This is a genomic window from Geobacter sp. (genome assembly GCA_009684525.1).
In the GTDB taxonomy this organism is placed as follows: domain Bacteria; phylum Desulfobacterota; class Desulfuromonadia; order Geobacterales; family DSM-12255; genus Geoanaerobacter.
In genome coordinates this window covers 1-115,343 of the sequence record WKKR01000004.1, presented here as the reverse complement: position 1 = coordinate 115,343, position 115,343 = coordinate 1, and the positions used below count along the sequence as shown (strand labels likewise).

The following is a 115,343-nucleotide window of genomic DNA, read 5'->3' as shown; positions in this document are numbered from 1 at the left end:
CCACGAACCGCCAGCACTGCATGTTGGCCCAGGAGGGGGCCAGTTGCACCGCCTCCAGCAGGGCCTGGAGTTTTTCCGGCTCCACCGGCTGCGGGGAGAATTTCCGTACGCTCCGCCTGGTCTTGATCGCTTCCAGGGTATCCATAACAAGGCCTCCTTTGTGGTTCATTTCCCTCCAGTGTAGCAGAAAACAGGCGAAGCTACCGCCTGCCGGCGCATTTTCTTTGTGGGCCTCTGCCGGGGGGGATGGCACCGGTGCGGGAGGTTTTGCGCGGTGGTCTGTCCCGGAGAGCGGTGCTGTTTCATGCCGGAGAGACGGTTCGCGGGAGAGTGTGGATCAGCCCACCGGCGCGGTGGAACCGGCGACCGTGTCGCGATACTGCTGCACGGCGGCGTGCAGGGCCGATGCGGCCATGTTCGAACAGTGCATCTTCTCGTCGGGCAGGCCGCCGAGGGAATCGGCGATCTCCTGGTCGGTCAGTGCGAGGACGTCGTCGAGCCTTTTCCCCATCACCAGTTCCGTAGCTATGGAGGAGGTGGCTATTGCCGCTCCACACCCTTTGATGAGGAACTTGATGTTGCAGACGGTCTCGTCCTCAATCTTCAGGAAGTAGAGGAGGGCGTCGCCGCAATTCGGGTCGCCTGCCTGCACGACCACGTTGGCATCTTCCAGATAGCCGGTGTTGCGGGGATTGCGGACATGATCGAGTACTTTGGGCGAATAGTAATCCATAGACGGCCCTTTCCTTGCTGATGCCTCACGGGACTTCCGGTGAGGGCGGCGTATCGGCATGTTCGGTATCGTGGGGGCTTTTTGCAACGACCAGCGCCTTCTGGCAAACGAGCGCTTCGACGACCTTCTTCCTGCCCCGGGTCAACAGCCGCTGTACCGTGCCCCGGGAGACGGCCATCTTTTCCCCTGCCTGTGTCTGGTCGAGGCCCTGGCTGTCGCAGAGGTAGAGCGCTTCCAGTTCGTCATGTTCGAGTGCGATGGCCTCCAGTTCCTTGAGTGGCGTACCCGCAGGCTTGAACACCAGGCCGAGCTTCTCGCGCAACGGGCAGATGCAGTTTCGATGTTTTTTCTTCCGTGGTGACATGTCGTTCCCTTGCTCCGCTCGGAGTCACATGTGCCGGGTCCGGGCCATTTCCGCGCAGGGAGCGTGACTGATTGAACGCCGCGACAGGCGGCTGGTCAGCCTTATATAATGTGTATATGCACGCAAATAGCATTAATAAATTTAAATGTCAACCCCTTTCCCCGGTTGGCAGGGTTGCGGGAGCGGCGGTTTGCATGTGGGTGGATGGTGCGGGCCGGTTGCCGATTTTCTGCTACACTTGCAGCTGAAAACAAATGCAGGGGGGGAGAACCATGGCGAAACAGCGCGAAACGGCAACGCTGGCTGCCGGCTGCTTCTGGTGTGTGGAGGCTGTCTTTGCCGGTCTGCGCGGGGTGGAGAGCGTGGTGTCGGGATATGCGGGGGGCGAGGTGGAGAACCCGTCCTACGAGCAGGTCTGCAGCGGAGAGACCGGTCATGCCGAGGCGGTGCAGATTACCTTCGATCCGGAGAGAATCAGCTTCAGCGATCTGCTGGAGGTCTTCTGGCGGACCCACGACCCGACTACCAAAGATCGCCAGGGAGCTGACTTCGGTTCCCAGTACCGCTCGGCCATCTTTTACCACGACGACCGGCAACGGGAGATCGCCGAACAGTCCCGGCGTGCGACCGACGCGGCCGGGATCTGGCCCCGGCCCATTGTCACCGAGATCGTGGCGTTCAGCACCTTTTTTGCTGCCGAAGGGTACCATCAGGACTACTACCGGAACAACCGACTGCAGGGGTACTGCCGGATGATCATCGAGCCCAAGTTGACAAAGCTGCGCAAAGAATTCAGCGAGAAACTGCGGGAGCCGGGCGGAGGGTAAGGCTCTCCTTATTCGATCAGCAGAAACGCATAGCGGTTCATCTCTTCCTCGTAGCCTGCCAGCACCTCCAGCGGATAGCCGAACTTGGCCACGGTGGCAAAGACATCCACACCCATCCCTTCCGGGGTGGGGCGCGAGTGCTGGCGGTTGCGACAGGAGGTGCGGGTGTGGGCGCACTCCCTGCACAGTTTGCAATTGTCCATGAAGAGGAGAAAGGCCTTCTGGTATCCGGCGATGAAGGCCTCCCGTTCCACCTGCAAAAGCTCTCGGTTCACCTCTCGCGTCCAGGCATGACGCTGCTCCGGATCATCCAGTTTCTTTCTGAAACGGAAGATTGCTCCCAGACGATACTCATTGAAAAAGTTCCGGCATTCGGCCACGGATGGCGTATTGGGGGGGCAGGAGGCGTTTCTGCCGTAGTCGCCGCAGCCGAACATGCACTTCATTCGCACCCACTGCCCAACCACGATTTCCGCCGGATCCATCCAGTGAAAATCGTGGATACCTTTTTCCTGAAACAGTTTCTGCAATAAAACCTGATCAGCCATTGTTGTCAGCTCCTTCCGGTGACTGGTGATCGTTACGGGCATTCCGCATCCCTCGGCGTGTCGAGGGTGACCTGCCACACATATGGCACCATGCCGTAGTTCCAGGCCAAACAGAGCCGGCGGTAGCCGGAAAACAGCAGCGCCTCGCCTGCAGAGAAAAGGACGATCGCTGCCGGCAGGGTTAGGTTGCCCGCTCGTTGCAGCATCTCTTCCATTCTGGTGTAGTTCTTCCGGTAGCCACGCTTTGCCCTGGCAAGATAGATGGTGTAGTCGTCATAGGTGGCGTAGGAAAGACTGACCGGCACTCCCTGCAGATCGCCGGAGCGGGGGTAGGGAATCATGCCGCCCTGCTCAAAGGCCGCCAGGAGGCGTTCCCAGTCGATGCCGTGGCGCTGGTAAAAATCCTGCTTGGCCGGGTGACGGGAAAACTCCCATTCCTCGCCGTGCAGGTCGGGTTTTTCCCAGCTGATGGTGAGTGCCGATCTGGAAAGCATATTTCTCTCGGTAGGCATTTGCGTGGAGCCGAGCACGTTCCGGGCTGCGGCAATGGTAAAGGCATCTATTCTGCTGTTCCGGCAAGCCAATGATTCCGTCTCGTTACGGGACCGCCGCATTGGCACAGGTTTTCAGGAGATTGATTGTAGACCAGCTCCATGACTCAGTCAACGTGCGGATTATAATGGACAATGACTGGGATTGTAAAAAAAGTAGATATTTTAACGAGATCTCTTGTTTTATAGGCATAGTGCTATATACTTGTAAATGTTTGATTCTGTCAAAGAAATAGGTGAGGAAGCGGATTATATGTCGCATTTTTCGTGGGGAATGATCTGCTTTCGGAGGGTTTGACCGTACAGAACAGCCTGGTAGAGCCTGGGTAAAAGTCCAGCTGCAAGAGGAGATGACAATGACATTCAAGCCGGGGAACATTGTGAGCCATTCCGAAGCACAAGAGTGGGGGGCTGGCAAGGTCCTTGAGGTAACCATCAACAGGGTGACGATCCAGTTCAGCGACGGCATCAGTCGAAAAATTGCCGCTTCTCACTATACCTGCCTGGTGCCTGCCAGCGAGTCAGCATATTTACCGCCACCCGACGCCGTTCCGGCAGCGGTTGTTCGCGCCCCACGCAAGACAGCGGCAAAACGGAAGCAATAGGACATGAGTCTACGGGGCGGGCCGCAGATCCGCTTGCTCCGTATGCATCCTCGCAGATCCGGGTTGTATTACCGCTATGATCGAAGGGGTTTCAGGAGCTGAAGATTCGAGGAGCGTGATCCAGTTTGCTGCGCTGAATCGTTACGGCTTTTCCGGAGATCTTTACCCTCATTCCTGCCAGTTCTACCCGCACAATCCCTCCGCGTCCCGATGCCTGATAACCGATCATGGCAGATTTCCACAGTATTTTCCCCCAGTAAGGGGCAAGGCAGCAATGTGCCGAGCCGGTGGCCGGATTTTCCGGGATGCCGATCTGCGGTGCGAAATAGCGTGAGACATAGTCGTATCGCTCGGACTCCGCGCGGCTGGTGACGATGAGTCCGCGACAGTCGAGGTGTCCCAGGGCGACCAGGTCGGGTTTCAGGTCACGGACCGTTCTTTCGTCGGTCACCTCGACCAGATAGTCGTGCCGGTTCTTCCCGGCATTGATGATGGGAACGCCCACAGCCCTTTCCAGGTCGGGGGTGGGCGTCAGAGTCCGGGGCGGTTCGACGGGGAAGTCGAGTTGAATGAGGTCGCCATGCTGCACGGCGGTGAGGAGCCCGCTCCTGGTGAAGAAGCGCGCCTCCCGGTCGCAGGGTATGAGCCTGCGTTCCCAGAGGAGGTGGGCACTGGCAAGGGTGGCATGCCCGCTCAGTTCCATCTCCTGGATCGGGGTAAACCAGCGCAGATAGTAGCCGTTCTGCTCGGAGAGGAGAAAGGCGGTTTCGGGGAGGTTGATCTGTCGGGCTACTTCTTGAAGCCAGTAGGGGGGACGGGGCCGGTCCAGCAGGCAGACCGCTGCCGGGCTCCCTTTGAAAAGCTGTTCTGTGAATGCGTCGACCACGACAATCGGGATGGTCATTGGCCTCTCCTTTCGGGGCTACGGGCCATAGGGCATCTCGGGTGTCCAGGATGCGATCTGCTCGGTAAAGAGGGCGTGGGGGACCGCCACCATATCGAGGCTGCTGTATGAGCTGCCTGACATGGGGAGCAATTCCACTCTGTCACAGTAGTGGAGCATGACAAGGAAAGACCGATACTCTCTGGCGAGACACTGGCGGTACCGGGGAGGCGACCATGGGGACATTCCTTTCCTGTTCATAGGACCACCTTTACAGCCAGCCGGCTGAGTGAAGCATGCGAATGGGGCACCGGTCAGGTGCCCTTCACTAAATCAGGATGTGTGCCAAGTGTGCATTGTGCAACCTGTTGAAATATAAATGTAAATATGGTGTGCGTTCGGAGGGGTGAGAAGCCGGAAGTGTAAAAAATTTTTACACTTGGTGGTGAATGCTTTGAAAATGTAATAGAAATGGGATGTTACGATGTGTGTAAATTAATTTTACACGGGAAAGAAACTTTCCTGGGGGAGGGGAGAGCGATAAAACTGCCGGTCGGAGCAGAGAGGTGCCGTTTTGCCTTGGCGGTTATGGCAGGGAGAAATAAAAGGTGGCCCCTTCTCCGGGGGTTCCTTCTGCCCAGACCACGCCACCGTGACGCTGGATGATGCGCTGGACCGTGGCGAGCCCGATGCCGGTGCCGGAAAATTCGTTCTGCTGGTGGAGTCGCTGGAAGGGGGCGAAAAGGCGGCTGGCATGGGTAACGTCGAAACCGGCACCGTTGTCCCTAACAAAGTAACAGGGGAGGGTATCGTGCTGGACAATGCCGAATTCGATGGTGGCGGTTGCGGTTCTGGCGGTGAATTTCCAGGCGTTCCCCAGCAGGTTGTCCAGGGCGACCCGCATGAACGCCGGATCGGCATTTACGATCACCGGCTCGGTGATGGTGAAATTGACCTGCCGCTGCCGGTCGGATGCGGCCAGTTCCTCTGCAATCTCGCGGGCCATTGCACCGATGTCGATCCGCTGCCGGGAGATGTCGATGCGGGAGAGCCGGGACAGGGTGAGAAACGCCGTGATCAGCGACTCCATCCGCACCACGTTGTTGTTGATCCGCTCCAGGTACTCCTTGCCCAGGGGGGGCATGGATTCGAGGCACTCTTCGATCAGCAGGGCCGAGAAACCGGCAATGGAGCGCAAGGGGGCGCGGAGGTCGTGGGAAACCGAATAACTGAACGCTTCAAGCTCGTTGTTGACAGCCTCTAGTGCATGTTTCTGCCGCAGCAGGTCTTCGTTCAGCGCCGATATTTCCTTTTGCGCACTGATGCGTTGTTCGATCTCCAGGTGCAATGCCTCATTGGTTTCGGCTAACTGCCTGGTCTGTTCCATGATCTGGCAGGTTGCCTCGGAGAGGATGGCTATGCGGGCGTTGATCCCGCCGATGGAGAGGTAGTCCGCCAGACCCCGGTATCCCCGGCCTCCCGTTGCATGCCCTGATGCCTTCAGATGATCGGCAACGGTGGCGTATTCCTGCTGGAGTTTGCCGGTGGCGATCTCCAGTTTGAACAGGAAAGTGAGGAGATAGAGAAAGCCCGCCGTGAAGATGAAGGCCGCCGGATCGACCCAGATACCGAAGCGGACAAAGAGGAGGTAGACGATCACGGGGACGGTGATGCTGGCAGTGAGCCAGACCAGCGTCGCAACGGTTTCGGTCAGTTTCATGTAGAGTACGAACAAGATAACGGCGATGAGCAGGCAGGCCGCGAAGCGTACAGAGGTGTCGCTGATCCTGATGTTGTCGTGCTGCAGCAGGTTACTCAGGATGTTTGCCTGCACCTCCACCGCGGGCATCCTGTTCCGCTGCTGGGAAAAGGGGGTGAACACCTGTTCTTCCAATCCTGCCGCCGTCGGTCCGACGAGTACGATCTTTCCCTTGAAGAATCCGGCCGGGACCCTGCCGTTGACGATGTCGGCCATGGGGATCGTCGGAAACGTCCCTCTCGGACCATGGTAGTTGATATGCATTGGGGCGAGCTGGATGATGCCGGTGGATATCTCATTGTCCGATTGAGAAGGCTTGCCGTCTGTGGCGGGCAGAGGGGGAGCGGCCGCAGCTTCCTGGACTGCGGCCGCAAATGAGGGGACTACCCAGCCGCCGACCTTGAGGGTATGAAAGACTCGGCGGGTCACCCCGTCGATGCCCTGCTCGATGTGAAGGTGCCCGGCAGGGAAGCGGGAAAGCTGCGGGGCGGGTGCGGTTACCTGGAGATGTTCGTCGATGTAGAGCGGAAAAACCGTCCTGCCGTAATGGGTGGCAGCTGCGGCAAGCACCGGGTCATCTGCGGTCGGTTCCGCCATGATCACGGTGAATCCTACGGCCCGTGCCTCGTGCAGGGTGTCGAGCAACTGTCCGTAGATGCTTCGGTGCAGGGGCCATTGCCCCAGCTCCTGGAGGGTTTTTTCGTCGATGGCGGCGATGACGATGTCATTGCCCGGTCTGATGGTGCCTCTGAGGCGGAAAGCCAGATCGTAGCAATACCGGTTGATGCCTTCGAAAAAGCCGAGATCTTCGGCACCGAAGATGACAAACAGGCCTGCCAGGGCGATCAGGATGTTTCGCACGCCTTTCCGGTTGAAACCGGATTTCAGGGAATTCCGCCGTTCAGTGCAGAGCATCAGAGGGCCAGGCCGAGGATCAGCCCCAGCACCCCCCCCACGATCCCCATCAGGCCATAGGGGAATCTCCGCTTGATCTCAAAGCTTTGCGGCGGAGAGAAAGAGCCCTGGTAGCCTTTCCCGTCGATACAGGCGCTACGGACGTAGTAAATGCCAGGTTCTTCAGGTCGTTCAATGGTGATTTCAGGACGTTCGCTGGTGCCGTCGAATAGCGGCTTTGCAAAGCCGCTGTCTCTGGCTGTCTGGAACCGGTAGGAAAGGCCCGTTCCGGCGTCCCGAACCCGAAGGCGCATTTTCCCCTCTTCTTCCTCGGGGGGTGCGACAGTCGGCGTCGGTGGAGGGGGGATGACTGTGAAGCTGAGCTTGTCGGACCATTCTCCCTGGTACCTGTCCGCTGCCACGGAGGCTACCCGAAAGAAGTAATTACCCGGTGAAAGGTCCTCAACCTCGTATTCAGTGCCCTCCAGAGTCGGCAGGTCCTGGACGAAGCGGGAGAAAACATCGTCCGTGGCGACCTGCAGGTGATACGCAGTTGCATCGCGCACCTTGAGCCAGCGGAAGACCACATCTTTGTCCCTTGTTTCGCTGCCATGGGCCGGGGTGTTAATGATCGGGGGGAGCGGGTTTGCCCTGAAGGTGAGGGGTACGGCCGGTGATGGTTGCCCTTCGATCCCCATGTCGTCGATGCTCCGCACCTGCAGGAAATAGTGGCTGTCTTCGAGGGTGTCGACCACAAACGGCTCCTTGAGCGGCAGTACCTGTTCCCGTACCAGATCCTTCATTTCCTTGTCCCTGGCGAGCATGACGTGGTATGAGACCGCTCCCGTAACCTGCGGGATACTGATGCGAAGGGGGGCGAATCTGAACATTGCGGGGAATGCCAGAGGTGACGGTGGAGGAAGCAGCTTGCGGGGAGAGAGGGGCGGTTCACCCATCTGGACTATGGTCCCTTCTCCTCCATGGAGCAGGACCTCCCGTCGGCCGCCGGTCACGGAGACGGTACCTTCCAGCGTCTCAGTGCGGGTTGCGTCATCCTGATCCAGCGACACGTTGAAAATGGTTCCCCGTGCCGCGGAAACCGCCGAGGGGGTCTTGATGTTGAAGCGTTGTTCCCGCCCGGTTGCCCGGCGGATCTTGGTCAGGATCCGTCCGGAGGAGAGCAGCATGTCACGCAGGAAATAGCTGTCCCCCTTTCGTTTGGAGCGGATCAGGTCGAGCGACGAATTGTTCCGGAGCAGCAGCTGGGTGCCGTCGTCGTAGCTGATCTCCAAGATCCCGTCTTTCCCCGTGACGACCCGCTCTCCCTCTCTCAGGGTCTCATTCAGCATGATTGCATGCTGCTCAGTTCCCTGCTGACGGGTTACCTCTCCCTTGACAAAGGTGACGACGCCGTCGTCGGGGACTCCTTTCAGCAGCCCTGCCGGCACGAGCAGTTTCTGGCCGGGCAGGATCAGGTCCGGGTTCTTCAGGTTATTGAATCGATAGATTTCCCGGCATCGCGACGGATTCTCCAGCAGTTGGCGACAGAGGGTGCGCAGGGTGTCTCCGCGCACTACGGTCAGGTCGATATGCGGTTCAGCGGTTGCCGCAACGGTTGTGAGGACAAGAAGGCCCATGGTGAGGAGGCCGGTTGTGTACAGCGGTCTTCTTCTGCTTCCCATTGATGCATCCTGCTCTGGCGGTCGGCCCGACCGTCAGGTGTGTTATGTCGCGTTGTCGTGATCTCCTTTAACCAGAGTTAATCATAACAGCATTTTGTTGTTGGGCAACCGGCTATTCTCTGCAATTCCCGCAAGGGGGGGATCTGCCCCCCCACTGCAGGCACTGCGTCTCTCCGGATCAGATCCCCTCGAACAGGGGGGTGGACAGATACCGCTCCGCTCCGTCGGGGAGGATCACCACGATGGTCTTGCCGTTGAACTCCGAGGCGAAGGCGAGCCGGACCGCGGCTGCCACTGCCGCCCCACAGGAGATCCCCACCAGCAGCCCTTCCTCCCTGGCCAGCCGCCTGGCAAACTCGATGGCCTCGTCGCCGGTCACCTGCTCCACCCGGTCAATCACCGAGAGGTCCAGGGTGTCGGGGATGAAGCCGGCGCCGATCCCCTGGATCTTGTGCGGCCCCGGTTTCAAAGGCTCACCGGCCAGTGTCTGGCTGATCACCGGGCTTTCCCTCGGTTCTACCGCAACAGAAAGGATCTCTTTGCCGCGCGTCCGTTTGATGTAACGCGAGATGCCGCTGATGGTGCCGCCGGTCCCCACCCCCGCGACCAGCACGTCAATGCCGCCGTCGGTGTCGTTCCAGATCTCGGGGCCGGTGGTCTTCTCGTGAATTGCCGGGTTTGCCGGGTTCTTGAACTGCTGGGGAATGAACCAACGCGCCGGGTCGGACGCGGCGATCTCCTCGGCTTTGCCGATGGCCCCCTTCATCCCCTCGCTGCCGGGAGTGAGGATCAGGTTTGCCCCCAGGGCCGCCAGCACCCGCCTGCGCTCGATGCTCATGGTTTCGGGCATGGTGAGAGTCAACCGGTAGCCGCGGGCCGCAGCCACGTAAGCAAGGGCAATGCCGGTATTGCCGCTGGTCGGTTCGATGATCTCCACCCCCGGCTTGAGGATGCCGCGTTCCTCCGCATCCCAGATCATGCTGGCGCCGATGCGGCACTTGACCGAGTAGGCGGGGTTTCGCCCCTCCACCTTGGCCAGGACCGTTGCCCCGGCCCCTTTGGTGAGATTGTTCAGTCTGACCAGCGGGGTGTTGCCGATGGAACGGGAATTGTCTTCGTAGATGCGGGACATGGTTATGCTCCTTTCCTATGGGTGTTCGGTTGTTGTCGTCAGTGTGGGGCCGTGCCGCGTGATTCAGGCTTATCAGTATTTAAAGTCTATCAAGCAAATAGACAAAATCAACAAAAAATTTAGAGCTTGTTCGTAAATACTGCCGCTAAGACGGGATGCGGTACCGCAAAGCTTATTTACGATAAATCTCTTAGATCACGAAGTTGAACAACTCTTTTTCGTTTTCTTCTGCCAGGTCGATCCGGTCGAGCACATCCGCCAGGGTGGTCTTCTCCATGACAGCGGACATGGCGTCCCAGGCATCCTTCATTGCCAGCCTGATCCCGCAGGTGGCCAGTTTGACGCACTCTTCGCAGACCGCTGCTGGGGTGTTGTCCAGGCAGGCAACCGGTGCAACCGACCCTTCCAGCACCTTGACGGCGGCGGCGATGGTGATCTGGCGCGGCTCCCTGGCCAGGTAATAGCCTCCACCCTTTCCCTTCCTGCTGGCAAGGATCTCGCCGTTGCGCAGGGTGAGGAGGATGTATTCGAGGAACTTCTTGGGTATCTTCTCCGCCTCTGCCAGGTCGGCGATGAGCACCGGTCCCCGGTTGTACATCCGGGCCAGGGCGAAAAGGGCCTTGAGGCCGTATTTGGTCTTTTTGGAAAGCATTGTCGATAAACCCTATAGACTTTTATAGCTAGTGCAGGGAGAAAATGCAAGGGGAATTATCGACCAGCATTCTGGGGAGAGGTACAGCACTCACTTCACCTCCACATTCCTGATGCCGTCCGGCCGCCAGGCCGGAGAGATGACCAGGCTCCCTTTCTCTTGCCCCGGCTTCCCGTCCAGAAGGCTGCCGAAACTGATCTTGAAGTCGCCAAAGCGGTTGTTCACCTCGTCCATGGCGCTGACGAGCCGGCTCTTCTTCCGCTCCTCCTCGAACAGCGGCAGTTGGTCGCCTTCGTAGCGCAGGTTGCTGATCTTTACCCCCAAGAGCCGCACCGGCTGGGCGAGGACCAGGGTGTCGAGGATGGCCACGGCTGCCCGGTAGATGTCGTCGCTCCGGTTGATAGGGGCGGCGAGGGTTTCCTGTCTCCCCACCCAGGTGTCGAAGTCGGCGTAGCGGATGGAAAGGGTGACGGTCTTTCCCCGGACGCCGTAGCGGCGCGCCCGTCTTCCCACCATCTCCGACAGTTGCAGGAGGAATTTGAGGATCTCGTCCCGCTCCTCGATGTCCTGCTCCAGGGTCATGGAATGCCCCACCGATTTCACCTCCTCGGCCTGTTCCGAGGGGATCACCGGTGCGTCGTCGATCCCTCTTCCCATCAGGCTCAGATGGTCGCCGACGATGCCGAATCTCTTCCGCAGGATCTCCACCGGATAGCGGCCCAGTTCGCCGCAGGTCTGGATCCCCAGCAGGTGCAACTGCCGTTCGGTCTTTCTGCCGATACCGCACAGCTCCCCGATCGGGAGCCGCTCCAGCACCTGCTGAGCTTGGCCGGGCTCGATGACGGTCAGGCCGTCCGGCTTTTTCATCTCCGAGGCGAGCTTGGCCAGGAGCTTGTTGGGGGCGATACCGATGGAGCAGGTGAGGCCGAAGCGCTGCCTGATCCGCGCCTTCAAAAGATAGGCGATCCGCTCTGCGCTGCCGAACAGGCCGAGGGAGCCGGTGAGATCGAGAAAGGCCTCGTCGATGGAGAAGACCTCCACCAGCGGGGTGTATTCCAGCATTATTTTGACGATCTGGCTTGAGGTGTGGGTGTACTTGCGGTTGTTGCCGACGACGAAGATGATCTGCGGGCACTGCTGCCTCGCCTGCCAGGTGTTCATCCCGGTCTTGACGCCGAAGGCGCGGGCCTCGTAGGAGGCGGTGGTGACCACCGTCCGTCCCGAACCGATCACCGCGATCGGCTTGCCGCGCAGTTCAGGGTTCGACTGCTGCTCCACCGAAGCGAAGAAGGCGTTCATGTCGAGGTGCATGATGGTGCGCTGCGTCATGGTTCACCTCTCGATGGCGGCCAGGGTCCAGCGCTGCCCGGCGGTATGGTAGGTCAGTTCGAAGAGCTCCCCGCCGGAGGTGATGGTGAAGTGGAGCCGGGTCTCCGCCCCCTGGCGGTCCTGCCAGGTGTAGGTGGTCTGTTCTACTGCGTATTTCCTCGCTCCGCGGGCGAACCAGACCGGACGGACCCCCGCGGGCTCGAAGATGGCGGCGACTTTTACCGGTTCGTGCTTCATGCAAGCTGTCGGTAGATGCCGACGACCTTGCCAAGGATGAGCAGCTCCTCCCCCTCGCGGACGATGATCGGCTCCAGGTTCGGGTTTTCCGGCTGGAGGCGGACCTGCCCCCGCTCCCGGTAGAAGCGCTTGAGGGTCGCTTCGCCGTCGACCAGGGCCACGACGATATCGCGGTTTTCGGCCGTTGCCTGGGGGCGGATCAGCGCCAGGTCGCCATCCGTGATGCAGGCGTTGATCATGGAATCTCCCCTGACGCGGAGAAAGAAGGCGCCGCCCGATTTCTGCTGGGAGCGGTCGATGGCAAAGTATTCTTCGATATCCTCGCTGGCCGGCTGCGGCTGGCCGGCCCTGACCGTCCCGACTACCGGCAGGCTGACGGCCTGGCTGGTCTGGCCGGCCAGGACGATCCCCCGGGAGCTTCCCCCCTGGCGGCGCAGGTATCCCTTTTTTTCCAGGACGGTCAGGTGCTTCATGATGCCGAGGGTGCCGTTGACCCCGAGCTGCTCGGCGATCTGCCGCAGGCTCGGCGGGTAGCCGTAATCGGCGATGAAGCGGCCGACGATCTCCAGGACCTGGTGCTGGCGCGGTGTGAGCTGTTCCATGGTCTCTCCGGGGGTTATCATATGACAAGTTCTCATTTGATAACTACCATGGCTGCTTAGTGCTGTCAAGGGAGGCGATATTTTTTTGCCAGGGCTGATTGACAATCTGTACCAACTGGTATAAAGTTGCAACCCATGGATCGGGAGAGATGTCGTGCAAATCCCAAGCTGAAAGACCTTGAGCTCTTGTGCCGGGAACAGGGGCTTCCGCTCACCGTGCAGCGGCGGGTTATCCTGGAGGAGCTCGCCGGGCGGGCGGACCACCCGACGGCCGAGCAGCTCTACGCTGCGGTGAAGCCCCGGCTCTCCGGCGTTTCCCGGACTACGGTCTATCGGGTCCTGGATGCCTTTGTCCGCCTCGGCGTTGCCCGGCGGATCGACACCCCGGACTGTTCGGTCCGCTTCGATGCGGAGATGGGGGAGCATTGCCATGTCCACTGCCTCTGCTGCGGCAGGGTCGCCGATCTGGACGATCCCCTGCACGGCCAGGTGCCGGTGCCGGAGATCAACAGCCAGGGGTTTGCCATAACAGGCTATTCCATACACTTTCGGGGGCTCTGTGCCGAATGCCGGGCGCACGGGGGCCAACCCGCCACATCACCAGCAAGGAGGAAGAATCAATGAAAAAATGGCGTTGCATCATCTGCGATTACATCCACGAAGGTCCCGAACCCCCCGAGGTCTGCCCCGAGTGCGGTGCCGGTCCGGAGAGCTTCGAAGAGGTTACCTGAGAAGATACGACAGCGGTGGGGAAGGCATCACCGCACCACATTCAGACCATGACATTGTATGGGAAGTTCAGGAGGTGGGATATGGGGTTCATTACCCTTGAGGACGTGATCAAGTTTGCCGTGCAGCGGGAGGATACCGCCTACCGGCTCTACAAGCGCGCAGCGGAGCAGACGACCAGTATCTCCGCCCGCAAGATGTTCGAGGAATTTGCCGCCGAGGAGGCGGGCCACAAGGATGTCTTCAGCCGGATGGACCTGGCGAAGGCCGAACAGTACCGGGCCAGCAAGATCTCCGATATGGGGATCAGCAAATACCTGGTGGATATAGAGCTGAAGCCCGACATGACCTATGTGGAGATCCTGCAGTATGCCATCAAGGCGGAAGAAAACGCCTATCAGCTCTACAAGGCGGCAGCGGAGATGACCGAAGAGCCGCAGCTGAAGAAGACCCTGGAGGTCTTTGCCGATGTGGAACTCGGCCACAAGAAGCGGATCGAAGGGATCTACGACGAGCGGGTGCTGACCGAGAACTAAAGCAGCAGCAGACTGGAGATGACAGGCCAAGGCCGTCCCGTGGCGAACGGGGCGGCCTTTTTCGTGGTGGAGCTGACGCCGTGGCAGGAAATGATATAGTTGGAAGAATGGTAATGGAGGCAGAACAGCGGGGAGGTGCGGCATGGGACGATTCTGGCTGGTCGTGTGCGTGGCAGGGGGCATCGTGGGAAGTGCGGCATGGGGAGGCGCAGAGCAGCTCGGGGGGTATGTCGACAGCTGCAATCGCTGTCATGGCGATGCAGCCCGGATGCAGGCATTGGGATATCCGCACTTTGTCGTAAACCGTGCCGAGGTGGCGCGTCAGACCGGCATGCCGGCCGGCTGCCCCGACTGCCACCTGGGGAATCCCGATGCTGCGGCAAAGGATGAGGCGCACAAGGGGTTGAAGCGGCTGCTGGTGGTTCGGAAGAAGGGGCTCGTGGCCGAACCGGCGGATCGCAAGGCGCCGCTCATGGTGACTGCCGGCCCGGTACAGCGGCTCAAGTTCCAGGTGATGAAGGATGGCAAGCCGGTGGTCGACCCGACGGTCAACACCGTACTCTACCACGACAAGCTGCCGGAGACGCTCACCCAGGACTTCGCGACCATGGAAAAGACCTGCGGCCGTTGCCATAGCGGGCAGGTGGCCCAGTTCCGCACCACTCCCATGGGACGCAATGCCAAGCAGAGCCAGTATGTCAGCTGGAGCGAACCAGCCCGGGGCCCCCACAACTGCGGGGTCTGGTCGGTCGCCAACTACAAGGGGATCGCCGCCGCCACGGCAGTGCCGTTCAGCCAGGCCCAGTCGGATCTCAACCAGCGGACCTGCAACAACTGCCACGTGGGGTGCCTGGACTGCCACTACTACCCGACCCTTCCCGACCGGAAGGAGCCGCGCAGCGGCATGCATGCCTTCCGCAAGACACCGCCGCCGGAGAGCTGCTACGGTGGTGGCAGGGGGCAGTTCTGCCATGCCGGCCCCGAGGACCGGCGCCGCGGCGCCGGCTATTTTGCCGGGCCCTTCTCCTTCCCCGAGGGGTTGGCGCCCGACATCCACCGGACCAAGGGGGTCGGTTGTCTCGACTGCCATTCCTCGAACCGCGACGACGCGAGCCTCCCTCATGGCATGGTCAGGCGCCAGGCGACCTGTACCTCCTGCCACGCCGAGATCGTGAAGAGCCACGCTGCCTCGCAACACCGGACGCTTTCCTGCGAGGCGTGCCACATAGGGGCGGCAGGGGGATACCAGGCGACCTTCTGGGGGCCGGGCATGCTGGCCGGCAGCACCACCCCCTATTACAAATACAAGGATTACTACGGGATCATGAGCGAGCCGATCCTGATCCGCGATCAGCGCGGACGCTGGATACCGGTAAAACCGTTCCCCATGGCAGTGATGAACCAGAAGGGGGGCGGGTTTACGCCGGGGCTCAAGTGGCGCTACCCGCTTACGCTTGCCGATGCGGAGCGGACCGACGATGCCTGGGGCTTCGTGGGGCTCGTTGACGGGCTGCCGGAGAACAACAAGGCGCTCCTCTGGGTCCAGATGGACAAGCTCTCTCACCGCTACGGCGCCAGCCGTTCCTGCGCCTCGTGCCACGGCAGTGCCGGGGGCGAGCAGCGGCGCCAGGTTTCCTGGGATTTCGGCGACAACGGTGCGCTCCCCTTTTCCGGCAGTCATCTGGTGATTGCCAACCGGGAGGGGTTGGCAATCCGGGAGATGAAGGCAAAGGATGCCATCGAGGCGGACAAGGGGATAGCCGTTTCCAGCCTGGCTCCCTGGTATTTCCTCAAGGACCGCTGGTTTGTCCCCGGCGATTTTTCCCTGCCTGCGGTTCCCTACGGCCAGGGCGCTGCCTCGGCGGCGGAGGAGCTCTCCGCGGCCCGCGCCAAGGGGCTCGTACACCGCTAGGGCGAAAAGCCCGGCATCGTTGACTGCCACTGGGCCGGGGATATACTGGCACTGTACGCGGGAAGGATCGAGGATCTGTCTATGCTTGTGGAGATGCACTGTCATACCGCCGAGCACTCGGCATGCAGCGGGGTCCCGGCCGTCGATCTGGTCCGTCAGGTCTTTGCCAAGGGGCTGCAGGGGATCGTTCTTACGGATCACCACTACCTCTGGCCCCGTGAGGAGATGCAAGCGCTCCGTCGTGCTGCCGGGGTGCCGGACCATTTCTGCATCATGAGCGGTCAGGAGCTGGGCAGCGCCGATTTCGGCGATCTCCTGGTCTACGGCGCTTCCGGGATCATCCCCCGTGGGACTGCTCTGGCCGAGGTGCGACAGCGCTATCCCGATGCGGCCCTGGTCTGGGCGCATCCTTACCGGGGAGGGAAAACACCCGAGGCGGAGCGGCTTTGTGTGCCGCTTCTGGACGGCGTCGAGATCTTCAACTCCAACCACACCGTGCGGGGGAACAGTCGCGCGCTCCAGGACTGGCACCGCCTCCGCTTCACGGCGATCGCCGGCACCGATACCCATGGCGCCAGTTATGCCGGCCTCTATCCCACCATCTTCGATCATCCGCTGACCTCCATCGAGGAACTGGCCAGGGAGATCCGCGCGGGCCGCTGCCGGCCGTTTCTCAAGGAGATCCCCCGCGCAGGCACCCACAGCCAGGTGACCGAGGTGACCATCGGCACCAAGGGGAGTGACGAGCAGCGGGAACGGATCATCATCCGAGCTCTCGACGATCGTCACAGCTGGCAGTCGGCCCAACGGGCGTTTCACATCATGGAGGTCCTGTCCGAAGCCGGCTTTAGCGACGGCGCCTTCCGGGTGCCCCGCCCCATCGACCAGGATGCGGCGTCCATGACGCTCATCGAGCAGGGGGTCCGCGGCAGGTCGCTCTATGACCGGCTCCTCGTTGCATCGGAGGAGGACGGCCGCTCCTTCATCGAGCTGGCAGCCCGCTGGCTGGCCCGGCTCCATGGCCTGAAACTGCAGGTCACCCCTGCCGGCGAATTCGCCCAGCGCGAGAAGCAGCGGCTGGTCCGCTATCTGGAGCGGTTCTCCGCCATCGAGCACCGTCACCTGCGCAAGGTCCGGGAGATCGCCGAAGCGGTGGGGGAGCACGAAGAGCGGCTGATTGCGGTGCAGGGCGGGTCGTTCGTCCAGGGGCACGGCGACTATCATCCCAAGAACATCTTTATCGGCCAGGACCGCCAGGATGACCGGGAGACCCTGTTCCTGGCGGCCATCGATTTCGAGAGCTCGCTGGTCGTACCGCCCGCCTTCGATGTAGGTTCCTTTCTCGCCCAGCACCGCAACCAGTTCTTTCCCCATGTCGAGGTCCTACGCCGTTTTCCGGAGGAGCTGTTTCTCAATGCCTATCTGGTCGCATCCGGCGGGGTTGCGGACGATTTCCTCCGCCAGGTGGAGCTATTCCGGGCACGGAGCAACCTGGGGATCGCCGCCTATCTCGTCAAGCTCGGCCTGGGGGAGAGCGAGAACCTCTGGCGGCTGCTGGTCGAGGCGGAACAGGCGCTGCTCCACTGCTGAACTTGCCGCCGTCCTGATCGGCGCTATACTCATGAGAAAAGAAAGACAACTTCCGGGAGGTTTTCCATGCTCAGCAAGAAGATGTACACTGCACTCAACAAGCACCTGAATACCGAGCTCTACTCGGCCTATCTCTACCTCTCCATGTCGTCCGCGGCAGAGGTGATGGGGTTCAAGGGGGCGGCCAACTGGTTCATGGTCCAGTACCAGGAGGAGATGGTCCATTTCATGAAATTCTACACCTATCTCAACAGCCAGGGGGAACAGGTGCGGATCGGCCAGATGGCCGCCCCGGACAGCGCCTTTACGTCGCTTCTGCAGATGTTCGAGATGACCCTGAAACACGAGCAGTTCATCACCGGCTGCATCAACGAACTGACCGACCTGGCGGTGAAGGAGAAGGATCATGCCTCCCAGATCTTCCTGCAGTGGTTCATCACAGAGCAGATCGAGGAGGAGGAGAACGACCGGGACCTGATCGGCAAGCTGAGGCTGATCGGCGACAACGGCTACGGCCTGCTCATGCTGGACGCAGAGCTCGCTACCCGCGTCTTCACCCCTCCTGCCGCTCCCCCTGCCTAGGGGGCGTGCATGAAGATCCGTTTCTGCGGCAATAACAAAGGGGTCAAGAAGATCGGCGCGCGGCTCAAGGAAGAATTCCCCGAGCTGGACATCAAGCGGAAGGACTGCATGAAGAAGTGCGGTGTCTGCAAGAGGGAGCCGTTCGCCCTGGTGGATGGGCTGCTCGTCACTGCCGAAGAGGGGGAGGACCTCTACCAGAGGATCGTGGCGCACTTGCGCTGAGATAAGAGATTGTTCGTAAAAAAAGCCCGGCATTGACCGGGCTTTTTTTATTGCTGTATGCGGATTGCGTTATTTGAGGAGCTTTTCCACCTTGTTTTTGCTCCGCAGCTCGTTGATGTAGTCGGTAACCAGAGCCTGGACCTTCTGATTCTTGAGGAATTCGGCAATTTTGGGCTTGGCTTCTTCGAGAGAGACGTTTTCGGCCGGTTTCTTGTCCGTCAGTTTGACGATGTGGTAGCCGAACTGGGTCTCGACCACGCCGCTCACCTCGCCCGGCTTGAGGGCAAAGGCTGCCTGCTCGAAGGGAGCGACCATCTGCCCTTTGCCGAAGAAGCCGAGATCGCCGCCCTGCGCGCTGCTGGGGCAGGTCGAATTGGCCTTGGCGAGTTCGGCAAAGTCCTTCTTCCCTTCCTTGACCTCTTTGAGCAGCGCCTCGGCCTTTTCCTTCGCCTTTTTCTTGGTTTCGGCATCGGCCTTCTGGTCGACGCCGATCAGGATGTGGCTGGCGCGGACCTGTTCGGGCTTGCTGAAGTAACGTTCACGATTGTCGTCGTAGAATTTCTTGATCTCTTCGTCGCTGACCTGTGCCTTGGGCGCAATCTCCTTGTCGATCAGGTTGTTGACGATGATCTCCTTGCGGGTATAGTCGGTCAGCTGTTTCTCGTCGATATCCTGTGCCTTGAGCGCATTTTCGTACTCTTCCTTCGTGGCAAAGCGGCTTCTGCCCTGGGCGACCTTCTCTGCTACCTGTTTGTCCAGATCCTTCGGCTCCACCTTCAGCCCGGCCTGATAGAGCAGTTCGGCGGCAATGAGCTGTTCCACCACGTAATCCTCGACCTGCTTGGTCTGCTCGGCGGTAAGCGGCTGTTTCGGCTGATTCTGCTTGAGGAGGATCGTCTCGGCCCGCGCCATTTCGCCGCGGGTGATGACCGCATTTCCCACCTTGGCGACGGGATCGTCGGGACTGGTTTTGGGGGTCTCGGCCTGCTTCTGCGCTCCTGTGTCCGCTGCCTGCTGTGAAGGCGCAGACTTCTGGTCGGTCGGTTGTGTCTCGGCACTCACTGCCGGTGTAGTCTGCTGAACCGCCAGGATAAGTGCGGCGCAGAGAGCCGTGACCACGACCTTCTGTACTCGGTTCATCGTTCTTCTCCTTTGGGGTGATACGAATTTTGACGAATATTAGCATGAATATCCCGGCAGTCAAAGTGAAACATAGATAGACCAATATGTTTTATTAAGCATAACAGGAGTATAATCTTGACAATAAAGTCATATTCTGGTTTAGTGCGTCATATCGGTAAATGCATGGTAACTATATAAAATTGCTAAATTATGTTTAGTGTTATTAAAGTTTTACTAGCGCTTTAATTTGTTTTATTTTGGATAAAACTATACTCAGGTGGAGGCAACAGCATGGGAGCACGTAAATTCCGCAAGATAATGGCAGCAAACCGCGGCGAGATTGCAATCCGGATCTTCCGCGCCTGTACGGAGCTGGGGATCAGCACGGTGGCGATCTATTCGGACGAGGACAAGCTCTCCCTGCATCGTTACAAAGCTGACGAGGCCTACCTGGTCGGGCAGGGGAAGAGCCCCATCGATGCCTATCTCGGATATGAAGAGATCATCAGCATTGCCAAGAAGGCTGATGTGGACGCCATCCACCCCGGTTACGGCTTCCTCTCGGAGAATGCCGACTTTGCCGAGGCCTGCGAGCGGGCCGGGATCGCCTTCATCGGGCCGAAGGCCGAGATGCAGCGCGCCCTCGGGGACAAGGTGAGCGCCCGCAAGGTTGCCGTGGCAGCCGGCGTGCCCGTGGTGCCCGGCACCGAAGACCCGATCGAGACCGAAGAGGCGGCGCTCAAGTTTGCCAAGGAGAATGGCTACCCGATCATCATCAAGGCGGCTGCCGGCGGCGGCGGGCGCGGCATGCGGGTTGCCCGCAACAAGAAGGAGCTCCTCGAAGGGCTCGTGGCTGCCCGGAGCGAGGCCAAGGCTGCTTTCGGCAATGCGGCGGTCTTCCTGGAGCGGTACATCGAGAACCCCAAGCATATCGAGGTGCAGGTCATGGGCGACCAGCACGGCAACCTGGTCCATTTCTACGACCGCGACTGTTCCATCCAGCGTCGGCACCAGAAGGTGGTGGAATTCGCCCCCTCCCTCTGCCTGACCCGCAACCAGCGCGAAGAGCTCTGCACCGCGGCCCTGAAGATCGCCGGCCAGGTGCGGTACGAAAACGCCGGGACCGTGGAGTTCCTCCTCGACGGCGACGGCAACTGGTTTTTCATCGAGATGAACCCGCGGATCCAGGTGGAGCACACCGTCACCGAGATGATCACCGGCCGTAACCTGGTGCAGGCCCAGATCCTGGTCGCCGAAGGGAAGAAGCTCTCCGATCCGGAGATCAACATCTCGAACCAGGCTGCCATCGACATGCGGGGGTATGCGATCCAGTGCCGGATCACCACCGAGGACCCGATGAACAACTTCGCGCCCGATTTCGGCACCCTGACGACCTACCGTTCGGCTGCCGGCTTCGGGGTGCGGCTCGATGCCGGGAATGCCTTCACCGGCTCCAAGATCACCCCCCACTACGATTCGCTGCTGGTCAAGGTGACCGCCTGGGGCCTGACCTTTGAAAATGCTGCCCATGTCATGAACCGCTCCCTCCAGGAGTTCCGGGTTCGCGGCGTCAAGACCAACATCCCGTTCCTGGAGAACGTGGTGACCCATCCGGTCTTCCTCAAGGGGAAATGCGACACCTCCTTCATCGAGAAGCATCCCGAGCTGCTTGCGATCCACGAGAAAAAGGACCGCGCCACCAAGATCCTGAGCTTTTTGGGCGACGTCATCGTCAATGGCTCTCCCGGTGTCATCAAGCCGCTCAAGTCGGCCGAACTGGTCGAGGCCATCATCCCCGAGATCGATTATACCAAGCCGCGTCCCGCCGGTTCCCGTGACCTGTTCATGAAGCTCGGCGCCGACGGGCTCTCCAAGTGGATACTGGAGCAGAAGAAGCTCCTCATCACCGACACTACCATGCGCGATGCCCACCAGTCGCTCCTGGCCACCAGGGTGCGGAGTTATGACATCCTGAAGATCGCCGAGCCGACCTCGTATCTGGGGTCGGGGATCTTCTCCCTGGAGTGCTGGGGGGGAGCGACCTTCGACGTCTCCATGCGTTTCCTCAAGGAATGCCCCTGGCAGCGGTTGCACAAGCTCTCCGAGGCCATTCCCAATGTCCTGTTCCAGATGCTGCTCCGCGGTTCCAACGCCGTCGGCTATACCAACTATCCCGACAACGTGGTCATCCGCTTTGTCGAGGAGGCGGCGGCCAGCGGGGTCGATATCTTCCGGGTCTTCGATTCGCTCAACTGGACCAAGGGGATGGCCGTGGCCATGGAGGCGGTCCGCAAGACCGGCAAGATCTGCGAGGCGGCCATCTGCTACACCGGCGACATCACCGACCCGAAGCGGGACAAGTATCCGCTCGAATACTACGTGGCCATGGCCAAGGAGCTGGAGCAGATGGGCGCCCACATCCTGGCCATCAAGGACATGGCCGGGCTCCTCAAGCCGATGGCAGCCTACAAGCTGGTCACGGCGCTCAAGCAGAATATCGGCATCCCGGTCCACCTCCATACCCACGACACTTCCAGCAACGGCAACTCGACCCTGCTGATGGCCTGCCAGGCCGGGGTGGACATCGTCGACGCATCGCTCTCCTCCATCTCGGGCCTCACTGCCCAGCCCAACCTGAACGCACTGCTCGCGGCCCTGAAGGGGACCGAGTGGGACCCGGACCTGGATTATGCCGGTCTGCAGAAGCTGGCCAACTACTGGGAGACGGTCCGCGAATACTACTCTCCCTTTGAATCCGGTCTGAAGAGCGGCACCGCCGAGGTCTACCATCACGAGATCCCCGGCGGCCAGTACTCCAACTACAAGCCCCAGGTCGCCGGCCTCGGCCTGCTCGACCGCTGGGAAGAGTGCAAGGAGATGTACTACAAGGTCAACAAGCTGTTCGGCGACATCGTCAAGGTCACCCCGTCGTCCAAGGTGGTTGGCGACATGGCCATGTTCCTGGTCAAGAACAATCTGGACGTGGATGACGTCTTCACCAAGTCTGACGAACTGACCTTTCCCGAGTCGGTGGTCGGGATGTTCAAGGGGATGCTGGGCCAGCCCTACCAGGGGTGGCCCGTTGAGCTGCAGAAGATCATCCTCCGGGGCGAAGAGCCGATCACCTGCCGGCCGGGCGAGCTGTTGGAGCCGGTGGACTTCGAGGCCGAGCGGGACAAGGCAGCGGCCAAGGTCGGCCATCGCCTCAGCGACCACGACCTGATGTCGTACCTCCTCTATCCCCACGTCTACCCGGAGTTCGACAAACACCGTCAGGAGTATTCCGACACCTCGGTCATCCCGACCCCCACCTTCTTCTACGGCCTGGAGCCGGGGCAGGAGACCTCCATCGATATCGAGCCGGGCAAGACCCTGATCATCAAGCTCAACGCCATCGGCAAGGTACATCCCGACGGCACCCGGCATATCTTCTTCGAGCTGAACGGCCAGCAGCGCCAGGTCGTGGTCCGCGACCAGTCGGCCCAGTCGGACGAGGTTGAGCGGGAAAAAGCCGACAAGGGAAATCCCAAGCATCTCGGCGCCCCCATGCCGGGCAAGGTCCTCAAGCTGAACGTGAAGGCGGGTGACACGGTGAAGGCGGGCGACGTCCTGATGGTCACCGAGGCGATGAAGATGGAGACCAACATCAAGGCCAAGGAAGAAGGGGTCGTTGCCGCGGTTCACTTCAAGGAGGGGGAGAAGGTGGAGAAAGAAGATTTGGTGATTGTCATGCAGTAGCGGCTTCGCCAAAGGTCCGGCTGCGGCGTTGCTCCTCGGACGGGACGCTCAACGTACCTCCAGGTACGCCTCGCGCCCCTTCCTCCGGTGCGCCTTGCATCCGGAGCCTTTTGCAGTGCCGCTGGTGACCGTCAGCAAGTCGGGAGTACCGATTCCCCGCTTTCCTCTGGCGCTGCCGCTGAGTCTGCTCAGGTAGTCTTACTTTAAGAAACGCCCCGTTTCCATTTTGGAAGCGGGGCGTTTTGTGTTTAGCGGGGGGCAGGTTGTTGAACAACCTGCTACAGCAGGCGGCGATAGTCGCAGTGGAGCGCCTGGGCGAGCTTGCGTGCCCGCTCTTTGCCAATGGTCCGCTTGCCGTTTTCCATGTCGCTGAGGTGGTTCTGCGGAATGCCGGTCAACTCGGCGAGCTGCTTCTGGGTGAGCCCTTCGCGGTGGCGGTAGGCACGCAGGGCGACCTCCTGCTCCTTGCCGATATATTCGGGAAAGACCTCGGCAACGGTGTAGGAATGCTGTTCATCGTTTTCCAGCGTTTCGGCATAACGCTGCAACAGCGGGACGTTGGTGCGACGGACGCGGAAGGTCACGGTCACCAGTTCATCAGTAGGGTGCTTTTTCGTGTGTGCCTGCATAAATGATCTCCACGGATACGGTGGCGATCTTCAATCCAGACCGCCACATAGCACGGGTGCCCTTTCTTCAGGTGGCAGTGGTGCCGGCTGCCGCTCAGTTTTGCATAGTTGGGCCAGTCTCCCCTTACCGGGCCTGACGACTCGATATCTCTGGCAAGCTGGAAAAGCAGTTCCCGGATCATGACAGGGAGCTTTATCGTCTGCTTCCGCGCCTTGCTGCTGAAGGTTACCGTCCACGACATGGATGAATAGTATACCCATGGAGGGTATATTTCAAGCTGCAATATTTATGGTGTTTATTCACTGGTGCGAAAGGCCGCTGGCTCTGCTATACTGCCGCCGCGAAAAAATGGTGCACGAGGGGCGGATGGACGAGACGAGACTTTCTGAGATCGAGGCGTGGTTTGGCGCCTACTGCCGGTCGTTTGCCGGTGACGACGAAGAGGCACGCAGGAACTATGACCTGAAGGAGCAGCATACCGGCAAGGTGCGGGAAAACATCCGGCTGCTCGCCGAATCGGTGGGGATGGCCGGCAGCGAACTGGCCATGGCCGAGGTGGTCGGCCTTCTCCACGACGTGGGGCGATTCGAGCAGTACCGCCGCTATCGCACCTTTCTCGACCGGGAGTCGGTGAACCATGCCGCCCTGGGGGTGGAGGTGATCCGCCGGCACGATCTCCTGGCCGGGCTGCCGGATCAGGAGGCCGAGACCGTGATCCAGGCGGTCCGTTTCCATAACGTCTTCATGGTCCCCCCGTCCATCCAGGGTGAAGAGCGTCGCTATCTCGACCTGATCCGCGATGCGGACAAGCTGGATATCTGGCGGGTCTTCATGGAATATTTCGACCTCCCCGAAGAGGAACGGGCCTCGGCAGCCGGGCTCGGTTTTGCCGACGACCCGTCGTGTACCCCTGCGGTGCTTGCCTGTCTGGAGCGGCAGGAGATGGTGAACCTGGCCCTGCTCAAGACCCTCAACGACTTCAAGCTGCTGCAGCTCTCCTGGGTCTTTGACCTCAACTGTCCCGAGTCGTTTCGGCTTGCCGGTCAGCAGGGGCACCTTGCCCGCCTCGCAGCCTCCCTGCCCGCCGGCGCGGAGGTGGAACGGGCTCTGCAGACCGTCTGGGACTTCCTGGCTGAGCGTCTCCGCTGACGACATCGATTTTTGCTGCACTCTCGCGAAATAATGCTACAATGCTGCGATGCCACAAGGCAATGGAGGTAAGGATCGGATGAAACGATACGCAGGACAAATATGTGCAGTGGTTTTTGGACTTCTGGTGGTGTCGGCCACGTTCCTGGAACAGGAGGCTTCGGCTCGCATCGGCGGCAGCCGTTCCATCGGGAGTCGCGGTACGCGCACCTATTCGCGGCCGGCCAGCCCCTATACCCAGACGACCCCTTCCCGGACTCCGACCTCTCCGGCGGCGCCGTCGCCGTTTCAGCAACCGGCATTTTCCGGCGGCGGATTTTTCCGCGGCATGATGGGGGGGATCGCCGGCGGCATTCTCGGCGGCATGCTCTTCAGGAGCCTCGGTTTCGGCGGCGGCATGGCCGGTGGCTACGGTGGACCGGGGCTGTTCGATATCATCCTGCTGGGCGGGATCGGCTACCTGATCTACCGGATGGTCAGGGGGCGGCGCCAGGCGCAGACTCCCTACTCACCCTATGGTGCTGCGCAGCCGGATTACCAACAGCCGCAGCAGGCGTATGCCCCCGGAGCAGCGGCCTTCGGCCAGCCAGCTGCCGATGCAGCCGCCGGACTGGGGTATATCCGCCAGATGGACGGTTCGTTCGACGAAAACCGCTTCAAGGATACGGTGATGGACCTGTTCTTCAAGGTCCAGGGCGCCTGGATGAACCGGGAGCTCTCCCCGGTGGCGACCATCCTCACCGACGAGATGCGGGGGATCATCCAGGAAGATGTGGAACGGCTGATCCGCGACCGGCAGATCAACCGGCTGGAAAACATCGCGGTGCGCAGCGTGGAGATATCCGAGGCATGGCAGGAGAGCGGCCAGGACTACATTACGGCCCTGATCTATGCCAACCTGCTGGACTACACCACCGACGAGGCAGGCCAGGTCCTTTCCGGCAGCAAGACCGATCCGGTGAAGTTCGAGGAATACTGGACCTTTACCCGGCCGGTGGGGAACAACCCCTGGCGGCTCTCGGCGATCCAGCAGGCATAGCGTTTTATGGCACAGTAGCAGTCTGAAGCGGCCGGGGTTTTCCCGGCCGTTTTGCTGTAACAGAGGGCTGATCAAGAGCAGGCAGTCTGACGGTTTCGGGTTTTATCCGCCGGCCTCGATCATCAGGTGTAGAGGGGAGAATATGGAATTCTTTGCAACCACGGGCCGCGGCATGGAAGAGGTCCTGGCCGGCGAACTGCAGCGGCTGGGAGTGGCCGAAATTGCCCAGGAACGGGGCGGGGTCCGCTTCAGCGGGGATATGGAGGCATGCTGGCGGGCCAACCTCTGGCTCAGGACGGCCAACCGGGTGCTGCTGCCGCTTGCCACCTTTTCCTGCACCACTCCGGAGGAGCTCTATGCCGGTGTACGCACCATCCCGTGGCAGGATTACCTGACCCCGGCCATGACCATGGCCGTTGACTGCTCGCTACGCGACTCTGCGCTTACCCACTCCGGTTACGTGGCGCTCAAGACCAAGGACGCCGTGGTAGACAGCCTGCGTGACCGCTTCGGCACCCGCCCCAGCGTCGACACCCGCGATCCCGACCTGCGGGTCAATGTCCACCTGCTGAAGAACCGCTGCACCGTAAGCCTCGACACCTCCGGCGCGCCTCTGGACCGGCGCGGCTACCGGCTGGAAAAGAACGAGGCGCCCCTGCGCGAGACCCTGGCTGCGGCCATCATCCTCTCCACCGGCTGGGACGGTTCTGTGCCGCTCTCCGATCCGCTCTGCGGCTCAGGGACGCTACTCATCGAGGCGGCGCTCCTGGCGAGCTGCCGTCCGCCCGGCGGGGAGCGGCGCTTCGGTTTCGAGCGCTGGCCCGGCTTCGACCAGGCGGCCTGGCAGGCCCTGCGCGCAGAGGCAAGCGGCCAGGTGCTGGACCGACTCCCCGCGCCGATCCAGGGGAGCGACAGTGACGGCCGGACCATCGCCACGGCCAGGCGCAATGCCGAGCGGGCCGGCGTGCGCGGGCTGATCGGGCTTACGCGGTACGACATGCAGGATTTCACTCCGCCGCCGGGCAACGGGATGATTGTCTGCAACCCGCCGTATGGTGAGCGGATGGGGGAGGTGGAGGTGCTGAAGCCGTTCTACCGGCAGCTGGGGGACCTGTTCAAGCAGCGCTGCAAGGGGAACACCGCCTGGGTTTTCACCGGCAGCATGGAGCTGGCCAAGCACGTGGGGTTGAAGGCGACCCGCCGGATACCGCTCTGGAACGGCCCGCTGGAGTGCCGGCTGCTGAAGTACGAGCTCTATTGACTGATGGCATTCTTTTCGCGGTTCAACGTGGGAGAGCGCAGCTGCGGGGCCTGGTGCTGTGCTGGGCTATGACTTTGCTGGTTCAGGAGTCAGATACCGTCAGGAATCTTCGCCGCCATCATTGCCCTGCGATTGACCGTGCGCCCGTCCACGACGAACGTTCCATCGCCAATGGCGTGAACGGTTCGCTTCTCTGTGCGTGACGTGTCGTAGTACGCGGCGATGCCTTCAAGGACAACAATATTGTGCTGTTCGACGATATCGATGACACGACATTCGATATTTGCCAGGCATTCCTTGATCAAGGCGGCCTTGACATGGCCTGCCTGCACCGGCGTCAGCCCGAATTTTTCAAATTTGTCCGTGTCGGCACCGGAACAGGTTCCCACCCCCACGACTGTATCGAGCAGGTCAACGGTGGGGATGGCGATGACACATTCCTTGGATTTCTGCAGCGCGGCATAGGAATGGTTCCACGGCCCGGTGGTCATGGCGAACCGCGGCGTGAAGTCCGTTACCATGGTCCACGAGATCGTCATGATGTTGTGCTTCGAGCCGTCATGTGTCGTCACAAGGACGACCGGGCCCGGTTCCAGAAGCGTGAACGCTCTCTCAAGTTGCATAGTTTCCATAGACGCTCCTCTTGAACGATGCCGACTACCGCTGTCTGACCGTAACGACTTCGGCAGTGGTGGCGGTGCGGAACCAGGTGGAGATGGCCTCCAGTTCCTTCTGCACCTGCTGCATCCGCTCCGAATCGGCCGGCAGTGCTTTCATCTGCTTCTTGAGTTCGAGAGAGGTCTTGCTTTTGTCAGCAGCCAGCTTTGTCAGTCTTGCCTCGACCGCATGCTTGCCATCCTTGTCCGCAAGTTCGAGGCGGTTGTCCTTTTTGTCGATGACCTCCAGGGACCTGTTGCCGATGGTCGTCCCTGCGGCAACCTGAATCCCGTCCACGGCGCAGTTCAACGCATAGTATTTCGCCTTCAGCTTTCCCGTCACACCGCTCTTCTGTAACGCCTCCTTGGCCGCCAGCGCCAGGCGTATCCCGATCAGTTGGCCGGTGCACGCATCGCCATGAAACTGCTCCGTCCGCAGATAGACGTCGGTCTCCGGGCAGGGGGTCTCAGCTCCCCATGCGGGATGGTGGGAGAGGAACAGCGTCATACTCAGCAGCAGGAAAAGGTATCTGGTCATGGGGGCATCGTTCTCCTTGTTTCAGTGTGCTCCAATAATGCGCAGTTTCCCGTCGGTGATCCTCCCTTCAAGACCTGAGAGGTCGATGTTGTCGAAATTGTGCAGCTCACAGAATTCGATATCCGCTTCGTTCAGGTTGGTTCCCCAGAGCCTCGTATTCCGCACGAGGGTCGGCCGTCCCTGATCCATGAAGCTGCCGCACATCTTTGCCCCCTTGAGATTGGCATACTCAAGGCTGCACTGATCGAACACCGTGCCGCCCAGGTCCGCTTCCTCGAACGAGGAATGCGAGAGGATCACATTGATAAACCTGCATCCCCAGAGCGAGAAGTGTCTGAAGTTCATCCTGGTCAGGTCCAGTGTCCCGTCGATGCCTTCAATCCGAATCTGATGGATATCGAAGTTGTAGGGGAACCCGTTCTGGTCGACACGCGGCATGGCGACCAGGGAGCGGAGACCCGATTCCAGGATGTCGGTGTGTCCCGGAATCGGCTGCCGGTCCTGGGGAAAGGTATCTCGCAGGAAGGTGGTTATGTCGTTGATGACTTCCTGGACACGGTAGGGGTACGAGAGGGCCAGCTCGAACAGCAGTGACAGCCCCTTCTTCATCCGACCCGGATTGCCGCTGGCGAGCAGACGTGCCGCGGTCTGTTTCTGGTCGTAATACTTGATGACGCGGATTTTCTCGCTGAAGAACGGCTTGATCAGGAACTCTACGAACAAGTCCATAAGCTTGAACATATCGATTTCCCCTCAATGATGGTCCTGACGGCTGCCCCTTCAGGTATTCATTGTACCAGGAGAAGAAGAGGGGGAGGCAATTTATCCCTCATTTTATGACGACTAACGGCTCGGGCCTTGACCCGTCCGGGGCGCTTCTCTGCCCCGGTCGGTGTCCAAGGCACTTGTTGGCATCTCTTTTGTTCTCCGCCGTGTTTCTCCGGTGGCAAACTTTCTGCTTTCAGGTGCTTCTTTCCAGTTTGTTACTCTCTGTACAAAGCCAACCGGTCTTCAAGAGTTCCAGAATGCAATTCAAATAAGTGGTTGTCGAAATCAAAGAAATATAGCGACTCTCCCTCACCATGAATCCTATTTCGTGGCGGTTTCATTTCAATCCCTAGTTTTTTCAAGCGATTTTCATATTCTGGTATATCCGAAGCGGAAACCCTGAAAGCAACGTGTTGATAGGATTTTTCGGTTGGAGGTTCTCCCTCCATGGCAGCTATCCATAAATCTCCGACAAGAAAAAACTTTTCGCGCGACAAAGAATAATTCTTTTTATTGCTGTCATACACTTCCTTTGCGCCTAATCCTTCGCATAAAAAGACCGACATTCGCTGCAAGTCCCGCACTATAAAGGTTATATGACTTAGGCCGTGTACCATATTTTCTCCATCATTGCTTTATTCGGCCAACGTCGTGGGGGCGCACCAGCGCGTCAGCGTCTGTGTGCCGCCGCCTTGTTAGATTAGTGTAGTTCTAAATTGAAAGCCTTTAGTATTTTCTCAAACTCTGCGCAGAATGACGGTTGCAAGAGTTTATTTGACTGTATTTGACTATAGTCGATTGGATTCAAGGTATTGCTCTTAGGATATTTGTCTGATGAATATTCTTGAGATTTCAAGGTGGAGGTGAGAATTACCTGTTTCTTGAGGTTTTGGTATTCTCTAATCATTTTCAGCTCTTTATCAGTTGAAACCTCTCCATCACGGAAGCAATCAACAATAATGGGAAACGGAAGCTGAATATGCTTTGAAATCGAGACAAGCTTGCTAAAGTAGAAAATCTGCTCCTCGCTTCCAGAGAAATTTTCATTGTGTTTTGTGAAGAGACCCTCGATGCTTGAGTTTTCGACTTCGTCGATCTCGGCGTAGTAACGCTTCATGTCCCCTACTATTTCAGCGAGCGTCTCGTTGACACGCTGTGTCGACTGCTTTTCAAAAAGCTCTTGCTGAGCTAGCCTTTGCTCGATCAATTGGAGTTCGTTGTTGAGTTCGGCGATCTTAAGGTCATTGTCTCTTTCATTCAGAACCGCTTCGCGACTAATAATGATGTCCGTGACCTCAGCTGGTATTGAAGCCAGTCTTGCCTGCAACTCAATTTGAAGTCGTGAGATCTCGTTGTTGTACTCTGCTATGGCGGCAATCTTGTTAGAGATTTGCGATCGGATTGAAGCTATTACTTCGCGCCTCACAATGTCATTGCTAACCTCAAACGTAAACTCACCATTTGAATAGACGATCTTTTCGCTTCCACAGTCGGCACACTTGATTTTTCCAATTTCTATATTTCTATTTAGCGAGTTTAGTTCAGAGATAAGTGTTTGGAGCTTGTATAGCCGGTTTGTTTCTCGGTTCCTTTTAGTTGAGTATGCAGATATTTCCGAGTTAATCTTTTGTAGAGAATCGCTTTGTTCCTGAAAGTTGACGTTATTTACGCTTTGAAGAACTTGCCGAGCGACAACTGGATTTTCTTTGGCAAAAGACAGCCGACGACTAAGTAGACCGATTTGTTGCAGAAGTTCTTTGCGCCGATTTTTTAGAACATCAACTTCCCCAATATCAAGGTTTGAGAAGTTTGGATCTATGAGTGCCTTCAACATGAGTACAAAATCGGACTTGTTGAACTGCCCGCCATTGATTACGGTGGAGGTGTTCCGTTTGTCTTGAGGTAGAAAGAACGTTTGGAAAAATAGGCTTGTGTCTGCCATAATCGGGCGCCCATCTTTGACAAACCGCGGCAATTGAAAAATCTCTTCATTGAAATATATTTTGAAATCAGTAATCGTATCGAATACAGAAACTACGCCCTGTTCCCTAACAAGTATACTGTTTCCGCTTCTCAGAAACTCTATGTCTCTGTCATTGTGTGAGAACTTTGAATAGAAGAAGTACCTTCTAATGTCGAGGCTTGCAGGAAAGATTGGCGAGTTTCCAATTGAATACATCGCGCTTTGAATGAGAATCGTCTTCCCTTTGTTGTTGTCGTTGCTGTAGATGATGTTGAGGTCATTCGTAAATCGGTCTTCGATGAAAGCCTCTTCTAGGTTTCCAATTCCGGCTGCGAGAAGAATCATTGTAAACCATCCTTAATTCTGGCTATTAAGAACCTTGTGCTTGTGCTATCAAGCGTAGGGACACCCCTCAGAGTCTGCTCTGGAATCTGTCCAACGATCTCTTCAACACCTAGCGTTGAATCCTTCATCAGGAACTTAATGGTTGCCTCAAGAAATCGCCAAACGTTTACCTTATTATTCTTATCAAAAAACGTTCGACAAATGGCTGCCACACAGTTTTGAATTAGATCTCGAACATCTTCTCTGTCCATTCCTTCTACATAGGGGATGAAATCTATCGGAATGCCGTGGTTACTGAAGAGCTCAATACCAACTAGCCTGTTTACGAGTAATGTAACAATTTGGTTTCTAGTAATGTACTTCCTGAAGAACAGAATGTCAGAGGGAGCATTTAAGACCGAATATTCGACGTTTGTGCTCTTTAGGTTGGACTGCATTCCTCTGATTTCATTAAAAATCTCGATAAAGAAGTCATCACCACGGACGTCCTTATTCTTGAACTCAATCAGGTTCTTGATGTTTTTGATTTTGTCTTTTGTGCAGAGCACGAAGTCTACACTTTCAAGGAAGGAATTGACTTTGTCTGTCGGTATTTCTGAGGGAAGAATGGAGTTTCTTCGAGCAAACTCACGTAGTAGACCTTCTTTGATCTTTTCTTGGCTCTCACCGGTGAAATTGCTGATACCAAATATCACAAGACTCGCGTCCCGAACATGGATGCTGGCAACTGTTTCCAGAAACAATATCAGGTGTTCAAATGGAAAGTCTGTAAGGAAGTTTTCGTATAGGGTAATTAGGTGCTCACCTATTTGTAGAGGTGTATTGCTCTTGTGGCCTTTTGACTGGACATCCCAGAGACGGCTTACAACATCATCCGAGCCAGTAACGTCATTAAAACAATCCACAAGGACCAAATCGATTTGATCCCTGTCGCTTCGGATTCCGAGCAAGTAAAGCATGGAAAATGTCTCGAAGTCAGAGGCTTTTTCGTTGTTTCGCTCAGTGTTCTTGATCTTGTACATGGTCTACCCTGACTTCTTTATTACCAATCGGCCCAGCACCCCATTGTTAGTTGCTTACCAGTTTATGTAGCTTGCAGAAAGTTTCTTGAAGCGACTATCAAATACACATTTGCCAGTGCTTTCAATGTGAGCAATCAAAAAATCCAAGCACTCAATTAACCTGCTATTCACCACACTTTGCTTGATAATTTCCAAGACCTCTTTTGCTTTTGTCCGACACGAAGAAGCTTCTAGTTTCCTCTGAATTTCGTAATGAGTGAGTGCGGCCATAGCATGTGGTGTGTATTTATCACCAAGTATCGATAAAATGTGGTCATAATAGGTTCTTCCTCTCGGTGATACTCCATTGCAATATGAAACGTCACGACCTATTCGACACATCATTACAACTTTTACTATCTTATCTGCATTGTTTGGCAATATATCGATTTGCTCTTGAATGTATGAAGCTAGTTGGTCTGCAACAGGAGCCTCGTGATGAAAATTATCCCAACCGCCATGTTTATCCAAAAGCAGGTCGAGTATAGTATCTACAATAATTGCCCGCTCATTCGGCGTTCTGTATGGATTCCCTCCAACAACTTGTAAAAATTGCTCCCCCAATTCATACTTACTTTTATGCAAATTTGTATTATATCCTTCAAGGGTTATCCCAATCTTGTATTTTGGATCGTCAGAGCAGTTTTCCCATATAACAGGTGCAATAACTGATATATTTTTTCTAACTTGCGGATCAGTGTCATCAGACACATATATTCCAAAGGCAGTCCGAATTATACTGGCTAAATGATGACTAGCCAGTTCGGTTATTTTTGATTCGATTGTTAGTTTTGTTGCCGCATCAATTGGCGACTTATATGTTCTAAGGTTTTGAATAAAAGCTTGAACTTGAAGGGCTGCATCTGTAGGCCTATCTCTCAAAACATCTTGAATACATGTTTGAAGCCACCCGAGTAGTTCGAATGCATTAATCGCATAATTAGTTGGATGTGAAATGCCAATATCATTTCGCATCTCTAATATATGTTTTAGTTTTTTATATGTTATGTCTGAAATTAGCTCCAGTTTCCTGCAAGTATCAAGTAATACTGAGTCTTTTAAAGATGCAAGATCATCTTCTGTCTTGTAAAACTCTCTGGCCTTGCCTCCCACCGCTGAGTCAAAGAAAATATCAATGCCATATGATACAGCTTTATTCCGGAGGTCTAAGACAACCTCGTTCCAAATAGCGTTAAGAGAATAATCGAATAATCCGAAACCAGCGCCGACAACAAATTTTGATAAATATCTTGCGTCACGCTTAATCTCTGGTGGCAGTGAATCAATATATGCAGGTAAGTTCTGACCTATAATAGAACGTTCTGACTGTTCAGCAATGATATTGTCAGATGGCAAGCCGAATTGCTTTAAGAAAGCAACAACAAGCTGTGCCTGTGGGTCAATCAACTCGGAATGATTCACCTTTGTAAGTTCACCCATAATTATTCTCCTTTTATTCATCTAACGGGCATGGCTTTGACCCGCCGGACTTTAGGGCGGGTCGTAAGCCTTGGGCAAATTCTGGGGACAGTGTATTTATCTCCGTTGAATTACATAAACTGTCCCCGGAATACCGCCATCTTTCATCTTTTCAGCATGCCCCGGTTTCCCTCTCATTCATACATCACCATGCCCTTGATAGTATTTATCACTGGCTTTCTATCTGTGATGGAACCGTTGATTTCAGAAAACGCTAGCCGTAATCCAGCTTGCGGGAGATCGATTGTCATTTTCTCGCTCGGGAGCAACTTACGATTTTTGTAATCCGGATATTCTTTTATGAGTGATTCGACAAACGGCGCAAGGTCAATCACAACCGTATGATCATCAGCTCCCGCGATACTCAGCTTCTGCAAACCCTCCGCGGGCTTTATTCTCAGGACGGTCCTGGCACCAATAGTGCGGGTTATCTCCTGAATGTTGTAACGGTACATTCCGATTTGCCAGAGGTACCTGTACCCGGAAACATCGGTGCCTTCCTCTGGCTTTGTGGAAAAGTCAAAATTTGTTCCGGAGTAATAATCTTGTAGAGCGAAGTTGATTCCAATTTTGCTGGCAATCGTTTCCGGTTTGTCATCAATGGCGATTTTGCCTCCGGACCAGTCGGTTAGGGGAGAAATGCTGCCAATTTTATGGAGATATATGATGGTCTTGTTGATCTCTACCAGTACTTTTGGGCTTCCAGTGTTCAAGGGCGGTCGCAGAGTTCCGTTGATAAGGACACCGGCCTCCTGAAGCAGTCTCTGCAGGCGACCTGTCTGGCTTCGTGCTGATGTTGACAATGCACCCCACGGGCCGAACGATACGAGGATGATGATCAGGCATAGCGAGGCAGGTACAATCCGCAGGTCTTTTCTGCGCGAAACAATGAAATAGAGTGAAACCGCAGCCAGCCAGAACGCCGACAGAATCCCGAAATATCTCGTTTCGGTAACCCCGTACTCGGTGACCCGCCTCCACACTGATAGAAAAAGCATTGGTGTTAGTGGAAGAACGAGCGGAAAAAACAACTTTCGGAACAAGGACTGAAGCCGGTTTTCTGTGGCAGTCACCCCGTAGCTGAGGAGATATGTTACGATCCCGACACTGGAAAAGCCGAGGATGAAACCTGCCACCCCACCCTTTGGCCAGCTTCCCTGGATGACTATTCTTCCTGTGTAGATATACAAAATTACCAGATAGAGAGCCACAAGCGGTACGAGAATGAAACGGATGAATCGTTCGAATATCTTACTCTGGGCCACTCGTTGTGAAATCTGCCAAATGTCGGTCGGGATCGCTGATAGAAATATTAGAACAGCAACAAATCCTGCCATTACTATCCAAAGCCGTAGGTACGCTTCCCCAGGGACTTTCACCCCCAAGAGATAGTTAACCCCTGCAAGTGCCGCCGATATGCCTGAGAAAAGCGCAAAAGCGGATATTACGGCAATGGCGAATGCATACACCAAGGTAGCATTGAAATGCCAGAATTCCTCTTCTTCAGCACGCTTGTAGAAAGGGAAGAGCAAAATGACCAGAAATGCAGCGATGGTCCAAAGCGAATGACGATACCAAACGCCGTAGCCTTGAACCTGACTCAAGAAGATAAAATACACGCACCCGAGTGCGGTAACTGCAATCGTCAAATTGTTAGGTCGAAAATCCTTCTGCCCGTCTTTTTCAGACAGAAGCCTCGCCGCGACCAGGAGCGGCAGTGCAAGCAGCGCCGTACCTAGCATTGATTTCCAGCTTGCAGAATTGTCGGTTTTACCGGCCAGCACGACACCGGCAGTTGTTCCGAATACGGAAGCTACAACGGCGAATGGAAATCTTCGGATGGTAGTAGAAAGCCTGAATACCATCGACAGACGGTCACTGTCTCCACGCCCTTGCAAGTTGGAGCGGGATAAAAGGGTGAAAATGAGGAGCAGCACTATGCTTAGAAGAGTTATGCTGATAAGCATGAGATTATTCTCCTCGATTCTGTATGGGGATTGTTCATATGGATCAGACTCCAGGCGTTTTGTTCAACGGGCCGGGAGATCACCGGCCATCAGGCCGGTGTATCTTCCTGGGCACCCGATGGGGTCAGGACCCCCCCCGGCTTCCCCCGGTCATGGTCTGAGCGCGTGTTAGATCAGATTTCATGCTTTCTTTCTTTTGTCTTTGATATATATCGCCTTAGACTGTGCATCCCTCGTGACCCTCTCTTCCAAGTCAAAAAGCTGAGTGGCCTTAACCAATTCCCCTAATTTTTTGTAGCCATAGTTTCTCGCATCAAACTCTGGTAGTTGCTTAACAACATTGCCACCAACTGTTGCTAGGTGTGCCCAACCGCTGTCATCTGAAGAAGCCTCAACTGCTGCCCGAAGTATGTTGACTAGTTTTGTGTCCTGTTTTAACTCAGAGGTAGATTTTTGCTTCAAAACTTCTGGCTCACCTTCTTTAGCTCTCAACACCTCTGAAAATATGAATTTGTCGCAAGCGGCTACAAATGCTTTTGGCGTCTTTTCTTCTCCAACACCGTAAACCATAAGACCTGCTTCCCGTATCCTTGTAGCAAGCCTTGTAAAGTCACTATCACTTGAGACTATGCAGAATCCATCAAATTCGCGAGTGTAAAGCAGATCCATAGCGTCAATTATTAATGCGCTATCAGTACTGTTTTTTCCTGAGGTATATCCGAATTGCTGCATTGGCTGTATTGCATATTGTACCAGTACTTCTTTCCACCCCTTTAAATTCGGCCCTGTCCAATCGCCATAAATTCTTTTCACGTTTGCAGTGCCATATTTCGCAACCTCAGTAATTAACCCCTCTATAATCGAGGGTTGTGCATTATCAGCATCAATGAGAATTGCCAACTTATTCGATGTCCCGTTCGCCACAAAACTTTCCTCCTTTTTCTCAATTCATCTAACGGGGCTGAGGCTGACCCGCCATCGGCGGGTCTTGCCGATGGTTGGAAGCTTGTCGTAGATTTTTCTAATAGCAGTTGAGATTCAGATTTCTATTGATTCAGTATCTTACTTTTTTCTTTATCATACTCTTCTTTAGTAATTGCATTACTGTCAGAGAGTGCTTTTAACTCTAGTAATTTTTCATAACTGTCGTCGTTGATTTTAACCTTATTCGCTTGTTTTGATTTATTAATACAGATAAATGTTATTTCTATGAAAGGATAATTCCCAGCCATATACGCTGGAACTGATGTTTGTTCAATTAATGGTTTAGGCTCTAGATTTTTATCCTTACAAAACTGGATCATTCTTTCAGTAGCGCCATCTCTCGCTCTTCCAAGCCCACCTATAGCAAAAATGTTCCAATTTAGTTCATAAACACGGTATTGCTCAGAAAGTGGATAGCTCTCTAATTCTGCAGCATCAACTAGCTTTTCAATGTTGCCTGTGTAAACTGCATCTTTAAGGGCAGACTCGCTTTGATCTACTCTCTTAATCGGGTGTGAGATTGAGCACCCATTTAGCGCTAAAGCGATTAAACAAACTATTACAAAACGAAATCCAGTCATACATATCTCCTTATTTGATTTTACCTTCTTCCAACTCCATATTCACCAGATCAGGCCATCTTCCCACCTAATCCGGCTACGCTAAAAACTATCTTGTAAAAAGCGGGGACGACGGGGACAGCATATAAAACTATCTCGCCCTTCACATCCTGCCCATGGGGCCTTTCTCATAACTCATTGATTCAATGACGATTACTACACCAGCTTCTCGCAACAGGCAAGGTGAATTTAGCACTGAAATGAGGTATCAACTGTCACAGTAACGTGTTTATCAGACCACTTCTGTTATTTCACCCGGTTATGACTGAAAAATACCGGCATGCAGCGAATGCCCATGCTTACACTGCGACATGATAGAATTTCATTAACGGATTGACGTTACGTGGAGTGGGGGTGTAGCGGGCTATCCGAAACACCGTGCTCCTGTGGTGTCGCGAATCGGGAGAGGGGAGACGGGAAGGAAAGGCGTTACTCTAGCCTTCCCACCTGCCGCAGCGCCTCGTACAGCACGATGCCGGTGGCGGTGGAGAGGTTGAGACTGCGAACATTGCCGAAGATCGGGATGCGGATGCAGGTGTCGGGGTGGGCGTCGATCAGTGCGTCGGGCAGCCCCTCGGTCTCCTTGCCGAAGACCAGGAAATCCCCTTCGCGAAACGAAAACGCGGTGTGGCAGGACGCTGCCTTTTTGCTGGCATAGACGAAGCGGGCAAAGGGAAAGGCTGCCTGCAGCGTTGCCAGGTCGGGCCAGGTACTGATCTCGACGGAATGCCAGTAGTCGAGCCCGGCCCGCTTCAGGTAGCGGTCGTCCAGGGAGAAGCCGAGCTTTCCCACCAGGTGCAGGGGGGTGCCGGTGGCGGCGCAGAGCCGGGCGATGTTACCGGTGTTGGGCGGTATCTCCGGCTCGACGAGAACGATATGGAACGGGCTGCGCTGTTTCATGGGCGGTCGGGGAACTGTATACCACGAATGCCGCCCCCCGGTCTTGCATTTTTTCCCCGGCGGGTCTATGATGCGTATTTCACGGCCGGCCGGTACGCGGCGGGACCGTGCGACCAGGCTGCAGGCGGCATCTGCGCGCTGTGGCAACAATGGCAACAAGGAGATCGATGCAATGAAAGTGATTGTTACCGATGAGGTAGCCGGCGAAGGGCTGGCGCTGCTGAGGCAGGACCCGCGGGTCGAGCTCGAGGTGCGTCTCGGCCTCAAGAAGGATGAACTCCTGAAGATTATCGGCGACTACGAGGTGATCATCACCCGTAGCGGCACCACCGTGGACAGGGACGTGCTCGATGCCGGCAGGAAGCTGAAGATGGTTGCGCGGGCCGGGGTCGGCATCGACAACGTGGATGTGGAATATGCCAGCTCCCGCGGCGTCATCGTGGTCAATGCACCCTTCGGCAACACCAACAGCGCTGCTGAGCATACCCTGGCGCTCCTTCTGGCCGCCTGCCGCAACGTGACCAAGGCAAACTCCTCGCTCAAGGGGGGGGAATGGAAGCGGGCGCCGTTCACCGGTTATGAGCTGAAAGGGCGGACCGCCGGCGTGATCGGCCTCGGCAAGGTGGGGGGGCGTGTCGCCACCAGGCTCAAGGCCTTCGAGTGCGAGGTGCTGGCCTGCGACCCCTATATTGCGGTGAAACGGGCCCATGACCTGGGGGTCAAGCTGGTTTCCCACGACGAGATCTACAAGAATTGCGACATCATCACCGTCCATACGCCGCTTACCGAGGAAACCCGTGACATGATCGGCGAGCGCGAGCTTGCCATGATGAAGGACGGCGTCATTGTCCTCAACGTGGCCCGGGGCGGGATCTACAACGAGGCAGCGCTCTTGAACGCCCTCAATTCGGGGAAGATCGCCGTTGCCGGGATTGACGTCTACACCAAGGAGCCTCCCGATTCTGATACCCTCCGCCAGCTCATCACCCATGAACGGATGGTGGTTACCCCGCACCTGGGGGCCAATACCTTCGAGGCCCAGGTGAACGTGGCAGTGGACGTTTCCAAGGAGATCCTCAACTACCTTGACGAGCAGCCGCTGGAGAATGCCGTGAACATCCCCCGTTTCGACCTGGCGCTGATGGACCAGATGCGGCCGTTCCTCAACCTGATGAGCGTCATGTGCGATTTCGGCATCCAACTGGTCGATTCCAACCCGGCCAAGGTCTCCTTCGGTTTTGCCGGGAATATCGCCCATTACGACTGCACGCCGCTGGCGGTCTGCGGTATCGCCGCGCTGCTCAACCGGCGCGTGGAGCAGGACGTGAACATGGTCAATGCCTCGCTGATCGCCGAGCAGATGGGGATCACCATCGAGGAGACCAAGTCGACCCAGACCGATGCCTTCTCCAACCTGATTACCCTGATCATCGAAGGGGAGGGGGGGAAGCGGCGGCTGGTCTCCGGCACCCTCTTCGAAGGGGCGCCGCGCATCGTCCGGCTGCGCGACTACAACATGGACTTCACCCCGGAGGAGCACATGCTGCTGCTCCACTACGAGGACCGACCCGGCATGATCGGCAAGATCGGCACCATCATGGGGCAGCACGACATCAACATCGCCTCCATGAACCTGGGCCGCAGCGAGAAGAGAGGCGAGGCGATGGTCATCCTCTCCCTCGACACTGCCGTGCCCCCAGTCGTGGTGGATGAGATCCGGAAGGCGACCGAGGCGACCTTCATCCGGGCGCTGCATATGCCGACTGCCAAGTGCAGTCGCGGCTGCGGCTGCGGGATCTGACACGTGGTCCAGTTCGACCCGAAACGAGGGGGACTGCCGGAAAACGGCCGCCCCCTCTTTTTTATCTTTGCCGGGGTGGCCCTCCTGGTCACCGCTGCCTTTTTCGGCCCGTTTCTGGGCAATTTCTTCGCCTTCGACGATTTCGCCATCCTGGAGCATATCAACCAGGGGCCGATGGCGGTCCTGCTCGGTTACAACTACATCCTCCGCTTCGTGGCCAATGCCGCTGCCTGGCCGCTCTACGCCGTCTCGGGCTATGACCCCTTCGGCTATAACCTCTTCGGCGCCTTCCTCTGGTGTCTCAACGCCGTCCTCTTCTACCGTTTCCTGAACCGGCTCCTGGCCGACCGCTGGTACGCCTTTGTCGCCGCAACGATCTTTGTCGCCAGCGCCGTCGGCATCGATGCGGCGCTCTGGAAGGCGGCCAACAGCACCCTGCTGAACCTGGCCTTCTATCTCCTCGCCCTCCATGCCTACGTGGTGTTCCGCCAGACCGGCAACCGCCGGCAATGGTGGCTGTCGCTCTGCTGGTTTGCCCTGGCGGTCTTCAGTAAGGAGGAGGCAGCATCACTGCCGTTCGTGGTGCTGCTGCTGGAGCTTTTCTGGTTCGACGGCCTGCGGGAGAAGAAGGCCGTTGTGCTCAGGCTGGCTGCATACTGCGCGGTGGTGGTCTTCTACGTGCTGTTGAACTATGTCGTTACCTACCAGATCTTCGGCGCCCAGGCAGAGGTTGCGCGTTATTCCAGCTTCCGCCCCCTGCGCAGCCTCTTTACCGGCTTTACCGCGTTTTCTCTCACCCCGGACAGCCGGTGGGGAGCCAACGATCCGCGCCTCTACCTCACCTGTCTCCTGGTGCCGCTCAGCTTTCTGCTGGTAAAGGACCGCCGCCTCCTCATCCTGGGCTATGCCTGGGTCTTCTTCACCTTCCTCCCCCAGAGCCTCAGCACGCTGACCCAGCTGGAGCCGCGCTATATCTGCAATTCGCTCAGCCGCCACCTCTACCTCCCCTCTGCAGGGGCGGCCATCGTCTTTGCGACGCTGCTGATGCGGTTGCGCGACCGCGTCCAGCCGCGGCTCGCCGTCGGCATCATTGGGGTCTGCCTGGCCGGTTTTGTCGGCTTCAATCTCTGGCAGGCCCAGGTGCGGGGGAGGGCTTGGCAGCAGGAGGGGGAGGGGATGGAGCGGTTTCTCGTGGCCCTGATGAAAGAGGTCCCCCAGTTCCCCCCCAATACCTTTCTCTACGTGAATAACGCCCCGGCCGGCAGGGCCTTTGTCCAGCAGGCGCTGCGGGCCTTCTACCGCAACCCCTCCATCACTTGGATCAACGACCCGAACAGCTATCGCCGGAAACCGGGCGAGACTGCCCTGCTCATCGACACCCTCTGGCAGGAGGATAGCTCGGTCCGCTTCGCCTTCTACCGGTTCGGCAGCCCCTGAGGCGCCGGATGGAAACTAAATAAAAAAAGCGCTTCCCTTTTTGCGGGGTAGCGCTTTTTTTTATGGTGCCGCAGCAGTGGCTGCGCGAAGGGGGTGCCGGATCAGTCGATACGGCGTCCGCCGCATTTTTTCAGCCGGGCATGGGCATGGCGCAGGATGGTCTCCGTGGTCTCCCAGCCGAGGCACTTGTCGGTGATGGAGACGCCGTATTTCAACTGGGCCGGGCTCTTCGGCATCGGCTGGTTACCGTCCTGCAGGTAGCTCTCGATCATCACGCCGGAGATGGAGCGGTTGCCCGCCTCGATCTGGTCGATAACCGACTCCAGCACTGCCGGCTGCTTTTCGTGGTTCTTTTCCGAGTTGCCGTGGCTGCAGTCGACCATGATGGTGGGGAAGAGGCCGGCCTTCTGCAGCATCTCCTCGGACTTCTTGATGTCTTCTGGGGAATAGTTCGGCTTTTTCCCGCCGCGCAGGACGATATGGACATCCGGGTTGCCGGTGGTCTGCACGATGGATGCAAGCCCTTCCCGGTTGATGCCGAGGAAGTGGTGGGGGTGGAGGGCTGCGATCATGGCGTCGATGGCGATCTGCAGGTTGCCGTCCGTGCCGTTCTTGAAGCCGATCGGGAAGGAGAGGCCGCTGGCCAGCTCGCGATGGGTCTGGGATTCGGTGGTGCGGGCGCCGATGGCCCCCCAGGAGAGGTGGTCGGCCAGGTACTCGGGGGTGATTGGGTCGAGCATCTCGGTGGCAATCGGCAGGTTGTGGGCCGTGACCTTGCACAACAGGCTCCGGGCCACGCCGAGCCCCTTGGAGATCAGGTGGGTGCCGTTCATGTCCGGATCGTTGATCAGCCCTTTCCACCCCACCGTGGTGCGTGGTTTCTCGAAATAGACCCGCATGAGCAGAAAGAGCTGGTCGGATACTTCGGCAGCGAGCTTGGCCAGGCGATGGGCGTATTCATGGGCGCCGATCGGGTCGTGGATGGAGCAGGGGCCGACCACCACCATCAGGCGCGGGTCTTTGCCCTGGAGAATGTTCTTGATCGCGGTGCGGCTGGCAGTGACGAATTCGCTTGCCTCCTCGGAGAGCGGGAAGACCTGGCGCAGGTCCGCAGGGGCAATGATGGGGGTGATGCTCTTGATCTTGAGGTTGTTGGTCTTGATGATCATGTCGTCTTCTCCGGCGCATTCGCTTCAGGGCCGCTGACGGACCTCTCCGGCAGGGCTTTCGCGGTGTCTGCCCGGCGCAGCCCCTGGCGGCGTCCGGCGAACCGGCCGAAGCGAACCCGCACCTTGGTGGATTCGCTGCTCCTCGTGCAAGTGAGTAAATCTATAGGATTTGAGCTGTTGTGTCAAAGGGTTATTATCAGAGATCGGCGATGGTGGCGAGTTTGGCGCCTGCTGCCTGCATCTCGTCCAGGGCGCGTGCCGAGTCGCCGGGGCTGAGGTCGACACCGCGGCAGGCATCTACCAGGACCGTGACCTCGAATCCCTGGCAAATCGCCTCCAGCACGCTTTCCTTGACGCAGTAGTCGGTGGCGAGGCCGCCGATCCAGAGGTGGGTGACGCCAAGCTCGCGGAGTACAGCGGGGAGCGGCCTGTTGCGGTCATCCCGTGCGTGGAGCGCCGAATAGTCGTCGCTGGCGGGGTCCATTCCCTTGGAGACGACGATTGCCGCCTCGGGGAGTCGGAGTTCCGGGTGGAACGCCGCGCCGGCGGTCCCCTGGACGCAGTGCATCGGCCAGATGCCGCCATACTGGCTGAAGTGGCTGGTCTGCGCCGGATGCCAGTCGCGGGAGGCGACGACCGGCAGGCCCCGTGCGGCAAAGATCACTGCGGCCCGGTTCAGGAGCGGGATCACCCTGTCCCCCTCTTTGACCCCCAGGGCGCCGCCGGGGCAGAAGTCGTTCTGAACGTCGACTATGACAAGTGCGGAGCAATCGGACATCGGTCCCTTCCTCGCCGGTTACGGCTTTCCATACCCCTGCGCAGCCTCCTGGACCAGGCGGCTGCGCAGCTCATTGAGCTTCGTGCTCACGGATACCTTGTAGATATGCGGATTGATGTGGCGCAGGCATCCCTGAGGAAGCCGTGTGAGCTGGTTCGCGCAGCGGTTTGCCATCTCCTCCAGCGATTCGGGAGGGATGAGCCGCCTGCCCTGGCACATCACCTCGCAGCGCAACTCATCCAGTCGCGCATTGACCGGCACCGGCTTCTGTTCCAGGGGGTTGGCGGGGTTGATGACCGTATCCCCGGCCTGCAGCTCCTCGCCGGCCAGGGTCATGATGTCCATGAGGAAGCTGTCGTCTGGCGCCACGGCGCGCAGCAGCCGCTTCTTGTCGGGGAGGGTCGCTTTGGCGAGATCGCTGGTCACCTTGAGCTTGGGGGTATCGCCGATCCTGACCAGCTTGTAGACTCCACCCAGGGCACCGCCGCCGTCCCCCATGCCGGTGGCGAGCCGGGTGCCGACGCCGTAGATGTCCACCTTTCCCCCTTCGGAGAGGATCGACTCTATGACGTACTCGTCGATCTCGTTGGAGGCGACGATCTTCACTGCCGGGAAGCCCGCCTCGTCGAACATCCTGCGCGACTCGCGGGAGAGCCAGGCCAGGTCGCCGGAGTCGATCCGCACGCCGCGCAGTTCATGCCCCTTCGCCCGGAGCTCCCTGGCCACAGTGATGGCGTTGGGGATGCCGCTTGCCAGGGTGTCGTAGGTATCCACCAGGAGGATGCAGCCGTCGGGGAAGACGTCGGCATAGGCGCGAAACGCGGTCAACTCGTCAGGAAAGGCCATGATCCAGCTGTGGGCGTGGGTTCCCTTCACTGGGATGCCGAACCGGTGCCCGGCCTCCACGTTGCTGGTGCTGCGCACACCGCCGATATAGGCGGCCCTGGCCACCGACAGCCCGCCATCGGGGCCGTGGGCGCGACGCAGGCCGAACTCGATGACCGAGGCGTCTCCGGCCATGTGGCAGATGCGGGCCGCCTTGGTGGCGATCAGGGTCTGGAAGTTGATGATGTTGAGGAGCGCGGTTTCTACGAACTGGGCCTCGGCCAGGGTCCCCTCCACGGTCAGGAGCGGTTCCCGCCCGAAGACCACCGTCCCTTCCCGCAGGGCAGTGACGGTGCCGCGGAAACGGAACGAACGGAGAAACTCCAGGAAGCGGGGTTTGAAGATGCCGAGCCCCCCCAGGTAGGCCAGCTCATCCTCGGTAAAGGCAAGGTTCTCCAGGTAGTCGAGCGCCGTTTCCAGACCGGCAAAGACCGCGTAGCCGCCTTTGAAGGGGTTGTGGCGGAAGAAAAGGTCGAAGACCGCGGGGGTCTCGTGCATCCCTTCTTCCAGGTATCCTGCCAGCATGGTCAGTTCGTACAGATCGGTAAGGAGGGGAGAATAGCGCATGATCCACCTGTCTCCGTTCAGCGGGATTGATACGGGACAGTATAGCACAAGAGAAAAGGGGGTTGCATGCGCAAACCCCCTTCGTGCTTCTAAGTTGAAAAAACTCAGGTTGTTCAAAAACGGTCAGATCGTCGCACCCGCAGAAAGCCCTGCGGAGGCGTAGCAGCGCTACGCCGCACAAAGTGGCTTTCGAGGACGGCGGCGAGATGGCCGTTTTTAGCTGCGCTGAAACTTCGTTTTCAACAACCTGGACTACGACAGTTCTTCCTCCTGACGCTCCTGCAACGGCTGCATCCGCGACAGGGTGATGACGGCGATCCGTTGTGCCAGCACCGACTCTGCGAAGGCAAAGATGAACGAAACCAGGCTGTAGATCGCGGTTACGCTCACCAGGTTCTCCGGGGCTCCCAGGGAGGGGAAATATTTGGCGGCCGCCACCAGGGAGAAGGCGAGGATTGCACAGACCAGGTGGCGGATTACCCAGCCGTTTTCCTGCCCCTGCAATGCCTGGAGCCGCTCCAGGTCGCCATCCTCGGCGGATTCGTTTACCTGCAGCCAGGTCCCGCATATCCTGAGGACCATTATCGTGGTCATTGCCACGGTCAGTGTCAACATCAGCGAGAATAACATCGTCATATGCCTGTCTCCTCTGTGGGCCGTGCTGCAGTAATGCTGTTTTTCATATATTCAGGAATTGCAAAATAGTGCCCAAGAACCGGCGCGGCAATATTATAATTCATTAAAATGAGCGGAATGTAACTGGCTGAAATTGCGTTGCATGGCAGGATTGTGAGGAAATTTTCAGAACCGGATGGAGAGGGGCTACGCAAAATGCAGGGGAAGGGCACGGTGAATTCGCCGGTCACTGTTTTTGGTTGCGAAGTGAAACTGTAAAATATCTAAAAATCAACTACTTGAAACATTTGAGCTGCTTCATGGGCAGGACGTAATCGTTATTTGGCTGAGATGGGGTGCGGCAACCACCGGGAGTGACCAGGGGATGCTGTCGAGTTGTGCGGGAATGAGAACGGGGATGTCCGTCCGGACATCCCCGCGATCTGTTGCAGATTCACCAAGGGCAGTCATGGCGCACTGCCCGCGAAGCGGTGTTATTTCTTGATGTTGTAGAAGACGTCCTTGCCGCGGAAGAGGGCGGTCGAATCCAGTTCGTCTTCGATCCGGAGCAGCTGGTTGTATTTGGCGACCCGGTCGGTACGGCAAAGGGAACCGGTCTTGATCTGGCCGGCATTGACCGCCACGGCCAGGTCGGCCAGGGTGGTGTCCTCGGTCTCACCGCTTCGGTGGGAGATGACGCAGGTGTAACCGGCCCGCTTGGCCATCTCGATGGCGTCGAGGGTTTCGGTCAGGGTGCCGATCTGGTTCAGCTTGATCAGGATGGAGTTGGCGATCCCCTTCTGGATCCCTTCCTTCAGGATCTTCGGGTTGGTGACGAACAGGTCATCGCCGACGATCTGAATCCTTTTGCCGAGCCGGTCGGTCAGCAGTTTCCAGCCGTCCCAGTCGTTTTCCGCCATGCCGTCTTCGATGGAGATGATCGGGTACTTGTTGACCAGGTTCTCGTAGAAATCGACCATCTGTGCCGGGCTCTTCTTCGGTTCGGCCTCGTTCTCCAGGGTGTAGACCCCATCCTTGAACAGTTCCGAGGAGGCGACGTCGAGGGCAAGGAGGACCTCTTCGCCCGGCTTGTAGCCTGCCTTGACGATGGCTTCCATGATCACTTCGAGCGCTTCTTCGTTGGACTTCAGGTTTGGCGCGAAGCCCCCTTCGTCCCCTACGGCGGTGTTGTACCCCTTGGCCTTCAAGACCCCTTTCAGGGCGTGGAAGATCTCGGCACCCATCCGCAAGGCCTCGGAAAAACTCCGTGCACCGGCGGGCATGATCATGAACTCCTGGATATCCACGTTGTTGTCGGCATGGGCGCCGCCATTGAGGATATTCATCATGGGGAGGGGAAGCTCTTTGGCGTTGCAGCCGCCGATGTACTGATAGAGCGGCAGTCCGACCACCTCGGCCGCAGCCTTTGCCACGGCCAGGGAGACGCCGAGGATGGCATTGGCCCCCAGGTTGCTCTTGTATTCGGTCCCGTCCAGTTCCAGCATCTTCCGGTCGATTCCGACCTGGTCAGTGGCCTCCATGCCGACGATCTGGTCGGCGATCTGCTCGTTGACGTTGTCGACTGCCTTTTGCACGCCTTTGCCCAGGTAGCGGGATTTATCGCCGTCACGCAGTTCCAGCGCCTCGCGCTCGCCGGTACTGGCACCGGATGGTACGGCTGCTCTTCCCATGACGCCCGATTCAAGGAACACCTCGACCTCAAGAGTCGGATTGCCCCGCGAATCAAGAATTTCTCTGGCATAGACATCGGTGATCTGGCTCATGAAACTCCCCCTTCAGGAAAATGAAAGAGCGGGCAGGTAGCCCGCTGATAGTTGTCTATATATCACAGATCAGGGAAAAGGAAAGATTAATTAGATGTGCGGCTGGTCTATCCTGCTGGAAATGCGCCCTGTTTCAGGTGCCGTGGCAGGGCATTGAGCAAGTTGACACGGGTCTTGCGAAAGGCTATAGTGCTTTCTTATATCTCAGCAGTCTGCATTGCGTCATATTCTAGGAATCAGGACCTCCATGCCCCTGGACGGCAGTGAACATTCGAACGTCACCAGGAACTCCTTCGCACTGATCGGGGAGCGATTGCTGAATTCCATGCTGGAGCGTTTTTCCAGCCCGCGCCATGAGAGGCGCAATCGTTTCATCCTTCTCGTCTCTACTGCGCTGCTCCTCACCCTCATCCTGATCCCCGGCCAGCGTTTCGGCGGCCAGCGCTACACTGCCGGGGACATCGCCACATCCGACATCCGCGCCACCCAGGACTACCTGCTCGAAGACAAGCAGCTCACCGAGAAGAAACGGGCCGAGGCCGAGGGCGCGGTCCCCTATGTGTACGAGTTCAACGCTACCGCGGCCCAGGAGGTCACGCGCCGTTTCGAGAAGGCCCTGGCGCTCGTTTCCGCAGCCCGTGGCGGAGACCGTCAGGAGGAAAAGGCCGGCCTGCGCCGCTCCCTGGACGAGCTCCTCGGACTGAAGCTGACGGATCAGGAATATGCCGCATTCCTGAGGGTGCGGTCGGACCGGGCGCTGCTCGCCGAGATCAACCGGGTGATCGGCATCATCTTCAGCAACAAGATCGTGGCGGATCACCGGATGTTTTCCACCGATCTCGCCCATGGCGTGGTCATGCAGGATTGCCGGACCTGCGAGGCGCTCGGTACGCTCGACCGCTCCTACAAGGCCATGGACCTGGCAGAGGCCCGCAAGCTCGTCGTGAGGATGCGGTTGTCGGCCGGTGCCGACAGCCATGACCTGGAGATCTTCAAGGGGACCCTGGCCAAGGCGCTCCAGCCCAACCTGACCTTCAACCGCGAGGTGACCGACGACCGGCGCCATGCTGCCCGCATGGAGGTGAGTCCGGTCCTGTATCAGCTCAAGCGGGGGGAAATGATCGTCCGCTCGGGCGAGCGGCTCACCGAGGAGCATGTCCGCCGCCTGGAACAGATCTATGCCGCCCATGGGGGCATCGTCAGGCTTGCCAGCGGCCTGGGCGTTTTCTGCCTGGTTCTGATCCTCTTCTATTTCCCGTACCGATTTGCCCGCAAGAATATCCGCAAGTTCTCTCCCGGCCACAAGGACCTGGTCCTTCTGGTGCTGGTAACCATCTTCCACTTCATCCTGCTCAGGATCGGCCTGATGGTTTCCACCGCCATGGGAGGGCTCTTGCCCTCCATCAATGCGGCGAGCTTCTATTATCTCTTCCCCTTTGCCGTTGCACCCATGCTGGTCCGGATCATCCTCAACTCCGAGGTGGCCCTGGTCTATTGCTCGGTATGCGCCCCGCTGGCCGGCATCATGTTTGACGGCAGCCTGCAAGTGGTGATCTACGCCCTGATGGGGGGGGTGGTCGGCGCGCATGGCGTCCGCCAGTGCAAGGATCGCGGCGTCATCTACAATGCGGGACTCAAGGTGAGCGTGGTGAACGTGGTCCTGGCATTGTCGTTTCAATTGTTCGGCGACGGGCTCTTTACCATGCAGACCCTCTACTGCCTTTCCTTTGCCATGATCGGCGGCCTGGTGAACGCCACCCTGGTGACCGGTCTCATCCCACCGGTGGAAAATATCTTCCAGTACACCACCGACATGAAGCTCCTGGAGCATTCCAACCTGAATGCGCCGCTTCTGCACGAGCTGATGGTCCGGGCGCCGGGAACCTACCATCACAGCGTCCTGGTCGGCAACCTGGTGGAGTCGGCTGCCGAGGCGATTCATGCCAACCCCCTGCTGGCGCGGGTGGCTGCCTACTACCATGATGTGGGCAAGCTCTCCAAGCCGCTCTATTTCATCGAAAACGTCGGGGGGGGAGAAAACAAGCATGACAAGCTCTCCCCCAACATGAGCGCCCTGATCCTGATCGCCCATGTGAAGGAGGGGGTGGAACTGGCCCGGGAACACCGGCTGGGTCAGCCGATCATCGACATCATCCGCCAGTCCCACGGTACCGGCCTGATATCCTTCTTCTACCAGAAGGCCAAGACGCAGGCCGCCGATCCCCAGGGGGTCAATGAGCAGGATTTCCGCTACCCCGGACCAAAGCCGCAGACCAGGGAGGCGGGACTGGTCCTGCTCGCCGATGCCGTGGAGGCTGCCAGCAGGACCCTTGCCGATCCGACCTCGGCCAGGATCCAGGGGCTGGTACAGAAGATCATCAACAACATCTTTATTGACGGCCAGTTGGACGAATGCGAACTGACCCTGAAAAACCTGCACGAGATAGCCAAGAGCTTCAACCGGGTCCTGAACGGTATCTACCACCACCGGATCGACTATCCGGAACCGGCCTTCAAGGAAAAGATCAACAGCGGGAGGAAACCCCTTGAGCATAGCGATGACGAACCGCCAGCGGCGGCACCGGCTGGCGACACGCAGCCTAAGAAAAGCGGCGGAGAGGATATTAAGCGCCTTGGGATTGGCAGATAGCGATCTGTCGCTCCTGTTCGTCGGGGACCTGGCCATCAGGCGGATCAACCGGGAGTACCTGCAGAAGGACCGGCCGACCAACGTCATTTCCTTTTCGCTGCTGGAGGGGGAGTTCGGCGATATCAATCCTGCTGCGCTCGGCGATGTGGTGATCTCCGTCGACACGGCGGCCCGGGAAGCAGAAGATGAAGGGGTTTCACTGGATGCCAGGCTCGCATTTCTTCTCCTGCACGGCATCCTGCATCTGGCCGGTTACGACCACGAACGGAGCGGCGAAGAGGAGGCAGCAAGGATGGAGGCAAAGGAACAGGAGCTCTTTGCCATGCTGCAATCTGAGGGGCTGGTGTAGGGAAACTTTGAAACCAACGCGATTCATCGACTCGGTTAACTGCGCCATCGAGGGGATCCTCCATACCGCGCGGACGCAGAAGCACATGCGTCGACATTTTCTGGCAGCGCTGTTCCTGTTGCCGCTGGCCCTGGTCCTCGGGATCACCGAGGTCGAATTCATCCTGCTCTCCATTTCCGTCTCGTTCGTGCTGTTTGCCGAACTGATGAACACGGCAGTGGAGGTTGTGGTGGACATGATCACCCCCGACTACCACCCCATGGCCAAGATCGCCAAGGATGTGGCCGCGGGTGCCGTGCTGGTGGCAGCCATCGGCGCGGCGGTCATGGGCTACCTGGTCCTTTCGAAATACATTTTTCCCATTTACAAGGAGGCTCTCGGCGTGGTAGGTAACCCTTCCGAGATGGGGACGCTGGTCTCCCTGCTGGCAGTGGTGATCGTCGTGGTGATCCTGAAATCGATTGGCGGCAAGGGTTCCCCGCTGGAGGGGGGGCTTCCCAGCGGCCATGCCGCAGTCGGCTTTTCCATCGCGACGGTCGTGACCCTCTCCACACAGGACCCGCTCATATCGCTTCTGACCATTGCCCTGGCGGTGATGGTATCCCATTCCCGCCTGCTGCTGCACATCCACTCCACGCGGGAAGTCGTGCTCGGTGCGTTGACCGGAGTGGGCGTGACGCTGTTCATCCTGCTGCTGTTCCGCTATTATCATTAGTCATTGGCGAAAAAGCCCGGCAGTGGCCGGAGAGTAGTACCTGATCGGAGGTTGTCGTTCATTGGACGAGGGTGGTAGTAAACGGAAATCCGGCATGTGGGATCAACTGAACCGGTTTCTCTCCGGTCGGCGCAAGGTGACCGAGGAAGAGATCCATGAATTGATGGATGCCGGCGAAGAAGAAGGGATCATCAACGAAGAAGAGAATGCGATGATCCGCTCCATCTTTGCCTTGGGCGACACCGTGGTGCGTGAGATCATGGTCCCCCGCACCGACATGGGGTGTATAGGCCTCGATTCGCCGGTTCGCGAGGCCCTCGATACCATCATTGCCTGCGGTCACTCGCGGATACCGGTCTTTGAAGGGACCATGGACAACATCGTCGGCATCCTTTACGCCAAGGACCTGCTGAAGTACTGGGGGATGGACGAGGAGTCCATATCGCTCAAGACCATCATGCGGCCGCCCTTCTTCATCCCCGAAACCAAGAACCTGGAGGAGCTGCTGCAGGAATTCCGCAAGAAGAAGGTGCACCTGGCCATCGTCATCGATGAATATGGCGGCACCTCGGGGCTGGTAACCATCGAGGATCTCCTGGAGCAGATCGTTGGCGATATCCAGGACGAGTACGATGCCGAGGAGGAGCGACTCGTTGAAGAGCCCGGCGGTTCGGTCATCGTCGACGGACGTCTCCCCATCGAAGACCTGGAAGAGCACTTCGGCATAACGGTCGAGCGGGAGAAATTCGATACGGTGGGGGGCTATGTGGCTCACCTGACCGGCAGTATCCCGGTCATCGGAGAGGTGGTAACAGCGGATCGTCTGCTGATCACCGTCCTGGCCGCCGACGAGCGTCGCGTCATCAGGCTCCGGGTCGATCGACTCAGGGAAAACGGTAGCGAGGCCTAGCGGACCGTGGACTCTCTGCAGCAGAAGATTGCGCCGGTCGCCGAGCGGTCACGCCACGCTTATTCCCTGGCAGCCCTTTCCGGAATTCTCCTTGCGCTCTCTTTCCCCACGCCGGGCCTGGCTCTCCTTGCCTGGGGCGCCTTCATCCCGCTCTTCTGGGCGGTCAGCGGGGCAAGCAGGCGACAGGCGTTCCGCTGCGGCATGATTACCGGCATGGTTGCCTATACCGGTATCCTTTATTGGCTCAATATCGTCATGACCACCTATGGCAAGCTGCCATGGGTGGTGAGCCTGCTGTTGACCCTGGTCATGGCTGCCTATCTCTCCCTCTACCCGGCCATCGTCATTGCCCTGGTCAGGGGGGGGGAGTCGGCAGGACTGAGCCCGCTCTTCACCTTTCCCGTGGCCTGGGTGGGGTTCGAATATCTGCGTGCCTTTGCCCTGACTGGGTTCCCGTGGGCGAGCCTTGCCTACACCCAGTATCGGACCCTGCCGCTCATCCAGATTGCTGATATGACCGGGATTTACGGCGTGAGCTTCCTGGTTGCGCTGGCCAATGTGGCGCTCTACCGGCTTGTCAGAAGCCTGGTGAAGAACGAGCCGCTGGCGCCGGCCATCCGGGGCGCGGCGCTGGTGCTGGGCGTGGTCGTCGCGGTTCTCGGCTACGGGGCGTATCGCCTCAACATCCCGGAGCAGGGCGCCGTGGTCAAGGTGGCGCTGGTGCAGGGGAACATCCCCCAGGATGTGAAATGGAACCCTGCCTTCCAGGAACAGACGGTGCAGACCTACGAGCGGCTGTCACGGTCGGCTGCTGCCGCATCGCCACAGCTCATGGTCTGGCCGGAGAGTGCCCTGCCGTTCTTTTTCCAGACCGAGCCTCAGTATGCCGCACGGGTCACGGGCCTTGCCCGTGAGCTCGGGAGTTCGCTGGTGGTGGGGAGCCCGGCCTTTGATCGGGATGGGGGCAAGATCCACTACCTGAACAGCGCCTTTCTCATCGGTCCTGCAGGCGAGGTCCTGGGGCGCGGCGACAAGCTGCATCTGGTCCCTTTCGGGGAATACGTTCCCCTGGCCAGCCTGCTCCCCTTTGTCCACAAGCTGGTGGAGGGGGTGGGGGATTTTTCACCCGGCCGGGAAGCGGTTCCCCTTGTGGCGCCATTCGGCAAGATCGGCGTGCTGGTCTGCTTCGAAGGGATCTTCCCCGAGATTTCACGGGAATACGTGCGGCTCGGCAGCCAGTTGCTGGTCAACATCACCAACGATGCCTGGTATGGCCGCTCATCGGCTCCGTACCAGCATCTTTCCATGGCGGTCTTCAGGTCGGTGGAGAATCGGGTTCCGCTGGTGCGGGCCGCCAATACCGGGATATCCGCCATCATCGACAGCAAGGGGCATTTCCGGGGGATGACCGGGCTCTTTCAGGAGGCGGTGCTCACCGGGGAGGTTCGCCTCGGCTCGGGTCGGACCCTGTACAACCGTATGGGGGACCTTTTTGCAGGAGCCTGTCTGCTGGCAACGGCCCTGGCGGGGATAGTCATTTACAGAAGATCGCTCCGGCGATCCCGGCTCACGGTCGATGACGACCTCGGCGATGAGCCATAGACAAGGAGACAACACGCATGTTCAGAGATGAGATAGCACGACTGGAGAACCTGGCGGAACGGATCAACAAGCTTCGGGGGTCTCTTTGACGTAGAAACCAAGCGCGAGACGATCCAGGAAATGGAGTCGCGGATTGCCGCTCCCGGTTTCTGGGACAACCAGGAGGTTGCCCAGCAGCTGCTGAAGGAGCGGACCATGCTGGAGAAGGTCGTGGACGCATGGGACCGGTGCCGTCGCCAGGAAGAAGACATCCGGGTCCTGATCGAGCTGGGGCAGGAGGCTGAGGACGAGGCGACCCTGGTCGAGGTGGGGGAGTTGAACAGCCGCCTGGAAAAGGAGGTCGAGCAGGCCGAATTCCAGCGCATGCTCTCCGGGCCCCACGACAAGAGCAACTGCTTCTTTTCCATCAACGCCGGCGCCGGAGGGACCGAGTCCCAGGACTGGGCCGAGATGCTGCTCCGGATGTATCTCCGTTACTGCGAGCGGAAGGGGTGGCGGACCGATATCACCGATTACCAGGCAGGTGACGAGGCCGGGGTGAAAGGGGTGACCTTTGCCGTATCCGGCGAATTTGCCTACGGCTACCTGAAAGCCGAGGCGGGCATCCACCGTCTGGTCCGGATCTCCCCCTTTGACAGCAATGCCCGGCGCCATACCTCCTTTGCCTCGGTCTTCGCCTTTCCCGAGATTGCCGACGACATCGACGTGAAGGTGGTCGAGTCAGACCTGCGGGTGGATACCTACCGCTCCAGCGGTGCCGGTGGCCAGCATGTCAATACCACCGATTCGGCGGTGCGGATCACCCATATCCCCACCGGGATCGTGGTTGCCTGCCAGACCGAGCGGAGCCAGCACCTAAACAAGGCCACGGCGCTCAGGGTCCTGCGTGCCAAGCTGTATGAAAAGGAGGTGCAGGAGCGGGAGGCCCAGGCTGCCGAGATATCGGGCGAAAAGAAGGAGATCGGCTGGGGGAGCCAGATCCGCTCCTATGTCCTCCATCCCTACAAGATGGTCAAGGATCTCCGTACCGGGGTGGAGACCGGCAACCCCGATGCGGTGCTGGACGGCGACCTGGAAGAGTTCATCGTCGCTTTCCTCATGGGGGTCCGCCGCAACGTGTCGGCCGACGACTGAAGGCTAAAACCTTCCGGATCGGCAGCATGCGGATGGCAATCCGTTGCTTAGTATGTGTATAAAGGTTGTTCATGATATGAAGCGTATCGTACCCATCATCTGGCTGCTCTGCTGTCTGCTCGTCTGCGCGGCACCCGGCTGCGCCACCCAGCATCGGCTGGCTGACGGCACCTCGCGGGGGATTACCCGGGTCGGCCATTCCATCCAGGTGGGGGCGTTCCGCGAGGTGAAGAATGCCGAGCGGCTCACGGCCCGTCTGCAGGAGAAAGGGATCGAGGCGTTCTATTTCCGCAAGGACGACGGTCTCTATGCGGTCCGCTTCGGTGATTTCCCCAGCCGCGAGGCTGCCCGGCAGGAGGCGCGGAAACTGGTGAAAGAGAGGCTACTGACCTTTTTCTTCATCGCCTCCCCGCGCGAACAGGTGCTGAAGCAGGGGCAAAGAACAGAGATCCACAAACCGAGCGCACCTGTGAGCGTGAAGAAACCGTCCGGTGATATGGGCGGGGTTGCGGCCCGGACTGCCGAGCGGTTCGTCGGCATCCCCTACCGCTGGGGGGGGGATACCGTGGTGGAGGGGATGGACTGCAGCGGTTTTGTCCGGGCGGTCTACAATCTCTGCGGGGTCAATATCCCTCGTACCTCGCGGGAGCAGTTCAGGGTCGGCGAGGGGGTTGGCAGGGCCGATCTGCAGGACGGGGACCTGGTCTTTTTCGGCTCGTCCGAAGAGAGCATCAACCATGTCGGTATCTATGTCGGTGCCGGCAAATTCGTCCATGCACCGAGACGCGGGGAAGAGATCAGGGTTTCCGCACTAGATGAGACGTATTTTGCCAAGCGCTTCATGGGCGGGCGGCGCTATTTTTAGCCAGGTTGTTGAAAAACAGCCATCTCGCCGCCGTCCTCGAAAGCCGCCTTGTGCGGCGTGGCGCTGCCACGCCTCCGCGGGGCTTTCTGCGGGTGCGACGATCTGACTGTTTTTGAACACCCTGAATTTTTCAACGACTCTTTTGGAAGGCGCCGCCCGGATCGCCACATTTCGGGTATACTTTTTCTGCAACACGCATCGATCTCAACCGAGTCGCCAGGCGCCGGGATGCCGAATCCGGCCCCGCAGCAGTCATGCGCGAGGTTCAGATGAAACGAGGACTACATGGCAATCATCAAACCCTTTAAAGCGGTCAGGCCGAAACGGGAACTGGCACACCGGGTCGCCGCACCCCCCTACGATGTCATGGACGCAGCCGAAGCCAGGCAGATGGCAGCAGGCGATCCGTACTCGTTCCTGCATATTTCCCGACCCGAGATCGATCTGCCGAACGATACGAACCTCTACAGCGAGCCGGTCTATCAGCAGGGGCGGGAAAATCTGGCAGCCTTTCTCCGCCAGGGCATCCTGGAGCAGGATTCTCAAGACTGTTACTATGTCTACCGCCAGCAGATGGGGAGCCTGACCCAGACCGGCCTGGTCGCCTGCTCCGCGGTGGACGACTACCAGGGGGGGATCATCAGGAAGCACGAACTGACCCGCGCCGACAAGGAAGAGGACCGGGTTCGCCACATCGACTTCCTTGATGCCAATGACGAGCCAGTCTTTTTCACCTACCGTTTCGATCCGGCCATCGCCCGGATCATCGCCCATGTCACCACCATGGTCCCCGAGTACGATTTCACTGCCGACGACAACGTCCGCCACACTTTCTGGATTCTGCAGAATCCCGATGAGATCAAACGGCTGACCGAACTGTTTGCCGCTATTCCCGTCCTGTACGTGGCAGACGGCCACCACCGCAGTGCCGCTGCCAGCAGGGTGCGGGATATCAGGTCTTCTGCCAATCCGGCGCATACGGGAAGCGAGGAGTACAATTACTTTCTGACGGTCATCTTCCCGGACAGCGAGATGCATATCATGCCGTACAACCGTGCGGTGCGCGATCTGAACCGCCTCAGCATCGCCGAGTTCATGGCCAGGGTGGCGGAGCACTTCGAGATCACGCCGGTCTCCCGGCCGGTGGAGCCGCCCGAGCGCCATCAGTTCGGTATGTACCTTGCCGGCAAGTGGTATGAGCTGGCAGCGCGCGAAGACTCATTCGATGCTGAAGAACCGGTGGCGCGGCTCGATGTCTCCATACTGCAGGACAACCTGCTCAATTCGGTTCTCGGCATCCGCAACCCCCGCACCGATCAGCGCCTCCATTTCGTGGGGGGGATTCGCGGCGTTGAAGAGCTGGAGCGGCTGGTGGAGAGCGGCGAATATGCCGTGGCGTTTTCGCTCCACCCCACCTCCATCGACGAACTGATGGAGCTGGCCGATGCTGACCGGATCATGCCCCCCAAGTCGACCTGGTTCGAGCCAAAGCTGCGGTCGGGGCTCTTCCTCCATCTGCTCGGCAATTGATCTATCTTTGAGAATGGGAAAGGAGTTGTAAGGTGCGTGGTCTGGAGAAACTGATAGTCGCGCTGCTTGTGGCGGTGGCAATCGCCATCCCTGCATGCGTTCAGAAAGAGGCGAAGGTTGAGACGCAGCAGGCGGCAGAGGCGGAGCCGGGCATGACCCGGACCCCCAGCGGGCTGGCCTACAAGGAGCTGCGGCCGGGCAACGGCCCGCTTCCCGTGCGCGGCAAGATGGTGAAAGTCCATTATACCGGCTGGCTGGAGAACGGCACCAAGTTCGACAGCTCTGTGGACCGGGGTGAGCCGTTCTCATTCGCGGTCGGCGCCGGCGAAGTCATACCCGGATGGGATGAAGGCGTTCTCGCCATGAAAGTCGGCTCCAAGCGCCGACTGGTCATCCCGCCCGAACTCGGCTACGGTGCTGCCGGAGCCGGTGGAGTGATCCCCCCCAATGCAACACTTGTTTTCGATGTCGAACTGCTTGATGCCGCACAGTAGACCGCTGCATGGTGGTGCATCGCCGGTTTCCGGCGTGGCCGCCTCCTGCAGGGTTCTGTTCCTGGCGCTGGCCCTGGTGGCCGTTGCTCTGCCGGCAATGGCCGGCAGCAGGTCGGTCACCTGGTATCTCGATGGCTCAAGGGTGGAACAGGATCTCCAGGTTACCGGAGGTTACATCGAGATATCCCTGCCCGCGGCCGTGCAGGCAGGTTCCCTGCGGGTAAGGCCACGGGGGGGCGCGCGGATCTCAAGGGTGCAGGTGGTGCCGGTCAAGCCCGACCCTGCAGTGGAGAAGGAGCTCATAAGGCTTGCCGAGCAACAGGAATCGCTGCAGGACCGTCTGCAGGCACTGTCGGTGAAGGAGGAGATCTTCAAATCGGCAGCCAAGACCCAGGGTGGAAAGGCGCCGCGCCGGACCCGCACCAACCCCGAGCCGCTGACGGCCATTCGCGAAGGGACCGATTTTGCCATCAATCGCCTGGAGGAGGTCTACCGGGCCAAGCGGCGGACCGAGCGTGAATTGAAGGGGCTGGAGAAACGGCAGGCAGCGCTGCGACAGAAGGGTAACGGTTCCGGCTCGATGGCCAGGATCTGGCTCGCCGGCAGGCAGGGACAGGTGCAGATCTCCTATCTCACGTCCGGCGAGGGCTGGCAGCCGCGCTACGATCTTCGTATCGGCGGGGCAGAGGCGGAGATCGCCAGTTGGGCGGATCTCCCGCGTCAGGAGAAGGGGGCTCGTGTCTTTGTAGTCCCTGTCCGCCTGGCCGAAGCCTCCACAGCCATGGCACCGCTGGCCGTGGGGAGGGCGCCTCTGTCGATCAGCAGGTTGCCGGTTCTGTCCCACCAGCAGGAGCCTGGCCTGCAGACCGTTCTGACCGTTGTCGTCAGGAACGAAACCGGGACGTTTCTTCCCGCTGGCACGGCGAGCGGTTTCTGGAACGGGGAATTCCTCGGCGTCGCACCGTTTTCCGGCGCGAAACCGGGCGACAACCTGAAAGTGACCTTTGGCCGTTGATAGCGGGCTTGACAAATGGTTGAGCGGTATGGTCAAATCCGGTGATTCTTCAGACAACCGAACAACGAGGTATTCCATGCAGCGTACAACATTTTTCTCCAGACTGAGCCGACTGGCCCTGCCGGTCGTTGCAGCCTCTCTCCTTGCCGCGTGCGGCGGCGACACCTCAACCTCTTCCACCACCTCGATCCTGCCGACCACCTTCTACGCCCACAATGCCGTGTTCGTCAACAACACGACCCTCTACACCTGGGGGAACAATGGCGCGGGTGAACTGGGGAGGACCACGGGGAGCGCCCTGGTGCCCGGTTTCGTCCTGAAGTTTGCTAATTACAGCGCCGGCAACGGTGTTTCGCTGGGGGCAAATCATACCCTGGCCTTCCAGAAGTACAGCACAATCCGGGCTTTTGGCTACAACGGCTACGGTCAGCTGGGCAACGGCACTACCACCAACAGCACGACGCCGGTTGCGGTCCGCAAGAGCAGAACGACTGCCTCGCTTTCCGGGGTCACGGCCGTTGCTGCCGGCGGCTATCATAGCCTTGCCCTGGATCGGAACGGCAACGTCTGGGGATGGGGGAACAACACCCTGGGGCAGCTGGGACGCGGGGTGTTCACCAATTTGAGCACCATGACCGCTGAACGGGTGATCGAAGAGGGCGGGTTGGAGATCGCCGGTGTGACCAAGGTCGCTGCCGGGGGGAATTACAGTCTGGCGCTGCTCAATAACGGCTCCGTCTGGTCCTGGGGGTACAATGCCCTGGGGCAGCTGGGGGTTGGCGACACGGTGAGCAGATTCTACGCAGTGCCGATCACGTCCCTGAGCGGCGTGGCGCAGATCGCTGCCGGCGGCGGCCATGCCATGGCGCTGCTCAATGACGGCACGGTCTGGGCGTGGGGGTACAACTACTACGGCCAGGTGGGGGACGGCACCACCCTCAACCGTCTGACGCCGGTGCAGGTAGTTGACATAAATAATAACCCGCTCACGGGGATCACCTTGATCGCTGCCGGTCTGGACCATTCCCTGGCCTACAACGGAGCGACGGGCACGCTCTACCTCTGGGGCTACAACAGTTTCGGCCAGCTGGGGCTTGGCGATACGACAACACGCTACAAGGCCACGCCGATGACGGTGACGCCTTTCCTCGGGACGACCGACTTACCCTATACCCGACAGCTGTTTGCCCTCGGCCATTACAGCCGGGTGCGCAAGAGTGACGGCACCTGGTGGGCCTGGGGGGAAAACTCCAGTGGCCAGTTGGGGAACAACACGATCACCAACAGCTCAACCCCGATACGGATAAACGGCCTGTAACCGGCCGTACCGATCTGAACGGTGCAACAAACAAGAGGCGGCCCATGCATGATGGGTCGCCTCTCTTCGTTTCGACGGCTGGATGCAACCGACCGTCCGGTCTATGTCTCTCCCAGGGTAAAGAAGAAGGTCGCCCCCCTGCCCGGGGTTCCTTCGGCCCAGATCCTGCCCCCGTGACGGGCGATGATCCGCTGGACGGTGGCAAGGCCGATTCCGGTGCCGCTGAACTCCTCGTCCGTGTGCAGTCGGGAAAACGGTTTGAACAGCTCGCCTGCCAGGCTCATATCGAATCCGGCCCCGTTGTCCTGCACGTAGTAGACGGTTTCCCCCCCTTCGTTGCGGGACGCAACGGTGATCCGGGCCTCTTCGCGGTGCGTCGTGAATTTCCAGGCATTGCCCAGCAGGTTTTCCAGCGCCAGCCTCAGCAGCTGTTCGTCGCCTTGCACGGCCATCCCGTCCTCTATTTCCATAGTAATTTGTCTGCCAAAGGATCGTGCGTTGAGGTCGGCGGCGATATGGGTGGCTAGCAGCGTCAGATCGACACTGCCATGGCCGATCTCCTTTTCCGTTATTCTCCCCAGCTTCAGCAGTGCATCGATAATGGAGGACATCTCGGCGGCGCTCTCCACAATATGCTGCAGTGATGTTTTGACCGCAGGAGGAAGAGAATCACCCTGTTCGAGCAGTATCAACTGGCTGTAGCCACCGATGGCGGATAGGGGGGTTCGCAGGTCGTGGCTGACCGAAGAGCTGAACAGCCGCAGATCTGCGTTGACTGTGGCGAGCTGGGCGGTCCGCTCCTGCACACGCTGCTCGAGCTCCGCATTGAGTTCCTCCAACTCTGTCCGCGACCGCTGCAGGGTGTCGGTCATGGTATTGAAGGACGCTGCAAGACGGCCCAGTTCGGTGGAGGGGGGGAGATTGATGCGGTGCCCCAGGTCTCCTGCGGTAATGGCGGAGGTCCCTTCTTCGAGAGTGGCGAAGGTCCTGAAAATACCTCGCAGGGAGGCAATGAGGGTGCCGATGACCAGCAGGGCGCCGGCAAAGACGAGACCGATCCCCTGCCAACCGGCGAGAGAACTCAAGCGCTGGATATCACGGGTACCGATCTCCAGCGACGTGTGGATGTTGGGGATGAGCCCCTCTTTCATGAGTTTGTCGATGACCACATCGGCCTGGGCAGCAGCCTTGTCGATATTTCCCACCTGTCTGCTCAGCATGGCCTGCTGGCAGAGCACCGTAAACTGTCGGTACTGCCGCTCCAGCGTCAGCGCTTCGGAAAGGAGGCGGGTGCCACTGGCGTCGCCAAGATCCACGAGTGTCCGCGCAGCACGTCTGAATTCGATGAGCGATGCCTGGGTCTCGTTACCTGACCAGCCAAAGGGGCGCAGGGTGGAGACCGGCGAGCTGATATCGTCCATCAGTTCTCTGGCCTGCTTGTTGATGCCGGCATTGATCCGGCTGACCGCAATCACCGAATTGACCGTGGCCTGGGTCCGTTCCAGAATGCGCAGCGCTTGGTTGCCAAACCAGGGGAGCCTTCCCAGTGTCATGACCAGGTAGTGAAATTCCGTCTGTACCTCGGAAACACCGTCTTCCAGTGCGTCATCGATGCCGCTGAGGAGCGCTCCTTCGTTGACCTTCAGCGAACTTTCCGATAGAAGCAGGCGGGCCTCTTTGTGCTTTCCCTGCAGATTGAGGTCGATGACTTCCTGAGCGAGATCCTGCCATTGCGCATGAAGTTCCCGCAGTTCGGTCAGTTCCTTGAGGTCGTCTTCTTCACCCGGGACATTCAGTTCGCGCTGGAGGGTAACGGCTGCTTCCCAGCGGCTGAACCCCTGCTCGACAATGGCGGCGGTTTTTTTGAAATCGGACTGGGAGCTCTCTGCATGGGGGCCTGCGCTGTCGATGACCTCTTTCATCTGGCGTGTCATCCCGGCACGGGTTGCGGCAATCCCTTCAAGGTACATGATGGATGGTGACAACCTGCGTAACTGGTGGTTGACGCGCAGGGAACTCCAGCCGAGATAGCCGACGGTGATCAGCATGACGGCGATGACGAGGAAAAGTGCTATGAGGAGGTTTGTTTTGATACGCATGGGGCCAGACGTTATCAACTATGGAGTGATCTGTGTCTACGAGTCTGTGGCGAGGATCGGGTCATATTTTCGCAAGCACCGGCTCAGCAGTTATTTTCAGACGACGACACTGCAAGATCCGTCTGGAAAGCCGTATCGGCATACCTTCTGCTGCAGAGGGTCATCAGCACGTATCAGACAGTTTCCAGCCGTTTACAGGGGGAAACATCAGAAATTCATATATGGAAGATAGCCTCGTGCTCAAAAAAAGGCTAGCATTTTTTCTTAAAATAGTTCATTAAAGTGGCATTCAGGTTGAATCTGTGGGCGCTGATGTTTTTTAATGAGTTTGGTCGACCCTGTTCCGGTCCGGGCCGATCATGATATGTTTTTCCGGCTTAACCGCGGGGGGGAGCGATGAACATCAAGCCGATCCTTCTGGTAGAAGACCAGCCCGATGATCAGTTTTTGACGCTGAGAACACTGAGGAAGCTGAAAATTACCAATGTAATGGTCGCCAATGAAGGTGAAGAGGCGCTCCGCTTTCTACAGGGCGATAAAAAGCAGAGAGAGGAGCCGCCGGTATTGCTGCCGTCGTTGATCCTCCTCGATCTGCGGATGCCGAAGGTCGATGGATTCGAATTCCTGGAGGCTCTCAGGTCTGATGAGCGGATCAAAGAGATTCCGGTCATTGTCCTTACCTCCTCTCCCCAGGAAAAAGACCAGACCCGCTGCATGCAGCTTGGGGTCAAGGCGTACCTGAACAAACCTCTCGATGTCTATGCCTTTGACCGGGCCATGCAACAGATCGGGACGGCATAACGCCCAGCCGCATTTCATGACCCGGCGTTCGCATGTACGGCGTTCGTAGTCGATACATGGTTGATTACTGGTTGCAAAGACCGGCTGTCGCGTTACGCGGTAGCCGGTCTTTTTTTGGGTTGCAGCCGCAGTCAATTTTCATGAAAAAAGAAAATATGGAAACCTTACTTGACTCCCGGGCAAAACCGCGGCGTAATTGAGGCAGGCACGTGGCAAACGCCCGCCCGCTTTGATTCTACCGTTCCAAGGAGGAGCCCATGCCCTACACACTGATCCCCGCTATCGAACAGAGGATTTCCACGCTTTTGGAGGTTGCCAGGCGCGTGGAGAGAGAGATTGCCACGGACAAGGCCAAGGCGAAACCGAAGGTGACGGTGACCATCTCCCGCGAGTTCGGTTGTGAGGCCTATCCCATGGCCGAACAGTTGAAAAAGCTGCTGGATGCCAAGACCGGCGAAACCTGGGCGCTCATGGACAAGGCTCTCCTGGAGGAGGTGGCGAAGAACCAGAATGTCGCGGAGAGTATCCTGCAGAACCTGGGAGAAAAAGGTTTTGTGGACGACATGATTGCGACGCTCTCCCCCAGGTGGAAGAGCGAGAAGGATCACTACCGTCGACTCTGCCAGTATATCATCTCCCTTGCCAATGTGGGCAATGTCATCATTGTGGGGCGCGGCGGCGCCATCGTGACCCAGTCCATGGAAAACTGCTACCATTTCAGGATGGTTGCACCCCATGACTTCAAGATCCGTTCGATCTCCAAGAGGCTCTCCATTCCGCACAAAGAGGCGGAGGAACTCATCCAGAAAAGGCAACAGCAACGCGATACATTCACCAACAACTTTTTGAACTGCGACGCAAGCGACCCCACCCATTACCATCTGGTATTCAACAACGCAAAGAGCACCACGGACAAGATCGCGGAAACCATTCTCTGTTACCTGTTCTGAGCGAATGGGGGAGATGCTGCGGGATAGGGGGCAGGGTGGGCGTCGGACGGACGGAACTGGAGCCGTCTACCCTGTCCGCTGCAGGGTGCTGAAGTGTATCCTGGAGTCGCTCTGCTGCCGTGCCGTCTGCAGGGATTCCGTGGCTGCCGAGATCACCTCGTCTATGTGCGGAGATCCCTGAAAGGTGACGACCCCGATGGAGAGGGAGATGGTTTCTGCAACGTTCTCCAGCAACACTTGCCTTTCCTCGAGAGCCTTCTGGAGTCGTGAAATGATCGTCGGCATATTTTGGCTGGCGGTTTCCGGAAAAAGGATGAGGAATTCGTCTTCGGTGAAGCGTCCGATGGAGTCGTAGGAGCGGATTGCGTTCCTGATGCACTGCAGGTATTCGCAGAGTGCGTGTTCAGCCAGGACATCACCTGCGTTGCTGCACAACGACGCAAAATTTTCCACCTTGAGTACGGCAATGCTTGCGGAGCCGTTCTTGCGTCGCGTACGGTTCAGCTCTGCCCGGATATGGGCAAGGATCGTGTCGCGGTTCCAAGTTCGCGTGGGAATGTCGTGGGAGATCTGCGCTGTGAGAGCCTGTTGCGCATCCAGGAGCCGCTGCTGCAGTTCCACGATCCTTTTTCCTGCCTCGACCCTTACCTGCAGGTCCTGGGGGATGAACGGCTTGATGATGTAGTCGTCTGCTCCTGCCCTGAGTCCGGCAACGATATCGGTCAGTGACGATTTCTGGGTCAGGATGATGATGTAGGTATAATCCTCTGCCGTGAGCTGATTCTGGCGAAGGCGCCTGCAGATCTCGATCCCGTCGGGATCGGGCATGATCCAATCGAGTACTGCCAGCCGCGGTGCGTCTTCCCCCTGCATGACCTCCCAGGCAGAGTTGCCGTCAACGGCGCATACCACTTCATAGTTCCAGTTTGCGAGCGATCGTTCCAGCAAGTGCAACGAAACAGGATCATCGTCTGCGATTAAGATCTTCATAGCCCCCTCTATGCGGCACAACCCTGGTCGGCCCCTGCGAAATTATTTCCAGTATACCCGTTTGCATCTGGAAATCCAGCATTCGTACTCTCAACGTGGCGATCAGTGGCCTTGCCCCCATCCGGGGGGCCTCTCCCTGCGCGACCGATCACGATCGCCCAGCTATCCGGCACAATGCCTAAAATGTAAGCACCTTGCTGAAGATTACGCCTGGAATCGTCTCTTGTGCTTTTCGGTCTATAACCCATTTTATTGATAACCATCTGATAATTTTGTCGTAATTTTTTTGTGGCATGGAGTGGCACGCTCTATGCTTTTGAGCGATAAATCGTTGATCGTACAATGAAGTGCGATTCGATTCCGGTTACAAGGCAAAGGCGCCTCCACACTATCCGTGGGAGCGCCTTTTTTTATTCAATGCAAAGGAGGAGAGAGAATCGGGGCACCTGAAGGTCAAGTTACAAAGTCGGTAACATTGGTGCAAGTGCACCTAATACATTACAAAGGAGTATAGAGCATGAAAAAATGTATCGTTTTGATGGCTGCTTTATTGACGGCAACGGTTGCTTCAATTGCATCTGCTGAAGACAAGGTTTCTGGTGATGCCTATCTGGGGACCTACAGCAAATACCTCTTCAGAGGCCTGGACTCCAGTGCCAATCAGTATGTAGTCCAGGGTGGGATGGATCTCAGTTACAAGAATATCACTCTGAGCTACTGGACAAATGTTCAGACACGCGGTGCCGGCGTATATAAGAGAAGCGACAATACCGAAACCGACATCACCCTCAATTATGCATTTGCGCCCTTCGAACTTGTTTCGATGAACGTGGGTAACACCTTTTACACCTTTGATGTCCCGGGTGTGAACGATACGAACGAATTGTATCTCAAGGCAACGCTCAATACCCTCCTTGCCCCGACTCTTGCAGTATACTGGGATTGGGACGAGTCAACAAAAAATGGCCTGTTCTACACCCTCTCTGTCGGTCACACCATCCAGGCGATGAAGAATCTCGGTGTCAACCTTGGAGCCCTGGTGAGCTACAACATGGAAAACCCCTCGGCAAGCGCTGCATACAACAATCTGCACAACTACGAGTTGAGCGTCAGTGCAGATTACTCCCTTACTGACCAGATCAAGATATCTCCTTCATACCTCTACTCCAATGCGTTCAACTCCGTTGCCAGAAATGCCGGTGTGAACGATGAGAGCGTCATCGGGATAAAGGCCGCATTCGTATTCTAGCAATGCATTCAGTAGCAAGACGTAACGTCTCCTTCATGTTATGGGGGGTGCAACCCCCCACATTTTTCCGGGAGACAACAACAGACCGTGCCATGTTGCACACAGATGGGAGGCAGGTATGAAACTGATAGAGGCGATAATCAAGCCGTTCAAACTCGATGAAGTCAAGGATGCACTGAATGAAATCGGTATCGAAGGGATCACGGTCTGTGAAGTCAAGGGATTCGGTCGGCAGAAGGGGCACACCGAATTGTACCGTGGTGCAGAATACGTTGTCGATTTCATCCCGAAGGTCAAGCTGGAGATTGCGGTGGCTGACGAACTGGTGAGCAAGGTGGTTGAGACCATCCAGAATACCGCCAAGACGGGCCGCATTGGCGATGGCAAGATATTCATCCTGGCGCTGGAAGAGGCTGTGCGGATCAGGACCGGAGAAAAAGGTACTGACGCGATTTAACCACGAGAAACTTTTACCACGTTTGGAGGTTCACAATGAAAGCGAAACTAACGATTCTCTGGCTTGTCCTGGCCATGGTCCTGATGCTGGCACCTGCTGCGCTCTTTGCCGAAGAAGCAACTCCGGCTGTCCCGACCCAGGCAGCGGTCTCTTCGGCCCAGAAGGCTGATGCTCCGGCTTCGGCAGAAGCCCCGGCGGCACCTGCCGAGGCTCCCAAGCCCGCAACCGTCGATCCGGTGCTCAACACCGGCGACACCGCCTGGATGCTCATCTCATCCGCTCTGGTGCTGGTCATGCTTCCTGGCCTTGCCCTCTTCTACGGGGGGATGGTCCGCTCCAAGAACGTCCTTTCCACCATGATGCACTCCTTGGTGGCGATGGGCATCGTTGGCGTGCAGTGGGCGGTGATCGGCTACAGTCTTGCCTTTGGCCCCGACGCCGTCGGCGGGCTCGTCGGTAATTTCAGCAAGGTCATGCTGAACGGTCTGATCACCTTCAAGGATGGGGCTCCGGTCTATACATTGTTTCAGAATGTGGCGACCGAGCCCGGTGCAGTTCCCGAATACGTATTTGCCATGTTCCAGGGGATGTTTGCCATCATCACCGTGGCACTGATATCCGGTGCCCTTGCCGAGCGGATCAAGTTTTCTGCCTATTGCGTGTTCGTGCTGCTCTGGACAACCTTAGTCTACGATCCGCTTGCACACTGGGTCTGGATGGTTGACGGCTGGCTTTTCAAGAAGGGTGCCCTCGATTTTGCCGGCGGGACGGTTGTCCACCTCTCTTCCGGTATATCGGCCCTGGCAGCAATCATCTTCCTCGGCAAGCGTCACGGCTTCCCCACCGAGCGGATGGCCCCCCATAACCTTCCTTTCACCCTCCTCGGTGCAGGCCTGCTCTGGTTCGGCTGGTACGGGTTCAATGCCGGTAGCGCCATCGCCGGTGTCAATACCTCTGATGCGGCGGGCGGACTTGCCGCCCTGGCATTCACCACCACCACCATTGCACCTGCAGCCGGTGGACTGGCCTGGATGATCGCTGAATGGATTCATGCAGGCAAGCCTTCAGCCCTCGGCTTTGCATCGGGTGTGGTAGCCGGTCTGGTTGGGATTACTCCAGCAGCCGGTTTCGTGCAGCCAGGTTCGGCCCTGATCATCGGCATCGGCGCAGGCGTCATCTGCTATCTCGGTGTGCTGATGAAGGCGAAGCTCAAATACGACGACTCTCTCGATGCATTCGGCGTCCATGGCGTCGGCGGGACCTTCGGTGCAATCATCACCGGTGTTCTGGCGACTGTCGGTGCCACGGGCCTCACCTCCGGTAACGTCGGGCAATTCGTCACCCAGTTGATCGGCGTGGTGGCTGCCGGCGCCTATGCATTCATCGTTACCCTGGTGATAGTCTTCATCCTCGACAAGACCATCGGTCTGCGCGTGGAAAAGGAAGACGAGATCATGGGTCTCGACAATACCCAGCATTCGGAAAGTGCTTACAACTGATTGCATATCAGTGATGCTGTCCAGGGGGCCGCTGCAAAGCGGCCCCTTTTTTATGCAACTCGTCAGGGGCGCTGCCTAAATAATATGCATGAATGCCGGCGGGCGGGAGGCACGCCTCCGTAAATCAGTGTGATTCCTGACTTGTGCATGCTGGCACACCTTGTGCCTCTATACGAGTGACTCTCCCTATCTGGAGATGGGGTAATGAGAGGCGAGGACCAGGCAACATGGATAGGTTAGAGCGTGGACAGGACATGGTAGGCAATCTGGCGCTGAGTGACCGCTTCCTGGAGCAGCTTGCCTATAATGAGAAAATGGCCGAGCTGGGGCGACTGGCTGCAGGGGTCATTCATGAACTCAATACGCCACTTTCGGTCATTGCCGCAGCTGCCCAGTTGATACTGCGCGAGGACGGGCTGTCGGAGAGCGTTGTCGAGCTTGTGGAGCGGATTGGCGGTGAGGCCCAGCGGCTCTCCCAGATGAGCCGTGGTATCCTCTCCTTTTCCCGGCAGGATGGCGGAGGGGGAGACGAGGCAGATCTCAATCTCGTCCTGAGCGATGTGGTGCAGATGCTTGCCTACGAGATCCAGAAGCGTTCGGTGACGGTCCACGAGCATTTCGACCATGATTTTCCGTTGCTGCGCATCGATGCCGGGCGTCTCAAGCAGGTCTTCATCAACCTGATCATGAATGCCTTGCAGGCGATGAACAGCGGCGGCTCCCTCACCCTGCGGACGCTCCAGTCCGATGCGGGGAGCTGTGAAGTGCATATTGCCGATACCGGTTACGGTATTGCCGACAGCGACATCGACCAGATATTTGAACCGTTCTTCACCACCAAGGGGGCAGGGGAGGGGACCGGGCTCGGGCTGTTCGTCACCCGGCAGATCATCGCTGCCGAGGGGGGCGAGATCACGGTCGAAAGCCAGGTCGGGCAGGGCACCAGTTTCATCATCCGTTTTCCCCTGCTGCTTTCCTGACAGGCTGAAAGGCCCGCAGTTGGCCCACCCTCTTCTTGTCGCACTCACTCAGACCGTGTATATTCAATGCGCGGTCAGCCTCTCGGCAACCGCTTCCCATTCATGGCAGGCGGTTTTTCTGTCTGCGCTGCCGGAATGCAAACCAACAGACTCGGGACAGGGGGAATCATGCAGCGATATCTGGCAGTGGCGGTCGATGCTGCACGGGCTGCAGGGCGGTTGCAGCGGGAGAGGCTCGGCAGTGTCATGGCAGTGGCGTTCAAGGGGGAGATCAACTTGGTCACCGAGGTGGACAGGGAGAGCGAGGAGCTGATCGTTGGCATGCTGCGGGCAGCGTGCCCCGATTCGGACATCGTTGCCGAGGAGAACGACTACGGAGCACGGCGGACGAACCTGGCCTGGATCGTCGATCCCCTGGACGGCACCACCAATTTTGCCCATGGCTTCCCCTGGTTTGCCGTCTCCATTGCCCTGGAGGTGGATGGCGAGATCAGGGTAGGCGTGGTCTATCACCCCTGTCTCGACGAGCTGTTTACTGCCGTGCGTGGCGAGGGGGCCTTTCTCAATGGCCGGCGGCTTGCCGTTTCCGACCGCGCCCCCTTGAAGAGCTGCCTGCTGGCAACCGGTTTCCCCTATGACCGGACCTGGGACAATGAGAACAACTTCGACAATTTCTGCCGATTCCAGATGGCAGCCAGGGGAGTCAGGCGATTCGGTGCAGCAGCCCTCGATCTGGCATATGTGGCGGCAGGGAGGCTCGATGGCTACTGGGAGTGCAAGCTGAAGCCGTGGGACGTTGCGGCCGGGCGGCTGCTGGTGGAGGAGGCGGGAGGGCGGATGTCAAACCATGTTGGAGAGGCTTTTTCGATCTACGACCACCGGATTCTGGCAAGTAACGGCCTCGTGCACGAAGAGATGCGAGGTCTGCTCCAGCGGGACGGGTCACGGGGAGTTCCGGTTTAGCGTTCAGTGTTCATCGTTTCCGCAGACGTCGATATCGTAGGTGCCGATCTCTTCCCGGTTGAGGTCCTTTTCGGTCACTGTCACGATGCAGCCGATACCGGCACTCGGATAATAGGTGTATTTCCCCCAATAGAGCAGCGGCATCAGTGGAAGTGTCCCGTTCCTTGACTGGAAGGCCACTTCACGGGCCGCTGCTTCGCGTTTGGCAAGGTCTGCGGCGTACCTGTCCGTTTGCATGAGATCGATATCCTGGTCAATGCCAGTTTCATTCTCAAAGGAGCAGGCAGAGAGCGGCAGCAGCAGGACAAGCAGCGATAGCAACCTGATTCTGGACATGGGGCACCTCGGGCAGGGTACGGGCCTTTTCGGACCAGTATACCATAGTGTCCGGGAGGAGGCCGGTATCGGGTGTCAGGTGCCAGTCTTCATCTGCCGGCGCCGCTTGCGGGCAATGGCCTCGCGGGCCATCTTCTGCACCCGGTCGAAGTAGTAGTAGACCACCGGCGTGATGTAGAGGGTGAGGAGCTGGGAGACCAGGAGCCCGCCGACGACGGCGAGCCCCAGGGGGCGGCGCGATTCAGCGCCGGCGCCGATGCCCAGCGCGATGGGAAGGGTTCCCATGAGTGCCGCCATGGTGGTCATCATGATGGGACGGAAACGGACGATGGCACCCTGGTAGATGGCGTCCATCGGGCTTTTCCCGTCGTTGCGCTCCGCCTCCAGGGCAAAATCGATCATCATGATGGCGTTTTTCTTGACGATGCCGATCAGCATGATGATCCCGACAAAGGAATAGAGGTTTAAGTCCTTGCCGAAGATGAGCAGGGTGACCAGCGCCCCGAAGCCGGCTGAAGGGAGGCCCGAGAGTATGGTCAGCGGGTGGATGTAGCTCTCGTAGAGGATGCCGAGGACGATGTAGATCACCACGATGGAGAGGACGAGGAGCAGGGCGAGCCCTTTGGTCGATGCCTGATAGACCTGGGCGGTTCCCTGGAAGCCGGTGGTGATGGAGGCGGGAAGGGTGCGTGCCTCCTTCTGGATCGCATTCACCGCATCGCCCAGGGGAACCCCCGGCTTGAGGTTGAAGGAGACGGTCACTGAGGTGATCTGCCCGAGATGGTTCACCGACAGCGGCCCGAGACCCGGTTTCAGGGTTCCCAGCGAGGCCAGCGGCACCAGTTGCCCGCTGTCGGACCGGACATAGAGCAGCCCGAGCGATGCCGGGTCCCGCTGATACTGCTGCTGTAACTCCAGGATGACCCGGTACTGGTTGGAGGGGGAATAGATGGTGGAGACCTGCCGGCTGCCATAGGCGTAGTAGAGGGCGTCCTCGATCTGCTGCGAGGTGATGCCCAGGCTTGCCGCGCGATTCCGGTCGATCTCCATGTTTACCTGGGGGTTCTTGATCTGGAGGTCGCTGGTCACATCCTGGATCATCGGTAAGGCCCGCACCTTCTGCTCGAATGCGGTGGCGTTCCGGTAGAGATCTTCGCTGTCGGGGCTCTGCAGGACGAACTGGTACTGTGCCTTAGCGAGAGTTGCTTCCAGGCGGATCGGTGGCGGGTTCTGCATGAACATCATGATGCCGGGAACCCCCATTACCTTGGGCCTGAGCCGCTGGATGATCTGATCGGCATTCAGTTTCCGTTCATGGCGGGGTTTCAGTTTGATGAACATGAAGCCGCTGTTGGAGCCGACCCGGGAGCCGCTGGCGCCAACGGCCGACATGAATGCCTCCACGTTCGGCTCCTTCTGGACGATCTTCACCAGTTCCATCTGGTTCCGTTTCATCTCCTCGAAGGAGACTCCCTGTGCCCCTTCGGTAAACGCGAAGATGCCGCCGATGTCGTCGGCGGGCAACAGCCCCATCGGCATCCTCGTGAAAAGCCAGATGGTCAGTCCGGTCATCAGCAGGGTGCCGACTATGGTGGTGCGACGGTACCTGAGTACCCTGGCCAGGGAGCGTTCATAGAGACGGAGCATGCCGTTGAAGAATCGCTCCATGACGTTGTAGAGTCGGCCATGGGACGCTTCGTTGGCCGGTTTGAGGAAACGGCTGCAGAGCATGGGGGTGAGGGTCAGTGAGACCAGTCCGGAGATCAGGATGGCCACGGTGATGGTGACGGCGAACTCGTGCAGCATCCGGCCGAGCATGCCGGCCATGAAAAGTACCGGGATGAAGACCGCCACCAGGGAGATGGTCATGGAGAGGATGGTGAAACCGATCTCGCGCGAGCCGCGAAAGGCGGCCTCCAGCGGCTTTTCCCCATGCTCCATGTGCCGGACGATGTTTTCCAGCATGACAATGGCGTCGTCCACCACGAAGCCGACCGAGAGGGTCAGGGCCATCAGTGTGATGTTGTTCACCGAGAAGCCGAGGGCGTACATGGCGGCAAAGGTGCCGATGATGGAAAGCGGCAGCGCCAGGCTCGGGATGACCGTGGCCGACAGGTTGCGCAGGAAGAGGAAGATCACCATGATTACCAGGCAGATGGTGAGCAGCAGGGTGAATTTCACGTCGGCGACCGACTCCCGGATCATGGTGGAGCGGTCGAACAGGACGTTGATATCCACTGATGCCGGGATCTGGTTCCTGAAACTGGGGATCTGGGCCTTGATCCGGTCCACGACCTCGATGGTGTTGGTGCCGGGCTGGCGCTGGATGGCAAGCACGATGGCCCGGGTCGAGGTGTCCTTTGTGTTGTACCAGGCCGCGATCTTGTCGTTTTCCACGCTGTCCAGGACGGTCCCCACGTCCTGCAGCCTGACCGGTGCCCCATCGCGGTAGGCAACGATCATCGGGCGGTAGGCTGCGGCGTTGTAAAGCTGTCCGGTCGCCTGGATGGTGAACGATTGGGTCTTGCCGTCGAGGATGCCGGTGGGGATGTTGACGTTCCAGCGCGCCAGAGCGTTTGCCACCTCGTCGATGCCGATCTTCCTGGTCGCCAGGGCCCGCGGATCGAGCTCGACCCTGACGGCGAATTTCTGCGAACCGTAGACCAGCACCTGCGCAACCCCGTTGATCATGGAGATGCGCGGCGAGATGACGGTGTCGGCGTATTCGTTCACCTCGGACAGGGGGAGCGTCGGCGAGCTGAGGGCGAGGTAGATGACCGGCTGGTCGGCCGGGTTGACCTTCTGGTAGGAAGGTGGATTCGGCATGTCCTGGGGGAGCTGGCGGGCCGCCTTGGAGATCGCCGCCTGGACGTCCTGGGCAGCGGCATCGATATTTTTCTCCAGGGTGAACTTGAGGGTGATGATGGAGATCCCCTGGCCGTTGGTGGAGGTCATGGAATCGAGGCCGGCAATGGTAGAGAACTGCCGTTCCAGAGGGGTGGCCACGGCGCTGGCCATGGTTTCCGGATTGGCTCCCGGCAGGTTGGAGGTGACCTGGATCGTCGGATAGTCGACGTTCGGCAGGTCGTTGACCGGCAGGAGACGGTAGGCGAAGAGGCCGAAGATCATGACCGCGATCATGACCAGACTGGTCATGATCGGCCGTTTAATGAACAGTTCGGACAGGTTCACCGGGTGGGGACCTGGTTCTGCCCGGCGGGGACAGTCGGGTTCTGCGTCGCGTTGCCTGCTGCCGGCCCCGGTTTTTCGGCTTCGACGACCTTTGCGCCGGGGGTGAGGCGAACCTGGCCGTCCGTTACAACCTTGTCGCCCGGCTTCACCCCGGTGGCAATCACGGTTTCGCTGCCTATGGTCGGGCCGACGGTGACGGGACGCATCTCCACGGTCTGGTCGGGTTTCACGATAAACAGGAACTGCCCCTGCTGGCCGGTCTGTACCGCCTGGGAGGGCACGACAACGGCATTCGGCAGGTTGGTCAGGGTGATCACGACCGTGACGAACTGACCGGGCCAGAGGCGGTGGCGCCCATTTGCAAAGGTCCCCTTGACCTTGATCGTCCCGGTTGCGGTATCCACGGCATTGTCGAGGAATGAAACGGTGCCCGATTCGCCGGCAGCATCGTCGCCGGTGACGAATGCCTCTACCTTGAGGCCTCCCCGGAGATGCCTGCGGAGTTCGACCATGTCCCGTTCGGGGATGGTGAAGGTGGCGTATATGGGGGAGACCTGGTTGATGGTCACCAGGATCGGCAGGTCATTGGCCTTGACCAGATTCCCCACGTCGACGGACAGATTGCCGGTGCGGCCGGCAATGGGAGAGCGGATGAAGCAGTAGCCGAGCTGGATCCTGGCATTGTCCACTGCGGCTCGGTCGGCAGCGATGGTCGCTTCGAGCGCCTCGGCAGTGGTCTGCAGCTGGTCGTACTGTTCCGGGGTGACGATGCCGTCCTTGAGCAGGGTGCCGTAACGTCTGACCTGTTCCTGGGCGTTGCGGAGCTGTGCCCGGTCCTTTGCCAGGGTTGCCTCCGCCTGTTTCAGGGATGCCTCGAAGGGGCGCTGGTCGATGGTGAAGAGGAGGTCCCCTTTTCCGACATCCTGCCCCTCGCGGAAGTGGACCTTTGCCACAACGCCGCTTACCTGTGCCTTGATGGAGACGGTGTTGTAGGCTTCCACGTTGCCGATGCCCCGTATCTGCACCGGCACGGTTTTCTGCAGGGCAACGGTTGCCCTGATCGGAACCGGCGGCCGCGGCGCCGGTTTTTCCTTCTTGGCCCCGCAGGCGACAAGCGTTGCAACGGCTATGGCAGTACCCCCCCAGCGGCAGATCTGCCGGGGAACGCCGCCGAACTCCCAGCGGAACTCGGGCATGTCAGTTATTCTCCCTGCTCTTCCGGTAGACGTCCTCTGCCTCGGTGCCGGTCAGCCTGACCCCCTGCTTGTCCAGGAGCTGGCCGGTGACCTGCCAGAGCTGGGTGATGGCGTTGGCATAGTTGACCCGGGCATTGATCTGGTCGTTCTTGGCCGCCACCAGGTTGTTCAACTCGTCCAGGACATCCTTGGTGGTGGCAAGTCCCACTTGTTGCTTCTTCTGGAAGGCCTGCAGGACTTCTTCCGCGTAGGAACGCTGGCGGCTCGTCACGTCGAGCTGCTTGTAGCTGGTCTCAATGCCTCGCAGCGCGCTGCGCACATCCTTGGCAATCGATTCCTCAAGGCTCTGGAGCTGGGTCCGGCTCTGCTCGGCAGCGATCTTTTTCCTGATGTAATCGTTTTCCGCCGTCGAATTCCCCAGGGGATAGTCGAGCTGCAGCCCGACGAACCAGACCGGGTAGTCGGTGGAGCCGACCCGCTCCATGTTGCGGCCGTAGTTTTCGCCGAGCCCGGTCACTGCCACGCTGGTATTGAGCGACAGATCGGGCAGGGTCTGGTGCCGGGCGACCTTTGCCTGCATCTCCGCCGATCTCAGGTTTACCTGCGCCTGTCGCAGGTCGTTTCTGTTGATGAGGGCGCTCGTGATCTCATCTGTTTCCGAGGCCTGGAATTTCTCAGTGGGGGGCGCTTCTACGGGGACAATTTCGGTGTTCCCCTTGAGCTGCATTAAAAGCCGCAGGGCATCCTCCTGGTCCTTGACGGCCCGTTCGGCGTCGATCAGCTCCTTTTCCCGCAGGGCAACCCCGTACTCGGCGTTCAGGATCTCCATGGCGGGGAGCACCCCGGCCTTGACCCGCCCCTTGGTATCTTCCAGGATCTTGCGTGCCAGTTCCAGGGAGGTCTTTTTGGCATCCAGGGACTCACGGGCGCTGAAGAGGGCGTAATAGGCGGTGCGGGCCTGGGCAACGGTATTGGTCAGGACCGTCTTGAACTGCTCGAAGGTCCCTTCCTTGCTGTAGGTGGCGATGGAGATATTGAGCTCGGTCGCCTCCCGGCCAAAGTTTTTCAGCAGCGGCTGGGAGAGGGTAAAGGTCAGGTCGGACTGCCAATAGCTCCGGTAGTTGGCAAACGAAGAGTTGGTGTCGGTATAGGTGTTGTTGAAGTCGGCCGTAACCGTACCGCCCGTGGGGAAGAGCCGGTAGGCGCCGGGGGAGAGCTTGAACACCTTGAGCTTGTTCGCTGCGGCAGGGCTGGTCGGGACGCTGGTGGAATCCTGGTAGCTGGTGTCGAGGGTCAGGTGGGTATCGTAGATGCCCCTGTTTTTCTGCAGGTCTGCCTCGGCTGCGGCCGGATTGTAGAGCTCGGCCTTGACGTCCAGGTTTTTTTCGACGACCTGCCGGATGGCTTCATTGAGTGTAATGGAGAGCTGTGGTTCTCCCTGGGCTGCAGCAGGCGCAGCCATGATCAACGGCAGCAATAAAACCGCATGGAAATTTTTCACCAGTCGTTCCTCCTTGCAAGTCCATTAAGTATCAGGTCAATGCACGTTTCGGCGTCGAACAGCCCCTCATCATCGATCAGAAAAAATCGATTGTTTAATGTTTTCCCACTACTGTCAAGCAGTTATTTGCGGTGAAAGACTGGAGAAAAATATGCTGCCCGGTTTCTTTGGCTGATGCAAAGCGCGTGAAACGCAGCGAACTATAGTAGGTTCTCCGTATCGGTCGATTCTAGCGCAGGATCAGGTAGTTGGATGGGCAGGGTGTACGGGAGCCGGGTGGGAAAAACTGCCAATGGTTACAGGTGCTTGAAAGAATGGGACTAATCAGAAAAGACTATATGAACTTGTGCTAATGTGTTATCGTGGTTTCACCGTTTTGTCGTGGCAAGGAAAGAGTAGTGGATTACCCGGCTGGATCTTCCATTCCCAGGAGGCACCATGCGCCACAAATGCTCGATAAATGCCGACCTCGGCTTGAGATCGGGCGACCATGTCTGTTGCCTCTATGAAAACGAGCAACAACGTGCTGAGGTCATCATCCCGTTCATCAGCCAGGGGATTGCGGCCGGCGAAAGGGTCCTCTTCCTCGGAGAACCGGGGAGCATGGCTGCTCTGCGCGAGGAGCTCGATCCTCTGCTGGCAGGGATGGGCACGGCAACAAATGACCCCCTCGTTGTCATCTCCCGCGACCGGATGGGGATATCCCGCAAGCACTTCGAGCCCGAGATGGTGCTCGACCTGCTCGATCGCGAGATCCGCAGGGCGGCTTCCGCAGGGTACAACAGCCTGCGAGTGGCTTCGGAGATGTCCTGGATCCTGGAAGTGGTCTCCAGCGTCACACCGCTCATCGAATATGAAGCCCGGCTCGACGAATTCCTGCAGGTGAACCAGGTTTCGACCATCTGCCAGTATGACCGGCGACGCTTTGACGCCGACCTGCTCATGGGGGCGCTCCATTGTCACCCCCTGGTGATGCTCGATAACGAAGCGATGCGCAATGTCTACTATGTGCCGTCGGAAGAGCTTCTGAGCCCGAAACGGACCGAACTGATGATCGAGCGGAGTCTTGACTCCCTGCGGACCATCCGTCGGGCCGAACTGATCCAGAAGGACAATGAAGCCCGCTACCGGGAACTGGTTGCCGTGTCTCCCAATGCGGTCATGCTGGTCAAGGATGGCGTCATCGCAAGCCTGAACAGGCCTGCGACAAAACTGTTCGGTGCCGAAAGCGACGAGGAGCTGACCGGGCGGTCACTTGCCGACCTGGTCGAGGCGGACAGCTTTGGAGATACGCAGCAATGCTTTCGCCTGGTGGAAGAAGGGCAGGTTATCCCGCCACGGGAGATGGTTGTCCGCAGGCTCGACGGCGGCAGCGTCATCACCGAGTCAGCGGCAATGCCCCTGGAACTGGGGGGAGTTCACTATGCCCTGGTCGTCAGCACGAATGTAACGCTGGAAAGGCGGATGGCCGAGGAACTCCGGAACAGCGAGTCACGGTTCCGGGCCGTGGTCGAGCTCGCACCAAGCATGGTGATGATCCACCAGGATGGCTGCTTTACCTACCTGAATCCCGCGGCTGTGGAGAAATTCGGGGCCGGCTCGCTGGACGAGCTGATCGGTGCGCCGTTTCGGGCTCGGCTCCCTGCTGAGTATCGCGACGGGGCACTGGGGGAGGGGGAAGGGTCTGCTGCGGACGAACGTGTTACGGCAGTGGTCGAGCAGCGTTTGCTCCGTCTCGACGGTCTCCCCTTCGATGTGGAACTGGCAGCGATTCCCCTCAAGTTCGGCGGCCAGCGGTTGAACCTGGTAGTGGCCCACGACATTACGGAACGGAAAAGGGCCGAGAAGGAGATCCGCCGGCTCAACGAGGAACTGGAGCGACTGGTTGCGGTGAGGACCGTGGAATATGAGCGGACCGACCGGGAACTGGTCGATTTCTGCTATGCCATCTCCCATGAGCTCCGCGCGCCGGTGGCGCGGTTGCAGGGGTTCAGCGAGGCGCTGCGGGAAGAGTGCGCCGACTGTAAAGAAGAGCTGTCCAAATTCTTCATGGAACGGATCGAGGTTGCCAGCCTGCAACTGCAGAAGGTCATCGAATCGATCCTGACCCTTTCGCGTCTCTCTCGCGTCGAACTCAAGAACGAGGAGGTGAACCTGTCGGGGGTGGCCCGTCAGGTTGCGGCTACCCTTCTCGATGTTCACCCGGAGAGGCAGGTGGAGTTCGTCATCGCCCCGGATGTGTTCGCTACGGGCGATCCCCTGCTTCTGTCGATTTGCCTGGAAAATCTCCTGGTGAATGCCCACAAGTATACGTTACGAGCCGGTAACGCCAGGATAGAGTTCGGCATCGGCTGGCAACGGGGCGGGGTCGCCCATTACGTCCGCGATAATGGGGTTGGCTTCGACATGGCCTATGCGGATCAGCTCTTTGTCCCCTTCCAGAGGCTGCATCGTCAGGAGGAATATGCCGGGACCGGCATCGGCCTGGCCATTGTCCAGCGGATCGTCGAACGGCACGGCGGCAGTGTCTGGGCCGAAGCGATCGAAGGGGAGGGGGCAACCTTCTGGTTTACCCTGCGCTAGATAGGGATGGTTTCCCGCCGGCGGCTACGGGCCTGTCTGGTGGGCCGGCCGCTTGAGCAGTAACAACAGAGGGATGATCACCAGGAAGGCGATGCCGATGATCCAGAAGATATGGTTATACGCCATGGCGCCTGCCTGGCGGAGCAGTATCCCGTAGATCATTTTCTGCGACGCGGCGTCGGCGGTTGTTGCCTCCATGCCGCGGTTGACCAGGGCCTGTTTCAGCTCCGCCGACCGCATCTGATAGACCGGGTTGTACGGGTTCACGTTTCCGGCCAGTGAATTCTGGTAAAACTGCCCGAACCGCCCGAGCATGGTTGCGGCCATGGCGATCCCCACACTCCCCCCGATGTTGCGTAACAGGTTGAACATCCCGGTGGCGTTTCCCATTTCCGTCTTCGGTATGGACGAGAGGGTCACGGTGGTCAGCGGCACGAAGATCATGGCCAGGCCGACCCCCAGCACCACCCTGGGCCAGACGTAGCTCCAGTAGCTCCCCTCCAGATTCAGCCCCTGCATGATGAACATGGAAAGCGCCCCCACGGAGAGCCCCACCAGAACGATCTTCCGTCCGTCCCGTTTCTGCAGCATGGCGCCCACGAACGGCATGCAGATAAGCGTTGCCACCCCGCCGGGGGCCATGACCATCCCCGCATCGGTTGCCGAATACCCCATCAGCGTCTGCAGGAAGAGCGGGATCAGCATGATGGAGCTGTAGAGGCAGAAACCGACCACGAACATGATGAAATTGCCGGCAGAAAAGGATATCTCCTTGAACAGCCGGAGGTTGACGATCGGATGCTCATGAGAGAGCTCGACAAAGATCAGGGCGATGAGCGAGATGGCGGCGACGATGCTGAAGGCGATGATGAACGACGAGTTGAGCCAGTCCTCTTGCTGCCCCTTGTCCAGCACGACCTGGAGGGCACCGAGTCCGACCGTCAGCAGGCCGAGGCCCCACCAGTCGATGGTCATCCCCTGCTTCCCCTCCTTGAGATAGGCTGGATCGAAGATGAACAGGGTGGTCATGATGACCGCAAAGACGCCGATGGGGATATTGATATAGAAGATCCAGCGCCAGTTAAGGGTGTCGGTGATCCACCCCCCGAGCGCCGGTCCGACGATGGGGCCGAACATGGCGCCGATGCCGAAGATCGCCATGGCCATCCCCCGCTGGTGGGGTGGGAAGGTCTCCATCAGGATCGCCTGGCTGATAGGGATGAGTGCGCCGCCGGCCGCCCCCTGCAGGATGCGGAAGAATATCAGCATGGCCAGGTTGGGAGCTGCCCCGCACAAAAGCGAAGCCAGGGTGAACAGGGTGATGCAGGTGATGAGGAAGCGCTTGCGGCCGAACATCCGCGCCAGCCAGCCGGTCATGGGGAGGACGATGGCATTGCTCACCAGGTAGGAGGTGAGGACCCAGGTCACCTCGTCGGTGCCGGCGTTGAGGCTCCCCTGCATGTGGGGAAGCGCCACGTTCGCCACCGACGTGTCCACGATCTCCATGATGGTGGGGAGCATCACCGTGATGGTGATCAGCCATTTATTGATCTGTTTCTGGTCGATGTCGGTCATGGTCGAAAAGAACCGTTTCCGTCTAGAACGGCAGCAGATCCCGCAGGATGTCGGCTACCTTCCGCTCCACCAGTACGGTGGGGACGACACTCATCCCTACTCGCAACACCTGCTCCGGATCGCTGGAAGGGTTGATGGCGATCTTCACGGGGATCCGCTGCACGACCTTCACGTAGTTGCCCGAGGCGTTCTCCGGCGGGAGGAGCGAGAAGGCTGCCCCGGTCCCGGCCATGATACTGTCGACTGTGCCGGTGAAGCGCTTGCCCGGATAGGTGTCCACCCTGAATTCCACCTGCTGGCCGGGTCGGATGTAGGTCAGCTGGCTCTCCTTGTAGTTGGCGACGACCCAGGCGTCGCGCAGGGGGACCAGGGCCATGAGCGGCTGGCCAGGCTGGACGATGTTCCCCTGCTCCACGGTCTTCCGCGTTATGTGGCCGTCGGTCGGGGCGTAGATGCGCGTATAGGAGAGCTTGAGCCTGGCATCGGCCAGGTCGGCCTCTTTCTGGCGCACCTTGGCCCGGCTCCTGCCGTCGCTCGGCCCGGCAATGGCCAGGGCCTTGCGGAGTTTGTCCTCGGCCTCGGCAAGCCTGGCAGCGGCAACGCGACCGGCAGTCTCCAGCCGGTCCAACTGCTCGCGGGGGATTACCTCCCGAGCAAACAGGTTTTTCCCCCGCTCCAGATCGAGCCTGGCCTGATCCAGCTGAGCCCTGGCCTGCTGCACGGCTGCACGGGAAACCCCAACCTCTGAATTGTCGCCGTCGCTCTCGTTTCTGGCAACGGCAACGTCGGCATTGGCCTTATCCACCTGGATACGGTAATCGGCCTGGTCGATCTCGACCAGCAGATCTCCTTTCCTTACCTGCTGGTTGTCGTTGACCAGCACCCTGGTCACGGTTCCCGGAATCCGTGCGGCAATGGGGTGGATGTGCGCTTCCACAAAGGCGTTGTCGGTCTCGATATGGGTCTGGTGCCTGATCCACCAGTGAATGCCGAGGCTGACGAAGACGATGCCGAGCAGCAACAGGATCACTGCCGCCTTGGCCATCCTGCCGGAGGCAGGGGGCTTGGGTGGCGCGGCCTGCTGCGATGCCACCGGCTCGCCGGTTCCGGGGCTTGGCTCGGGTGTTACATCGGGTGCAGCATCTGGATGGTGCGGGTCACTCATCGGTTCTCCTCTACAGTTCGCCCATGGCCCGCCGGACGCGGGCCGAGGCGACCTGGAAATCGTACAGAGCCTGGAAATATTCGGTCTTTGCCTGGGTCAGGAGTGTCTGGGCATCGAGGACGTCGGTGGCGGTCCCCACCCGGGCCTGGTAACGGTCACGGTTGATCCGGAGGTTTTCCTCGCTCTGCTGGATGGCGGTTTCGGTGACGGCGATCCGTTGGCGGGCCACCCTGGCGTCGTTTCCGGCGCTGGTCAGCTCCAGGCGGGCTTGGGCTTCGGTCTGTCGCAGGGTCTCCTCGGCCCTGGCGCGCGATTCCACTGCCCGCTGCCTGGCGGCAGTGGTGGCAAAGCCGTCGAACAGGTTCACCTTCAGGCCGACGGTTGCCGACATGATGGTCTGCTCGCTCACCTTGTCGTTCTGCACGTAGTCAAGGGCGAGCTTGCTGAAGATTTCCGGGTAGAAAGCGCTCTTGCTTTCGTTCAGTTCGAACTCGCTGGCTGCCAGGTTTTTGCGCAGGCTGCGGAGCTCGGGGCGGTTTTCCACCGACTGCTGCGGGTCGACCGGCGTCCCCTCCGGCAGGGCCAGGTCGGCCTGCTCGTCCAGTTCGGCGCGGAAGCCGGCATCGTTTCCCACGAGGTAGTTGAGCTGCAGCCAGAGGTTTTCCCGCCCGTTCCGAGTGGCGAGGAGCTTCTGCCGGGCAGAGGCCAGCCGGACATCCGCCTGCAGGACATCGTTGCGGGTGACCATCCCCTGCTGGAAGAGTGAGTCGGCTATCTTCTTGTGCTCGCCGACCTGGACGACCTCCTCCTCGGCGGCCTTGACCAGCCGCTGGGCCTCCAAGATGCCAAAGTAGCTGCCGATGATCTGGAGCGCCACGTCCTGCTCGCGGGCGTTGACGGTGTAGTCCACGGCTTCGGCACTGGCGCGGGCCAGTTGGTGCCGTGCATCGCGACGCCCGAAATCGTAGAGTGTGTAGGTGACAGCGGCATTGACGAAACCGTAGTCGGCTTCCTGGGTTTCGGCGGTGCGGCCGTTGATAACCACCGCCTGGGGGGCCTGTTGCATGGTGTATCCCCCCTGCAGATCCAGTCGGGGATAGAAGGGCGATGCCGACTGGCGCACTGTTGCGGCTGCAATCCCCTTATCCCGGCGCGTTGCCTTGAGCAGCGGGTTGTTTGTGGCGCCGCGCTCCAGGCATTCCCCGAGTGTGAGCGTGGGGGCGGCGGCAACAACGGCGGGAACAACAAGGGCCAGCAGACAGATGATGCTAGGTATCCAGCGTCGCATAGATCCTCCTCTCCCCCCGCAGAACTTCCAGGTGTCTGACCAGGTCGGACTGGTCCCGATCCGAAAGACCTGCGGTGAAGCGTGCCAGTGTGCGATCGGCCGCGGCGCAGAGCGGCTCTTCCAGCTCCCTGCCGCGCGGAGTCAGGGAGATCAGGTAGGAGCGCCGGTCATGGGGGTTGGGTCGCCGTTCGACCAGTTCCTGTTTTTCCAGGCGATCGATGAGGCCGCAGATGGTGGTCCGGTCTATCTGGCTTCGCTCCGACAGCTCAACCTGCGACAGCTCGTCCTGTTGCCAGAGAAAGGCGAGCAGGCTGAACTGGCGCGGAGTGAGGCCGAAATGGTCCAGTTCCTCCTTAAACAGCGCACCGGCACGCTGATAGGCCTTTGCCAGGAGAAAGCCGATGCTTTTCTCGATCTCGTACATGGATGCTCCTCTGCGGGGGAGTGGGGGCGTTGCATGGAGGGGGGTGAAAAGTCGCATAGTGAAAATCTATATACTGAAAATCAGTGTACAGATCAAGTCCGAAAAAAAGACGCCGTGACCAGGGGGGGCCACGGCGCAGTGGGCATGACAGACGAGCTGCTCATCAGCAGGGGTGTACGGTTTGGGATGCCACAACCTTCGGTGCGGCATATCTCTTTTTCATTGCTGGCACTCCTTTCTGTGGGATAGGAATCTGCTGCCTTTTCCGGATCAGGGGCAGTTGCCGTCAGCAGGCACGTACTGCAGGGTCACGGCAGAGGCCGGCGGGTCGCTGTAGGCCGATCTGCCGGAGGTTGCCGCGAAATTGTCGAACAGCATCTTCAGGGAGACCGCTTCGTTGCGCTGGGCGTACTGCGTCAGATGCACGGCACTGGCAGTCTCGGTGGATGTGCCGCTGGCCATGGCCATGGTCTGCCATCTGCCGCCGGTCCAGGTCGAGGCGGTCATGGTGGTGCCGTTCCTGGTGATCCTGAGCTTGCCGCTGGTGTCGCCGGTGGCGACGGTGCCGTTGAACGGGACATTGTTCACTACGATGGAGGCATTGTAGCTGGTGGCGGTACGCTCCACCCAGGCATAGTTTTCACCGGTTCCTGCCGGCAGGCTGACATGAAGCCTGCCCAGGGAGTGGTATTGGGCCGTGACCGGCAGCGCATTCGGGATGGTGAAGTCGATCTGGAGTTCGAAGTCGCCATGCAGGGTAGCGGGGGCAAGGTAGTTGACCCTGGCGTAGTTGTAGGTGGCTGCCGTCCCTCCGCCGGCACTGGCGGTGGAAAGGAGCACGCCACCATTTGCGGCTGCAATGGCGATAGTCCCGTTAACCGGATCGACGATGCTGACCGGCGGGGAGGAATCGCTCACCGCCACCTGGCCGCTGCCCGTCAGGGTCACGCCCTGCTGACTCCAGGTTGCGGCCGGAATACCCGGGTCGAACAGTTCGATGTCCCCGGTGAACGCGAGCATGCGGTAGTAATAGCGCGTCTGGGGATCGATCCCCCACGGGTCGGTATAGTTTGTCGTTGTGGCCGGGGTGACGACGAGCCGTTGCCAGGTCCCGCCCATCTGTCGTTCGACGAGGAAGCCGGTCGGCGGTTCGCAGCTGCCGCTGCACGACGGGGGGAGATAGCTCCAGGAAAGGTCGATCCTGCGTGAATCGTGCGGTGTTGCCGTGAGCTGGGGCGCGGCCAGGTCAGAGGTTTTGACGCAGACTTCTGTGCTGGTGACTGAATCGCCGCCAGTCGGGTTCCAGGCCTTCATCCGGTAGCAGTAGGTGCTTCCGGCGAAAAGCCCCTGGGAGCTGTAGCTGGTCGCGGTCGGGGAGAGGCTCGGGCAGTTGACGCGCGGCGCGGCATATCCGCAGTAACTTTCGGCGTAGGCGTTTGCAACGTTGGCTATCTCGCCCCATGAATCTTCGGCGAGCCGTTGCTCCAGTTTGTAGTTGGTTGCCCCCTTGACCAGCGTCCAGGAAACGGAGGCGGTATCGGCCGAGATGGTGGTTGCGGATAGGACCGGGGCAGCCGGTGTGGTTATCGTGGTCTGCTCGGTGCTCTGGGGTGAATAGCCCCCGGCGTTTTGCGCCTCGATTTTGTATCCGTAGTAGGTCCCGGCAGTCAGCCCGCTGTTGGTATAGCTGGTGGTGCCCACGGTCGGGGTCACAGATGTCAGTGCGGAGTATGTCCCGGTTTCACCGACCTTGCGCCATATCCGGTAGCCGGTGGCAGCCGGATCGGTCGTCCAGGTGAGGGTCACGGACGAAGTGGTGATGTTGGCGAGCGGGTTCAGGACCGGCGTCGCGAGGGTGGTGGTCTGGGCCATTGCGGCACTCGGAGCGGAGACCAGGGTGCCGTTTGCCGCCGAGAGCCGGTAGCAGTAGTAGTTGCCGGGAGTCAGGGAGGCATGGGCATAGTACGTGGCGTTCTGGGCGACGGTGATGTAGGGATTCCACTCCCCGATCGTGCAGTCGGCGCCGCTGCGCGGTTTCCACTCCAGACGGTATTCCATCTCACCGAAGACGTTGCTCCAGTTGATCGTCAACTGGGTCGGGCCGTTGACGGTAATGGAGTTAATGGTCGGGGTCGGGGGCTGGAGGGTGACCGGCATCGCGATGCTCCAGGCCGAATAGTAGACCGGCGAGGTCCCGTACAGGTCGCGCACCTTGTAGCGGTAGGTATAGCCGGCGGTCCGGCCGGTGTCGACGTAGGTGGTGACGTCGGTGCCGACCGGGATGGTGGTGCAGCCGGTCCAGTAGCTGTCGCTGTTCAGGTAGGCCGTCCCATACTGGGGATAGCCCTGGTTTACGAGCTGGCAGCGCTGCAGCTCGTAGCCAGTGTTGCCGGCGACGTTGTTCCAGGAGACGGTGACCTGGGTGGGGGAGTCGGGTACGGGCGCGTTGAGCGTCGGGGCCGGCAGCGGCGTCGGGAGGCACTGCTCGTCGCTGCTGACCGGTGGGGGAAGCATCAGGTCCGCGTTCCCCGCCGTGTTGGTGGGGGAGACCCGGTAGCAGTACTCGGTCTGCTGGCTCAGGCCGGTGTCGGTGTGGGTCGTGATGTTGATCCCCTTGGTGGTGAGCAGAGCCCAGGTCCCGGCCGCTCCCAGCTTCCGGTCGATGGTGAAGCCGGTTTCGCCGTTGCCGTTTGTCCATGTAAGAGCGAGCGAGGTCTCAGAGGCGGGGGTTACGGTCAGTGTCGGCGCGGCGAGCCAGGTCCACGCCCCCTTCAGGTTGCTGGGGATGGTCGTGTTGCTGGTCGACCCGTTGGAGAGGGGAACGTTGGCGATGATCCGGTAGCGGTAGGCATTGGCTGTAGAGAGCCCGGTCCGCTGGTAGCTGGTCGTGTCAGCGGCCAGGACGCTCCCCACCTGGGTCCAGGCATACCAGTAGGTATCGTTGGTCAGGTTGCTGCAATACGACGGGGTTGTGGGGTAGCGGCAGGACGACTCCTGGACAATGTAGCCGGTCTCGTCGGAGAGGTCGGTCCAGGTGAGGTCGATGGTCGTGGCAGCTGTGGCGTTCGATGCCACGGTCAGGGTGGCGGCGTTGGCGGAGAGGGTGACGACCCGCAGTTCAGCGCTCGGTGCGCTGTCGCCGCTCGCGTTGTAGGCGAACAGGCGGTAGTAGTATTCGGTGTTGTGGACTGCGGTAGTGTCGCTGTGAGCGAGTACGTCGGCCGACTTGGTCGCAACCGTCTCCCAGCTGCCCGCACTTCCCGCCTTCCGTTCGATCCGGTAGCCGCTTTCGCCGACAACGTTGCTCCAGGAAAGGTCGACGCGGGTCGGCGCGTAGGGTACCGGGGCGTTCAGCGTCGTGGCCGCGGGGAGGGTCCAGACCACCAGCTCGCTGCTCGGGAGGGAGTACCCGGCGCCGTTTTGGGCGCTGACCCGGTAGGTGTACTGGGTCCCGGCGGTAAGCAGGGTGTCGGTGTAGGTGTAGGTGCTCGCGCCCAGGATACCGCTGGGGGCGGTCTCCCAGGAACCGGCACCGATCTTCCGCTCGACCTTGTAGCCGGTGTTGCCCGGAATATCGGGCCAGGAGATGGTGATTGCAGAGGTGGTCACGCCGCTTGCCGGGTTCAGAACAGGGGCGGTCAGGGTTGTCGTGGCGCAGGTAATGACCTTGCGGGAGGCGAGGCTTCCTTCATACGCCTCGATCCGGTAGCAGTACTGGGTATTGGGGGAAAGGCCGCTGACGGCATAGCCGGTGGTGGCCGGATTGCTGTCCGTCAGGAGTTCCCAGACGCTGTCCGTGGTGGCCGGTCCGGGGGTCTTTTCTATCCGGAACCGGGTGCCGGGGGAGTTGTCCCGCCAGGAGAGGTTGATCAGGCGGTAGTCGGCCTGCGCCATGGCAGTAAAGGGTGTCGGCACCAGCTTGTAGGTGTTCTTCTGCTTGATGACGATGTAGTCGGCATTCAGGGCGGCATTGGTGGTGTAGCCGGCGATGAACGCCTCCCCCTGGTGGTTGACGGCAATGGAACTCGCCTGATCGAAGCCGTGGCCGCCGTCAAAGGTGGTACCCCCCAGAAGCGTACCTTCGTAGTCGTAGATGACCGAGACGATGTTCTTGTCCAGGTCGTCGCCGGTATCTGCTGCGACATAGATGTAGCCGGAGCCGTCCATGGCGACTGCCTCGGCAGTATCGGCCACGCCCGGTCTGAGCAGGGTCCGCTCCCAACGGATTTCACCGTCCCTGCTGTAGCGGATCAGCTGGACGTCGCTGTCGTTTCCCGATGGATTGGTCAGTTGCGTCCCCACCACCACGATATTGGCGTCGAGCGGGTTTTTCCCGATAATCGGGTCTGCCTTGACAGCTATCGCCCCGTCGTCGCCATGGGCCGGCCCGTCGTAGCTCCGTTCCCAGAGGCGGCTGCCGCTGTTGCCGTTGTACTTGATGGTGTAGAAGTCTTTGTTGCCAACGGTGTTCGTGGCAAAGCCCGAGACGTAGATGTCGCCGTCGCTGTCCGTTGCAACCCCCATTGACCGTGCATCGCCGGTTCCGTAGGGGTTGTAGGTCTCCTGCCAGAGGAGTGCCCCGGTGGCGGCCGAGAACTTGGCCGTGTAGAAGTCGAAATTGTCCAGGTCGGTGACTTCACCGCGCGAGCCCTGGCGGTAGCCGGTGATCACCACGTTTCCCTGGGGGTCGAGCGCAATGCCCGACGGGTAGTCGTGGCGGCCGCCGTCGATCGGCGTGATAGTCCAGGCCTGGGTGCCGTCGGCCAGATATTTGATCAGGTAGATGTCATTGTCGTAGCGGGCGTTCTGGCCATATCCCACGATATAGACGTTGCTGCCGTCGGAGGCAGACGTGATGGCCGTTGCCCGGTCGTCGATGCCTGCCGGGCCGTTGTACTGGCGTTCCCAGACTGCCGGCGGTCCCGCTGCCGGGTATTTCAGGGTGAACACGGAGTGGACGTTCCCTTCCGCCGGGGCATAGTAGAGCGAGGAGAAGCCCGAAACGACCACGTTGTTACCGTTGTCCACCGACAGGCAGATGGCGGTGTCCATCTCGTTCTGCATGCTGTCGTAACGGTCTTCCCAGATCTTGGCGCCGGTCTCCCGGTTCAACTTGAGGGTATAGAAGTCGAACATGCCGATCAGGCCGCTGTCGCTACGCCCCGTTACCACGGGGTTGTCATCCTGCCCCACCCCGATGGCGGTGGTATAGTCCTCCATGTTTTCGCCGCCGTTGTACGGGATCTGCCAGAGCGGGGTCAGGTAGGTCACCAGGAATGTCAGGGAGTGGGCCTCGTTGCCGGGATAGCTCTCTTCGGTCTGACGGTAGCTCTTGACCCGGTAGTAGTAATATTCGTTGGCCGCAAGGCCGGCGTCGTCGTAGGAGGTGATATTTGCGGTTACGCGGCCCACCTCGCTCCAGGTGCCGAGTTCACCCAGCTTTCGCTCGATGATGAAGCCGGTTTCGTCGGCCGAGTTGTCCTCCCAGGTGAGATGAATCCGATAGGTCCCGTCACCGGCCTTCTCGACCGTTTCGGAGACGAGGCTCGTCGGCGGGTTCAGGTCGCCCCGATCGTAGTTGATCAGTTGCAGGTCGTAGTCGTCCTTGTCGAAGAGGTAGTAGCCGTCCCCCGGAGCCACGGCAGTGCCGAAATCCGGGGAGAAGGTGAGCGTGTCCGCGCTGTTCGCGGTGATCTTGCGGGAGATGCCGGCATTTGCCCCGCTCGTCATCATGATGTAGATGCCGGTCCACTGGTTGGCCGCCCAGGCCTTGACGGTATTGACGATGGTGTTGACGGTCCCGCCGGTGGCCGTGGCGGTTTCATTGGCGATTGCCGCGGTCATGTCGCTCCAGCCCGAGACGTACAGGCCGTTGTTCGGCGCCAGGGCAATGCCGACAGTCCTGTCGGCGCGGTTTGCCGTGCTGTTGTAGCCCTGTTGCCAGAGCAGGTGGCCGTTTTCCTTCTTGTACTTCAGGGTCCGGAAGTCGTAGTTGCCGTTGGTGACGGTGTAGCCGGTGACATAGACATCGCCGTTGGTCGCGTCGTCGACCGCGATGCCCGTGGCTGTGGCGATGTCGGAATTGTCGGCGCTGGAGTTGTAGATCTGATGCCAGACCGTGCTGCCCGTTGTGCCGGCCAGCCGTGCCGTATAGAAATCGTTGCTGCCGGCAAGGGTCCAGGTGTAGCCGGTCAGGTAGACGTCGCCGTCTCCTCCCACCACGAGCCCCATCGGTTCATCGTCGTACGCCCCGTTATGCGTCTGTTCCCAGATGACGCTGCCGTTCGCCTTGGCATACTTGGCAACATAGATGTCGAAATCCAGGGGGTTGGCCGCCGTTGCCGCCAGCACCACGTTGCCAGCCGCGTCGAACCGGACGTAACGCCCGGTTTCCGGATAGCTGCCGGTGGAGGCATAGCGCACGTGCCAGCGCTCGCTCCCTGATGGTTCGAACATGATGGTGAGGATATCGAAGTCGGTGCCGTTCCAGGATGTCCCGGTCACTGCCAGACCGTCTTCATTCGCGGCAAGTGCTGAGACCCTGTCGTTACCGCCTGCCGAGCCCCCCCTGGTTATGACGGAACCGGGCGGGTTGTTGCCAGTAGCGGTGTTGTCGTAGACGAGTACCAGGTAATCTTCGTTTCCGGCGGAGTTCTGGGTATACCCCCCGAGATAGAGGGTGCCGGACGAGGCGTCCAGGGCGAGGGTGATCCCCACGTCATTGCCGTTGGCCGCGCCGCTGTAGGTGTGTTCCCAGATGACCGTCCCATCTGTCCCGCTGTACTTTGCCGTGTAGATATCGTTGTTGAAACCGTTCCAGGTATACCCGGTCACGATGATGTCGTCGTTATCGTCGACGAGCAGCGCCGTGGCCTGGTCTGATCCGTTGTTGCGGTTATAGAAGGCCCGCCAGACCACTTCGCCGTTCGAGTCGAATTTCACGGTCCAGTAATCGTCGTCGGTGCTGTTCGACAGGTTGCGGAAGCCGGTGACGATGAGGTTGCCGGCGCTGTCGGCTGCCGATGCGACTGCCTGCTGACGGTGTGCCTGGAGGTCGCCGGACTGCCAGAGTATGTCTCCCCCCTTGGCATGGCTGGGAGTGGGGCAGAGCGCTGACAGAACCAGCAGCAGAACTGCGACAACACGGTACGTTAAGCCGTTGGCAATGCGCATCGACCTCTCCCTTGCATGGCATCTGTTGAGGTGACCGGCAGGAGTCATCACTGTTGCTTCGAGATGGTGCATACCCTTGGTCCCCCTTACCATGGCGTCACGTTGTTCCAGAGGTTGTTGCTCGGCCAGGTGCCGGTATTGAGCGGCGCGCTGGCATGGCAGCTGGTGGCCGCCTCGGAGGTGGCGGAGTTGCCGAGAATGTTTGCGACCGGGTAGCCGCGATGTTGACTGGCGCGGCTATGTGCCCGGCTGTCAACGGTGTCGGCCATGACCGCCTGCCCCCCCGATGACCGGAAGCCGCGATGGTTGAAGTTGAGGCAGTTGGTCTGCATCAGCCGGGGCAGGCCCGAGTTGTGCGGCTGGTGGCACTTGGAACAGGAGAACGAGTGCTCGCTGTTGGCACCCCATCCCGAGACCGATTCGTGAATCCGGTCCAGGCTCTTGAAGGCGGTGTTCTTGTTGATGCCGTCGGTCAGTTTTTCCTTTTTGTGGCAGCGGATGCAGAGGCCGGCAAACTGGGCGTCGGTCTCGTTGAGACGCTTGTTGGAGAAGGTGTTCCTCTCTAGCCGGTAGTTGGTCACCGGCGGGGTGGAGGGGCTGTAGCCGCCTGCCTTGCCCCAGGAGATGGCCGTGCTGTTGGCCCCTGTCGGGTTCGGTGGCGGTGTGTCGTCCCTGAACGGTGAGGAGAGCCAGGTCCCCTTGAGCAGTGGCACGGCATACTCCTGGTTGGCTCCGATGCCCGGACTGACGCCGTGGGGATCATGGCATGGCGTGCAGAGGCCGTTGATCCGGTCGCTGGCCGCCGTGGTGTAGTTGAGCATGGCCGATGCCTTCAGGTGGCCACCGACAATGGTTTTCTTCGCGTCGCGATAGGGGTAGCGTGCCGTCATTGCCTTTACCCCCTGGCCGAACCGCAGCGTATCCGTGTAGGCCATGATCGGCGCGCTGGCGCCGAACGTGCTCTGGTAACCCCAGGGGGTGGTCCCGGCATTCTGCGTAAGGTGGCAGTCGAAGCACTGGCCCGCCCCTGCGCTGTAGGGGTTCACGGTGCCGGTGTCCTGGTTCGACGAGGCCTTGTAGCTCATGCTGTAGCCACCTTTGCCGGCCTGGGTCTCCTTCAGGTTGGCGCCGTTGCGGGTGCCATTGAAGGTGACGTAACTTGAGCTGATTCCGGTAACCTTGGAGCCGTGGGAGCTGTGGCAGTCGAAACAGGTGACGTTGTTGGCTCCTCCCCGGGTATTCGGGATGACGCCGTCAAAGCCGCTGAAGTTCTTGAAGCCACCCTGGTTAGCGACTGCATTGCCATGCGCCGAGAACGCCTTGATGACCTTGTCCTTCTTGTTTGCCGTCGAATAGCTGGTGGAGTTGTATTTGCCCCAGGTGGTCGTCTCAGGCCTGTTGTAGCGCGCTTCGATGCTCCGGCTGTCCCAGGCGTATTCCCGCGGTGTCTTGCAGTCGCTGAACGGCGTCGAGTCATTGTTCTGATCGCTGTGACAGGAGATGCAGTGGTTGTTCAGTTTTGCCGCCTCTGCCCTGGCCACACCCGTGTCCTGCATCATGTTGGATGCAGTGAAGGTGACGGCGGTCGTCATGCTGTAATAGACCGGCCGCTGGTTCGCTCCCCAGATCGTCAGGTCGACCTTGGCAAACTTGATGGTGGAGTAGTTCTTGAAGTTGAATCCTTCGTGGTAGCGCACATCGATGAGCCCTTCTGGCGTCGATTCCCAGTGGCAGGCGTAGCAGTGCTTGTTGGATATCTCCACTCCCTGCACATGATGTGAATTGGCCCTGAACTGCCCCATGACGTCCATGCGCATGCCGATCGCCCCGCCGTGGCACTTGGTGCAGTCCTTCGGCAGGCCGAATCCCGAGTGGCGCGGTACCGGCTTGTTGTTGTGGCAGGAATTGCAGGCCTGCTTGTCGGCATGGCTGTCGGTGAAGCGGTGCTCGTGGCAGGTGGTGCAGATCCTGCCGGTATTGTGGTTGTCGCCGCTGCGATAGGTGAAATGCTTGCTCTCAAAGGAATGGCAGACATTACAGATACCGTCGTACGGGGTTTCGATACGGGCATAGTCGAGACCGGTCTGCTTCCTGGTGAAGGAAACGTCGGCACGGCTGAGCGGTTTGCCGAATTTGCCGTCGGTGGAGGTGGCCACCTTCTTCTGCACCATGTAGATATTGCTGTCGCCGTGGGGGTCGTGGCAGTCCCAGCAGAACTTGCCCCCTTTCCAGACGCCGTTTGCCTGGTAGGCGCGGTAGTGCTTGTAGCCGAAGTGGACGGACGAGGCTATGGCCTTTTGCGGCTTGATGTAGCCGGTGCCGGGGTCAAAGCCGAGGGAGTACTTCATCGGGTTTTCCGGGGGGGCGGTGTGGCACTCGGTGCATTTGCCGCCGCTGTCGTCGTCGTGGCATTTGAGACAGACCCCCATCATTAGGTACTGGCTCCGGACATCCTCGTTCTGCGCCTTGCTCCAGAACGGCGAGCCGCTGTTGTGAGTGGTTGCGTCGCTGTCGTGGCAGGATGCCGCGCGGCAGCCGGAGGTGATCAGCCGGTCGTTGTGCGCCGTCATCACCTGCGGCGCAGAGAGCTGCAGCGCAAGGGATTCCGCGGAGTAGTGGCAACCAAGGCATTCGCTGTCGATACCCTCCATGTGGCAGTAGCCGCATTCCTTGAAAAACCGTTGGCTGAACTGCTGGTGGATGCGCAGACGGTAAGGGTTGCCGGCGTCCTTATGCAGGATGGTGTTGTCATGGCAGTACCAACAGGGGTTGCCGGGGAAGTTGGCCGGGGGATTCCCGCTGGCGGGGTAGGGGCCGTCCGCGGTCTGGCGGCCATGGCCGGTTGCCCGCCACTCGTTCAGGTTGATCTTCCCCTTGTTGCCATTAAAGGCCTCGAAGTCGTCGATGTCGACTCCGGAGGTGCCGTGGCAGCTCAGGCAGATGACGGTACGCGTCACCGATTCACCCCAGACCGGGTCGCTGCCGCTGTGGCATTCGGTGTTTCTGCAGACCTTGGCCGAAATGTCGTACGAGCCGCCGTTCTTGAAGACCACGTCCTTGGTCTTGTTGACGTGATAGGCGCCGTTTAAGTGCGAAACCTCGGTCATGCTCCCCGGCGGAAGGCCATCCGTGTGGCAGTCGGTGCAGAGCCCGTTGATGGTGGTCGATGCATGGCAGTGATCGCAGGTGAACTCCGTGTCGGTATGGCGGCTGTGCGAGTTGGCGCGGTCCGTTCCCGCTCCGGCATTGGCGAACATCGGTATGGCTGCCTTCCACTCCTCGCCGGCGGGCCAGGTGTAGGAGGAGACATTCCCGAACCGCTCGGGCAGGGTCCAGTATCCGCCGCCATCTCTGGGCCGGCCGTCGTGGCATCCCGCGCTGCTGCAGCTCCCCTGCGGGTGGCCGTGGCAGGTGTTGCAGTTTGTCTTCCGCTCGGTCCAGGCAAAGGGGCGGATCTGCTCCGGGTCGTTCGTACCGTCGCTATGGCAATAGACGTTGTCGCACACCTTGGTGGCCAGGTCGTAGGAGGGAGGATTCTTGCCGACGATGGCCCATTTCTGGTCCATCACCACGTCCTTCTGCCGGTTCACGTGCTTGCCGTACAGGATGGCGCCGTCGCTCACGCCGCCGTTGGCATCCCTGACCGGAGCCACTGTCTCGTTGTGGCAGTAGGTGCAGGGGTATTTCCTTATCCACTGCGGGCCGACCAGTCTGCCGTGACCGTTGGAGGTCATGTTGAGGAAGGGGGTGCAGAGCCCCTTGTCCGTATCCCAGACCCCTCCGGCAGTGGTGCAGTTTGCCTGGGTATTGTCCGCTCCCTGCCCGTTGTGGCAGGAGATGCAGGTGGTTGTTGTGCTGGACGACCAGGTCGGCGTCTCTGCCGCATTCCTTCCCTGGCCGTCGCTGTGGCAGTAGATATTGATGCAGGAGCCGTTCCGGGGAGGGTTATGGCTCGGGAGGTAGGCGGGGTAGCTCACGTCGCCGCTGTACTGCCACGGCCCGGTGGGGAGGCTGGAGAAGCGGAGCTGGATGCCGCGTTTGCCTGCGTCGAGCGCATGCTGGTGAGGATCGAGGTCTTGCCGGTGGTCGACATGGCAGTGCGAGCAGCTGTCGAAACCGGTGCCGAAGTAGTCGCCGTGCTTTTTGCCGTGCGATCCGTCTGTCGGCGGCGCCTGGTGGCAGGCAGAACAGTCTGCGGACGTGTCGTTGGCAAGGGGGGTGCTCCCCCAGGGAAGTGTGAACGGCCGTTCGAAGTGGCAGTTGACGTTGCTGCAGGAACTCGGCTGCGGCATCGATGTCTGCGGGAAGGAGGTGGATGAGGAATAGGGGCCATAGACCGTTCGCAGCAGGGATTGATTGAGGTCGGCCCTGAGCGTGATGAGGCCATTACGGTGATTGATGTCGTAGGTCGAGCTGCCCGGATGGCAGGGTTCGCAGGAAGCTGCCGTGGCCTGGGCGGGGATATGGGTGCGATGGTTGCCGATGAAGCCGCCCGTGTAGGGGTTGCGCTGGTAACCGTCGTCTAGTGGCCTGATGTCGGCAGGGGTTCTTGTGCCGTGGCAATCCTGGCAGAGGAGAGTGGCGTGGGCGGAAGCGGCAAGGAGAACCGGCAATGCCACGATCGTGGCGAGGGTGAGAAGCCGGAGCAATACGTGCACGTTCTTATGCCAGCAATTCATGGGCACTCCTTGCGAAACGTGTTTATGGGCATGTGGCGGATTTGGACAGATGATGTACCTTCATGCAAAAGCTTGATCGGCATTTGACATTAATTAATTAAGTGATGCAAATTACATACCATATATTAGACTATATTAACATCCAATCATTACGGATAATTGCGTGGATTTGGTTGAGAGCGGCGTCCACCGTTTGCCGTGAATTCACGGACCATTGTGTGAAAAAATGTGTCAGAGTGTTTGCAAGAAGTCCCATAGATCATCAGGTTATGTGAAATGTCTCATGAAAATATGAAGTGAAATGGCGGAATATTTTGCCGGCAGGATGTAAAACGCTCAGTACTGCAAGATTTTTCTGGAAATTTGCATGCTGTTTACAGGATAATCCGCTGATCTGGAAGGTTGTAAAATGGAAAGGGGTTTGATGCGCCGATACCTGTTCAAGTTCTTGGATAACCTGCGGCTCCGCTGGAAGATGCTGGTGGTGGTCATGCCGCTGGTGATCGTCCCCATTGTGCTGGTTGGCGCCATCGTCGGGACCATAGCCTCTCGCCAGGCCTACCTGGGGATCACCCGCACCAGCATGGATGATCTCCAGCACATGGCCACCTTCACCACCGATCTCCTCAACGCCCATCACCAGCAATTCCAGGTCTACAAACGGGACAAGCAGAAAACCCTCAACCTTGAGCTGGCGACCCTGGTCAATCTCTCGTACAACCTGGTGGAGAACGAGCACCGGCAGTATACCAGTGGCCGTCTCAGCCTGGCAGCGGCCCGGCAGGAGGCGCGCAAGTCGCTCCGGAAGGTGAACGTGGGGGAGACGGGCTACATCTACGCCATGACCACCAATGGCGACCTGATGGTCCACCTCGCCCGCGAAGGGGAGAACGTCTACAACGAGCGGGACGAGAACGGCCGTTATTTCATTCGGATCATGTGCGAGGCGGCCAGGCAGTCGAAGCCGGGAGAGGTCCTCTACATCATGTACCCCTGGCGCAACGCTACCCTCGGCGATACCCACCCGCGGCGCAAGATCGTGGCCTACCGCTATTTCCGCGAATGGGACTGGATCATCGCAGTTGGCAGCTATGTGGACGAAACCTATGAGGATGCCGCGTTCGAGCGCAACTCCTTCGAGGAGCTGAAGGCCAAGATCCGCGGCAAAAAGGTCGGCGACACGGGATACATCTACTGCATGGACAGCAAAGGGACCCTGATGATCCACCCCTTTGACGAAGGGGCCAATATCTTCGATGCCCGCGACGTGAACGGGTCCTATTTCATCCGCGAGATGTGCCGTAACAAAAAGGGCTGGATACGTTATCCCTGGAAGAACAAAGGGGACAGGGCGGCCAGGATGAAGATCGTCCGCTACGAATATTTCAAGCCGTGGGACTGGATCGTCGCCGTCGGTTCCTACGAGGATGAGTTTTACAGCGAGCCGAACAAGATCAAGGGGCGGATCACGACCAGCATCGTCTTGTTGACCCTGCTGGTGGGGGTGATCGCCTCGGGTATGGTGGTGCTGGCCTCCAAGGTCCTGACCGATCCGATCAACCGGATGATCGAGGTGATCCGCCGGGTCAAGCGGGGGCGCCTGGACGAACGGATGCCTGAGGAAACCAGCGACGAGTTCGGCGAGCTTGCCGCCGCATTCAACCGGATGACCACCATCATCAAGCACAACAAGGAGATGGAGGCCACCCTGGCGCAACAGGGGAAAATGGCTTCCCTGGGGGTCCTCTCTTCGGGGGTTGCCCATGAGATCAACAATCCACTCGGTGTGATCTTGGGATATGCCAGCTATCTTGAGGGAAAGATGTCGCCCGATGATCCGGGCTTCAAATACATGCACGAGATCAAACGGGAGAGCAAGCGGTGCAAGAAGATCGTCCAGGACCTTCTCTCCTACGCCCGGACACCCAAACCGGTCATGGAGCCGACCGATATCAACGGCCTTCTGGAGCAGATCGTCGATTTTGCCGCCAATCATACCGACATGCACCACGTAACCGTACGGACCGAGCTGTGCGAAGACCTCCCGGAGATCATGGCGGACGGCGACCAGATCCGGCAGGTTGCCATCAACCTGATCCTCAACGCCGGAGCGGCAATGGCAGGAGGGGGGAGCCTGGTGGTGGGCACGGCCCTGGCCGACGACGGATTTGTCGACATATCCTTCCGTGACACCGGCGCCGGCATTCCAGCCGACAACCTGGAAAAGATCTTCGAACCGTTCTTCACCACCAAGGAAAAGGGGACCGGGCTGGGACTCGCCATCACCAAGCAGATCGTCGAGATGCACCATGGCAAGGTCCGGATCGACAGCGTGGTGGGAGTAGGAACCACCGTAACCATACGTCTGCCGCGGGAACAGGAGGAGCTCTGACGCCCGGGGCCAGGCATGCCGCTGCAGGGTATCTGGAGCAGTCGCCATTTCGGCAGCAACACTGTGATGATATGAGGTACTGACGTGTCAGCTAAAAAACGGATCATGGTAATCGATAATGAGGAGGGGCTCTGCCGCATGATGGAGGCGGTGCTCCTGGACAACGGCTACGACGTCAAGGGATACACCCGCTCCTTTGACGCGGTGGAGGAGTTCGTCCCCGGCGAATGGGATATGGTGGTGAGCGATATCAAGATGCCGGGGATGGATGGGCTGGAGGTGCTGCAGCGGCTCAAGGGGAAAGATCCGAGCATCCCGGTCATTATGATAACCGCCTATGCCACTGTGGAAATGTCCATACAGGCCCTGCGCAAAGGGGCCTACGACATGCTGACCAAGCCTTTCGAGCCCGAAGAGCTGCTCTACCGGGTGAAAAACGCTCTCAAGCACACCCAGTTGCTGGTGGAGAACCGGGAACTGCGAGAAGAGCTGGTCGGCAAGTTCCGATTCGACAAGATCGTCGGCGCCTCTGAGAGCCTCAAACAGGTCCTGGAGCGGGTGGAAAAGATCGCCATCCGCGACACCTCGGTGCTGATCACCGGCGAGTCGGGCACCGGCAAGGAGCTGATCGCCCAGGCTATCCACTACAATTCCCTGCGCAAGGACAAGAAGTTCGTTGCCATCAACTGCGGCGCCCTTCCAGAGTCGCTGCTGGAATCCGAGCTGTTCGGCTACAAGAAAGGGGCGTTCACCGGGGCCACATCCGACCGGCAGGGGCTTTTGGAGACGGCCGACGGCGGCACCCTGTTCCTGGACGAGGTGGGCAACCTCCCCATGAACGTGCAGAAGACCCTGCTCCGGTTCCTCCAGGAGCAGGAGTTCCACCGGATCGGCGACCGGGCAACGGTCAAGGTGGATGTCCGGATCATTTCGGCCACCAATGCCGACCTGAAGACCTCTGTCAAGGACACCTCCTTCCGCGAAGACCTCTACTACCGGCTGAACGTGGTTAACCTCCATCTGCCCCCCTTGCGCGAGCGGGTGTCGGATATCCCGCTGCTGGCGATCCATTTCATCAACCACCAGAACAGCAAGTTCGGCACCCAGGTCAAGGGGCTCGCCCCCGATGCCCTCGATGCCCTGGCCCATTATCCCTGGCCCGGCAACATCCGCCAGTTGAAGAACGTCATCGAGGCCTCCATGGCAATGGAGACCGGCGATTACATCAGCCTGGCCGTACTCTCCCAGTTCATAGAGGTCCAGCGGACCGAAGAGGGAGGGGACGCCTTCATCGAGGAAGGGGACTACAACAAGGCGCTGTCCCGTTTCGAGGTGGAGTACCTGAAGGGACTTCTACGCAAAAACCATGGCAATATCGAGGCTGCAGCCAGGGATGCCGGCATGAACATGGCAACCATTTACCGCAAGATAAAGAAGTACAACATCCGCAAGGAAGACTGGCAGTGACTCGTTGTGGAGCGGAATCCGAAAGCCCCTGCATGGGCTGCGGTCCCGCTCCACGTTTCTTTGCATTCCTGCAAATCCGTTGATCTCCTGCCTGCAAAAGCGCAAGCTTCACCTCTCCACCCGTCCCCTTCTTCTACAACAGGCCGTAATTCCGGACACAAGCTGCTTCATCCCCCACAACGTGGCAAAGGAACTCTCCTGACGAGCTCGGGCAGATTTGCACCTCTGCAAAACCGTCCCGTCCCGCGTGTGAGCTTTTTGGGGCGATTCTTTGTAACATATCGAAATGACATGGGATAAAAACAGTGGGGAATAGAGTGCGCTTTGGTATGGCGGTTGCTGTAGGAGAAGACAGTTACTCCTGATTTGGGTGAAGTCAGGTCCCGATGACGATCGGGTACCTGCTTTCCCCCCATCCGGGGGCAGCATGACCGATTGAGAGGGCAGAGGTTCCCATGGCAAAGGCAGTGTGTCCCTTTTATGCGAAGAGCGACGATTACTGTGATGTCGGTTGCGGTTACATCTCCCCTTACGATGTAAACCTGATCATCAAATTCTGTAGCTCCCGCTACGGTGAATGTCTGAAATACCAGGAACTGGCAGAACGGTTCCCGGCCGAAAACAGGGAACTGGCAAAGTGCTGACCGGAGAAGGGGTCTGCAGTGCTGTACCTGACAAGCCTGCACAGTAACGGATACGCCTCGGTGGCATGAGCTATCCATGTTCTGGCCCACACAAAAAAAATAGGGAGCGAACGTTTCCTAGAGGAGTAGTACCTTCCTTCACTGGGGGCAGCATCGACAGATGCCGCCCCATTTTTTTGCCCGGAGGCCTGTCTTCTCTTGTCGTACGGTTAGACACCCCAGATTTCCGGACGGCGGCAAAAATTAAATGTATCCGCCCGGATGCCGAAGAATACAAGTGCATCCGGACTGCTTTCCGCAGAAAAACCCCGGCGGTTTTGAATACAGGGGGGCACCGGAGCCGGTCTGAGTCGCAGGCGTTACGAGGAGGGCAGGGGACGTGGGTATCATCCAGATTGACAATCTTGAGGCAGGCATGGTCCTGGCGACCGATGTGTACGACCAGACCGGCAGGCTGCTTTTAGGGGAGGGGGCGGAACTGACTCAGAAGCATCTGGTCGTGTTCAGGACCTGGGGGGTGGTGGAGGTGGACATTGCCGGAATCGACGAAGTTGCCGCCGCTGCGCATCTCCCCGACGAGATAACTCCCGAACAACTCGCCGCTGCCGAGGCAGAACTACTTCCCCTGTTCTGCAATGCGAACCTCGATTACCCGGTCATGCGCGAACTCTTCCATCTCGCGGCACTGCGGAGGGCTCTGCATGGGATCTCCTGAGACCATCACCCTGAAACAGCTCGTGGAGCAGACGCGGACGGTCTATTCGCTCCCCTATTTCTACGAACGGCTGAGCGAAACGATCAACCATCCCCGAAGCTCCATTGCCGACATTGCCAAGATCATTACCGAAGACCAGGGTCTCACGGCACGGATACTCAGACTCGCCAACAGCCCGATGTTCGGCTGCTACGCCAGGGTCGACTCGATTACCAAGGCGGTGACCATCATCGGCACTCAGCAGTTGCGCGACCTGGCACTCGCGGCATCGGTCATCGAGGTCTTCAGGGGGATACCCGCGGACCTCATGAACATGGCACAGTTCTGGCGGCACAGCATCTCCTGCGGCATCGTTGCCCGCACATTGGCGACCTGCCTGCGTGAAAACAACGTGGAACGCTTCTTTGTCGCAGGCATGCTCCACGATGTGGGCCATCTGGTGATGTGTACCGCCATCCCCGAAACGGCCAAGGAGCTGATGTTGACGAACAGGAGGCAGAAGCAGCTCTATTTCCGGACCGAGCAGCAGGCCCTGGGGTTCGACCATGGCGAGCTGGGTGGCGAGTTGCTCCGTGCTTGGAAGATCCCTGCCAACATCTACGAGGCGGTTATCGCCCATCATGCTCCCCGCATGGTGGTTCAGTTCCCCCTTGAGGTGGCTATCGTCCATCTGGCGGATATCATCTGCCAGGCCTTTGAATTCGGTTCCAGCGGTGAATGGTATGTTCCCCCTCTGGAGCCGGTTGCCTGGGACCGCCTCGGGCTGCCGGTCAGCCAACTGGCAACGATCCTGAAGCAGTCCGAGACCCAGATCGAAGAGGCTTTTGCCATACTGGTGGAGGGATGATGCGAACGCGGTACGTAACACCCTCAACAGGGTTTCTCCAGGAACGCGTCAGTTATCTGGAAGAGGCCAATCGTCGCTACATGTCCATCCTCGACATGTTGGCATCCAGTGGCGATTTCCATGGCAATCTGAACACTGCCAAGGACTCTGCGGCGATCTTTCGTGCCACCCACGTTCAGGCGAGCAGGATCCTTTCCTGCAGGACGATCGGCTGTCTGGAGTCGATGGACGACGGCACCTTCGAGCTGGTTTCCTGGGACCCGGAGGAAGGCCGAGACGAAATCCAGGCCGAGATAGACGCGAAGATCATGGACGGTACCTTTGCCTGGGCCTTGAACAGGAACCAGGCAATCCTGGTTCCGTTAAGCAATGACCGGACGCTGCTCCTGCATGTCATTGCGACTCGTTCCCACATCCGCGGCATGTGCGTCGCCATCCTGCAGGGGGATTCCACTGCTGTCGACGGTGCGGCGCTCAATGCCCTGTCCATCGTCATGTATACCTGTGCCTATGCCCTGGAAAGTCTTGCCCTGTACGCCATTCTCAATGAAAACATGGCGAACCTGGAAGAGCGGGTCAAGGAGCGGACCTGCGATCTTGCTGCCGCCAGGGAACAGGCCGAGGCCGCAAACCTCGCCAAGAGCGCCTTCCTCGCCAACATGAGCCACGAGATCCGCACCCCCATGAACGGCATCATGGGGATGACCGATCTCCTTCTGGACGGGGGATTCTCGCCGGTCCAGGAGCGACAGTACCTGAGTGCCATCAAGGGTTCTGCCGACAACCTGCTTTCGATCATTAACGACATCCTCGATTTTTCCAAGATTGAAGCGGGCAAGATGCAACTCGACCAGGTGCCGTTTCAACTGCGCGGGACCATCACCCAGGTCCTCCGATCGCTGTCGGTGCGGGCAGCGGAAAAAGGGATCGAACTGGTCAGCTCCTTTGAAAAAGGGCTCCCTGACGCTCTGGCAGGAGATCAGGGAAAGCTGAGACAAGTCCTGATCAACTTGGTCGGGAATGCCATCAAGTTTTCCGACGGCGGGGAGATCGTGGTCGGAGTCACCACTGCGACGAACGACGGGGCTGCGGTCTGCCTGCGGTTTTCGGTTGCCGACCAGGGGATCGGGATTGCACCTGATGCGTGTGAGCGCATATTCGAGGTATTCGAGCAGGCCGATTCCTCCAGTGCCAAACGGTTCGGCGGCACCGGGCTCGGCCTGACCATCTCCCGGCGGATGGTGGAACTGATGGGGGGGCAGATCGGAGTGGAAAGCATTCCGGGGGTGGGAAGTACCTTCCGATTCACCTGCTGCTTTCAGGTCAGGCAGACCGTGCCGGATCTGGCGCAACCGTCTGAGCTGCGCAATCAACAGGTCCTGGTCCTGGATCGGAGCGATGCCTGCCGTCAGGCGATTGTCGCCGCTCTGGATGAATGGGGCATGATGCCTGTCTCTGTCAAAGATGCTGCGGAGGCGTTTGCGCTTTCGGAGAGCGGAGTCGTGCCTCGCGACCGTTCCCTTTTGGCCCTGGTCGACGTGCAGTCCCTCGGCACCGATTGCTGGAATTTGGTTGAACGGCTGCAGGAGTTCTGCGGTGGTCGCGACAGGATCATCATCATGACCGGGGCCGGTTGTCGCATCGATACGGAAAAGATCCGCCGTCACGGGATTGCCGGGCATCTGGCAAAGCCTCTCGTTTACGACGAACTCAAGGAGGTGCTCTGCGCGGTACTTACCGGCGAATGCCTGGAAAGACAGGCACACGGCACCTCAATTCCCCGTTGGGAAGGGGAGCGCACTCTGAACATCCTGGTGGCCGATGACGTGGAAGTCAACCAACTGCTGGCAGTGACGCTGCTGAACAAACAGGGGCATAGCGTAACAGTGGCAGGCGATGGGCAAGAGGCCCTGGAGGCCTATGCCGGTGGCAGTTTCGATATGGTCCTGATGGATGTGCAGATGCCAATCATGGACGGGTTGCAGGCAACACGGAAGATCAGGGAAATGGAAGGGGCATCCGGTAGGCGAATACCGGTTATTGCGCTCACAGCTTATGCTGCAAGAGAGGATCGGGAGCGGTGCCTTGCTGCCGGCATGGATGGATATCTGTCGAAACCGTTCAAGGGAGAAGAGCTTGCAGCAGTCCTGCTCAGCCATTGTGGTCAAGGGCAATGCCGGCATGCCGCGGAGACTTCCCCTGCTGCTCAGGGATGCCCGGATAATACCGTGACTGCGCCGCTGGTGTTCAACCGGGAAAGCCTCCTGTGCCGGCTTGATGGCAACGAGGAGTTGATTCCCCGGTTTCTCACGATGTTCAACACGTCCGTTGCCACTCGATGGGCTGAACTCTCCCAGGCGACCGTAATTTGCGACCGGGAGGTAATACACCGTCAAGCTCACTCCATCAAGGGCGCAGCGGCAAATATAGGGGCAGAGCGCATCGTCGAGATCGCTCGTGAGATCGAAGATGTGGCACATGACGGCAGTAAGGAGGATTTTGCCCTCCTTTTGCCCAGGCTCCGTCATGAACTGGATGTTTTCTGCCAGGAGATAGGGGCATGATCGATCAGCTGCAGTATATTATGTGACAGTGAGGCCGCGCCCATGATGCCGCAGGCCGGAATTGAACGAGGAGGAAGCGCATGGATCTCAGCAGGTGTCTGATTGTGGATGATGAAGAACTTGGACGGGAGCTGGTTGCACAGTATCTTCAGCGGGTTCCCGTTGTTGTTGCTGTCGGCAGCGGAGAGGAGGCCGTGGAGAAATTCCGTGCCGCCCAGGAGGCAGGGGAGCCCTTTGAGCTGGTTCTTCTGGATATCGTCATGCCGGGAATGGATGGTATCGCCACCGGCACGGCACTCCGGAAGATGGAAAAGGAGCGCGGCATAGCGGTTGCCCAGCAGGCGAAGATCATCATGCTGACGGCTCGCAATACCCCTCTGGACGTCATGCAGTCCCTGATGTCGGTGCAGTCGGCTGCCTATCTGGTCAAGCCGGTGGAACCGGACAAGTTTCGCGAGACCCTGAGCAAGGTCGGCCTGAAGATCCCTCGTTGATGACAGAAAGTGTTTGATCCGCTTACGGACGGATCTGTTCCGTGGAGACGAACTTTGCCATCTCCACGGAACAGATCCGTCTTTTTCCCCGGCTGCCGGGAACCTCTCGTTCGAACTCCCTGAAATTCTCCGATTTTCTAAACGTGAATAGCGATCCGGATGGCTGTGAAGCCGCTTGCTGAATCGTTTTCATGGTATTGCTTTCCTTGAAATTAATGGTTTAATTTCATTAATAATCCACTGCAATCCGGGATGGCCATGGGAGAGACGCCAACCACAGATATCCGCTTCAAGGTCATCGGTGCCGTTGTCGGTCTGTTGACCGCCATCATCCTCTTTTCAGCCTGGACCATTGCCAGCAGCTTCCGCATGGCCAAGTCTGCCGGGGAGCGTCAGGTGCGAAGCTATGCCTATGCGCTCAGCGAGCATGGAGAGCGGGCTCTTGCCGAGGCAGACCGGGTACTTGTGGAGGCGATCGACGCCATCAATGCTGCTGGCGGCCTGGAACGGCTTGGCGACAGGGAACTGTATGAAATCCTGCGTAACAAGAAGTACGATGCTCCCCAGATCGGCTCCCTGGTGGTGGTCAATCGCGGGGGGGAGTTGTTTGCGCACTCGTTGAGCTATCCCATGAAGACGGCCATGGTTGCCGATCGGGATTATTTCAATTTTCATCGGGACAATCCCGGCGGTGGCCTGTTTATCTCCAGACCTCTTTTGAGCCGGGTCAACAACAAGTGGCGTTTCACGCTCTCCCGGCCGCTGCTTGACCGGCAAGGTGCATTTACCGGACTGGTTGCAGTGGCCTTCGAGATGGAGTATTTCCAGAAGTTCTACCATTCTCTCGAAGTGGGGAAACGGGGACGGATCATCCTAGCCCGCCGTGACAGCACCATCCTGGTGGTGGAGCCGTTTTCGGAAAAGGCGCTCAGTACCGATTTCAGCCGGTCGGAGCTGTTCCGCGAAAAGCTCAGGCAAGCCGATGCCGGCACCTTCATGGTCGATGCGGGGGCTATCGACGGCACCGCACGCATCGCTTCGTACACGACCTTGTCGCGCTATCCGGTCGTTGCCATAGTCTCACTGGCAACGGATGAACTCTTTGCCTCCTGGCTGACGAGTTCAGTCAAGCACGGATTGACCACCATCGTGCTCTGCGTGCTGATCGCCTGCCTGACAATGCTGCATCTGCGCCAGATCCGGAAGCTTGAAGAGACCAACCAGCAGCTACTGGAAAACGAAGAGGAGATCAGGTCGGGCGAGGAGCAGCGGATCCAGGTAGAAGCCCAACTGCAGCAGGCACAGAAGATGGAATCCATCGGCCACCTTGCCGGTGGCATTGCCCATGATTTCAACAATCTCCTCACCCCGATCATCGGCTATACCGAGCTGCTCCAGCGCAGTGAAACTCCCGAAAAGGATGCCGCCCTCAAGCTGCAGGGTATCCATGATGCCGCGATGAGGGCCAAGGAGCTGACCCAGCAGCTGCTCGGATTTGCCCGCAAGCAGGTCATGGCCATGACGGTCTTTGATCTCAATGCGATCGTATCATCATTCGATGCCATCCTGCGCCGGGTCATCCGGCAGACCATCGAGATCCGGCTCGAACTCGGGGCGGAGCCGCTTTACGTCATGGTAGACCAGTCACAGCTGGAGCAGGTTTTGCTTAACCTGGCGGTGAATGCCCAGGATGCCATCCCTGCCCATGGGACCCTTACCATCAGGGCCGATTCGGTTATTCTGGACGATGGAAACAGGCAGCTTGCCCCCGAGCTTCCTCTTGGCCGGTATGCCGTGCTCTCCTGCCACGATACCGGCAGGGGCATGTCCGATGAAACCCTGGCGCAGATATTCGAACCGTTCTTCACCACCAAACCTGCCGGACACGGGACCGGTCTCGGGCTCTCCATGGTGTACGGCATCGTCAAGCAGCATGATGGCAGCATATCCGTGCAGAGCAGCCCAGACGAAGGAACCGTCTTTACCATCTATCTGCCGCAGTTGGAGGATGTTTGTCTGCTGGAGACAAACCCGTCACAGGGCGAGCAGCAGATCAACCGTGGCACCGAATCCATTTTCGTGGTGGAAGACAACGAGATGGTGCGTGACATGATCGTTCAGCTCCTTGACGGCTGCGGCTACCGGGTGACCAGCGCGGCATCGCCCGCTGTGGCGCTGGAACTGCTTGAAACATCAACTGCCCCCTATGACCTGCTCGTCAGCGATGTCATCATGCCCGGCATGAACGGCCCCGAACTGTACGACCGGATTCTTGACCGCTTTCCGGACACCAAGGCCCTCTTCATTTCCGGGTATACCGACGATCCCGCCTTTACCAACATCACCCGTTCCTCCGCAGTCAGTTTCCTTGCCAAACCCTTTGCTGTTGACGCACTGCTGACGCAGGCCCGGGAACTGCTCGGTAATTCCTGAGCACCCTGCTTTTTGAGCATGAAGCCCGGCCGGTCATTTTTCTGTTGTCTCGTCGGCCCACTTTTGTTCTAATCTCCTGTTGTTTCATTGCACCGAGGAGGCTGCATCATGGAAAAGGTTGCACTTGGCGCCACCGGCCTTACGGTCAGCAGGCTGGTGTTCGGGACATTGCCCATGGGGCCGCTGCAGGCCGGCTTTACGCCGAAGGACGGGGGAAGACTGATCCGCTCCGCCCTTGAGGCCGGGGTTACCATGCTCGATACGGCCGAGCTCTACGGCACCTATCCCCACATCCGGGCTGCGCTGGATGGCTACCGGGGCGAGGTGACCATTGCCAGCAAGACCCATGCACCCGATGGGGCAACGGCGCGCAGTCACGTGGAACGGGCGCTCAGGGAGCTGGATCGGGAGCGGATCGACATCATCCACTGCCATGCGGCGCGGATTGCCGACCCTTTTGTGGAGCGGGCCGGGGTGATTGAGGAATTATTGACGATGAAGGAGGAAGGGAAGATCGGCCATGTCGGTCTCTCCACCCACTTCGTTGCTGCGGTCAGAAAGGCTGCGAACCATCCCGAGATCGAGGTGGTCCACCCGCTCATCAACCAGACCGGCATGGGTATCATCGACGGTTCCGCAGCCGAGATGGCTGCTGCCATCGCTGCCTGCGCTGCTGCAGGGACGGGGATCTACGCCATGAAGGCGCTGGCAGGCGGCAATCTCATCGCATCGGCCCGCCAGAGCCTCCGATATGTGCTGGAGCTGCCAGGCGTCCATGCGGTCGCTCTCGGCATGCTTTCCGAGGCAGAGGTTGCGGCCAATGTCTCTCTCTTTTCGACTGGTGAAACCGATGCTGCCCTCTGGCAGGAGCTAGAGGGGCAGACGCGTCATCTGCGGATCATGGAGCGCTTCTGCAAGGGGTGCGGTCTCTGTGTCCCTGCCTGCGTCAACAGCGCTCTTGCGGTGAAGGACGGCGTTGCCGTGGTGGATGAGTCAGCCTGCGTGTTGTGTGGCTATTGTGCCGCAGCTTGTCCGGAGTTCATCATCCGAGTTGTGTAAAATCGATTGCTGCTTTGAGCTTAAGCGAGGTGATTGTGGGACTGAAGATTCTGATGGCTGCTTCTGAATGTGTACCGTTCGCCAAGGCGGGCGGACTCGGTGATGTGGTGGGGGCGCTCCCCAAATACCTTGCCCAGCTCGGCCATGATGTGCGGATCGTCATGCCTCGTTACTACGGAATCGACCGGCAGCGTTACGGCCTGAAGCTGCTTCCCGGAACCCTGACGGTGCCGATGGGGATCATCGGCGAGATGTACTGCGGCGTCTGCGAGGGGCGTCTGCCCGGAAGCGACGTCCCGGTCTATTTTCTTGAGCACGAGCAGCTGTACGGCCGCGATGGGCTGTACGAGGTCGACAATGTCGGCTTCCTGGACAACGACAACCGCTTCGTCTTCCTCTCCAAGGCCAGCCTGGAGATCTGCAAGATGCTCGACTTCACCCCCGATATCGTCCATGCCCACGACTGGCACACCGCGGCCGTCCCGGTTCTGCTTAACACTACCTATCTCCATGACTCCCACGTGGGGGGGAAACCGTCGCTGCTCACCGTGCACAACATGCAATACCAGGGGAATTTCTACGAAGGGTTGATGGACGTACTCGGCGTCGGCTGGGAATGGTTCAATTACCTCAACCTGGAAAAGGATGGCGAGGTCAACCTCCTCAAGGGGGGGCTCTACCATGCAACGCTGCTCAACACGGTGAGTGAAGGGTATGCGCGGGAGATGCAGACCCCCGAATACGGCTGGGGCCTGGAAGGGGTAGTGCGGGAGCGGGCTGCCGACCTGTACGGCATCCTCAACGGCGTGGATTACGAGGAGTGGAATCCCGAGAGCGATCCCTACCTGCCGGCCCGGTATTCAGCCGCTGATCTCTCCGGCAAGGCGGTCTGCAAGAGCGAACTGCAGCGGGAGATGGGGCTGCCGGTCCGGCCGGATGTTCCGCTGATCGGCTTGGTGTCGCGCATGGTAAAGCAGAAGGGGATCGATATCCTGGCCGAGGCGATCCCGCGTCTCCTGGAGCTGGACGTCCAGTTCGTCATGCTCGGCGGGGGGGAGCCGTGGGCCCATTTTTACTTCGGCGATATCATGGCCGCCCACCCGGAAAAGTTTGCCGTCAGGATCGGCTACGACAATCCCCTGGCCCACCGGATCGAGGCAGGGGCGGATTTCTTCCTCATGCCGTCTGCCTTTGAGCCGTGCGGTCTGAACCAGATGTACAGCCTTTGCTACGGGACCCTCCCCATTGTCCGCGCCACCGGCGGGCTCGACGACAGCGTGGACAATTTCCACGAACACGATCTCACCGGCACCGGCTTCAAGTTCTTCAATCTGGACGCCCAGGCGCTGTTCGATACGGTCGGCTGGGCCGTCTATACCTGGTTCAACCGCCCGGATGCCATCGAACAGCTCATCCAGAACGCCATGGCCAAGCGGTTCACCTGGGAGGAGGCGGCACAGAAATACGTCCGGCTCTATCAGTTGGCCTTGGAACGACGTCCGCGCGGAGAGATCCAAGAAGGGCGGAGAACGCCGCTGACTGCTTCGGCGCTCAAGGCTGCCGCGCCTATGGCCGTTTCCCGTCGGCGTGCTCCTGCAAGGAAGAAATGAAGTCGATGTGATGGTTGATGAAGGTGAGGTTGTAGCGGCTCTCGAACAGGAGCAGCGCGCTGGCCGCAAAGAGGAAGAGACCTCCGGTCAGGGCGATGACGGTGGCGAGCCAGCTCTTCATGCCCATGGCTTCGGTGATGGCGATGATCAGGCTTGAGGAGATGAAGAGCAGGGTGGCGGTATAGAGGGCGGCCATGGCGCGCTGTATCAGGATTGCTCGCCGTTTCTGCAGGGCCATCTGCATCTTGATATAGGCGTTACGTTGTTCCGGCAGGCAGAGTTTCCCCGTCAGCACCCCTTCCAGTTCGCTCTTCAGGGCATTGACCCGGTCGAAGAGCCGCCCCAGCCGTCCCGAAGTAGAGAAGATCAGCGTCCCGCATGCGGAAATCAATACCGCAGGGGTAATCATGGCCATGAGCACCCGCTGGCTGGCGAGCATGTCGAGCAGTTCCATCCCCGTACCCCTCTTTTGGAAAACCTGCTAGTCCAGGTAGCGTTTCAGGATGTCGCCATAGGCATCGATCCGCCGGTCGCGCAGAAACGGCCAGATCCGGCGGACTGCCTCGCTCCGCTGCCGGTCGATCTCCACCACTACGACCTCCTCCGCTTCACTCCCCAGACGGGCCAGGAACTCCCCTTGCGGCCCGGCAACGAAACTATTCCCCCAGAACTGAATCCCGCCATTCCCCTCGGGCGACGGCTCGAATCCGACCCGGTTCACGCTGACCACCGGGATGCCGTTGGCTATGGCATGGGCGCGCTGGCTGGTGATCCAGGCCTCCAGTTGTCGTCCCTGTTCTTCAGCGTGATCGCCCGCATCCCAGCCGATGGCCGTGGGGTAGAGGAGGATCTCCGCCCCGGCAAGGGCCATGAGCCGGGCCGCCTCCGGGTACCATTGGTCCCAGCAGACCAGGACGCCGAGTTTTCCGACCGACGTGGCGATGGGGGTGAACCCCAGGTCGCCGGGGGTGAAATAAAACTTCTCATAATAGCTCGGATCGTCGGGGATATGCATCTTGCGGTAGATCCCGGCAATCGAGCCGTCCCGCTCCAGGACCACCGCCGTATTATGGCAGAGACCTGCTGCCCGCCGCTCGAACAGGGAGGTAACGATGACAATGCCCAGTTCCCGCGCCAGGGCGCCGAACTCCCCGGTGGATGGGCCGGGAATCGGCTCTGCCAGGTCGAAACAGCCCGTATCCTCGGTCTGGCAGAAATAGGGGCCGCAATGCAGCTCCTGAAGCACTACCAGCTCTGCCCCTTTCCCTGCTGCTTCGCGGATGCCCACAACACTCCGGGCGATGTTCGCTTTCCTGTCAGCAGTGCAACGTTGCTGGACCAGGCCAATGTTCAGTCTGGAGGTCATGTTGACTCCTCTGTTCGTCTCGCACCCCCTGGTGTCAGCGGGGTGCCAGAGTTCCTTTCGGCAGCTGCATGGTGACGCAGTGCAGCGATCCGTGCTGCTGGATCAGCGGCAGACAGTCGATGCCGATCACCTCGCGGCCGGGGAAGGCCTGGCGGATGGTTGCCAGGGCCGCTGCATCGCCGGGATCGCGATAGGTCGGGACCAGCACCGCGCCGTTGATGATGAGAAAGTTTGCATAGGTTGCCGGCAGGCGCTCCCCATCCGCGTCATAGCAGGCCTCGGGCCAGGGGAGGGGGAGCAGCCGGTAGGGAGTGCCTGCAGGGGTGCGGAACGAGGCCAGCTCGTCCACCATAGCCTCCAGGGAGGCAAAATGCTCGTCGTCCTGGTCTGGACAGGCAACATGGAGGATGGTGTCGTTCGGGCCGAGGCGGACCAGGGTATCCACGTGCGAATCGGTGTCGTCGCCGGCCAGGTAGCCGTTCTCAAGCCAGAGGAGACGCTCGGCCCCCAGGTGACGGCGCAGTTCCGTCTCGATCTGCTGTCGCGACAGGTGGGGGTTGCGGTTCGGATTCAAGAGGCACTCGGCCGTGGTGAGGATGGTACCGTGGCCGTCGCTTTCGATGCCTCCTCCCTCAAGGATCAGCCCGATGGTTTCAAGGGGCACTGCGCCAAAGGCGCCAGCGGCATAGAGGTGGCTGGTGACGCAGTTGTCCAGATAGGCAGGGAACTTCAGCCCCCATCCATTGAACCCGAAATTGAGCAGCTTGGGGCTCCCATCCTCGATTACCGTGATGGGGCCGAAATCCCTGGCCCAGGTATCGTTGGTCTCCCCGGTGAAAAGCCTTATATTGGCCATTATCGCACCCGCTCCGAGCAGCAGGTTTTCTGTCGCAGCCGGTTCGCTGGTGGCGATCAGCACGGTCTCATGCCTGCTGATCTCCCTGGCAATGGCCGCAAAGACCGGCTCGACTTCGTGCAGGATCGGCCGCCAGTCGGTCCCTTGATGGGGCCAGGCGAGCAGGACCCCGTCCTGGGGTTCCCATTCGGCAGGAAGCCTGGGTGTCATCGGCAACTCCTTGAAAACGGTTATGATGGCTCATCCTAGCGAAAACGTCCGGGAAAAGCAAATCCAGACTCTATGTATCCCATCAGTTGATAGTTGTTCATCAAAAAACTCTCAGTATGTTGACGATTCTGTCGATACCAAGACTACATAGATGCATGAAAATGGCTGACAGGGGGTAGGAATATGTCTTCAGCGTCATCACTCAAAATCCGGACGAAAATTCTGTTGGGATTTTCCAGTGTGTTGGTATTGACGGTTTTCCTGGGCATACTGGCGATGGTTCAGCTCGGACGGGTGAATAAGGTCGGCTCGGACATGGCCACGAACCTGTTGCCGAGCACTGAGCTGCTTTCAAAGATGAACAGCCTGGTCGGCACGGCCCGCAGGTCGGAACTGCAGGCGACCATCTCCCTGACCAAGGAAGAACTGGATAAATACGAGACACGTCTGGATGGGAACCGGCTCGATTTCAAAAAGGAGATGGACGCCTTTGTAAAGTTGAACCTGACTGCCGACGAGAAGAAACAGGCCGATGAACTGAGTGCAACGGCGGAGCGTTACTTTGAAGAGGCAAAAAAGACCTTTGTGCTCTGCCGGGAGTCGAAACATGAGGAAGGGAAGACCTATCTGCGGGGCGTCAGCAAAAAGAGTTTCGATGCGGCAATGAAGGCCGTTGGCGATCTGATCTCGTACAACGAAAAGGAAGGAAAAGAAGCAAAAATCCTTATTAATAAGGCGTATACTTCGGCACTCTGGTGGGTAATCTCTCTCCTGGTGCTTGCCGTGGGGATCGGCGGAGTCGTCGGGTCGCTCATAGCCGGCAGGATCAGCAGGCCGGTGCGGGAACTGGCCCAGGCTGCGGAGAAGGTTGCTGCGGGCGATCTCAATGTCCATATTCCGGTTGCTGCCAATGACGAAGTGGGGCAGTTGGCCACTTCTTTCGAGGTCATGATCGAGAACCTGCGACAGTTGATTGGCAAGGTTTCCGACACCTCCACCCAGGTTGCCTCGGCGGCCAACCAACTGTTGGCCAATGCAGAGCAGATAGCCACCGGAGCCGAAGAGGTGGCTGCCCAGGCAGGCACCGTGGCGACCGCAAGCGAGGAGATGTCCGCCACCAGTGGCGATATCGCCCGGAACTGCCAGATGGCGGCCGAAGGGGGCAACCGTGCGACCTCTACGGCAACTACCGGTGCCGAGGTGGTGGGAAAAACGGTCCAGGTCATGAGCAGGATCGCCAGTCGGGTGCATGAAAGCGCCCAGACCGTGGAGAGCCTTGGGGCACGGAGCGACCAGATCGGCGAGATCATCGGCACTATCCAGGATATTGCGGATCAGACCAACCTCCTGGCGCTGAACGCGGCCATCGAGGCGGCGCGTGCCGGCGAGCAGGGGCGTGGCTTTGCGGTGGTGGCCGACGAGGTGCGGGCGCTGGCCGAGCGGACCACCAAGGCGACCCGTGAGATCGGCGAGATGATCAAGGCGATCCAGAATGAGACCAGGAGCGCCGTGACAGCCATGGAAGAGGGGGTCAGGGAGGTGGAGAACGGCACGGACGAGGCTGCCAAGTCGGGTCACGCCCTGCAGGAGATTCTGGAGCAGATCAACGCAGTGACCATGCAGGTAAATCAGGTGGCCACTGCTGCCGAAGAGCAGACCGCCACCACAGGCGAGATATCCAACAACATCCACCAGATCACCGAAGTGGTCCACGAAACCGCCAAGGGAGCCCAGGAGTCGGCATCCGCCGCAGGGCAGCTGGCAAGCCTCGCAGAGGATCTGCAGCGGCTGGTGCGGCAGTTCAAGGTAAACGCTCCGTAAACGGGACGACTGGTTAGGTTTTCCGGTCGGTAGAGCGAGCCGGATATGATGGATTGAGCGAAGGGAGCAGGCATTGTGCCTGCTCCCTTCGCTGTTTTTGTTGTCAGATGTAGTGTCTGGAGCTTGTGAGCAGGCGACATTGGGTTTATAGGGTAATGAGAGTGTTGATATAGGGGTATCCCCTAATTTTTCCTTAAGAAGAATCATAAATATCCGAATAAGCAAAATATGATTTTCGGTTAATACCTGCTAAGAAAAAAGACTGGAGGTTCATGATGCACATCTGGGCGGACATGAAGGTGAAGTCAAAGATCATGGCATTGGTGGTTGCATGTTGCATCGGGCTTGTCCTGGTTGGCGTTATCGGTGTGATGAACATGTCCCGGCTGAGTAATGCGGAGTCGAATCTCAACAAAGGGATGGAGGAGACAGCTCTCCTGCAGGACCTGAAGAACCATTTTCTGGGGATGCGTCTTGCCGTGGTCTACATGCTGGCTCTCAAGGACCCGGCAAAGATCGGAGAAAAAGAAAAGGATTTTGTATCCGAGGCAGAGAATATCCGTGGCAAGCTGGAGAAGATCGAGAAGAGTGAGATCGACAGCAGGGAAAAGGAGAGCCTGGCAGCTTTCAGGCAAGGGTTCGAGTCCTATGTGAAGGAGGGGACCAAGCTGGCGGAAATGGCCAAGTCTGCAAATGCGGCAGGGAGCTCGGCGGCGCTTCAGGAAACCCTCAAATTTGCAACGGAAACCGTCGCTCCGATCTACAGTAAGCCTGCCGGGATCGTGGCTGATCTGGTGACTGCCAATATCAAGGCAGGTGAGGAGATGTACCAGCGCGATCTGGTGAGCTTTAAGCGCTCGCGAATGGTGTTGTTGGTGACCATCGTCTGTCTGCTCGTGGGTGCGTTCGGAATAGGGACGCTTATCGCCAACTCGATATCAGGGCCGTTGAAATCGGTATTCGGGACCTTACAGGAGGTGGCGGCAGGCAACCTGGCTGCCCGTTCCCACATCACGAGCCGTGACGAGATGGGTCTGTTGGCTGCAGAGGTGAATGCCACTGCCGGAAAGCTGAGTGAGGTAATCTCCATGGTGGCGAGCAACAGTGAGCGTGTCGCTTCTGCCGCAACCCAGCTCCACTCCACCTCGGCGGAGATGGCCAGCGGTTCTGAGGAGATGGCGGCCCAGGCGAGCACCGTTGCCACGGCCAGCGAAGAGATGTCCGCCACCAGTGGCGATATCGCTAACAGCTGCCATGCTGCTGCCGATGGGGCACTGCACGCCAGTCAGACCGCCCAGGACGGTTCTGCGGTGGTGGAGAATACCGTTCAGGTGATGAGCCGGATTGCCGGCCGGGTACAGGAGACGGCCAAGACCGTGGAGAGCCTGGGGGCACGGAGCGACCAGATCGGCGAGATCATCGGCACTATCCAGGATATTGCGGATCAGACCAACCTCCTGGCGCTGAACGCGGCCATCGAGGCGGCGCGTGCCGGCGAGCAGGGGCGTGGCTTTGCGGTGGTGGCCGACGAGGTCCGTGCACTCGCCGAGCGCACCAG

General features: G+C 59.0%; 93 protein-coding genes (1 of these 93 running past the window's edge). 46 read left to right on the top strand and 47 right to left on the bottom strand.

Annotated elements, in window-relative coordinates:
- The 3 genes from GJT30_13885 to GJT30_13875 form a co-directional block, all read right to left on the bottom strand.
- On the bottom strand, nucleotides 1-145 hold the beginning of the coding sequence (locus tag GJT30_13885; GenBank protein MSM40701.1) for a nitroreductase. It extends 416 nt beyond the left edge of the window; only the first 145 of its 561 coding nucleotides appear in the window; it begins with the start codon at nucleotides 143-145; the stop codon falls past the left edge of the window.
- A gap of 192 nt (nucleotides 146-337) precedes the next feature.
- Nucleotides 338-733, bottom strand: coding sequence for an iron-sulfur cluster assembly scaffold protein (locus GJT30_13880; GenBank protein ID MSM40700.1), 396 nt, complete (start codon nucleotides 731-733; stop codon nucleotides 338-340).
- Between the two features lie 25 nt (nucleotides 734-758).
- Nucleotides 759-1,097: a DUF134 domain-containing protein gene (locus GJT30_13875; GenBank protein ID MSM40699.1), complete on the bottom strand. Its 339-nt coding sequence runs from the start codon at nucleotides 1,095-1,097 to the stop codon at nucleotides 759-761.
- A gap of 272 nt (nucleotides 1,098-1,369) precedes the next feature.
- On the opposite strand from GJT30_13875, the gene msrA reads away from it, so the two are divergent.
- Complete coding sequence (gene msrA, locus GJT30_13870) at nucleotides 1,370-1,924, top strand: peptide-methionine (S)-S-oxide reductase MsrA (protein ID MSM40698.1); 555 nt, start codon at nucleotides 1,370-1,372, stop codon at nucleotides 1,922-1,924.
- Between the two features lie 8 nt (nucleotides 1,925-1,932).
- Here the strand turns inward: msrA and GJT30_13865 are convergent, their stop codons facing one another.
- Nucleotides 1,933-2,472, bottom strand: a complete 540-nt coding sequence (locus tag GJT30_13865) for a DUF2284 domain-containing protein (GenBank protein MSM40697.1) — start codon at nucleotides 2,470-2,472, stop codon at nucleotides 1,933-1,935.
- A 32-nt stretch (nucleotides 2,473-2,504) separates the two neighbouring features.
- Nucleotides 2,505-2,966, bottom strand: a complete 462-nt coding sequence (locus GJT30_13860) for a hypothetical protein (GenBank protein ID MSM40696.1) — start codon at nucleotides 2,964-2,966, stop codon at nucleotides 2,505-2,507.
- A gap of 413 nt (nucleotides 2,967-3,379) precedes the next feature.
- On the opposite strand from GJT30_13860, the gene GJT30_13855 reads away from it, so the two are divergent.
- Nucleotides 3,380-3,628 carry a DUF3553 domain-containing protein gene (locus GJT30_13855; GenBank protein MSM40695.1) on the top strand — a complete coding sequence of 83 codons (249 nt, stop codon included), beginning with the start codon at nucleotides 3,380-3,382 and terminating at the stop codon, nucleotides 3,626-3,628.
- 91 nt (nucleotides 3,629-3,719) lie between these two features.
- On the opposite strand, the gene GJT30_13850 is transcribed toward GJT30_13855, so the two are convergent.
- The 9 genes from GJT30_13850 to lexA all read right to left on the bottom strand — a co-directional run bounded on the left by GJT30_13850 (nucleotide 3,720) and on the right by lexA (nucleotide 12,798).
- Complete coding sequence (locus GJT30_13850) at nucleotides 3,720-4,532, bottom strand: PhzF family phenazine biosynthesis isomerase (GenBank protein MSM40694.1); 813 nt, start codon at nucleotides 4,530-4,532, stop codon at nucleotides 3,720-3,722.
- Between the two features lie 18 nt (nucleotides 4,533-4,550).
- Entirely contained in the window at nucleotides 4,551-4,772 is a 222-nt protein-coding gene (locus tag GJT30_13845; protein ID MSM40693.1) for a hypothetical protein, read from the bottom strand.
- Between the two features lie 325 nt (nucleotides 4,773-5,097).
- Nucleotides 5,098-7,185 carry a CHASE2 domain-containing protein gene (locus tag GJT30_13840; GenBank protein ID MSM40692.1) on the bottom strand — a complete coding sequence of 696 codons (2,088 nt, stop codon included), beginning with the start codon at nucleotides 7,183-7,185 and terminating at the stop codon, nucleotides 5,098-5,100.
- A complete protein-coding gene (locus GJT30_13835; protein ID MSM40691.1) occupies nucleotides 7,185-8,846 on the bottom strand; it encodes a LysM peptidoglycan-binding domain-containing protein in 1,662 nt (553 codons plus the stop codon). Before GJT30_13835 ends, GJT30_13840 begins: the two co-directional genes overlap by 1 nt.
- Nucleotides 8,847-9,024: 178 nt before the next feature.
- On the bottom strand, nucleotides 9,025-9,978 hold the full coding sequence (cysK, locus tag GJT30_13830) for a cysteine synthase A (GenBank protein ID MSM40690.1): 954 nt from the start codon (nucleotides 9,976-9,978) through the stop codon (nucleotides 9,025-9,027).
- Between the two features lie 190 nt (nucleotides 9,979-10,168).
- On the bottom strand, nucleotides 10,169-10,630 hold the full coding sequence (locus tag GJT30_13825; protein ID MSM40689.1) for an Rrf2 family transcriptional regulator: 462 nt from the start codon (nucleotides 10,628-10,630) through the stop codon (nucleotides 10,169-10,171).
- A 90-nt stretch (nucleotides 10,631-10,720) separates the two neighbouring features.
- Nucleotides 10,721-11,959: a DNA polymerase IV gene (gene dinB, locus GJT30_13820; GenBank protein ID MSM40688.1), complete on the bottom strand. Its 1,239-nt coding sequence runs from the start codon at nucleotides 11,957-11,959 to the stop codon at nucleotides 10,721-10,723.
- Nucleotides 11,960-11,962: 3 nt separating this feature from the next.
- Complete coding sequence (locus tag GJT30_13815; GenBank protein ID MSM40687.1) at nucleotides 11,963-12,196, bottom strand: hypothetical protein; 234 nt, start codon at nucleotides 12,194-12,196, stop codon at nucleotides 11,963-11,965.
- Nucleotides 12,193-12,798 carry a transcriptional repressor LexA gene (gene lexA, locus GJT30_13810; GenBank protein ID MSM40686.1) on the bottom strand — a complete coding sequence of 202 codons (606 nt, stop codon included), beginning with the start codon at nucleotides 12,796-12,798 and terminating at the stop codon, nucleotides 12,193-12,195. Before lexA ends, GJT30_13815 begins: the two co-directional genes overlap by 4 nt.
- 135 nt (nucleotides 12,799-12,933) lie before the next feature.
- Here lexA and GJT30_13805 point away from each other — a divergent pair, with 135 nt between their 5' ends.
- From GJT30_13805 to GJT30_13775, 7 genes are all read left to right on the top strand, one after another.
- Nucleotides 12,934-13,422 carry a transcriptional repressor gene (locus GJT30_13805; GenBank protein ID MSM40685.1) on the top strand — a complete coding sequence of 163 codons (489 nt, stop codon included), beginning with the start codon at nucleotides 12,934-12,936 and terminating at the stop codon, nucleotides 13,420-13,422.
- Complete coding sequence (locus tag GJT30_13800; protein MSM40684.1) at nucleotides 13,419-13,529, top strand: rubredoxin; 111 nt, start codon at nucleotides 13,419-13,421, stop codon at nucleotides 13,527-13,529. Before GJT30_13805 ends, GJT30_13800 begins: the two co-directional genes overlap by 4 nt.
- Nucleotides 13,530-13,610: 81 nt before the next feature.
- On the top strand, nucleotides 13,611-14,063 hold the full coding sequence (locus GJT30_13795) for a ferritin (protein MSM40683.1): 453 nt from the start codon (nucleotides 13,611-13,613) through the stop codon (nucleotides 14,061-14,063).
- A 142-nt stretch (nucleotides 14,064-14,205) separates the two neighbouring features.
- On the top strand, nucleotides 14,206-15,975 hold the full coding sequence (locus GJT30_13790) for a cytochrome C (GenBank protein ID MSM40682.1): 1,770 nt from the start codon (nucleotides 14,206-14,208) through the stop codon (nucleotides 15,973-15,975).
- A gap of 81 nt (nucleotides 15,976-16,056) precedes the next feature.
- Nucleotides 16,057-17,565 carry a phosphotransferase gene (locus GJT30_13785; GenBank protein ID MSM40681.1) on the top strand — a complete coding sequence of 503 codons (1,509 nt, stop codon included), beginning with the start codon at nucleotides 16,057-16,059 and terminating at the stop codon, nucleotides 17,563-17,565.
- Between the two features lie 66 nt (nucleotides 17,566-17,631).
- The gene (locus tag GJT30_13780; GenBank protein MSM40680.1) at nucleotides 17,632-18,147 is read left to right on the top strand and encodes a ferritin; all 516 of its coding nucleotides are present in this window, start codon (nucleotides 17,632-17,634) and stop codon (nucleotides 18,145-18,147) included.
- Nucleotides 18,148-18,156: 9 nt separating this feature from the next.
- Nucleotides 18,157-18,369: a DUF1450 domain-containing protein gene (locus GJT30_13775; GenBank protein MSM40679.1), complete on the top strand. Its 213-nt coding sequence runs from the start codon at nucleotides 18,157-18,159 to the stop codon at nucleotides 18,367-18,369.
- 69 nt (nucleotides 18,370-18,438) lie between these two features.
- Here GJT30_13775 and GJT30_13770 read toward each other — a convergent pair whose 3' ends face one another.
- Entirely contained in the window at nucleotides 18,439-19,509 is a 1,071-nt protein-coding gene (locus GJT30_13770; GenBank protein ID MSM40678.1) for a peptidylprolyl isomerase, read from the bottom strand.
- Nucleotides 19,510-19,782: 273 nt separating this feature from the next.
- On the opposite strand from GJT30_13770, the gene GJT30_13765 reads away from it, so the two are divergent.
- Nucleotides 19,783-23,229 carry a pyruvate carboxylase gene (locus GJT30_13765; GenBank protein ID MSM40677.1) on the top strand — a complete coding sequence of 1,149 codons (3,447 nt, stop codon included), beginning with the start codon at nucleotides 19,783-19,785 and terminating at the stop codon, nucleotides 23,227-23,229.
- Between the two features lie 278 nt (nucleotides 23,230-23,507).
- On the opposite strand, the gene GJT30_13760 is transcribed toward GJT30_13765, so the two are convergent.
- Nucleotides 23,508-23,858, bottom strand: coding sequence for a helix-turn-helix domain-containing protein (locus GJT30_13760; protein ID MSM40676.1), 351 nt, complete (start codon nucleotides 23,856-23,858; stop codon nucleotides 23,508-23,510).
- Nucleotides 23,859-24,225: 367 nt separating this feature from the next.
- Between GJT30_13760 and GJT30_13755 the strand changes: the two genes are divergently transcribed.
- The 3 genes from GJT30_13755 (at nucleotide 24,226) to GJT30_13745 (ending at nucleotide 27,308) form a co-directional block, all read left to right on the top strand.
- Nucleotides 24,226-25,008, top strand: coding sequence for an HD domain-containing protein (locus GJT30_13755; GenBank protein MSM40675.1), 783 nt, complete (start codon nucleotides 24,226-24,228; stop codon nucleotides 25,006-25,008).
- Nucleotides 25,009-25,087: 79 nt separating this feature from the next.
- Entirely contained in the window at nucleotides 25,088-26,047 is a 960-nt protein-coding gene (locus tag GJT30_13750) for a Tim44 domain-containing protein (GenBank protein ID MSM40674.1), read from the top strand.
- Between the two features lie 142 nt (nucleotides 26,048-26,189).
- Nucleotides 26,190-27,308, top strand: a complete 1,119-nt coding sequence (locus GJT30_13745) for an RNA methyltransferase (protein MSM40673.1) — start codon at nucleotides 26,190-26,192, stop codon at nucleotides 27,306-27,308.
- Between the two features lie 89 nt (nucleotides 27,309-27,397).
- Here GJT30_13745 and GJT30_13740 read toward each other — a convergent pair whose 3' ends face one another.
- The 11 genes from GJT30_13740 to GJT30_13690 form a co-directional block, all read right to left on the bottom strand.
- Entirely contained in the window at nucleotides 27,398-27,940 is a 543-nt protein-coding gene (locus tag GJT30_13740) for a flavin reductase family protein (protein ID MSM40672.1), read from the bottom strand.
- Nucleotides 27,941-27,965: 25 nt separating this feature from the next.
- A complete protein-coding gene (locus GJT30_13735) occupies nucleotides 27,966-28,502 on the bottom strand; it encodes a formylmethanofuran dehydrogenase (protein MSM40671.1) in 537 nt (178 codons plus the stop codon).
- A gap of 21 nt (nucleotides 28,503-28,523) precedes the next feature.
- Entirely contained in the window at nucleotides 28,524-29,243 is a 720-nt protein-coding gene (locus GJT30_13730) for a hypothetical protein (GenBank protein ID MSM40670.1), read from the bottom strand.
- Between the two features lie 242 nt (nucleotides 29,244-29,485).
- Entirely contained in the window at nucleotides 29,486-29,887 is a 402-nt protein-coding gene (gene fosX, locus GJT30_13725) for a FosX/FosE/FosI family fosfomycin resistance thiol transferase (GenBank protein MSM40669.1), read from the bottom strand.
- An 83-nt stretch (nucleotides 29,888-29,970) separates the two neighbouring features.
- Complete coding sequence (locus tag GJT30_13720; GenBank protein ID MSM40668.1) at nucleotides 29,971-31,578, bottom strand: hypothetical protein; 1,608 nt, start codon at nucleotides 31,576-31,578, stop codon at nucleotides 29,971-29,973.
- Nucleotides 31,575-32,600, bottom strand: coding sequence for a hypothetical protein (locus GJT30_13715; GenBank protein ID MSM40667.1), 1,026 nt, complete (start codon nucleotides 32,598-32,600; stop codon nucleotides 31,575-31,577). The genes GJT30_13720 and GJT30_13715 overlap by 4 nt, the downstream gene beginning before the upstream one ends.
- Nucleotides 32,601-32,654: 54 nt before the next feature.
- Complete coding sequence (locus tag GJT30_13710) at nucleotides 32,655-34,082, bottom strand: hypothetical protein (GenBank protein ID MSM40666.1); 1,428 nt, start codon at nucleotides 34,080-34,082, stop codon at nucleotides 32,655-32,657.
- Nucleotides 34,083-34,252: 170 nt separating this feature from the next.
- Nucleotides 34,253-36,085, bottom strand: coding sequence for a DUF4153 domain-containing protein (locus tag GJT30_13705; GenBank protein ID MSM40665.1), 1,833 nt, complete (start codon nucleotides 36,083-36,085; stop codon nucleotides 34,253-34,255).
- Between the two features lie 180 nt (nucleotides 36,086-36,265).
- The gene (locus GJT30_13700) at nucleotides 36,266-37,009 is read right to left on the bottom strand and encodes an NYN domain-containing protein (GenBank protein ID MSM40664.1); all 744 of its coding nucleotides are present in this window, start codon (nucleotides 37,007-37,009) and stop codon (nucleotides 36,266-36,268) included.
- Nucleotides 37,010-37,131: 122 nt separating this feature from the next.
- Nucleotides 37,132-37,650: a hypothetical protein gene (locus tag GJT30_13695; GenBank protein ID MSM40663.1), complete on the bottom strand. Its 519-nt coding sequence runs from the start codon at nucleotides 37,648-37,650 to the stop codon at nucleotides 37,132-37,134.
- A gap of 468 nt (nucleotides 37,651-38,118) precedes the next feature.
- Nucleotides 38,119-38,589 (bottom strand): tRNA (uridine(34)/cytosine(34)/5-carboxymethylaminomethyluridine(34)-2'-O)-methyltransferase TrmL, encoded by a 471-nt coding sequence (locus tag GJT30_13690; protein MSM40662.1) that lies wholly within the window; start codon nucleotides 38,587-38,589, stop codon nucleotides 38,119-38,121.
- 172 nt (nucleotides 38,590-38,761) lie between these two features.
- On the opposite strand from GJT30_13690, the gene GJT30_13685 reads away from it, so the two are divergent.
- Together GJT30_13685 and GJT30_13680 are read left to right on the top strand one after the other, a co-directional pair.
- On the top strand, nucleotides 38,762-40,390 hold the full coding sequence (locus GJT30_13685; protein ID MSM40661.1) for a phosphoglycerate dehydrogenase: 1,629 nt from the start codon (nucleotides 38,762-38,764) through the stop codon (nucleotides 40,388-40,390).
- Between the two features lie 3 nt (nucleotides 40,391-40,393).
- Nucleotides 40,394-41,827, top strand: a complete 1,434-nt coding sequence (locus GJT30_13680) for a hypothetical protein (GenBank protein ID MSM40660.1) — start codon at nucleotides 40,394-40,396, stop codon at nucleotides 41,825-41,827.
- A gap of 101 nt (nucleotides 41,828-41,928) precedes the next feature.
- On the opposite strand, the gene GJT30_13675 is transcribed toward GJT30_13680, so the two are convergent.
- The 5 genes from GJT30_13675 to GJT30_13655 all read right to left on the bottom strand — a co-directional run bounded on the left by GJT30_13675 (nucleotide 41,929) and on the right by GJT30_13655 (nucleotide 47,625).
- Nucleotides 41,929-42,993 (bottom strand): 3-deoxy-7-phosphoheptulonate synthase, encoded by a 1,065-nt coding sequence (locus tag GJT30_13675; protein ID MSM40659.1) that lies wholly within the window; start codon nucleotides 42,991-42,993, stop codon nucleotides 41,929-41,931.
- Nucleotides 42,994-43,192: 199 nt separating this feature from the next.
- Complete coding sequence (gene pncA / locus GJT30_13670; protein ID MSM40658.1) at nucleotides 43,193-43,774, bottom strand: bifunctional nicotinamidase/pyrazinamidase; 582 nt, start codon at nucleotides 43,772-43,774, stop codon at nucleotides 43,193-43,195.
- Between the two features lie 18 nt (nucleotides 43,775-43,792).
- Nucleotides 43,793-45,226: a nicotinate phosphoribosyltransferase gene (locus GJT30_13665; GenBank protein MSM40657.1), complete on the bottom strand. Its 1,434-nt coding sequence runs from the start codon at nucleotides 45,224-45,226 to the stop codon at nucleotides 43,793-43,795.
- 252 nt (nucleotides 45,227-45,478) lie between these two features.
- Complete coding sequence (locus GJT30_13660; GenBank protein ID MSM40656.1) at nucleotides 45,479-45,862, bottom strand: hypothetical protein; 384 nt, start codon at nucleotides 45,860-45,862, stop codon at nucleotides 45,479-45,481.
- 473 nt (nucleotides 45,863-46,335) lie between these two features.
- A complete protein-coding gene (locus GJT30_13655) occupies nucleotides 46,336-47,625 on the bottom strand; it encodes a phosphopyruvate hydratase (protein MSM40655.1) in 1,290 nt (429 codons plus the stop codon).
- A 247-nt stretch (nucleotides 47,626-47,872) separates the two neighbouring features.
- Here GJT30_13655 and GJT30_13650 point away from each other — a divergent pair, with 247 nt between their 5' ends.
- The 11 genes from GJT30_13650 (at nucleotide 47,873) to GJT30_13600 (ending at nucleotide 60,207) form a co-directional block, all read left to right on the top strand.
- A complete protein-coding gene (locus tag GJT30_13650) occupies nucleotides 47,873-50,275 on the top strand; it encodes an HDIG domain-containing protein (protein ID MSM40654.1) in 2,403 nt (800 codons plus the stop codon).
- Nucleotides 50,184-50,624, top strand: a complete 441-nt coding sequence (gene ybeY / locus GJT30_13645; protein ID MSM40653.1) for an rRNA maturation RNase YbeY — start codon at nucleotides 50,184-50,186, stop codon at nucleotides 50,622-50,624. Before GJT30_13650 ends, ybeY begins: the two co-directional genes overlap by 92 nt.
- A gap of 7 nt (nucleotides 50,625-50,631) precedes the next feature.
- On the top strand, nucleotides 50,632-51,339 hold the full coding sequence (locus GJT30_13640; protein ID MSM40652.1) for a phosphatase PAP2 family protein: 708 nt from the start codon (nucleotides 50,632-50,634) through the stop codon (nucleotides 51,337-51,339).
- A gap of 61 nt (nucleotides 51,340-51,400) precedes the next feature.
- Nucleotides 51,401-52,249, top strand: coding sequence for a CBS domain-containing protein (locus GJT30_13635; GenBank protein MSM40651.1), 849 nt, complete (start codon nucleotides 51,401-51,403; stop codon nucleotides 52,247-52,249).
- Nucleotides 52,250-52,255: 6 nt separating this feature from the next.
- Nucleotides 52,256-53,851 (top strand): apolipoprotein N-acyltransferase, encoded by a 1,596-nt coding sequence (gene lnt, locus GJT30_13630; protein ID MSM40650.1) that lies wholly within the window; start codon nucleotides 52,256-52,258, stop codon nucleotides 53,849-53,851.
- Between the two features lie 17 nt (nucleotides 53,852-53,868).
- Nucleotides 53,869-54,985 (top strand): peptide chain release factor 2 gene (locus GJT30_13625; GenBank protein ID MSM40649.1). Its coding sequence is split into 2 segments (ribosomal slippage): nucleotides 53,869-53,937 and nucleotides 53,939-54,985, totalling 1,116 coding nucleotides; the frame shifts between segments, so codons are not numbered across the junction.
- Nucleotides 54,986-55,061: 76 nt separating this feature from the next.
- A complete protein-coding gene (locus GJT30_13620) occupies nucleotides 55,062-55,850 on the top strand; it encodes a peptidoglycan-binding protein (protein ID MSM40648.1) in 789 nt (262 codons plus the stop codon).
- Nucleotides 55,851-56,135: 285 nt separating this feature from the next.
- Complete coding sequence (locus GJT30_13615) at nucleotides 56,136-57,380, top strand: DUF1015 family protein (GenBank protein ID MSM40647.1); 1,245 nt, start codon at nucleotides 56,136-56,138, stop codon at nucleotides 57,378-57,380.
- A 32-nt stretch (nucleotides 57,381-57,412) separates the two neighbouring features.
- Complete coding sequence (locus GJT30_13610) at nucleotides 57,413-57,874, top strand: FKBP-type peptidyl-prolyl cis-trans isomerase (GenBank protein MSM40646.1); 462 nt, start codon at nucleotides 57,413-57,415, stop codon at nucleotides 57,872-57,874.
- Nucleotides 57,828-58,889, top strand: a complete 1,062-nt coding sequence (locus GJT30_13605; GenBank protein MSM40645.1) for a DUF4140 domain-containing protein — start codon at nucleotides 57,828-57,830, stop codon at nucleotides 58,887-58,889. The genes GJT30_13610 and GJT30_13605 overlap by 47 nt, the downstream gene beginning before the upstream one ends.
- A 28-nt stretch (nucleotides 58,890-58,917) precedes the next feature.
- A complete protein-coding gene (locus GJT30_13600) occupies nucleotides 58,918-60,207 on the top strand; it encodes a hypothetical protein (protein MSM40644.1) in 1,290 nt (429 codons plus the stop codon).
- A 101-nt stretch (nucleotides 60,208-60,308) separates the two neighbouring features.
- On the opposite strand, the gene GJT30_13595 is transcribed toward GJT30_13600, so the two are convergent.
- Nucleotides 60,309-62,306, bottom strand: coding sequence for a HAMP domain-containing protein (locus GJT30_13595; protein MSM40643.1), 1,998 nt, complete (start codon nucleotides 62,304-62,306; stop codon nucleotides 60,309-60,311).
- Nucleotides 62,307-62,702: 396 nt separating this feature from the next.
- On the opposite strand from GJT30_13595, the gene GJT30_13590 reads away from it, so the two are divergent.
- Nucleotides 62,703-63,107 (top strand): response regulator, encoded by a 405-nt coding sequence (locus GJT30_13590; protein MSM40642.1) that lies wholly within the window; start codon nucleotides 62,703-62,705, stop codon nucleotides 63,105-63,107.
- Between the two features lie 257 nt (nucleotides 63,108-63,364).
- Nucleotides 63,365-64,057: a cytidylate kinase-like family protein gene (locus tag GJT30_13585; GenBank protein ID MSM40641.1), complete on the top strand. Its 693-nt coding sequence runs from the start codon at nucleotides 63,365-63,367 to the stop codon at nucleotides 64,055-64,057.
- 66 nt (nucleotides 64,058-64,123) lie between these two features.
- On the opposite strand, the gene GJT30_13580 is transcribed toward GJT30_13585, so the two are convergent.
- On the bottom strand, nucleotides 64,124-65,047 hold the full coding sequence (locus GJT30_13580) for a response regulator (GenBank protein MSM40640.1): 924 nt from the start codon (nucleotides 65,045-65,047) through the stop codon (nucleotides 64,124-64,126).
- Between the two features lie 517 nt (nucleotides 65,048-65,564).
- On the opposite strand from GJT30_13580, the gene GJT30_13575 reads away from it, so the two are divergent.
- The 5 genes from GJT30_13575 (at nucleotide 65,565) to GJT30_13555 (ending at nucleotide 70,195) form a co-directional block, all read left to right on the top strand.
- Nucleotides 65,565-66,296: a hypothetical protein gene (locus GJT30_13575; GenBank protein ID MSM40639.1), complete on the top strand. Its 732-nt coding sequence runs from the start codon at nucleotides 65,565-65,567 to the stop codon at nucleotides 66,294-66,296.
- A gap of 118 nt (nucleotides 66,297-66,414) precedes the next feature.
- Complete coding sequence (locus tag GJT30_13570) at nucleotides 66,415-66,753, top strand: P-II family nitrogen regulator (GenBank protein ID MSM40638.1); 339 nt, start codon at nucleotides 66,415-66,417, stop codon at nucleotides 66,751-66,753.
- 35 nt (nucleotides 66,754-66,788) lie between these two features.
- Nucleotides 66,789-68,252 carry an ammonium transporter gene (amt, locus tag GJT30_13565; protein MSM40637.1) on the top strand — a complete coding sequence of 488 codons (1,464 nt, stop codon included), beginning with the start codon at nucleotides 66,789-66,791 and terminating at the stop codon, nucleotides 68,250-68,252.
- Nucleotides 68,253-68,506: 254 nt separating this feature from the next.
- On the top strand, nucleotides 68,507-69,232 hold the full coding sequence (locus GJT30_13560; GenBank protein ID MSM40636.1) for a sensor histidine kinase: 726 nt from the start codon (nucleotides 68,507-68,509) through the stop codon (nucleotides 69,230-69,232).
- Nucleotides 69,233-69,400: 168 nt separating this feature from the next.
- Nucleotides 69,401-70,195, top strand: a complete 795-nt coding sequence (locus tag GJT30_13555; GenBank protein MSM40635.1) for an inositol monophosphatase — start codon at nucleotides 69,401-69,403, stop codon at nucleotides 70,193-70,195.
- A 3-nt stretch (nucleotides 70,196-70,198) separates the two neighbouring features.
- On the opposite strand, the gene GJT30_13550 is transcribed toward GJT30_13555, so the two are convergent.
- The 4 genes from GJT30_13550 to GJT30_13535 all read right to left on the bottom strand — a co-directional run bounded on the left by GJT30_13550 (nucleotide 70,199) and on the right by GJT30_13535 (nucleotide 76,381).
- Nucleotides 70,199-70,531 (bottom strand): hypothetical protein, encoded by a 333-nt coding sequence (locus tag GJT30_13550; protein MSM40634.1) that lies wholly within the window; start codon nucleotides 70,529-70,531, stop codon nucleotides 70,199-70,201.
- Nucleotides 70,532-70,606: 75 nt separating this feature from the next.
- A complete protein-coding gene (locus GJT30_13545; protein ID MSM40633.1) occupies nucleotides 70,607-73,723 on the bottom strand; it encodes an MMPL family transporter in 3,117 nt (1,038 codons plus the stop codon).
- On the bottom strand, nucleotides 73,720-74,919 hold the full coding sequence (locus tag GJT30_13540; GenBank protein MSM40632.1) for an efflux RND transporter periplasmic adaptor subunit: 1,200 nt from the start codon (nucleotides 74,917-74,919) through the stop codon (nucleotides 73,720-73,722). Before GJT30_13540 ends, GJT30_13545 begins: the two co-directional genes overlap by 4 nt.
- A 1-nt stretch (nucleotide 74,920) precedes the next feature.
- The gene (locus tag GJT30_13535; GenBank protein ID MSM40631.1) at nucleotides 74,921-76,381 is read right to left on the bottom strand and encodes a TolC family protein; all 1,461 of its coding nucleotides are present in this window, start codon (nucleotides 76,379-76,381) and stop codon (nucleotides 74,921-74,923) included.
- 477 nt (nucleotides 76,382-76,858) lie between these two features.
- Between GJT30_13535 and GJT30_13530 the strand changes: the two genes are divergently transcribed.
- A complete protein-coding gene (locus tag GJT30_13530; protein MSM40630.1) occupies nucleotides 76,859-79,003 on the top strand; it encodes a PAS domain S-box protein in 2,145 nt (714 codons plus the stop codon).
- 24 nt (nucleotides 79,004-79,027) lie between these two features.
- On the opposite strand, the gene GJT30_13525 is transcribed toward GJT30_13530, so the two are convergent.
- From GJT30_13525 to GJT30_13500, 6 genes are all read right to left on the bottom strand, one after another.
- Nucleotides 79,028-80,578, bottom strand: coding sequence for a DHA2 family efflux MFS transporter permease subunit (locus GJT30_13525; GenBank protein ID MSM40629.1), 1,551 nt, complete (start codon nucleotides 80,576-80,578; stop codon nucleotides 79,028-79,030).
- A 22-nt stretch (nucleotides 80,579-80,600) separates the two neighbouring features.
- Nucleotides 80,601-81,743 (bottom strand): HlyD family efflux transporter periplasmic adaptor subunit, encoded by a 1,143-nt coding sequence (locus tag GJT30_13520; protein ID MSM40628.1) that lies wholly within the window; start codon nucleotides 81,741-81,743, stop codon nucleotides 80,601-80,603.
- Nucleotides 81,744-81,753: 10 nt separating this feature from the next.
- Entirely contained in the window at nucleotides 81,754-83,031 is a 1,278-nt protein-coding gene (locus tag GJT30_13515) for a TolC family protein (GenBank protein ID MSM40627.1), read from the bottom strand.
- Nucleotides 83,012-83,455: a MarR family transcriptional regulator gene (locus GJT30_13510; protein MSM40626.1), complete on the bottom strand. Its 444-nt coding sequence runs from the start codon at nucleotides 83,453-83,455 to the stop codon at nucleotides 83,012-83,014. Before GJT30_13510 ends, GJT30_13515 begins: the two co-directional genes overlap by 20 nt.
- A gap of 270 nt (nucleotides 83,456-83,725) precedes the next feature.
- Nucleotides 83,726-90,721 carry a hypothetical protein gene (locus tag GJT30_13505; GenBank protein MSM40625.1) on the bottom strand — a complete coding sequence of 2,332 codons (6,996 nt, stop codon included), beginning with the start codon at nucleotides 90,719-90,721 and terminating at the stop codon, nucleotides 83,726-83,728.
- On the bottom strand, nucleotides 90,715-95,307 hold the full coding sequence (locus GJT30_13500; protein MSM40624.1) for a CxxxxCH/CxxCH domain-containing protein: 4,593 nt from the start codon (nucleotides 95,305-95,307) through the stop codon (nucleotides 90,715-90,717). The genes GJT30_13505 and GJT30_13500 overlap by 7 nt, the downstream gene beginning before the upstream one ends.
- Before the next feature lie 424 nt (nucleotides 95,308-95,731).
- On the opposite strand from GJT30_13500, the gene GJT30_13495 reads away from it, so the two are divergent.
- The 10 genes from GJT30_13495 (at nucleotide 95,732) to glgA (ending at nucleotide 109,532) form a co-directional block, all read left to right on the top strand.
- Complete coding sequence (locus tag GJT30_13495) at nucleotides 95,732-97,699, top strand: HAMP domain-containing protein (GenBank protein MSM40623.1); 1,968 nt, start codon at nucleotides 95,732-95,734, stop codon at nucleotides 97,697-97,699.
- Between the two features lie 84 nt (nucleotides 97,700-97,783).
- Entirely contained in the window at nucleotides 97,784-99,166 is a 1,383-nt protein-coding gene (locus GJT30_13490) for a response regulator (protein MSM40622.1), read from the top strand.
- Nucleotides 99,167-99,621: 455 nt separating this feature from the next.
- Nucleotides 99,622-99,810, top strand: coding sequence for a hypothetical protein (locus GJT30_13485; GenBank protein MSM40621.1), 189 nt, complete (start codon nucleotides 99,622-99,624; stop codon nucleotides 99,808-99,810).
- 379 nt (nucleotides 99,811-100,189) lie between these two features.
- Nucleotides 100,190-100,525: a hypothetical protein gene (locus GJT30_13480; GenBank protein MSM40620.1), complete on the top strand. Its 336-nt coding sequence runs from the start codon at nucleotides 100,190-100,192 to the stop codon at nucleotides 100,523-100,525.
- Entirely contained in the window at nucleotides 100,512-101,372 is an 861-nt protein-coding gene (locus GJT30_13475; protein MSM40619.1) for an HDOD domain-containing protein, read from the top strand. The genes GJT30_13480 and GJT30_13475 overlap by 14 nt, the downstream gene beginning before the upstream one ends.
- The gene (locus tag GJT30_13470; protein MSM40618.1) at nucleotides 101,369-103,936 is read left to right on the top strand and encodes a response regulator; all 2,568 of its coding nucleotides are present in this window, start codon (nucleotides 101,369-101,371) and stop codon (nucleotides 103,934-103,936) included. The genes GJT30_13475 and GJT30_13470 overlap by 4 nt, the downstream gene beginning before the upstream one ends.
- An 80-nt stretch (nucleotides 103,937-104,016) precedes the next feature.
- Complete coding sequence (locus GJT30_13465; GenBank protein MSM40617.1) at nucleotides 104,017-104,430, top strand: response regulator; 414 nt, start codon at nucleotides 104,017-104,019, stop codon at nucleotides 104,428-104,430.
- 252 nt (nucleotides 104,431-104,682) lie between these two features.
- Nucleotides 104,683-106,863, top strand: a complete 2,181-nt coding sequence (locus GJT30_13460; GenBank protein ID MSM40616.1) for a response regulator — start codon at nucleotides 104,683-104,685, stop codon at nucleotides 106,861-106,863.
- 108 nt (nucleotides 106,864-106,971) lie between these two features.
- Complete coding sequence (locus GJT30_13455) at nucleotides 106,972-107,922, top strand: aldo/keto reductase (GenBank protein ID MSM40615.1); 951 nt, start codon at nucleotides 106,972-106,974, stop codon at nucleotides 107,920-107,922.
- Between the two features lie 32 nt (nucleotides 107,923-107,954).
- The gene (gene glgA / locus GJT30_13450; GenBank protein MSM40614.1) at nucleotides 107,955-109,532 is read left to right on the top strand and encodes a glycogen synthase GlgA; all 1,578 of its coding nucleotides are present in this window, start codon (nucleotides 107,955-107,957) and stop codon (nucleotides 109,530-109,532) included.
- On the opposite strand, the gene GJT30_13445 is transcribed toward glgA, so the two are convergent.
- From GJT30_13445 to GJT30_13435, 3 genes are read right to left on the bottom strand one after another with little or no spacing between them, the layout of a single operon-like run.
- The gene (locus tag GJT30_13445) at nucleotides 109,489-109,986 is read right to left on the bottom strand and encodes a DUF2721 domain-containing protein (GenBank protein MSM40613.1); all 498 of its coding nucleotides are present in this window, start codon (nucleotides 109,984-109,986) and stop codon (nucleotides 109,489-109,491) included. The genes glgA and GJT30_13445 overlap by 44 nt on opposite strands.
- Nucleotides 109,987-110,013: 27 nt before the next feature.
- A complete protein-coding gene (locus tag GJT30_13440) occupies nucleotides 110,014-110,898 on the bottom strand; it encodes an acyltransferase (protein ID MSM40612.1) in 885 nt (294 codons plus the stop codon).
- Between the two features lie 34 nt (nucleotides 110,899-110,932).
- Nucleotides 110,933-111,964 carry an agmatine deiminase gene (locus GJT30_13435; GenBank protein ID MSM40611.1) on the bottom strand — a complete coding sequence of 344 codons (1,032 nt, stop codon included), beginning with the start codon at nucleotides 111,962-111,964 and terminating at the stop codon, nucleotides 110,933-110,935.
- A 183-nt stretch (nucleotides 111,965-112,147) separates the two neighbouring features.
- On the opposite strand from GJT30_13435, the gene GJT30_13430 reads away from it, so the two are divergent.
- Both GJT30_13430 and GJT30_13425 read left to right on the top strand, forming a co-directional pair.
- Nucleotides 112,148-113,785 (top strand): HAMP domain-containing protein, encoded by a 1,638-nt coding sequence (locus GJT30_13430; protein ID MSM40610.1) that lies wholly within the window; start codon nucleotides 112,148-112,150, stop codon nucleotides 113,783-113,785.
- A gap of 272 nt (nucleotides 113,786-114,057) precedes the next feature.
- The coding region (locus GJT30_13425; GenBank protein MSM40609.1) for a HAMP domain-containing protein at nucleotides 114,058-115,343 on the top strand (1,286 nt) is incomplete at its 3' end.

Coding starts and splice junctions, on each gene's coding strand:
- lexA (MSM40686.1), bottom strand. CDS start 12,798: ATGGAACAGCTCACACCGCGCCAGCACCAGGTCCTGGAGATCGTCGGC.
- GJT30_13560 (MSM40636.1), top strand. CDS start 68,507: ATGGTAGGCAATCTGGCGCTGAGTGACCGCTTCCTGGAGCAGCTTGCC.
- GJT30_13585 (MSM40641.1), top strand. CDS start 63,365: ATGCCCTACACACTGATCCCCGCTATCGAACAGAGGATTTCCACGCTT.
- GJT30_13865 (MSM40697.1), bottom strand. CDS start 2,472: ATGGCTGATCAGGTTTTATTGCAGAAACTGTTTCAGGAAAAAGGTATC.
- GJT30_13555 (MSM40635.1), top strand. CDS start 69,401: ATGCAGCGATATCTGGCAGTGGCGGTCGATGCTGCACGGGCTGCAGGG.
- GJT30_13840 (MSM40692.1), bottom strand. CDS start 7,185: ATGCTCTGCACTGAACGGCGGAATTCCCTGAAATCCGGTTTCAACCGG.
- GJT30_13825 (MSM40689.1), bottom strand. CDS start 10,630: ATGCTTTCCAAAAAGACCAAATACGGCCTCAAGGCCCTTTTCGCCCTG.
- GJT30_13875 (MSM40699.1), bottom strand. CDS start 1,097: ATGTCACCACGGAAGAAAAAACATCGAAACTGCATCTGCCCGTTGCGC.
- GJT30_13505 (MSM40625.1), bottom strand. CDS start 90,721: ATGGTAAGGGGGACCAAGGGTATGCACCATCTCGAAGCAACAGTGATG.
- GJT30_13845 (MSM40693.1), bottom strand. CDS start 4,772: ATGAACAGGAAAGGAATGTCCCCATGGTCGCCTCCCCGGTACCGCCAG.
- GJT30_13835 (MSM40691.1), bottom strand. CDS start 8,846: ATGGGAAGCAGAAGAAGACCGCTGTACACAACCGGCCTCCTCACCATG.
- amt (MSM40637.1), top strand. CDS start 66,789: ATGAAAGCGAAACTAACGATTCTCTGGCTTGTCCTGGCCATGGTCCTG.
- cysK (MSM40690.1), bottom strand. CDS start 9,978: ATGTCCCGCATCTACGAAGACAATTCCCGTTCCATCGGCAACACCCCG.
- GJT30_13880 (MSM40700.1), bottom strand. CDS start 733: ATGGATTACTATTCGCCCAAAGTACTCGATCATGTCCGCAATCCCCGC.
- GJT30_13500 (MSM40624.1), bottom strand. CDS start 95,307: ATGAATTGCTGGCATAAGAACGTGCACGTATTGCTCCGGCTTCTCACC.
- dinB (MSM40688.1), bottom strand. CDS start 11,959: ATGACGCAGCGCACCATCATGCACCTCGACATGAACGCCTTCTTCGCT.
- GJT30_13815 (MSM40687.1), bottom strand. CDS start 12,196: ATGAAGCACGAACCGGTAAAAGTCGCCGCCATCTTCGAGCCCGCGGGG.
- msrA (MSM40698.1), top strand. CDS start 1,370: ATGGCGAAACAGCGCGAAACGGCAACGCTGGCTGCCGGCTGCTTCTGG.
- GJT30_13795 (MSM40683.1), top strand. CDS start 13,611: ATGGGGTTCATTACCCTTGAGGACGTGATCAAGTTTGCCGTGCAGCGG.
- GJT30_13440 (MSM40612.1), bottom strand. CDS start 110,898: ATGACCTCCAGACTGAACATTGGCCTGGTCCAGCAACGTTGCACTGCT.
- GJT30_13780 (MSM40680.1), top strand. CDS start 17,632: ATGCTCAGCAAGAAGATGTACACTGCACTCAACAAGCACCTGAATACC.
- GJT30_13720 (MSM40668.1), bottom strand. CDS start 31,578: ATGATTCTTCTCGCAGCCGGAATTGGAAACCTAGAAGAGGCTTTCATC.
- GJT30_13430 (MSM40610.1), top strand. CDS start 112,148: ATGTCTTCAGCGTCATCACTCAAAATCCGGACGAAAATTCTGTTGGGA.
- GJT30_13470 (MSM40618.1), top strand. CDS start 101,369: ATGATGCGAACGCGGTACGTAACACCCTCAACAGGGTTTCTCCAGGAA.
- GJT30_13605 (MSM40645.1), top strand. CDS start 57,828: ATGCAACACTTGTTTTCGATGTCGAACTGCTTGATGCCGCACAGTAGA.
- GJT30_13435 (MSM40611.1), bottom strand. CDS start 111,964: ATGACACCCAGGCTTCCTGCCGAATGGGAACCCCAGGACGGGGTCCTG.
- GJT30_13665 (MSM40657.1), bottom strand. CDS start 45,226: ATGCGCTATTCTCCCCTCCTTACCGATCTGTACGAACTGACCATGCTG.
- GJT30_13705 (MSM40665.1), bottom strand. CDS start 36,085: ATGCTTATCAGCATAACTCTTCTAAGCATAGTGCTGCTCCTCATTTTC.
- GJT30_13785 (MSM40681.1), top strand. CDS start 16,057: ATGCTTGTGGAGATGCACTGTCATACCGCCGAGCACTCGGCATGCAGC.
- GJT30_13575 (MSM40639.1), top strand. CDS start 65,565: ATGAAAAAATGTATCGTTTTGATGGCTGCTTTATTGACGGCAACGGTT.
- GJT30_13590 (MSM40642.1), top strand. CDS start 62,703: ATGAACATCAAGCCGATCCTTCTGGTAGAAGACCAGCCCGATGATCAG.
- GJT30_13580 (MSM40640.1), bottom strand. CDS start 65,047: ATGAAGATCTTAATCGCAGACGATGATCCTGTTTCGTTGCACTTGCTG.
- GJT30_13855 (MSM40695.1), top strand. CDS start 3,380: ATGACATTCAAGCCGGGGAACATTGTGAGCCATTCCGAAGCACAAGAG.
- GJT30_13615 (MSM40647.1), top strand. CDS start 56,136: ATGGCAATCATCAAACCCTTTAAAGCGGTCAGGCCGAAACGGGAACTG.
- GJT30_13465 (MSM40617.1), top strand. CDS start 104,017: ATGGATCTCAGCAGGTGTCTGATTGTGGATGATGAAGAACTTGGACGG.
- GJT30_13730 (MSM40670.1), bottom strand. CDS start 29,243: ATGTTCAAGCTTATGGACTTGTTCGTAGAGTTCCTGATCAAGCCGTTC.
- GJT30_13520 (MSM40628.1), bottom strand. CDS start 81,743: ATGAGTGACCCGCACCATCCAGATGCTGCACCCGATGTAACACCCGAG.
- ybeY (MSM40653.1), top strand. CDS start 50,184: ATGACGAACCGCCAGCGGCGGCACCGGCTGGCGACACGCAGCCTAAGA.
- GJT30_13600 (MSM40644.1), top strand. CDS start 58,918: ATGGTCAAATCCGGTGATTCTTCAGACAACCGAACAACGAGGTATTCC.
- pncA (MSM40658.1), bottom strand. CDS start 43,774: ATGTCCGATTGCTCCGCACTTGTCATAGTCGACGTTCAGAACGACTTC.
- GJT30_13550 (MSM40634.1), bottom strand. CDS start 70,531: ATGTCCAGAATCAGGTTGCTATCGCTGCTTGTCCTGCTGCTGCCGCTC.
- GJT30_13660 (MSM40656.1), bottom strand. CDS start 45,862: ATGACGATGTTATTCTCGCTGATGTTGACACTGACCGTGGCAATGACC.
- GJT30_13570 (MSM40638.1), top strand. CDS start 66,415: ATGAAACTGATAGAGGCGATAATCAAGCCGTTCAAACTCGATGAAGTC.
- GJT30_13455 (MSM40615.1), top strand. CDS start 106,972: ATGGAAAAGGTTGCACTTGGCGCCACCGGCCTTACGGTCAGCAGGCTG.
- GJT30_13860 (MSM40696.1), bottom strand. CDS start 2,966: ATGCTTTCCAGATCGGCACTCACCATCAGCTGGGAAAAACCCGACCTG.
- GJT30_13690 (MSM40662.1), bottom strand. CDS start 38,589: ATGAAACAGCGCAGCCCGTTCCATATCGTTCTCGTCGAGCCGGAGATA.
- GJT30_13655 (MSM40655.1), bottom strand. CDS start 47,625: ATGAGCCAGATCACCGATGTCTATGCCAGAGAAATTCTTGATTCGCGG.
- GJT30_13650 (MSM40654.1), top strand. CDS start 47,873: ATGCCCCTGGACGGCAGTGAACATTCGAACGTCACCAGGAACTCCTTC.
- GJT30_13595 (MSM40643.1), bottom strand. CDS start 62,306: ATGCGTATCAAAACAAACCTCCTCATAGCACTTTTCCTCGTCATCGCC.
- GJT30_13530 (MSM40630.1), top strand. CDS start 76,859: ATGCGCCACAAATGCTCGATAAATGCCGACCTCGGCTTGAGATCGGGC.
- GJT30_13850 (MSM40694.1), bottom strand. CDS start 4,532: ATGACCATCCCGATTGTCGTGGTCGACGCATTCACAGAACAGCTTTTC.
- GJT30_13715 (MSM40667.1), bottom strand. CDS start 32,600: ATGTACAAGATCAAGAACACTGAGCGAAACAACGAAAAAGCCTCTGAC.
- GJT30_13510 (MSM40626.1), bottom strand. CDS start 83,455: ATGTACGAGATCGAGAAAAGCATCGGCTTTCTCCTGGCAAAGGCCTAT.
- GJT30_13740 (MSM40672.1), bottom strand. CDS start 27,940: ATGGAAACTATGCAACTTGAGAGAGCGTTCACGCTTCTGGAACCGGGC.
- GJT30_13495 (MSM40623.1), top strand. CDS start 95,732: ATGCGCCGATACCTGTTCAAGTTCTTGGATAACCTGCGGCTCCGCTGG.
- GJT30_13735 (MSM40671.1), bottom strand. CDS start 28,502: ATGACCAGATACCTTTTCCTGCTGCTGAGTATGACGCTGTTCCTCTCC.
- GJT30_13535 (MSM40631.1), bottom strand. CDS start 76,381: ATGGCTGCGCCTGCTGCAGCCCAGGGAGAACCACAGCTCTCCATTACA.
- GJT30_13525 (MSM40629.1), bottom strand. CDS start 80,578: ATGACCGACATCGACCAGAAACAGATCAATAAATGGCTGATCACCATC.
- GJT30_13460 (MSM40616.1), top strand. CDS start 104,683: ATGGCCATGGGAGAGACGCCAACCACAGATATCCGCTTCAAGGTCATC.
- GJT30_13750 (MSM40674.1), top strand. CDS start 25,088: ATGAAACGATACGCAGGACAAATATGTGCAGTGGTTTTTGGACTTCTG.
- GJT30_13745 (MSM40673.1), top strand. CDS start 26,190: ATGGAATTCTTTGCAACCACGGGCCGCGGCATGGAAGAGGTCCTGGCC.
- GJT30_13515 (MSM40627.1), bottom strand. CDS start 83,031: ATGCGACGCTGGATACCTAGCATCATCTGTCTGCTGGCCCTTGTTGTT.
- GJT30_13765 (MSM40677.1), top strand. CDS start 19,783: ATGGGAGCACGTAAATTCCGCAAGATAATGGCAGCAAACCGCGGCGAG.
- GJT30_13755 (MSM40675.1), top strand. CDS start 24,226: ATGGACGAGACGAGACTTTCTGAGATCGAGGCGTGGTTTGGCGCCTAC.
- GJT30_13800 (MSM40684.1), top strand. CDS start 13,419: ATGAAAAAATGGCGTTGCATCATCTGCGATTACATCCACGAAGGTCCC.
- fosX (MSM40669.1), bottom strand. CDS start 29,887: ATGGTACACGGCCTAAGTCATATAACCTTTATAGTGCGGGACTTGCAG.
- GJT30_13790 (MSM40682.1), top strand. CDS start 14,206: ATGGGACGATTCTGGCTGGTCGTGTGCGTGGCAGGGGGCATCGTGGGA.
- GJT30_13775 (MSM40679.1), top strand. CDS start 18,157: ATGAAGATCCGTTTCTGCGGCAATAACAAAGGGGTCAAGAAGATCGGC.
- GJT30_13695 (MSM40663.1), bottom strand. CDS start 37,650: ATGACTGGATTTCGTTTTGTAATAGTTTGTTTAATCGCTTTAGCGCTA.
- GJT30_13685 (MSM40661.1), top strand. CDS start 38,762: ATGAAAGTGATTGTTACCGATGAGGTAGCCGGCGAAGGGCTGGCGCTG.
- GJT30_13485 (MSM40621.1), top strand. CDS start 99,622: ATGGCAAAGGCAGTGTGTCCCTTTTATGCGAAGAGCGACGATTACTGT.
- GJT30_13805 (MSM40685.1), top strand. CDS start 12,934: ATGGATCGGGAGAGATGTCGTGCAAATCCCAAGCTGAAAGACCTTGAG.
- GJT30_13540 (MSM40632.1), bottom strand. CDS start 74,919: ATGCCCGAGTTCCGCTGGGAGTTCGGCGGCGTTCCCCGGCAGATCTGC.
- GJT30_13760 (MSM40676.1), bottom strand. CDS start 23,858: ATGCAGGCACACACGAAAAAGCACCCTACTGATGAACTGGTGACCGTG.
- GJT30_13620 (MSM40648.1), top strand. CDS start 55,062: ATGAAGCGTATCGTACCCATCATCTGGCTGCTCTGCTGTCTGCTCGTC.
- GJT30_13445 (MSM40613.1), bottom strand. CDS start 109,986: ATGGAACTGCTCGACATGCTCGCCAGCCAGCGGGTGCTCATGGCCATG.
- GJT30_13475 (MSM40619.1), top strand. CDS start 100,512: ATGGGATCTCCTGAGACCATCACCCTGAAACAGCTCGTGGAGCAGACG.
- GJT30_13770 (MSM40678.1), bottom strand. CDS start 19,509: ATGAACCGAGTACAGAAGGTCGTGGTCACGGCTCTCTGCGCCGCACTT.